Source organism: Mucilaginibacter sp. CAU 1740 (assembly GCF_039839285.1).
Lineage (GTDB): Bacteria > Bacteroidota > Bacteroidia > Sphingobacteriales > Sphingobacteriaceae > Mucilaginibacter.
In genome coordinates this window covers 115344-230686 of sequence record NZ_JBDOQS010000006.1, presented here as the reverse complement: position 1 = coordinate 230686, position 115343 = coordinate 115344, and the positions used below count along the sequence as shown (strand labels likewise).

Genomic DNA, 115343 nt, shown 5'->3' with positions numbered 1-115343 from the left:
AACACCCAGTTCTCGTCGTTATAGGCAAACCAAACTTTATCGAAGTTGATATCGCCTTGTAGTCTGCCTGTGGTGAGTGTGCCTTTATTTTCAGCTACCTCATCGGTGTCAAGAACTTTAAAAATACGATCGGCACCTACCATACCCATTTGCAGGGTATTGAATTTATCGGCCAGTTGGCGGATAGGCCTGAACAGCATGTTGAGCAACACAATAAAGCTCGTGATCAGGCCGGGAGTGATGCCCTTGCCCGATGAAGAAATAGCGATCATCTGGCTATCCGAAAGCATTCGTTTACACCCGTACCATACCAGCAGCCCCATGCAAACGGCAAATAAGATTTCTACCACCGGAAAAAATATGGAGTAATACCAGTTGGAGCGGATGTTGGCGTCGCGGTATTTTTCGTTCACCTCTTTAAACTTGCGCATCTCCTGGTCTTCACGGGCGAAGATCTGGATCACGCTCATACCCGAGATATGCTCGGCGAGGAAAGTATTAAGTCGGGCTACTTGTGTACGCACCTCCTGAAAAGATGATTTGATGGCTTCTTTAAATACATAGGTTGATGCAAAAAGGAAAGGCATCGGGATAAGGGTTATCAACGCCAGCTTCCAATCCTGCCAAAGCATGTAGCCAATAACAGCAACTACCAGCAGCATATCGCCCATAATAGAGATCAGGCCTTCCGAAAATATATCGGCAATGGTTTCCAGATCGGATACCGTACGGGTAATGAGCATCCCGATAGGAGTACGGTCAAAATATTTTAACCGCAGACTGGTAATATGGTTAAAAATATCAATCCGCAAATCGCGGATCACATACTGGCCCAATGCGTTGGTTAAATAAGTTTGGTAGTACTGTGCTATGGTTTGAATGATCAGCTGACCGATCATCAGCTCAACCATAAAAACCAAGCCGTTATAATCGTCGTTCAAAATATTAACATCCAGCGTACGCTGAATTAAGATTGGTTGTAATAAAGCGTTAGCAGCTATAAAAATGGTGAGGAATGTAGCTATTACAAATGTTTTGTTGTAAGGCTTAACATAGTGCATTACCCGGCCAAGTAGTTTCCAATCTAAAGCCTTACCGGTTACGCCCCCCCCGCCCCCTGAAGGGGGTGCTGCCTGTTGGGCTTTCGCTTCGGTGCCCGAAGCGGCGGTTTCCTGCTTAGTATCTTTTTTATCTTTAGCCACTGTATCAAAGTTAAAATATAATTATAAATCCCAAAGTCCTCTCTACTATTGTTCCCCCTTCAGGGGGTTAGGGGCTAATGGGTACGGATATTTCACCTCCGTTAAATACAAGCCGCAGGCCGGAACACTGGTGCCCGCGTTCGATCTGTTTTTGCTTTCTATCACATCGCGGATACCTTCGGGTTTCATTTCTCCTTTGCCCACCATCATCAATGTGCCTACTATGGCCCGCACCATGTTGCGTAAAAATCTATCGGCAGTAATATGAAATACAATACCCTGCTCTGTCTTCACCCATTCGGCGCGGGTAATTTTGCAGTTATTGGTTTTTACCTGGGTGCTTGATTTGCTGAAACAACTAAAATCAATGTATTCCATCATAATAGCTGCCGCCTGGTTCATCAATTCCAGATCGGGTTCATCGCGTAGCTGCCATGAAAAACCATGCAAAAAAGCATCTTTATTAAAATGGATATGATATTGGTAAGAGCGAGCTGTAGCATCGAAACGCGCATGCGCGTCGGCATGTACAGGGATTACATTTTTTATAGCGATATCATGGGGTAGCAGGGCGTTTAGCCCCCCCCGCCCCCTAAAGGGGGTGCCTTCGATCGGATTGGTTTCGCCTTCGGCGAATTTGACATCGAAGTGGGCGAAAAACTCTTTGGCGTGTACGCCTGTATCGGTACGGCCGCAGCCGGTTGTTTCTATGGGTTGTCGAAGTATGGTGCTTAGGGCTTTGTTTAAAAGTTCCTGTACGCTTACGGCGTTTTGTTGTACCTGCCAGCCGTGGTAATTGGTACCGTTGTATGCAAGTTCAATAAAATAACGTTGATGGCTCACGCGGCAAAGTTAATAATATGCCGGGTACGGGTATTCATTATTTGGTCATAGTATTTATGCAGGCTCGGCTATGTAGGCTTTATAAATTGCCTCGAATGCCAGTTTATTTTTAACTGCCAGGTTGAAAGGCTTATTAATAAAGGTACTGCTATAGCCAATGGACTTCGCCAGGTTTCGCAAAACATCAAAGTAAGTTATCTCGATACCTTCTATTATCTGTACATAAAATACAATGAACACATCGCGTTCCATAGCTGTTTTCCCTGATTTAATGGCCGATATATAAGCTTCAAGCGTCATGGCTTTAATGCCAAGTACCGTTGTTTTTGATGGCGTTTTGTTGATGGTATTATAAATCGACTCGAGCTGGGTGAGTTGTTTTTGGGTTGCTTCATAACATTCCTGGATAGCTTCTTTTAAATAGATCAGGGATGCAAGTCCTTTTATCTCTTCAAAAAATTCGATCAGGTGCTGTTTGCCAAAATAGATACTGTTCAGGTGTTCGAGGAAGATCTTTTTTAAATGGGCATCTTCAAACTTAACATCTTCGGGGTTTTGTTGATTAATAGGGGTCATGTAACAACAATTTAAATACCAATAAATGTACATTAAATAATTATCATTTAAAGCAAGCCATATCGCTATTAAATTAGTGCTTCTTCAATAAGTAAAACATTTATATTTGCCTTTATAATTTTTAACATCATGCTGCAACGCATTCAAAGCATTTACCTTTTATTCGCCAGCCTGGTGCTGTTCGCCCTTTTCTTTTTTCCGCTTGCCCATAACGTTTATATTAATGATAAGGCATCAAGCATTATGGTTACCGGTATTTACCAGGATGTAAATGGCGTACAACAACACACCGAATCGTTTTTGGCGCTTACAGTTGTTACTGCAATTGTTGCCCTTGTTCCGTTAGTTATCATCTTTTTATATAAAAACCGTAAACAACAAATAGCGCTTTGCTACAGCGCTATCCTGGTGCTTATTGGCTACAGCTTTTGGATGGCACAAACCGTTAAAGGCGCGGCAGGCAGCATCACGCTTGATACCCGCACCATGGGCATTGGTCTGTTCCTTACATCGTTAAGTATTGTGCTTATAATCCTGGCTCAAAAAAGTATCCAGAAAGATGAAAAACTGGTACGTTCGGCCGACAGGTTGAGGTAAGAACTCCGATTTACTTATCATAAAACACTGAAAAAGCAGGGTCTTAAAGCTATTTTTCAAGATAGTTTATAATTACCTGTTAACAGGTATTACAGTAAAAGCATAAACCGCTACATTTACTGGTGAACTTATCTGATGAACAGGCTTTTAATTCGTGCGCAATTCCTGCTTTTTATTTTGTTGTGGATGGCACCATGGGGTTCCATGGTTTCAGCGCATCAAATGGATACCCTGTTTGTAAAAGGCCCGGTTAATGATGAGCTGAGCAGATATTATACATGGTTTGAAAACAAGGACGGTAAACTCCCTCTATCGGCTGTGCTTGATAGCCTTAAAGCCGGAAAATTTCATAAAACCATTTCTGATGGCGCATTCAATAAAGGATTTACTAAAAGTGCTTATTGGCTGGCCATCTACGTAAAAAACGATACCACCGTCCGCCTGCCTGTATTGTGGAGTTTTTATAATAACAACATCACGTTTACACTTTACGAGGCCGATAAAAATACCGGTTCAACTACTTACTATGGCAGTTCATCAAGTATGGAGCCGCTGAGTAACCGCCCCTATCCTGTTCGGAGCATATCATTCCGGGTGGACCTGCAACCGCAAGAATCGAAATTACTGTTAGTAAAAGCTCAAACCATCAATGCCGATAATATCTATTTCCCTACAGATATTACTACTGTTGATGACTTCCTTGAATGGGAAACTCATTATACTTTTCTAATTGGCAGGTATATTGGCTACTTCATGTTCGCATTGGTATTCAATATACTGCTTTGGCTGGCCTTGAAAAACCGCATACATCTGTGGCATGCGGCCTACGTAATGTCCTTGATAGGTTTTAATTTAAACGAGTTTTTGTTCGATTCATTTACCTTTCCTGATTGGCTTTACCACTTATGGGTATGCCTTCCCAAATCAATGTTCCTGCTTTTACCTGTTTACTTTAGCTTCCATATTTTCCAGCTGTTTGTTAACCAAAAGCAGGAATTTCCGGTATTTTATAAACTATTCAGCATATATAAAATTATTGCTTTAGCTGTGCTAACCATAGTGCTATTCAACTCCTTTGCACTCCCCTTCGATAACGTATTTGTGTCTGTTGGTCGCAGAACTGCTTACTACTTTTCATTTGCAGGGTTGGTATTGCTTGTAGCAAACATTATTTCGGGTATTATCAGGCGGCATTATTATACCATTCTCTATTCTATATCTACTATATTCCTGCTATTGGCCTTTCTCGATTTTATATTGAACACCCTGCAGGTTGGCCAATTGTTTTTTATCTCGCCGGGTAACATCACAGTAGCTTTCACTTTCGAGATCCTGGCGCTTACCGTAATTTTTGTTTTTAAATATAAAGACGAAAAGAATAGTAGCATCAAAGCACTTAATGAAACCGTAAGCTTGCGCAATAGTTGGGCCACCGAAATTATCAAGGTACAGGAAAGCGAACGCGAACGCATAGCCCGCGACCTACATGACGACGTTGGCGCCACCCTGAGCACGTTAAAACTGCACCTAAGCAACAATCCATTAAAAACACGCGACCAACAGGAAGCCGCCGACTACGAGCGTACCATGGAACTCATCTCCAAAATAACCGAAGATGTGCGCTCTATCTCACACGATCTGCTTCCGCACGATTTTATTAACGACGGCCTATTTTTTTCATTACAAAACCGTGTAGATGAGCTAAATTACAATGGTAAGATAAAATTTCAGCTGGTTATTGAGGGCGATGAAGCCACGGTCGATCATACCACGGCCATGATCATTTACCGGATAGTTAATGAATTAATAACCAATATCATTAAACACTCGGATGCCAGCGAGGCTTCGGTGCAACTGGCTTTGCTCGATACCTATATCCAAATCATTATTGAAGATAACGGCATCGGCATGAATACAGTAACCAATAAAAGCGGGATAGGCCTTCGCAACATTGCCAAACGTGTAGAATTTTTAAATGGCGAAATGCACATCGACAGTAGTAAAAAAGGATCGACGTTTATTATAACTATTCCGGTTTTAAATAACAACCATATCAATGACGCCAACTGAAACGCCCATAAGTATCATCATAGCCGAAGATCATCCAACCTTTTCATTCGGGGTGGAGCAATCATTGGCGCGGGTGCCCCACATGCGCATCATTGATAAAGCACTTAATGGCAAGCAACTACTGCAGCTGCTCAACACGAAAAAGCCCGATCTGATATTGATGGATGTACTGATGCCCCACATGAATGGCATTGAAGCCGCCATGCAAATCAGGAAAGATTTTCCGGTTATCAAGATCATCTTCATATCCATGTATGAGGAAAGCTCCATTATTAAACAATGCATGCAATACGGACATGGCTATATCCCAAAGGCATCAACTACCGATGAGCTGATCAGCGTAATAAATACCGTAATAGCAGGCAATACTTACTTTCATAATAGCAAGCCTTTACTATTCAAGCAGCCTTATAATGATGACCTGATCAAGAAATATAAGCTCACCAGGCGCGAGGTAGAACTGATCCAACTGATAAAAGACGGGCTTACAACTAAAGAAATTGCGGCGAAGCTATTTCTGAGCACACTTACCGTAGAAACTCATCGTAAAAATATTTTCCGTAAGCTGGAAGTAAAAAACATTACCGAATTGATAGTTTTCGCGCTTAATAACCAGATAGCAAGCTGATATTTTTTATAACAATATTTACTAAAACCTGCCATCGCATTACAAAAATCAAAATTAAGTCGCTTTTTTTCAGCAAATTAAAACCAATATCACAATAGATACGCCAGCTATAAACTATTTTAGGCAAACCTATTGTTTATTAAAACAATAACCACTATCTTTGCGCCCGATTTGGCGATGTTGCCAAATTCGTTATTTTAATTCATGAACAACCCATTTATTGAACTGGGAATCCGTCATGATATTGTTAATGCCATCTCTGAGTTAGGATTTGAAAATCCTACACCAATCCAGGAGCAGTCAATCCCGGTATTGTTAACAGGCAGCAACGATTTTGTCGGATTAGCCCAAACCGGGACCGGAAAAACTGCTGCCTTTGGCCTGCCACTTTTAGAACTGCTTGATTTCGAAGAAAATCACCCACAGGCACTTGTTTTATGCCCCACACGCGAACTTTGTTTACAGATCGCGAACGACATTAAGAACTACTCCAAAAAAATGAGCAACGTACACGTTGTTGCTGTTTATGGCGGAGCAAGTATTATGGATCAGTTACGCCAGATTAAACGCGGTGTACAGATTGTAGTTGCTACACCAGGGCGTATGCTTGATATCATTAACCGTAAGGCTATTGATTTTTCGGCTGTGAAGTATGTAGTATTGGACGAGGCTGATGAAATGCTCAACATGGGCTTTCAGGAAGACATTGATAGTATCTTATCTACCACACCCGAAGAGAAAAAAACCTGGCTATTCTCGGCCACCATGCCTGCAGAAGTTAGGCGGATCGCTAAAAAATACATGACCGATCCGTTTGAGCTTACTATGGGCGCAAAAAACACAGGCAATGCCAATATCGAGCATGAGTACTATATAGTACGTGCACGTGACAAATATGCCGCGTTTAAACGTATTGTTGATTTTAACCCTGATATTTTTGGTATCGTATTTTGCCGTACCAAAATTGAAACACAGGAAATTGCTGAATCGCTGATTAAAGACGGCTACAATGCCGATTCATTACACGGCGACCTTTCGCAGCAACAACGCGATAAAGTAATGAAACGCTACCGTGAGCGCAGCCTGCAATTGTTAATTGCTACTGACGTTGCCGCCCGTGGTATCGACGTTAACGACGTAACACACGTTATTAACTATTCATTGCCTGACGAAATTGAAAACTACACCCACCGTAGCGGCCGTACAGCCCGTGCAGGTAAAACAGGTGTATCGATCTCTATCGTTAACGCTAAAGAATTAGGCAAGATCCGCCAGATTGAGCGTGTTATTGGTAAAAAATTCGTTAAAGCTGAAATTCCAACCGGTTTTGATGTTTGCGAAAAACAATTGTTCTCTATCGTTCACAAAGTACATAACGTAACTGTAAACGAAGAGCAGATTGAGCAATACCTGCCACGTATATACGACGAGTTTAAAGACTTTACCAAAGAGGATTTCATTAAACGCTTTGCATCTATCGAGTTTAACCGTTTCCTTGATTACTATAAAAACGCACCAGACCTTAACGCCAGCGTTGAAGAAGGCCGTAACAGGTTTGAAGATCGTGGCGAACGCGGTAATGGAGTGCGTGGTAACTTTACTCGCCTGTTCATCAACCTTGGTTCGGTTGACGAGTTTAACCGTGGCGATTTGTTAGGTTACATCTGTAACACTACCAAAATCAGCGGTCGTACTGTAGGTAAGATCGACGTTAAAGGTGTTTATTCATTCTTTGAGGTTCAGAACGAGGACGTTGATAAAGTGATGGCCAGCTTTAAAGAAGCCGAACACAAAGGTCGCCCTGTAAGGATAGAAATATCTGGCGAGGGCACCAGCGATAACCGTAGCGGTGGCGAACGCCGTGAAGGTGGTTACCGTGGTGGCGAACGCAGAGAAGGCGGCGGCTACCGTGGCGGCGAACGCCGTGAAGGTGGTGGCTACCGTGGCAACGAACGCCGCGAAAACAGTGGCGGTGGTTTCCGCGACTTTTCAGGCAAACGCCGCGAAGATCGCCCTGAGCGCAGAAGGAGATTTTAATAATCCAGCATAAAAAAACCACCATGTGCAAAGCATGTGGTGGTTTTCATGAGCTTCCTTTAGTAAGAAGCATTAGTTTTAGTTTAGTTTTGTTAACAAAGCCTTTAGTACCGCTGCACACGGAGAACGAAGGCTTTTGTTGTTTAATATGGTCTGGGTTGCGGCCCACTATTTAGCCTTCTGCCTTAAGCGTTCCGCTTTCAGCTCAAACTATCGGTTAAATTCAACTACATCCGAATCCGGATAGCAAAGCGTAAGTTTACTATCAGTTAGCTCCTTTATGGCAAACTTAGTGAATGGGCGAGATCCTTCGTACGAAGTATAAATGGTATCACCTTTTACAAAGTAATCTTCCTTACTGGCCTGGCCATCATCTAAAATAAAATCCTTTGCTGTAATAGATAGTTTGGTTGCGCCATCTTTTGATTTCCAACTGCCTTCCAGCTTTTTATTTTCGGCAGGCGCGGGAGCAGATGAACAGGCATAAAGCAATAACAGGGCTGCGCTGGCAGCGAGTATCGGAACAAACTTTTTCATATATAACAGATCAGGATTTTAAACCAGGCCTTACGGCCTGGTTATATTTTAATTATTGAGCCGGCTTATTAACCAGTTCAGATTCTTTTACATAAACGCGATGACCTTTCTTGTTTACATAAAAATAGTGCGAATATTTATCGATGTAAATAGTTTCGCCGTTAGGGCCAACCTTACCGGCGTATTTTTTATCGGCTACCGTTGCCGCGCCTTTGGCTGCAATTTCGGATGTTTTATGACCGATTTTTTTAGTGGTTTTGCTGATCTTACCACCAAGGGTTGAATCTTTATGTGTTTGGGCAAATGCCGGGGCAACCGCGAAAGTAGCGGCAGCAAACAGGGCTATTTTAAAAAGCTTTTTCATAAGTGACGGAAATTAAGATGTTTTATATAAATCAACTCAATTTTTCGGCCAAATTTCTCATTTCAATCACCGGCGAGCGTTTTTGATATAAAATAGCATAAACGGCCTCGCAAATAGGGATGCTCACCCCATATTGCTTATTAACCTCATGTAGGCAATTTACTGCATAATAGCCCTCGGCAACCATATTCATTTCCAATTGTGCCGAGGTAACAGTGTAGCCCTTCCCTATCATATTACCAAAAGTACGGTTACGGCTAAACTGCGAATAGGCTGTAACCAGCAAATCACCAAGATAGGCCGATTCCTTGATATCCCTATCTATAGGGTGCACAGCGGCCACAAAACGCTCCAGCTCACGGATGGCATTTGATATCAACACCGCCTGGAAATTGTCGCCATAGCCTACGCCATGGCAAATACCGCTGGCTATGGCATACACGTTCTTTAACACTGCGCCGTACTCTGTACCATAAATATCATCAGATATGATAGTCTTGATATAACGGGTATTGATCATCCCCGCAAAATTAGCGGCGAGTTCTGTATCTCCCGAAGCTATTGTTAAATACGATAACTTTTCGAGCGCCACCTCTTCTGCATGGCATGGCCCGCTAATCACCATAAAGTCGGAAAACGATATATCGTATTTTTGATGCAGAAATTCGGCAATGATCAGGTTTTCGTCGGGCACGATGCCTTTAATGGCTGATACTATCTTTTTACCTTTTAAATCGGAAGGGGTGATGTCTTTCAGCGCGTCTTTTAAAAAGGCGGCAGGTACGTTTAGTAATATGGTATCGGCAGCTTCAATAAGCGGCTTCAGTTCGGTCGATATATTTTGTTCGGGCAATTTGATCTCTACCGAACTTAAGTAGTGCGGGTTATGGGCAAACTTACGCACGTGATCAACAGCCTCGGCATTGCGCATCCACCAAAATATCTCCTTAGGGCTGGTATTATCTATCAGCATTTTGATATTGGCCGTAGCCCAGCTTCCCCCACCTACAACTGTGATCTTATTTATTCTTTTATCCATTAACTTGATAATAGCAATATGGCCGTATGGTTTTCATCGGCTAAGCAAATTAATGAAATATTATGCAGATTGGTGGCAAGACTTTTAGATGCAGGAAGCAAGAATCCACCCACGTCATTGCGAGGCACGAAGCAATCGCACGGAAGCATAGCCACCCTGTGCAGTTCGCGATTGCTTCGTACCTCGCAATGACATTCTTATTTTACCATCTAACTATGGTTTAAAACCGTGGAAGTTTATAACTTCCGGGTAATGGAATTTACGTTAGAAACTTAAATTATTTCACACCACGGGTTACGCTGCGCTAAACCCGCGGCAGTGGGCGGCTATAAACATAAATGCCCGGCTTCGCCGGGCATTTATGTTTGCTATATCATTTGCACATTTGAAATCTGCATATCCGCACATCTAAAATCCGCACATCTATTTATTCTCAGCATTAAACAGCTTCGATTTATCAACCTTCTCCACCATCTGTCCATCGCTTAATGTTTTGGAAATTGCAGAGAAAGGGCCGGAAACTACTTCTTCACCACCTTTTAATCCAGATAGTATCCGGATATACGAATCATCCTGAATACCGGTAGTTACCTGTACCTGTTTCAGCTTGCCCGCATTTAAAACAAATACGTACTCTTTGGCAACAGGGCTTATCTGCGGTTTGCTTTTATCATCGTCATCCGCTTTTGGTGGACCATCATTCTGCTTTTTCTCCTCGCGGGTAGTTACTGATTGTATTGGAACCGATAAAGCCTTAGCCGAATTGGTGCTGATATCAACAGTAGCTGTTAAACCCGGACGGAATGGCGATGGGTTATCGGCTGTCTTTTTTAACAAAGCAGCATACGAATCAGCGTTGATCCTTACTTTAACGGTAAAGTTGGTCACCTGATCGGCAGAGGTACCTACTACGTTGGCCGAGCTACCTATTTCAGTAACCACACCTGTAAATTTCTTACCTAAAAACGCGTCGATCTCAATTTTTGATGAATCGCCTAACGAGATCCTGTTGATATCGTTTTCGTTCACATCCACATTCACATCCATTTTGCTCAGATCGGATATAGTCATGATCTCGGTACCGGCAAATTGTTGGGTGCCTAACACACGCTCACCTTTTTGGATAGATAGTTTAGATACCACACCATCAACCGGAGAGTAGATAGTAGTTTTAGCCAGGTTATCCTGTGCTTCTTTAACTGATGCCTGCGATTGAGCTAAACCAAATTGCGAACCAACCACATTTTGCTTGGCGGCTTCTAACGCGGCTTTGGCATTTTCATAGCTGGCCTTAGCGTTTTCAAATTCAGATACGGTAAGTACCTTTTTGTCATAAAGCTCTTTACTGCGTTTGTAGATACCAATTTGATTATTATAAGTAGCCTCAGCTTGTTTTACCATTTGGTTTGTATTGCCTACGCTTGCTTTTTGAGTATTGTAGGATGCCACCGCACGATCATAACCAGATTGCAAAATATCAGGCCTGATTTTACAAAGCAACTGGCCTTTTTTAACCACGTCACCTTCTTTAATAGGCAATTCAACCACCTCACCAGATACTTCCGGACTGATCTTAACCTCAACATGCGGCTTGATCTTGCCACTTGCCGATACCGTTTCATTAATTTCGCGCGTTTCAGCTTTTTCTACGGCTACCTGCGTTAAAGCGGGCTTACCAATTAAACCGGATACTTTGGCGGCGATCAGCAGGACGACCAGTAACCCAAGGCTTATCAGAATATATTTAGTAGTTTTTCCCATGACGGTGAATTGTTGAATATTTTATGTTTTAGTTTTTAATTAGAGGGTTATAGGATTGCCGAGATAATAATCAATTACCTTACTCCTGAAAATAACCTGGTACTGCGCCTCAATCATATCAAATTGTGATTTGTTGAGGTTAGTTTGCGATGTGTTATAATCCAGCGAGTTAACCAAGCCTACCGTATAACGTTGTGATATGGTATTGAAAGCATCCTTATTAGCCTGATAGGTTTGCATGGCCGATTGATAACGTTTATCCGCAGCCTGCAGATCCCATACCGCCTGGTAAATGATCTTGCTTAAATTGTTACGGGCCAGCTGTGCTGTAACCTCTGCATTTTGGTTTTGTATTTTAGCTTTACGCACCGCTGTACGGGTTGTAAAACGGTTAAAGATCGGGATCTGTAAACTTAACCCTAATGTTTGATTAAAGTTATCACCCAACTGCCTGAAAAACGGATTGCTCTTGTAAGCAACATTACCGGTTGATTGATCGATAAAAGGTGTATTCTTAGCATCCGAAAAATAAGAACCTGCCGCACCAAACAACACAACCGAAGGAAAATAACCGCCCTGCGCTATTTTAATACCCTGGGCAGCGGCTTTTTGGCGCTGCTCGGCCAATAACACGTCCGGATTTACCGCCGTAGCTGTTTTTACAACTTCCTGGGCATCATAAATAACCTTAACATTATTCAGTTTACTGATATCAGGCCGTTCAACCTTAATGTTGGAGCCCGGATCCATTTCCATATATTGTTTCAGCGTTAGCAATGATTGCTCCAGCTGGTTTTCGGCGTTAGTATAATTCAGATCATTTGTTGATAACTGCGCTTTGGCCTGCGAAAGATCGGCAAGGGTTTGATTCCCTACATCAAAGTTTTTCTGAGCGCGGTCTAATGCTATTTTCGAAATATCAATTTGTTGCTGGGCGGCAGTAACCAGATCTTGGTTGGTTAATACCAGCAGGTAAGTTGTAACCACGTTCAGTATTAAGTCGTTTTTTACTTTGGCAACATTGGTTCTATCGGCATCAAGCAAAATTTTGTTTTGGATGATGGTATTGCGCAACTGGCCACCCTGAAACAAGGTTACCTGCGAGTTAAAATTACCGTTAACCGCCAAAATGCGCTGGTTGCTGAACTGGTTGGTTGAGGGGTCGATATTACGGCCAAAATTAAATGACGACTGCGGACTAACACCTAAATTGGGTAACTGATTGTATTTTGATTGTTTAACGTCTTCCTCGGTAAGCGCCGCGGTAAACTGGGCTTGTTTAATGGTGAGGTTACGGTCAAGCGCCAGATCAACAGCTTTTTGTAGCCCAATAACTTCCTGCGCACCGGCGTTAAAGCCTGTCATTGCAATTATAATGGTGCAAATGAGCGTTGCCTTTACTGATAGTAGTTTTAGTTTCATAAGGTTTTTCTATACAATGTTAAGCAACTGTTCATTACATTGCAGTGTTTATCTTTGTTAAATGTTGTTAATCGGGAATAAAACACAACTGTCTTGATCCGTATGTATTTGGTTAAAACTCCGCGATTGCTGAAAAAGCTTTATCCCGAACTGATTTGGGATGTAAACCAAACTACCCCTTGTATTTATCTCACTTTTGACGACGGCCCTATACCAATTGTTACACCGGCTGTATTAAATATTTTAAAACAATATAATGCCAAAGCCACCTTTTTTTGCATCGGCGACAATGTACGCAAGCATCCCGATATTTTTGAAGCCGTAAAGGCCGGAGGCCATGCCATAGGCAACCACACTTTTAATCACCTAAAAGGCTGGAAAACTGAAGCGCAAACCTATCTGGATAATTTTCTACAGGCAGACGAATTACTGGATACCACACTGTTCCGCCCACCCTATGGCCGCATTAAACGGGCGCAGATCAAAGCTTTAAAAGAAGCTAAACCGGGTTTAAAAATTTTTATGTGGGATGTACTGAGCGGCGATTTTGATATAAACCTTGAACCGGAAGCATGCCTTAAAGGTGTACTCAAATATACCGAAGCAGGATCGATGGTGGTATTTCATGATAGCCTAAAAGCTTTTGAACGATTGGAGTATGTTTTACCAAGGGCTTTAGACGTTTGGAGTAAGGAGGGGTATAAGTTTAGCTCCCTAACCCCTTGAAAGATATATCATTTTGCGGGTTGGCCGGTCACCCTGAGCTTGTCGAAGGGTCGCGCGTAAAGGCCTTACCCACCATGCTTCGACATGCTAAGCATGACACCCTTGTTTATTATTTATATAGGCAAAAACGAAGTAATCCCCGATCTACAGGGCGTACCTGCTGATCGGGGATTGCTTCGTGCCTCGCAATGACGTTGCGGGAGTTACTTTCTTATTGCAGATTATTTTTTCACCGAAGCATTTTCGGCAGCTTTGATGATTACAGCGGCAACAAGTTTTGGTTGTGATATAAATACTACGTGACTTCCTTTAATTTCAGTTATCGCGGTATTTGAACGTTTGTACATTGCGCGTTCAATATCAGGGTTGATGCTTTTATCTTCGGTAGCAACTATACCGTAAGATGGTTTGGTTTTCCAGGCTGCATTAGTAAGTGGAGTACCAAAACCTTTGGCGTAGAATGCGCCTTGTGAAGCGTACATAAAATCAGCATCTTCTTTGCTGATATCGGCACAAAAACCCGCGTGGAATTTAGCTTTATCATAGTAAACTATGCCTTTATCATCTGGTGATAAAACACCGTTTTCGGGAGCGGGAGGGGCTGATTGTAACCATTGCACAGATGTTTCACCTTTATCGGGTTGGAGGGCAGCGATATAAACCAGTGCTGTTACTTTTGGGTGGTTACCGGCTTCGGTAATTACTGTACCGCCCCATGAGTGGCCAACTAATACTGTTGGACCATCTTGTTTATCTAAAGCTACGGTTACGGCTTTAACATCATCTTCTAACGATGATAGCGGGTTTTGAACTACGGTAACATTATATCCTTTTGCGGTAAGTTGATTATATAAAGCTTTGTAGCCCGAACCATCGGCAAAAGCACCGTGAACTAATACTACATTTTTAACGGCTTGTGCCTGTGCTAATGAACTGAAACCTAAAACTACTGCGAAGGTTAATATTAAGCTTGCTAAGCCTGCTTTGATTCTGTTTTTTAATGATGGAGTTTTCATATTGTTTTTGTTTTAAATGTTGTGTTTGATTTAACAATACAAAAGTGCCCCAAATGCTGCAGGTAGGAAATGTCGCGGCTTCCCGAAAGATTGTAATTTTTTCCCGGAGAGGTTAGAAAGGCGGGAGATTCTTTAATTCCCTCCCTTGGGAGGGGTGCGGTAGGTTTGTGCGATGGCAGGGAGGGGTTTGTGCACCATGCTATGAATATACTGGGCGATGAAACCCCTCCCTACACCCTCCCAAGGGAGGGAATCGCACATTCCCCCGCTTTTACTCGATAACATTTTTTATTTGTTTACGCCGCCACCGGCTGCGCTTTCCCACTTCTAAAATCTGCAGGGGATTGCTTGGTATGGCGTTTAAAAAAATTGCAGAAATAGGCAGGATCTTCAAAACCAAGTTCGTAGGTAATTTGCTTAACGGATTTGCTGGTGTAGCTTAACAAGCGCCTCGCCTCAACAATTATCCTTGTCTGAATTACTTGCTGCGGGGTTTTATCGTTATACAGTGAAAATATATTCGATAGTGTTTTAGGCGATTTGTTCATCATTTCGGCATAAAAACTAACCGAATGCTCCTCCCTGAAATTCATTTCCACCAGCAGGTTAAACTTCCGGAAAATATCCAGTTTCTGATCCTGGTTATTTTCCACTGGGATATATTTTACCCGGGCCAGCTGCGTTACCATGATGATGAGCCGCTTTAGCAGCATGATCAACATATCGTTCTGGATATTGTCTTTAGTATTCAGTTCGAGGGTAAAAATATCGAGCAGTACCTTAAGCTTTGATTGGTTAGGATCATCCAGGGGGATAAACAACAGATCGCCCATACCGAACAGAAAACCAACGCAGCTTACTTCAGTATCGTGGTCAACTATGCAATAGTATTCCCGGTTAAACTGCCAGGCTATGATATCTGTAGGCCTTTCAAACGTAAATGTTTGGTCGAACATAAGGGGCAGCAAGGTATTTGCATTAAACTCATGATCGGTGCCATCTATATTGATGATCTGCTTCTCGCCGGTATTCCAGGCTATAGTGAAATATTTTTTTGCTTTATCGCGGGTATAAAAAAAGCGGTCGAAATTCTCTTCTCTGCTGATCAGTAACAGATCGCCGCCGGTTTTATGATCGGAAACAATTAGCTTCATTAATTTTTTTGTTGATAAAGATAGGGCAGATTGGTGAGCTTTGAAGAGTGGATATGGGCTTTTTACATTTTTAAAACTTTGCACTCTCTGCTATTTTTTAAACGTTAATCGGCTATAAGTGTTACTTTGAACTATTGCCGAATTATCTTTCCTTTGCAACCATGAGCAACGAACTCACCGACAAAGCATTTTGGGCCGGTTACTGGGAATCAAAAAAAGATCTGGCATTCAATGTGCCTGCTAATTATACATTTCATAAGCTGTTAAAAAGCGTTATTGATAGCAGTAAACCAACATCGGCTATTGAGTTAGGGGGCTTTCCGGGCTATTTCGCTATTTTTTTGAAAAAGTATTTCGGACTTAAAACTACCTTGTTTGATTTTTATGTACACTCCAAAGTACTTAAAGAGGTATTGGACGCGAACCAACTTGGCGGTGATGACATTGCCGTAATAGAAGGCGACCTGTTCAAATACGAGCCGGACACGCAATATGATCTGGTACTATCCTGCGGATTGATAGAGCATTTTAACGACACCAAAGGCATTATCGAAAAACACCTTTCGTTTTTAAAACCGGGCGGTACGCTGTTCATCACGCTGCCAAACTTTACGGGTGTTAACGGCTGGGTGCAACGCAATTACGATTTGAATAATTACGAAAAGCACAACATTAACAGCATGGATCCGGCATTGCTGGCCAACTACTGCAAAGAGCTTGGGTTAAAAAAAGTAGAAGCTTATTATTACGGTAAGTTTTCGGTTTGGCTGGAGGATAAGGCCAATAAACCTGCGCTGGCTAAAGCGATTACGAAACTGGTTTGGGTAGCAGGGAAAGTGTTTACCAAGATAGTTCCTGTTGAATCAAAGGCTTTATCGCCTTATATTGTGGTTACGGCGCAGAAGTAGGCGACGCACATACATATGTCATTGCTGATGCACGAAGCAATCGCATGCCGTACAGAGCGGCTATGCTTCCGTGCGATTGCCGCGCTACGCTCGCAATAACATATTGGGACGGTTATCCCATTTTCTGCTTCACAAACCTCACTACCCGCTGCATTAAACTCCCCTTCCTGTTAGCCAGGAAATGTTTAATAGCCTTATAAGCCTGCTCATCCTCCTCAATTATATCCGGAAATTGTTTCACCGGCTTGCGGGTCATTTGTACCTGGTAAATATCCTCGTTGTTTGAGTGTACCCCCGTGCCATCGTGCCCTATATTTTGAATGAGCGATTGCGAAGGATTCAGTGTCAAACCATCTTTTAAAAAGATAGAGGCATACCAACGGATAGCCCAGGAATTATTTTTACCGGCCTTAAACTGTTGGATCTGTTTCCAGAAATTCATTTTACCTTCTATGGAAAATTGGGCTATTTTCAGCGTATCAAATTGTTCTATCAGTTTATCAACGTTTGGCTCAAAATTACGCCATGCACGTGCCCAGGTTGCCCAGCCCCAGCTGGTGGCCGCGCGGTAAAAAAAAGTTTCAGGCAGGGATTTATCGTGCAGGTTGTACATGTAAGCACCAATGTGCATTACCTGCTCTTCGTTGGCATACCTGTTCAGGGCATCATTAAAATATTGTAATGTATAAGGCGACGATAGCAGGTCATCTTCAAAAACAATCACCTTGCCATATTCATAAACCAGCTGGGTAACCCCGCTGATAACAGATTCGGCCAGGCCGAGGTTATGTTCGCGGACTATAACTTTTACCGATTTAAAGCCTGTTACATCTTTTACAAGTTGCCTCACCTCATCCACTTTAGTCTTGTCAGCATCAGTTTTGGCAGCATCGCAAAAAATGTAGAGCCGGGTTTCGTCGGCCAGCAGGTTTTGTTGCAGGTAGCTGATAGTGCGGCGGGTATGATCGGGCCGGTTATAAACAAAAAGGGCTATCGGGGCAAGGTTTTGCATGTTGTAATTTGAGGCAGATCAATATGGGCGGGCCTTTTAAACGCACAAACACGCATCTACTCCAACCAATAATGAGGTGACAAAATTATACCTAAAATACGCTGCTGCAAAACAAATAGTTAATTTGTTTTATCCTACCGATTTTACCGTGAAAGTTGTGCGCCTGTTAAGCTGCCTACCGGCTGGGTTATCCTTACCATTTGGTAATTTATTGGGGGCTACCGGCATTCGCTTACCATACCCTTTAGCTATAATGCGGCCTTGTTTAACACCCTGCAATAAAAGGTAGTCAACGCAGGCATCCGCGCGTTTTTGGGATAGTTTAAGATTTTGCGCGTCGCTGCCAATGCCATCGGTATGTGAGGCAAGCTCTATCTTAATCTTTGGGTTATCCTTCATCAATGCAGCCAGTTTATCCAGCGTAGCGAATGATTCGGGGCGCAGGTTGGCGTTGCCAAAATCAAAGTAAATATTATCTATTGTGATAGGCACATTTACCTTAAAACTCTGCATACAAATATCAGGGTTGATCAAGGTATCAATACCTGGCCTTACAACAGGCGCAGGAACGGTTTTAGTAAAATATCCTTTCTGCGAGATCTCTACCTGGTAACTTGGCAGCTTCTCTTTTACCTTGAATACATAAGTACCGGTACTATCGGTAACTGCAGCAAGGATACCTCTTTTTATTGCCGGATCTTTAAGCAAAACTCTTGCGCCGGCCATTCCTTTACCGCTGCCGCAATCAATTACTTTACCATCAATATATAATGCCTGGTACTGGCCGGTGAAAAGGCTCAAACAGCAATCGGAACCGCGTGCCGAGCTTAAGTAAAACTTATTAGCGTTGTTAGGATCGAGGTTGTAATACAGATCATCTTTAGATGAGTTAACCGGATAGCCTAAATTTGAAGGCACCGACCAATGGCCAAAATCGCCATCGCTGCGGTAAATATCAAATCCGCCCATGCCTACAAAACCCGTCGAGCTAAAAAACAAAGCTTTATTGGCCTGATCGTAACATGGCGATTGCTCGTCGTAAAGTGTATTCACCGTGTTGCCGAGGTTACTTACAGTTGTTGGCTGGCCGTAATCATCAAGGTTACTCTCCCAGATATCGTCACCACCTTCACCGCCTGGCCTGTCTGATGAGAAGAATAAGCGTTTTCCATCCGGGGTAACAAATGGATGTTTAGAGTTAAAACCATCAACGTTAATGGTATTATTTAATTTTTCGGGCTGTTGCCACACGCCGCTTACCAGTTTGCTTAAATAAACTGCTGATACCGTTTTTCCGCCTTTTTTGAACCAGCGGGTGAGGTACATCCTGTCGCCGGTACCTGTAAGGGCCGGGGTGGCATATTCAATTTGTCCTTCTTTATCAAAAGCATTAAAATTTGTTGCCAGTGCCTTGGTCGAATCAAGTATAGCCGAGCTATAAATACGGTTGGTGAAAAACTTATCCTTCTCAACCATACGCGATGAAGTGAACCAATACCTGCCCAGGTTTACCGACAAAGCATAGTCGCCCTGATCCTTATTTAAAAACACCAAAGCTGATACATCAACAGCACGCGGGTTTTCCAGTTGCTTTAATGCGTACTCGCATGAGGTAATTTCCTTTTTTGCAAGCGCTGTGTATTTTTCATCCGTAGATGAGCCCACAAATTGGTTCAACTGATCTAAAGCCTCCTGATATTTACCATTAGCCTGTAAACTTATAGCGTACCAAAGCGGGGTGAGCGGATATTGCTTGGCTGTTTCGCCAGCGTTTGCCTTCGCATACCAAATGGCAGCGTCGGTAAAATCTTTATACAAGCGATATGATTCGGCCAGGTGATAAATAATATACGGCGTTGCCGCTTTTTTTGAGCCTCCGCTTTTATTGGCAGCCGAATTAGCGGGCAAACCATTTTTCACAACGGCTGTAGTGCCCTCGGCAATATTTTTATAATAAAACGCGGCGGTATAATACTCCTGGTGCTTAAAGGCCGAATCGGCCATAGCCCTGTAACTGGGAGATTGCGCAAAGCCAATCGCCGGAAAAAGTAACGAAATGAGATAAAGTAAAAACTTCTTCATATTATATCCTTGGGCAAATTGGAGCCAGTGAATCAGAATAACGGCTAAATATGTAGCTAATTGAAAGTTCGAAACCGCCACGGCCCGATGTAACCGCGCGAAGGCCCGAAGTGTTAAAATCATAACTGGCACCTATCACCATCCTATGGATATGGTAGCCAACGTTGGCTATAGCGGCATCCTGCAGGCGCATCATACCACCAAGTACCAGGCCGTTATCATCGGCAAATTTAAGCTCAGAGTAGATACCGAAAGCTTTGATCTGGCCTTGTCCCTGCTTAATGTAAACAGCGTTAGGGATCAAATCGAACGAGTCGGACGCTTTAATGCGGACACCACCATGGGCAGTAAACCGCTTAGGTAACTTGCTGGAGATACCCCCCGACGCAAACGGATCGCTCACATCGTTAATATGGCTAATGGCAACACCGCCAAACAGGTTGGCTTTGTTCATTGGATCGGCATTGTAATAATATATACCCGCCCCGGCGTCAAATACTGTTTTTGACGAATAGCCAAAGTTTTCGAAATTGGGCAAGGTTGGGTCAAAACCGGTATTAGGATCGTACTGGTTATCAGACTGTAGTTTACCCGGATCAAAGTTTCGACTGATAACGCCTGCCTGCAAACCAAAATGCAAACGCTGGTTTCCATCATCAGACAAGGCTATACCGTAACCGAATGAGGCAGCAGCGTTAAAATAATTATAGCCTGCCGTACCAGCTTTTTGATCAAGGATATTTAAACCGATGCTTACTTTATCGGTAGGTTTGGTATCTACCGATACACCTGCGGTGCGGTAACCGTTACTGATATTTGCCCATTGATCCCTAAAATTGGCCGAAAGACGGGTTTGGCCATCAAAAACACCGGTCATTGCCGGGTTTAACCACAACGGGTAAGCATAAAATTGCGAAAAGTGCGGATCAACCTGCGCCTTCACCATTCCTGCAGCCACAAACTGCAACGCTATTGTAAGTATGAGTATAAGTTTTTTCATCGTAATAGCGTAATTGTTCCTTTTTTAGTCAACTGCGCCCCATTATTCATTACTGCTTTCAGATAATATACATAAACGCCCACCGGCATTAGTGTTCCTTTAAAATAACCGTCCCAGCCTTTGTTTACATCGGTTGAGGTAAAAAGCTGTTGCCCCCACTGATCGTATATGTAAAAAGACATAGTGGTTATATTTTTTCCGTGTACATAAACCACGTCGTTATTTCCATCGCCGTTAGGGGTAAAATTATTGGCCACAAAAATCACATTGTTGTTATCGATTGTCGTAGCCGTTATTGCTGCGGATGCTTCGCTTAACGTACATGATGTTGCACCCAGGGCTTTAACCGTAATTGTCACTGCCTGGTTAAGATCAAGGCCAGTTATGGTGTGGGTTAAGCCTGTTGCACCCGAGCTTGGCACAGTGTAGGTAGCACCATTATTTGTACTTACCTGGTAGCTTGTCGCGCCGGTTACCGCATCCCATTTAAAAGTAACGCTCGATGATGTGGTTTCGGCAACGGTTACAACCGGGGCATCAAGCGGGCTGGTCATTTTTACCTGTACTGGAACACGTTGATTGGTTGAACAGTTAGAGGTATTTGTAGCCTCGGCATAATACGTTTTATCTGCATTTAAAACCGGCGTGGTATAAGTTGCGCCTTTTACCAGCAGGTTGCCACCGGTTGGCGCATCGTACCATGAAATAACAGGGCTACCACCGCCTGTTACCGATGCTGTTAAAGTGGCTGTACTGCCCGGACAAATTGTTGCACCCGAAGAGTTTATAGCAGTTAGTACCGGCGGATCAACCGGGGTTACACCTACCGAGGTACGTGAGGATGAGATACAGCCTGTGGCATTTACAGCACGCACATAATAAGTGGTTGGTGCAGTTACATTGCTTAATGTCCAGGTTGCGCCGGTGTGCAATAAATTATTATCTGAAGCAGTTGCATACCATTGGTACGTAACACCGTTTTGTACGTTCTTTACGGTAAGGGTTGTTGCTGACCCCGTACAAACCGCAACCGTGCTTTGATCAAACTGCGGCACAACGGGCAATGGCGAAACTATTACATCAATAGTTGCCGACGAGCTACTGCAACTACCGTTTGATGCATCAATGTAATAAGTTTTATTAGTGTTTAAAACCGGGGTTGTATAAGTGCTTGATGTTGATAATACAACTGTTTTAGCAGGCGAATCGTACCATTTGTAAGTAAAACCAGCCTGTGAAGCAACCGATAAATTGGCCGAACTTCCCGCGCAAATATTAAATGTTGATGCTATTGGCGTAGGCGGCGGCGGCGGTGGCGAAATTGTAAAAACAACCACATTACTAACAGAAGGTGTTGTACATGCGCCCGAAGATGCAATACGGCGATAATAAGTATCCTTACTTAACACAGCCGGATTATAGTTTTTGCCGGTAGCGCCTGGAATATCAGTAAAGTTTAAATTATCTGTTGATTGCTGCCACTGGTATGCAAAAGTACCATCGCCACCTGTGGCTGTTGAACCAGTCATGGGAGTTGGATCACCGGTTGTACAAAACTGGGTAACCGTAGGACCGGTAATAGTATTGTTGGTTACCGAGCGGATAGGCCTTACAGTAACATCATAATACGAATCAAAAGCAGTAACACCGGCAGTTATTGTTCTGCGGCGCAGGCTGTAAACTATACTTGTAGCCGTATTATTAGTTAGGGACGAAGTGATATAATCCTTCAGCGTGTTACCGGCAGGCGCACTTACCCAGTTACCATTACTATTGATCTGCCACAAAAAGCTATCAGGAGCAGGATTTTGCACATCGCCGTTAAGTACAGCGGCAGCTGCCGAGCAAATGGTGATGGCCTGTACCGGCGCAGCATTTACAACTGTACCAACATTTAACGAGGATATGCTTCCCACGGATGGGGATGCAAAATTTGTATTGCCTGCAACACCGGCTAACCGGGATCCAGCAGGGTTGCCATAACCGGCAAACGGCAAACAAAACAGGCAAAGTATTGCCCATAAAATAGGTTTATATAAACGAGCAGGCATTAGGGTGCATAGCTTAAATTAATGGATAATGTTACCATTTATCCTCCACATTATTAATATTTTCAGAATATTTTAACTGCCAACCTGACAATTTTAAAGCCGGTTTCAAATCAATCAGCTTTTACGGGATAAGTAAAAAAGTGTGCTATTATTTAAAACAGGTTGCCTTGATTTAGCCTTGGCCTTATTTATTCTGTTCATTTTTTACGGAATGATTAATGATAATGTTTAGATAATGAATTTTTTTTATTAGCACTATAGGTTGTCACAGGTAATTATGCACAAAATTGCAATATATCACGAGTGAAAAACTAAAAACCCATAGCAGCAATGCAAAAAATTAAAACTGGGAAAATAAAAAATGGAGTTTGGATGAGGCATTCAACAATTTGTGACAGGTTGGTTGCTTGTATCTAAATCCGGGTTAATTTCCTCGCTTTAAGATGCGGTCAAATATAAGGTTTATATCTTCAGAAATTTTTAAAATATAGGTAAAAAAGGCGTAAACAACACCGATGATCAATGACCGGTAAATCATATCCAGGTATACGTTAGCAATGTGGGGCAGGTAAAGCCCAATTAAAAGGCATCCGCCAAACATCAATAAAATATAAAAGTGTTTTTTGCCGAAGGGCTGAAGATCAAACTTAATTTTAATGAACAACCAGTAAACAAAGTTGAGCACAAACATGGTGATAAGATATGCTAAGGCCGCACCCATCATATTGAAGCGGGGGATCAATATCCAGTTAGATACCCCGCAAAGCACCACCGCAGAAACAATAAAGACGGTAGTAAGCCTGTAATATTTAGACATGTTAATGATATAACCATTTATCCCGCCGGTCATATCAACCAGAAAAGCCACACCAACTACTATAAACACATCAAAATAGCTTTTATAATCGTGCTTGGTAAGCAGCGTGATAATAAACGGCTTGTTGCTCACCAAACCAACAAAAAGCAGGCACCCTATCAGCATTTGCACTACCGATGTTTTATAATAGATCTTACCTATTTTGGCGAGGTCATTATTTGCCCACGATTGTGCTATAATTTGTAAAGATGTACGGCTCAAGGCCTTTGCAGGCATACTGATCACCACTGCTATGGCGAAAAAAGTACCGTAGATACCTACATAAAGAAAAGGCTTTTTGGTGAGTGCGCTCAACATTATCGTATCCAGGTTCTGGATCATTACAAACGAACTGTTACTTAATACGGTGAACAAGCCGTAGCTGAGAAATGCTTTCTTCTGCGCTTTTAAATCATTACTTACTTTCGAAAATTTAAAGTGGTTTCCTTTAGCTATATAAATAAACAGTGTAACTATTACGGCAGCATTCGCAATTATATACACCAGCAGAAAGCCATTATAATTTAAAAGCTTAAGCGCTATTAGCAATACCCCTATTGTTGAAAAAAGGCGGAGTACAACCTCGCGCAAAAATGATGATAATACATTTTTAAACACGGTGAGCGCCATCCCCTCTAAAACGGCAAAAACAAGTGTAAAAAACGACAGCGGAATAAGGTAGTAAAAGTACTGCTGCAGCAAAACGGCACCCTGTTTTCCTTTATAATGATCAAGGATCGGGTTTTTAAACACCACAAAAAGTATGGTAAAAAAAGTAAAGAACACAAGGCTCCAAATAGATACAAAAGTTATAAAACCTCCGTGCTTTTTATCGTCGGTACGGTAATAAGGGAAATATTTAAGGATGATGTTAGTAACGCCCAAACCTGCAAACTGCGCATAAAGCTGCGATAAGGTACCTATCAGGATAAAAAAACCAATCTCCTCAATAGAAATGATCCGCTGAAAAAGGATAATGAGGTTAAAAAACCCAAGGGCTACGCCTGCATATAAAATGAGGCTATTCAAAAATCCTTGTTTCTGTAAAAGGTTCATTAGCTATTTTGGTTGATGCTATTGCTGATGATCTGATCAAGCAACGCAATACGTTTATCGATATTATAGTTTTGCACAATATGCGCATGTGCGGCTTTCCCCATTTTTGCAGCCAGCTCAACATTTTGGGCAACGGAGATCATTTTAGAGGCCATATCATCCACATCGTGCTCTGCAACCAGGAAACCCGTTATATTATTGATAACAGCTTCCTTTATGCCCGCATGCGCAGTACTCACAATGGCTAAACCAGATGAGGCCGCTTCCAATATGGTATTCGGCGTGCCTTCCATATCCCCATCGGGCGTTGTTACCGAGTGCTGAACAAAGCAACGGACTTTGCCCATCAGTTCGCGGATCTCTGCCGCCTGCATTACTCCGGTTAAAGTAACGCTATCGGTAAGGTTAAGTTCGGCAACCAGCTGTTTAGTTTCTTCAAGCAAGGCCCCATCTCCTACCATCCATAAATGTGTTTCGGGAAGATGATCATTCACCTGTTTAAAGGCGCGAACTACAGATTGCGGTGATTTTTTTTCGACGAACCTGCCAACTGATATAAAATCAGGCTTCGAATCAGACAGATCGATCAGCGGGAACCTCGCACTATCAACCCCGTAAGGGTTAAGATGTATTTTTGCTTCAGGCGCGCCCAATTGTTTCAATGCCTCAACCATATCATTTGATACCGCCACAATTGCCGAGGCATAATCAAAAGCTGCCGGATAAAGATCGCGGTATTTGGCAACAGTTGGTTTATGATGCGCATCTGCACCGTGAAAGTGTATAACCAATGGTACGCCGGCCATTTTACAGGCGGAGGCGATCATAGCGCCCACCATGCCATATTCGGCCAATACGACATCAATTTTATTTTGCTTAAGATATTTGGCAAGCGCCCGGTTACTAACGCCTATCTGTTTCTTTTTAAAGATGCGCTTTTGGATCAGGTAACTTAACAGCGCTATTTTTGAACGGATAAGGTATTTACCTTCATGATCATACACCGGGAAAGCCCCGCCATACAACACCTTTTTATTACCGGCCAACCTATCAATATGGGCCTGTATAAAAGTTTCGGAAAAGGCCGATTGGTTAGGCTTTATAATGCACAGGTTATATGCGCCCTCCATACTAACCAAGTTTTCTTTTCACATAAAACCTACGAAAACCGCTGCCTAATTTATTAAAAGCTTTGTTCATGATCCGGCGCGCACGCTGTGAAGCAGTTACCGGCTTAGGGTGAAAAAAAGCGGACTCAAAATCGTTGTTTTTTTCCAATACGATATGGGTATAGTCTGCCGTGTTCCAAACGCTTTTCAACTCGTACAGCATCACTTCGGTACCGGTATCGGCAGCCAGTTTGCCTATTACATCAAAGGAGATATGCTCATCCACGGGCTGCATGGTTTCCGGCTTATTTACTAAACTCCATTTCAGGTTATGGGGGGTAGGAACAGTTAAAATAATATGCCCTTTATTGCGCAATATCTTTTTCAAAGCAGCGTGCACTTCCGCCCTGTCGTTTACGGCTATGTGCTCATAAACATCCATAAAAATGATCAGGTCAAACTGCTCATTAAAGGTATCGGTAGTTAAGATGCTCTCCTTAAAATTGAGCTTATCATCAGCAAAAAGCTTGGTTGCTACCTGTATAGATAGGGTACTGATATCAATGCCTGTTATAACAGCATCCGGCCAGTATTTATGCATGCGCGAGCAGATGTTGCCCATGCCGCAGCCTACCTCCAGTATGCGGGCTGGTTTGGTTACCGTAAAGCGTTTTATAGTTTCCCAGCCCAGTTCAATACGGGGGTTAACTACAATGTAGTCGTTCAGTTTATTTTTAACGTGTTCGTCGTAATAAGATACTACATTTTCACGGTTCGGATTCTCAGTCATTACAAATACAATGGATCTTTAAAGCAATGTTTTGCGGCCCAAAAATAACAAATAATATTAAAGGGGCTTTTGGGCAACTATTACATATAAAGCACCATCGCGATCGCGCTGGGGCTGCGAGTTTATTTTGTTGAACAGTCTGATCAGCGTTTGCATCACCAAAGCAAAAGGCGGAATTAAAAACTTTGGCAATTTAAGGGCAATGCCGTCCTGTAACAATTGCAAACCGCTTGCCGCCAAACCTAAAATACCGAAAAATGAGTGTATTTTAAAATCCTCGGCTTCAATGGTTTTGCGCAAACCGGCGCTTGTCCATCGCCAGTAATCATTGGGTGTTGGGTGATAAAACCAGTATCCGTGTGTAGTAATAATAGCAGTGCCGCCCGGTTTGAGGATGCGCATAGCCTCCTGTAAATAGCCTGATGGTGAATCAACGTGCTCAAGCACCTGATTGCTTAGCACAATATCACAGTAATTATCGGGCAGGGTAGTTTTGCTGTCGAAATCGATATGGTGTTCGGCCTTAGGGTTCATTTCAAGATCGATGCCCAGGTATTTACCTACCATCGGTTCAATTACTTCACGGTAGGGCATGTCGCCGCAGCCAAAATCGGCAAGCAGCAATGTTTTATTATCAGCGGTGAGTTGTTTTATTATTTCGACGGTTTTGTCCCTCAATTGTGAAAGGACTACATAGCGCGTGTGAAAAACAGAGGGATATAATCGGTCGTTACCTTTCATGCGGCTAATTTAATAGTTTAAAACAGAAAAGACCAGTGTTAGATACACTGGTCTTTTCTGTTTTTTCATTAATTGGGAAGAGGGGTAATATATTAATACGCTTTTTAAATCATTCTGTTAACACCGATCAATTCATCTTTACCGGTGCCTTTTTCTTAGCAGCGGCCTTGGTAGCGATCAAAATAACTCCATTTGATCCCTTACTGCCATAAATAGCTTTTGCCGACTCGCCTTTTAAAACAGAAATACTTTCAATATCCTCCGGTTTAAGCCCATCTAATACAAAGTTTTTGTTTTGTACATTACCATCAACTACATAAAGGGGCTGCGCGGCAGTTAGATTGTCGTTGATAACGATGCGGGTTCCTTTGGTTGTATCCTTGCGCAACTGTGCGGCAAATGATGAGGCTGTTGATGAGCCCGTTTCAACCGCTCCGGTTTTGTTCTCACCTGCTTTTGTCTTTTTATCATCGGCAGGGGTCAATGTAAAACTTATCGGCACACTATATTGCACGTTTACAGGGCGGCCATTTTGGATGCCGCATTTCCAGGCTGGTGAAAGTTTCAGTACACGCACCGCTTCTTCATCGCAGCCGGAACCAATTCCTCTAACAACTTTCATATCGGTTAATGAACCGTCCTTTTCAACCACAAAGGTGATGATCACTCTACCCTGCACATTATTATCGCGCGCGGCTTTAGGGTACTTCACATTGGCGGCCAAAAACTTACCGAAGGCTTCTATCCCTCCCGGAAACTCGGGTACCTGTTCAACAGAAGTAAAAACAGGCTCGGAAACAATTTTTCCTTTTATTCCGGCCACAGTATCAGCTACAGGTACATCGTCGGGTGCCAACGTAAAGCTGATAGGAACAGAGTACTGCACCCTTACAGGCCTGCCGTTTTGTATGCCGGGTTTCCATTTGGGAGATAACGCGATCACACGCAAGGCTTCATTGTTCAGATCATCAGTAATACCCCTCACAATTTTTTTATTCGAGAGCGAACCATCCTTTTCAACTATAAAAGTAATGATCACCCGGCCCTGTATCTTTTGCTCGCGGGCAGCAGCCGGGTATTTGAGGTTGGAGGCTAAAAATTTCCCAAAAGCTTCCAGCCCTCCCGGAAACTCAGGAACATTTTCTACAGCGGTAAATACTTCTGTTGTATCTGAAGGGGCTACTTCATGACCTTCAGCTGCAGCCGGTTCATCAATAGTAATTTCTGTTACTTTATTAGCCGGCGTGGCAAAAACTTTATCGGCTTTGAAATTGATCCTTGTAATAGCATCGCTATTGTTGATGGTAGCTGATGATAAGATCATCATTAAAATAAACAATGGTGCCGAAAGTCCGTATTTGATCAGTTTTATACGTTGTGAATTATTTTTTTGCAGCATCAGGATCCTTGCTTTCAGCATACTTTTATTAAAAAACGGATTAACCAATTGATGCGTTGGCGTATGGAAAGTTTGGCTTAAAAGCAGCATGGCATAATCGGCCTTGTTGGTTCCTGCTTTAATGGCCTGCCTATCGGCTATAAACTCGTGAATGTGCTTAATGGCCATGCGGTAAAAATATACCACCGGATTAAACCAGTTAATGATCATCACCAACTCTACCAGCAATACATCGGCAGAGTGCCATTGCCGGGCGTGCACATCCTCGTGCGTGGCTATAGCCTGATGTTCCTCGCCATCGGCATTCAGTTTTACCGTTTTAAAAAACGAATAGGATACAGCAGGTTCCGGCTGGCTGATCACTTTTTTAAGCTTAATTAACTGCCAAACCAGCCTCATCGATAAAAATACAATACCAGCCAGGTAAGCAATAAAAAGGATCTCGCCAATGCTTATAGGCGATTCTTGTATCGGCTTAAAATGATATACCATTACCGGACTGTTATAAATGGTATATTTTACCTGTTGGGTTATAAACAGGTTTTGCACCCAGTTGGCCTGGATAACAGGGATCATGAACGATAATATGGAGGCACTTACCAGGTAAACCCTGTTAAGCTGAAAAAACGTTTCCTTACGCAATAGCATCACATAAAACCCGTAAAACAGCAACAGGTATATATTTACCAACAACAGATATTGCCACCAGCTCATAATTATTTTTCTTTTAGTTTTTCAATCAGTTTCATGATCTCATCGGCTTCCTTCAGGTCGATCTTCTCCTTCTTCACAAAAAATGAAAACATGCGGTTAACCGAGTTATCAAAATAGCCACTTAATAACTTATCAGTAGCAAAGTTTTGATATTGCTCTTTACTGATAACCGGATGATACTCATGGCTTTTACCAAAAGCGGTATGCCCAACAAAGCCTTTTGTTTCTAAAATTCTGATGATGGTAGACACGGTGTTGTAAGCGGGCTTAGGCTCGGGTAACTGGTCTATAACATCTTTAACATACCCTTTTTTCAATTGCCAAAGCACTTGCATTATCTGCTCTTCGGCGCGGGTTAACTCTTTAATTTCCATGTGCGTACTTTAAGTATTAATACCTCGTGTATTAATTTTTGATTGATCAGTTAAACTAAGTTAGTAGTTGTTATTCAAACTTACAACTAATTTTTTAGTTTTTAGTTTGATAAACTTTTAATCACCATCTTCGTTGAGATACTTCATATACCAAATTATAAATGAATATAACTTTTCATGGTGCTGCCCGTAACGTAACCGGCAGCAAGCATTTGATCAGGCTGAACGATGGCACAGGCATTTTATTGGATTGCGGCATGTTCCAGGGCTTGGGCGAACAAACCGAAGAATTGAACGAACATTTTGGTTTTAATCCAAAAAAGGCTGATCACCTGATACTCTCGCATGCACATATTGACCACTGCGGATTGATCCCGCGCCTGGTTGCCGAAGGTTTCGACGGCAATATCTACTGTACCCCGGCTACTATGGACCTCGCGCGTATCCTGCTGCTCGATTCGGCTAAAATTCAGGAACAGGATATTGCGTATGATAATAAACACCGCGCCCGCAAAGGCCAGCCGCTGCTCGATCCGTTATATACTGAAGATGATGTAATGGAGGCCTTACGCCTGTTTAAAATTGTGGAGTACGGCGAAGAATATGCAATAAACGAAAACATAAAATTCAGCTTTACCGATGCCGGGCATATTCTGGGCAGCGCGGCCGTACACTTCAGCATTTTAGAAGATGGCAAAACTACCCACATTACTTTTAGCGGAGATGTAGGCCGTTACGGCGATCTGCTATTAAAAAGTCCTGAGCCATTTGAACAGGCAGATTATATTTTATTAGAGTCGACCTATGGTGATTCGCTGCATAAAGAACTCGGACCAATTGAAGATGCCTTACTTGATATTATTAAACAAACCTGCGAGGTTAAAAAAGGCAAAGTAATTATTCCCGCTTTCGCCGTTGGCCGTACGCAAGAGCTTTTATATGCCTTGAACAGCCTGGAGTTAAAAGGCATTTTACCCGATATCCATTATTATGTAGATAGCCCCTTATCCGAAAAAGCTACCCAGATATTGATGAACCACCCCGAGGTGTATAATAAAAACGTACAGAAGGTTTTAAAGGTAGATGCCAATCCGTTTGGATTTAAAGGATTGAAATTTATTGAAAGCGTAGAAGAATCAAAAGCATTAAATGAAGATCCACGACCTTGTGTTATCATAGCTTCATCGGGCATGGCCGAAGCTGGGCGGGTAAAACATCATATCAAAAACAATATCAACAATCAAAAAAACACCATTTTGATGGTTGGCTATGCCGAACCTAACTCGTTAGGTGGCCGCTTAATACGCGGAGATCATGAAGTACACATCTTCGGCGAACAATACGAAGTGAAAGCCGAAGTACGCTCCATCAGATCGATGAGTGCCCACGGCGATTATGACGACCTGCTACATTTTGTATCCTGCCAGGACCCGGCATTGGTAAAAACCGTTTTCCTTGTACACGGCGAATATGATGTACAACAGCATTTTGCTGGCAAACTGAAGCAGAAAGGATTTAAACATGTAGAGATCCCCTATCAGCATCAAAGAATTGATTTAAAATAATGGAAAATATTCTTTTATCTTAAGAAAAATTTCCATATTTGTATTAATCAATATTTTCGTGTTATGGAAAAGCGCAAACAAGCCGTTGATAAAGTAAAAAAGCCTGTTCAATATAAAACAGAGCCTATTAAGGCTGGGCTGTTAAATGATTTTCAGGAGCCGTATATCACCATGCCCCGTTACAATGATGCTATCAGCCTGCTCGATACATCAAAAAAAGGGCTTGAGGCTAAAAGTGCAATTGATTTTCTTAACCTTTCGGGCTTTACACAGGATGAGTTCCAGGAAACTTTTAAAACAACGGTAAAAACCATTCAAAACCATGTTAGCAAACAGTTAAAGCTTGATGCTTCACTCAGTGAAAAACTGCTTAAATCATTTGCTTTATTTGATAGTGGTATTGAGGTTTTTGGTTCGGCACAAGCTTTTGGGCAGTGGCTGCATGCGCCGGCGTATGGGCTTGGTAATCGTTTACCCTTTGATTTGATGGATACCATTACCGGCATCCAGCTTATTGATGAAGAACTCACCCGCATTAAATACGGCGATCTGGCTTAAACTATGCTGATATATAGGATAGCGCTGGCTAAATATGCGGATAAACTGGTAGCCTCGGGCAGGGCTGCACGCTGGAACCCTAATGATCTGGATATGATCTATACCGCCTCGAGCAGATCATTGGCTTGTTTGGAGAATGTAGTACACCGCAACCAATTGGGTTTAAACGCCGCGTTTAATGTGATGACCATCGATGCGCCGGATAAGCTCAAAATAACCACCATTAAATTAAACGACCTCCCGCCCGATTGGAGCGAATTTCACCAAATGCGGTTCACCCAAACCATAGGCGAAAACTGGATCAGGGAGAGAAAAACGGCTATCCTTGCCGTACCATCATCAATTATTGAAGAAGAGTTTAATTATCTGCTCAATCCTAAACATGAGGATTTTAGAGCCATCAAACTGATCAGATCGATACCGTTTATTTTTGATCAGCGGATAAAGCAATAGTAGTATTACATAAAACGTCATTGCGAGACACGAAGCAATCCCCGATTGGCAGGTTCACCCTGTATAGTTTGGGATTGCTTCGTGCCTCGCAATGACGTTTTTGGAGACTTAAATAGTTTATTGCCTTGCCGACTGTGGCTTTGGCAACTCTTTACGTGGGATCATCTCAGCACGTTGAGAAGTATGATATACAAAGGAAGCTACGATGGTAGCAGCCTGTTTCAAATCGTCTTCAACCAACCGATCATAAGTATCCTGGTTACTGTGGTGAGTACGTGAACCATAGTCAATAGCATCCTGTATAAACTGGAAGCCGGGAATACCAACGGCATCAAAAGATAAGTGGTCGGTGCCGCCGGTATTACGAATAGTAACCGTAGTAGCACCAAGATCTTTAAATGGCTCCAACCACGCTTTAAAGATAGGTGCAGCGGCCGAATCGCCTTGTAAATAGATACCGCGAATTTTACCGGTGCCGTTGTCAAGGTTGTAGTATGCTGATAGCTTAGCCTGCTCTGGTTTCAACTCCATAGTTTTAGGATCGCCAAAATGGTTAGCAACGTAACCGCGCGAGCCGAATAAACCTTGCTCTTCCGAACTCCATAAAGCTATTCTGATGGTGCGTTTTGGTTTAAAGTTGATGGCTTTTAAAATACGCATAGCTTCCAGCATCACCGCACTGCCAGCCGCGTTATCAGTAGCACCGGTAGCCGCATGCCATGAATCAAGGTGACCACCGATCATCACTACCTGGTCTTTCAATTTTTTATCCGTACCCGGTATTTCAGCAACTACATCATAACCCTGCAGGTCATCAGTAATAAATTGGGTTTTGATCTCTGCCTCCAGCTGTACCGGCTGTCCTCCTTTCACCAAACGTAAAATGCGTTGATAATCTTCGCTGCTGGTTTCCAGTTCAGGAGCTACGGCTTTGGCGGTATCTGCGTACGATGCCCCGTTGGTAGTAAATACGGTACCATCTGTACCACGAGCCTGGCTTAATATCAGGCCAACCTTTTCATCCACCAAAAACTGGCTTAAAACAGTTCTGAAAGCGCGCAACTTGCGGAAGTTTGCCATTTGCGCTGCATTAGGATCAGCGTTGCGGCGCGGGCCAGATGGGGTTGCTTTGGCATCAGCCATTTCAGTAAGCTCCGCATCGGTATAGCGGGCTGCATCTGCTTTCCAGGTGCGTTCGGTTGGGGCTTTAGTATCAAAAATCACGATCTTGCCTGCTAACTTACCTTTGTACTGGTCAAGCTCGGCAGCCGAATCGGCTTTTACAACCAACACCTCGCCTTTAATTAAGCCATTGGTACCGGGAGTCCAGGCTTTAGGGATAGCAATGATAGCGTGATAGTACGGAACAGTAATGGCTGCATAGTTTTTTTGCACCTCCCAGCCTTTACCAAATTTACCCCAGCTTTCCAGCTTGGCATTGGCCATGCCCCAGGTTTTTAGCTGGTTAACCGCCCATTTTTGCGCCCGGATCAAACCCGGCGAGTTTGCCAGGCGTGGCCCCGAAACATCAGTAAGGTAAAAGGCCGTTTCCATCACTTTGGAGTGGTTCAGGCCTTCTTCCCTTATCTTTTGCACCATGGCCGCATCAACGGGCTCCTGGGCTAATGCCGGCACTGCAATACCAGCCGCGATAAAACACGAAAAAAGTAGGTTTAACTTCATAATAAATAAATTATAAGATCAGTTCAGTCAGTAACAAACCTATTTATTATAAATTAAAGTTGAGTACATGTTGATTTAACAAAGTTGTTACATATAAACATTTACTTTGCTATATTTCACCACATTAAGAAGCCAAAAATCCTATCACACCATGAAGCTATTCTTCTTTTTCACCTTGCTGCTGGCTGGTAGTTTTGCCACCAAAGCACAATCAACAACAGATTTCCCGGTAACAACAGGTCATATTTCAATAATCAAACTGGAATTTACCAAACACTGGGCTTATCCGTGGTACGTTATTAAACATCCTAACGGCAAGTTTGAAAACACGTTGGGTGGCAAAATAAAAAAAGCGGATACCACTCATTTATATTTTACAGCAAATTGCCAAACCAATGTAATGGGCGGCTATAAATTGAGGTATTGCATTGCCAATAGAAATGCCAACAGTGTCACATTGAAATTTGCAGATGGGGCACCGGCTTATGAAAATGAGTTTCTGGTTTACATTAATAAAAACGATCATTCTTTCGAACCCAAACTTATCTCCCCGGCCTTGGTAGCTGATAACAATAAAACTTACCGGGTAATAAAAAGCAAGTTAAACCTTGATCAGCAGGATGATGATAAAGCCGAGATACTAAGCGGATACATTGATACAGAATTTACAGAAACCACATCAGCGTCTAAAGCCAAACCCATAACCAGGAAATACTATTTCAGGGGCTATTTTAAAACAGAAGTAAAACCCGGATCTTAGTTGATCAACAATTTATACCCACGACCATGCACGTTGATGATCTCTACGTTTTGATCATCTTTAAGGTACTTGCGGATCTTACTTAAAAACACATCCATGCTACGGCCGTTAAAGTAATTATCATCGTGCCAGATGTTAAGCAGGGCCTCTTCGCGGGTAAGCACTTCGTTTTTACGCATACACAACAGGCGCAGTAATTCGGCCTCTTTAGTTGATAGCTTTTGCTGGCTCTCGCCAATGGTGATCATTTGCGAAGTATAATCGAAAGTATATTTGCCTATTTTGAAAGAGGTTTGCTTTTCTTCTTCTTTCTTACCAACATTATCGGTGCGTTTCAACAGGGCGTTAATACGCAGTAACAGCTCTTCAATACGGAAAGGCTTGGTGATATAATCATCTCCTCCCAAATTAAAGGCCTGAGTTTTATCCTCTATCATACCTTTGGCTGTAGCAAAAATAATGGGCACCTGCGCGTTGATCTTGCGGATATCCTTGCCGAGGGTAAAGCCATCTTTTTTAGGCATCATTACATCCAGTATCAGCAGGTCGTACGCTTGTTTGGTAAAGGCACGCAGGCCTTCTTCACCATCTTTACATAAAACCACATCAAACTTGCCTTTTAACTGAAGGTAATCCTGTAATAAGAGGCCCAGGTTGGCGTCGTCCTCAACAAGTAGTATTTTTTTCATGCTTAATTTTAGTCCGGAAGCCGGAATGTACCTATGCTACTGAAAATTTCAGCTCAAACTCCGAGCCTTTTTCCTTTTCTGATTTTACGTTGATGCTACCGTTAAGGCGTTTTACTATGGTATTAACATAGCTTAAGCCCAGGCCAAAGCCTTTAACGTTATGTAAGTTACCGGTTGGTATGCGGTAAAACTGTTCAAATATCTTTGATTGCTGGTCGCGGCTCATGCCTATCCCCTTATCGGCAACCCTGATCACCACCTGCCCGCTTTTTACAGCTGTGCTTATAGTAATATCAGGCGCTTCATTGCTGTACTTAATGGCATTATCTATCAGATTGTATAACACGTTCGAAAAATGCAGCTCATCGGCAATAATGAAAGCGTTTTCGGCATCAAGGTGCAACGTGGTTTTGGCATCACATTTTTGCAGCTTTAGCTCCATACTGTCAAGCACTAATGAAACCATCTCGTTTACGTCAACCGGTTTTTTATCCAGTTTAAAATCATTACGCTCAATGCGGGCAATGTTCAGCACCCGTTCAATGTGGCTGCCCAAGCGTGCGTTCTCTTCAAAAATGATATTGGCCAGACGGGCAACACGGCTTTTATCTTCGGCAATTTCATTATCCCTTAAAGCTTCGCTGGCAATCATAATGGTTGATACCGGCGTTTTAAACTCGTGGGTCATGTTGTTGATGAAATCGATCTTCATTTCTGAGATCTTTTTCTGGCGCAGTATCGAGAAAATGGTATAACCGAAGCAAAATATCAGCACCATGGTAAGGCCACCGGTGGTAGCCATAGAGGCTGTCATGTTGCGCAAAATGAGCGAATTTTTTTGCGGGAATGAAAGCATGATCTTACCCGGATCATTGATCACTTCTTTGGTGAAGATCGGAGTTTGATACGTATTGGCAGCAACAAATACAGGCGGCTTCTCCCCTTCGCTGTCACTGGCGTTTGAAAATATAAGCGAATCGCTATTGGCCGTACTTATTTCATAGCTAAACGGCAAAGTGATTCCCCGGTTATGCAGTTCAAACCGTAATAACGAATCTATCCAAAGTGGGTTGATACGTTTATTTAACGGCTCGCCAGATTTGCGGTATTCTTCGGCCAGGTTTTCGATAACCGTTGGCTTGTTGCCGGCCATATGCACTTTCTCAAGCGAATCGATCTCCAGCATTTTTTTAATCTGCTGAAGCTGTTTTTCTTTTTGTTTACGGGCCTGCTCCTGTACCCAAAGCGGGTTAACACGAGGTACAGAGATCATTTGCTTACCAAACTGCGGATCCACATATACATACCTCAAAGTATCATATTTATGAAGCCTTTTGGGGCGCGATACCCGGCGGGTAATGTGTGTACGTACAATTTCAGGAGTCAGCTGTTCGTGCACTACACCAAACTCATCGGTATATTCTTCAACATGTACTTTAAAATCAACTGTACCTTCGGTTTGTAGCAAACCGTTAAGTTCATCATCAATTTTTTTATGGTTGATCATCCGCTGCAAACTATCTCGCAGCATAGCTATTCGCTTTTCGCGGGCGGAGGGCTTTTTCTTTATATTTCGGGTTTTTACCGTGCTGATGCTTGTTTCATCCCCATCATCACTATCGGCAATAACGTTATTAACCGGTTGAGTTTTGGCTTTTAAAAAATTATTGGCATCCTGACGGGTAACTTTATCAACAACGCTGTTAAGTGACTCGCGCACCGAGCGGTCAAATAAATCGGATTGCATTTGGTACGATTGCCTCAGGAAATAAAATTGCATGGCCACCACGCTCAAAAGCGCGAAACCCATTAAGCCAATAATTAAACCTATGCTCCTCTTCTTCATTTGTTAACACACAAAATTATCCGAAATACAATTACAAAATTGGCTTTTAACAATATTTAACAAATAGCACAACTATTAAAACCCTGTTTTATACGGGTTTATTATATTGAAGTTGGAAGATAAAACACAATGCGCCTCACCAAATCCTAATTAAAACAAAAGGCCCCCAAAAAACGGGAGCCTTTTAAAATTTCTTTTATCTGTGGATATTAGAATGGCAGATCGTCGTCATCGCTTGATGAGCTGATATCGGCAGCAGGTGCAGCGTATTGAGGCGCGGCGGCAGCGCTGTTAGCAGCGGCAAGCGGAGTGATCCTCCATAATTGTAACGAGTTGAAATAACTTTTTTTGCCCATTTTATCTGTCCACGGACGCCCTTTAAGATTAAATGAAACTTCAACATCATCGCCAATTTTCACGTTATCTAACAAAGCGCAACGATCCTGTATAGCTTCAAACTTTAAATATTCAGGGTATTGAGGGTTCTCAACATATTCAAGTATAAGTTCGCGTTTTTTTAGCGATTCGGTTACTTGCTGGGTAGCCGACACTTCATGTACCTTACCTTTAACTTCCATAATTAGTCTTCAAATAATTTAAAATGTAAAGTTAATAGTAAGAAATTAAAAATAGGGGCTTTTTAATTCTTAATTTTGTCTAATTAATATGCAAGTTTTCCACACTGAAAGTAAGATCATCATTACCTGTAATAAACGGCTGTCAACTTACCTGCAACAGGAGGTTGAAGCCTTAGGTTATGAACCAACCCGCGTTTTCCCTACAGGGGTTGAACTGCAGGGTACCATTACAGATACCATTCCACTTAATTTGAACCTGCGTTGCGGCAGCCAGATATTGTATTCGCTAAAAACGTTTACCGCTAATGACCCTGCCGAGCTTTACAACGAGCTGGTAACTATTGAGTGGGAAAAGCTGATCGATTTTTCGGGATACTTTTCGGTAACATCTAATGTTAATAATGAGCATATCCTTACGCCACTATTTGCCAACGTGAAAGTAAAAGATGCTATTGTTGATAGGATCAAATCGGTAAAAGGTATCAGGCCAAACTCTGGCCCCGAAGTCAATAAAACAGTAGTACACCTGTATTGGCAGGATAACCGCGCCGAGATCTTTTTAGATACATCGGGCGAAACACTGGCTAAACATAGCTATCGTAAAATACCGGGTAAAGCACCAATGCTGGAAGCGCTGGCCACATCAACCATTATGGCTACCAAATGGGACAGGAAAAGCACTTTTATTAACCCCATGTGCGGTTCTGGCACATTGGCTATCGAAGCCGCGCTAATTGCTACCGATAAATATCCCAGTTTGTTCAGGATGAATTATGGCTTCATGCACATTACCGGTTACGATGAAACTGTATTTTTTGCAGAGCGTCGCTTATTAAAGGACAAAGCAAAAAAAGAGATCGGCTTTAAGATCATCGCTACAGATCTATCTGCTGATGCTGTGGACATCGCTCAAAAAAATGCTAAAACCGCTGGCGTAGAACATTTAATTGATTTTGCCGTTTGTGATTTTGAGGAGACCGAAGTACCGGCCGAAGGCGGCGTGGTAATGTTTAACCCCGAGTATGGCGAACGTTTAGGTGTACATACCAAACTCGAGATCACCTACAAACGCATGGGCGATTTTTTGAAAAAGAAATGCCTTGGTTACAACGGTTATGTATTTACGGGCAACCCTGACCTGGCCAAAAAAATAGGCCTGAAGGCTGCCCGAAAAATTGAATTTTATAATGGTAAGCTTGATTGTCGCTTGTTTGAGTACGAACTTTACGAAGGCACCAAACGCGAACCAAAACCAGAAAATTAAATGAAAAGGTTACTGTTATTTATAACACTTGTTTTATCATCGGTATTAGTAAAGGCACAAACGCAGCTGGCATTCCCTTTTCAGGGTGGCAGCCCAATCATGACCCGCTTTTTTAAAGATAGCCTGGTAATATCTCCGAAAATTCAAAAGAAGAAAGCTACAGGTACAGCTGTTTTTAAGTTTACTGCTGATGATAAGGGTACTATTAAAAAAATCATTGTTTATTATGCCGATGATGCCATATTGGTAGTGCCTATTATTGAGGCATTGAAAAAATCCAACCACAAATGGATCATCCCTGATCATGAAAAACTGCATGATTTTATCCTGCCTTTTTCAATCAGCTTTAATGCGGCAGCTAATACAAGTAATGCCACCATTAAACAGGCCTTTGAATATTACAGTCAGCGCAAGCCCATCATATCGTATAACCAGGTGCCTTTAGAAACGGCAACCTTGCTGCCAACGGTACTGATCAGTTACGACCTTACGGAGTAGCCTTTTAATTGATCAATAACCACGAAAAAGTGATGAATCTAAAAAATTCATCACTTTTTTTATTTTTTTTCGATATCGTTACAATTAACACACCACTTGAATATTAGGCAACCTACACCTAATATCTCTATCAAATTTTACTTTAAATTAAAATTTACAAAACCAAAGGGCGCCAGATTACGTAAGTTTTGAAAAAAAATTAAAAATCTGAAATCCGCATACAAATTATTCTCGTTAGTTATAGTTGAATTAATATGTAATTGGATGAAAGATATGCTGAATATCAAAATTAAAGCGATAGCTGCTAACATAAGGCATACCAGAGAGGGACTAAATTATACCCAGGAATACCTTGCTGCCAAGCTTAGTATCTCGCAAAACGCGTATAGTAAAATTGAATTAGGTTATACCAAAATAACCGTTGAAAGATTATTCCAGATCGCCGCCATTTTAGAGGTTGAGGTTTCGGAATTGATAAACACTGATAAAGTAGCCGCTGCATAACGTTTTATACACAATCCCTTTGTTCCATCTTTTGCTTGTTATCTTTGCGAAAGATGGAACATGATTTTATAATACCTGCAACAGTCGCTTTTGTACGCGATACCCTCAAAAATGCCGAAGGTGGCCACGACTGGTGGCATATTCACCGCGTGTGGACCAACGCCAAACTCATCAACCAAACAGAAAAAACCGACCAGCTTGTAGTTGAGCTTGCTGCTTTGCTGCATGATATTGCCGATAGTAAATTTCATAACGGCGATGAAGAGATAGGTCCGCGTACTGCCGGTAATTATTTGCAAAGCATGAATGTTGAAGCGGAGGTTATTGAGCACGTGCAGCAGATCATCAGGCATATGAGCTTTAAAGCCAGCTTTGACAGGCCTTCATTTCAATCGCCCGAAATGTTAGTGGTGCAGGATGCGGACAGGCTTGACGCTATTGGAGCCATTGGTATTGCCCGCGCGTTTACTTATGGAGGCTTTAAAGGCAGAGAACTTTACAACCCCGAAATAGCCCCAAACCTTAACATGACCAAAGAGGAATATAAAAATACCTCAGCCCCTACCATCAATCATTTTTACGAAAAGCTTTTACTGCTTAAAGATAAAATGAATACCGAAACCGGTAAAAAACTTGCCGCCCAAAGGCACGCGTTCATGGAAGAATATTTGAAACAGTTTTTTGATGAATGTGGCTTGTAGTTAAGTTGAAAGCTTACTTTTGCGCCAAATTGAATTTATGAAGAAACTTATACTCACCATAATATCTGCATTTGCGGTAACGCTGGCTTTTGGACAGGACACCGTTAAACAACAACGCTTCAACTTCCATTTCCAGCAAACGGTTATTACCCAATATAAACCCTCGTTCCATGCCAACTATACGGGCGATAATAGCTTGCTTACAGGTTCGGAAACGCAAAGTTCTATAACTACCACGCTTTTTGGTGGAGCCAGGTTATGGAAAGGTGCCGAAGCTTATTTTAACCCGGAACTATCGGGTGGTTCGGGTCTGAGTAAAACTTTGGGTGCGGCCGGTTTTCCAAACGGCGAAACATTTAGGGTTGGTGGTGCCGAGCCTAAAATTTATATAGCCCGCTTATACTTTACCCAGAACTTTGAATGGGGCAAAGAAAAAGATACCATTAGCGATGATGCCAACCAACTAGCAGGCTTAAAAAGCAAACGCTACTTTTCAGTCACCGCAGGTAAATTTGGCATGGCCGATTTTTATGATGGCAACGAGTTTAGTCATGATCCGCGTACCCAATTCATGAATTGGAGTTTAATGGATAACGGTGCCTGGGATTACCCGGCTAATACCCGCGGCTATGTAATGGGCATCCATACCGAGTTGGGCCAACCTAACTGGACTTTGCGTTTCGCCTTCACCATGTCGACAACTACTGCCAACGGTGCCATTTGGGATCAAAAGATAGGCAAGGCCAACACCCAAACCCTTGAGTACGAAAGACGCTATACGCTTAACGGTCAAAAAGGTACTGTACGCGTTTTAGGATTCCGCAACAACGGCAAAATGGGTGATTACCGCCAGGCTCTTGCCCTTAGCCCTACTGCGCCTGTTGTTGATACAACCCAGGCCTGGGGTAGGCACAAATACGGCTTTGGCATTAGTGCCGACCAATACCTGACCAAAGATTTCGGTGTATTTGCCAAAGTGAGCTATAACAATGGCAAAACCGAAACCTGGTATTTTACCGAGATCGACCGCTCGCTCAGCTTCGGCGGTGTATTAAAAGGCACTTCATGGAACCGTGGCGATGACGAGTTAGGCCTGGCCTTTGTAGCAAATGGCATATCAAACGCACATCGCGATTATCTTGCAGCTGGTGGCTATGGTTTTATCATTGGCGATGGTAAACTGAACTACGGCACCGAATTTATTGCCGAGCTGGATTATAAGATCAATGCTTACCAGAAAAAATTCTGGCTTACGCCGGGTTACCAATTTTTGCTAAATCCTGCTTATAACAAAGATAGGGGGCCAGTAAATGTGCTTTCGTTAAGAGCGCATATCGAGTTCTAAACATTTTAAAATGGCATATCCGAATATTATATTTGGATATGCCTAATACCTATACCCAACTATACACTCATATTGTTTTCGCGGTAAAATACCGTCAGGCTGTTATACAACAGGAATGGGAAGATCATCTTCACCGTTATATAACTGGCATAGTTCAAAACAACGGACATAAACTTATAGCCATAAATTCTGTCCCCGATCACCTGCATCTTTTTATAGGATTAAATCCCAATCAATCCATCTCAGAGTTAATGCGGCTTGTAAAAGGTGATAGTTCTGAATTTATTAACAAAGCCAGGTATACTACCCGAAAATTTCAATGGCAGGAAGGTTACGCTGCATTCAGCAATAGTAATTCGCAAATTGATGCGGTTGTGAAGTACATCTTAAATCAAAAACAACATCATCTCAAAAAATCATTTAAAGACGAGTATTTGAGTATTTTAAAAGATTATTCGATTGAATATGACGAGCGATATGTTTTTAATGATTTGATAGATTAACGTGACGTTGACCTTGCTTACTACAGGGTAGCCTCTACGAGGCAAAACAAATCTCTATTTTTTTCTACAAATGGGTAGCCCCTAACGGGGCATTCTTACCCATCTGCTATTTGTTTTTATATTCTTCAGTATGAATCTCCAAAATCATTTATTGATTACCCTTTAGCTACTATTTTCAAATTATAGACGAAGGGGGATTGATCAATCATACAAGCTGCCTCGTAGAGGCTACCCATTTGTAGAAAAAGGTCATTAATATATTTTTGCTCCGTAGGAGTTACCCATCAACTTGCAAATAAAGCATCCCGGCACATATCAGGATGCTCACCACAATCACTCTAACTTCCCCTTCTCTTCTTCGTTAGCCTCAACCCTGCTTAGCAACCTCGCACTTTCGGCCAATTTAATAAACTCCGCGCGATACCCCTCGTTATCATCTCCTTTAGCGGCACGGGCCATAATGATTGCCTGTTTGTAACTTGCATTTTGTTTAAACTGTGAATCGCGCAGCAACATACCTATCTCTGCAACCGAGGCTGCGAAACGAAAATCGGTTGATGTTGAATTCAGGGCCATCGGCTGGTCTTTCACAGAGACCTGGCTTAATTGGCTTTTCATGGAGGTTGGCTCTTTGTACCTGAATTTGATGGTCATCATCTCATCAGACGCTGAACTATAATTAGCCTTAGCAGTTTTTTGATATTTCAGCGGATCAACACTTTGTGAATAATCGTCTTTAATGCCTGTTGGTATTATCTCGTAAAAGGCCGTAACCGTATGTCCCGAACCCATATCGCCTGCATCTTTTTTATCATTGTTAAAATCCTCTTTGGCTAAAACCCGGTTTTCGTAACCCAATAAACGATAGGCCTGCACTTTGGCCGGATTAAATTCGATTTGCAGCTTTACATCTTTAGCAACAGTAAATAAAGTACCTCCAAATTCGCTCACCAGGGTTTTACGGGCTTCAGTAATGTTATCGATATAGGCATAGTTTCCGTTGCCTTTATCGGCCAGGGTTTCCATTTTGCTGTCTTTATAATTGCCCATACCGAAGCCTAAAACCGAAAGTGAGATACCGCTTTCACGTTCTCGCGTTATCAGTTTTTCCATATCATCATCACCAGATGCTCCTACGTTAAAATCACCGTCGGTAGCGAGGATCACCCGGTTGTTGCCTCTTTGCATCAAGTTTTTTGCCGCTATGCTGTAGGCCAGTTTTATACCCGCGCCTCCTGCTGTTGATCCACCCGCACTCAGGTTATCAATAGCATTGTTGATGGTTTCTTTCTTATCTCCCGGGGTTGATGCGAGCACTTCACCCGCGGCACCGGCGTACACCACAATGGCAACCCTGTCTTTTGCACGCAGCTGGTTAACCAGCATTTTTAGTGAGGCTTGCACCAAAGGCAGTTTATTAGGTTCATTCATAGATCCCGATACATCTATTAAAAATACCAGGTTTGAAGCGGGCAGATTATTTGTAGGGATAGTTTTCGCTTTTAACCCGATACGGATAAGTCGGTGTTTACTATTCCACGGAGCGGCAGATAATTCGGTATGGATGGCTACGGGGTCATTATTTATTGGGCCGCTAAGGTTATAGCTAAAGTAATTGATCATCTCCTCAACCCGCACTGCATCAACCGGGGGCAATTGTCCGCCGTTAATAAAACGCCTCACATTGCTATACGAAGCGGCATCAACATCTACCGAAAAAGTAGAAAGCGGTTCACTTTCCGGATTTTTAAAACCGTTTTCGGTAATGCCTTTATAACTTTCGTCGACAGGATTGGCTGGCGTTACCGGAGCGTACAATCCGTAGCTGGCGGTGGGCGTGTATTGCGATGCCTTCATCTGCCGCTTACCTTTTGATGTTACACTAAGCCCGGCTACCCGCCCGGATAGCTGATTGTTTATCGCTGCTGGCTCGCTTAGCCTCACATCACTAACTGCACTTACGCTGCCCGTAAGATCTCTCCTTTTTTGTATACCATAACTGGTAACAACAACCTCACTAAGTGATTGAGCCGATGCAGCCAGATAAACATTTAATTTATTGCTTTTATCGGGCTTAATAGTTTGCGAAACAAACCCTATAAAACTGAATGTTAAAGTACTCTTACCTTCGGGCAAATCAATACTGTAATGCCCCTTGGCATCGGTTTGGGTACCAATGCCTGTACCCGTAAGCATTACCGTTACACCCGGTAATGCCAGGCTATCTTTACTATCATAAACAACGCCGCTTATGTGGCGTACAGTTAGCGGTTTAAATCCTGTTAAGCCCGCAAACATCAAAATAATTACAAAAATTCTTCTCATGGCTCCTTTTATTTTTACCTTAAGGATGCCGCCAAGACTCGATTTCCATAAACCATTTAAAAAATTTAGTTTTGTAGTGTTTAATGAACCTTTTTATAAAACCAAAAAAACCAGGTACATCCACAGACGAAGAACTGCTTAATGATTATCGCGCAACCGGTAACCTTACAGTTTTAGGCAGCTTATATGAACGATATATGCCGCTGGTTTATGGCGTATGCCTGAAATATCTTAAAGATGATGAGCTGGCGAAAGACGCCGTGATGGGCATTTTTGAGGAACTGGTTGAAAAGGTAAAAAAACATGATATAAACCAGTTCAGGAACTGGGTTTATGTACTTGGGCGCAATTATTGTTTGATGCAATTACGGACCGGTAAAAAAATGGAGCTGGTTAATTTAGATGAAGTTGTGGAATTTACCCCGCTTTTGCATCATGATAATGATACCAATAAAGAAGAAGCATTAAAAGCACTTGAAAGCTGTATCAACAAACTAACAGGCGCTCAAAAACAAAGCATTGATCTGTTTTATTTAAAAGAGAAATGCTATAAAGAAATTGCCGATATAACCGGGTATACTTTAAATGAGGTGAAAAGCTATATCCAAAACGGCAAACGGAATTTAAAAATTTGCCTCGAACGTAACAGTGCATAGTAAAAAGGCCAACATATTGCAAATACAGAAGTATCTGAGCGGAAAGCTTGATGCCCATGCTATGCATAAGCTGGAGATGGAAGCGCTGGATGACCCTTTTTTAATGGATGCACTTGAAGGGTACGAAAACAGTACCGCAAACCACACACTTAACCTTGCCGATCTGTCGCGCAGTTTGCAACAACGCACCGAAGAAAAACGTGGCCTGATAATACCATGGAGAGTTTGGCCTATAGCCGCCTCCGTTTTAATTGCGCTTACAATAGGCGGCTTGTATTTAAAAAGATCAGGCAATGCAGAATTGCAGCCTAACAAAAACCAGGTTGCCAATAATATTACACCGCCGGTTCCGGTAGCGGCAGATACCATTAAAACAGCAGACACTACCAATGCTAAGGTGGCGGTTAATCAAACCCCTAAATTCCTGGTTCCGGCGCGCAAAGCAAAAGTGGCCAAACCATCTGCAAATTCAGTTTACCAGCAGGAAATTTCGGCCGGTGATAATAAAGTGGCTAATAATCTTGTACCATCGGCAAATAGTGGCTTTAACGCTGATCCGCCTGCTGTTTCACAATACAAAGCCGATGATCAGTATGATAAAAAATCAAACGTAAGCCTTGATGAAAGGATTGTTTTTGGGGCGTTATCTTCGCCGGTAAAAAAAGATTCTACAGCGCATAACCTTTTGGGACTTACGGCTAAAACAACCCCAAAACAGGCACCTCCAAGTGTGCTTAAATTACAGGGGAAGGTTGATGGCGTTACATCCTCACCGGCTCCGGGATATAGCTCAGCTAAAGCTGTTGCCGAATCGTTATACATAGCCGGTACAATTATATCGCGGGATGACGGCTCGCCTATCATAGGCGCGGCTATCAGGATCAAGGGCACTAATCGCAGTACGGTAACTGATGTTAACGGCAGGTTTTCGCTTTCATCGCCCGTTGATAATGCCACCCTGGATGTTGCTTACATAGGCTACCAACGCCGTCAGATCAGTGCCACCCGCGGCGATAGCGTTAAAATTGCTTTAGCACAGGATAACTCCTCGCTTAGCGAAGTAGTGGTAACTTCCCGTAAAAAAGATGATGACGCGGAAGAACCATCAGTAGAGGCAGCACACCCGCAATTAGGTTGGGGAAGCCTAAAAAAATACCTGCAAACAAATGCGGTATTATCCGATGGCACTACGGGTACGGTAACAGTTACCTTCACCGTTTTCCCGAGTGGCGTTACAGACGATTTTGCAGTTAAAAAGGGATTGAACGACGCAGCTAATCAAAAAGCTATCGATTTGCTTAAAAACGGACCGTCATGGGTTGGTAGTACTAATCATAAACCAGAGCAAGTTACGGTGAAAGTAAAATTTCAAAAGCCGAAACAATAAAGCCAAACAGGACTCCGCTCAATCAATTCAAGCTTATAAAAATAAATTAGGCAGATGCTATCATTGTCTATCTGTTTATAGAAGTATAAACCCCGTCATTGCGAGGCACGAAGCAATCGCATGCTATACAGAGCCGCTCTGCTTCCGTGCGATTGCTTCGTACCTACCTATGACAAGTTTAAAATGGGTCTCATGCTGAGCTTGTCGAAGCATGGTGGGCGGGCCTCTGCGCGCGCCCCTTCGACAAGCTCAGGGTGACAGGCCGGCCCGCCTGATGTCATATAATCCTTCAGAGGCCTCGGCTTTTATTCACTCGCAATGACGGTAGTGGACATAGCAATTTTGCCGCGTTTTTAAATAGGCATATGGGCACTATTGTGTGCCTTAAATTTATCGCATAAAAAAGGGAACAAGCTAAGCCTATTCCCTTTCCAATATTTATAAAAAGTCGATTATCCTTTTTTCTTATCAGCAAAACCAAATACCTTTTGCAATAAAGGCGTAGTACGTGCGCCAAGGTTTTGGCGAATGTTAAGTTCCTCTTTTGCTATCTCAACAAATAAACCTTCAATAGCTTTTTGCGTAACATAATCGCTAATATCGGGGTTAAGTTTTGATACAAAAGGCACTTTATTATAAGCCTGGGCGGCATCGCTGTAATATTTAGTAGCGTTAACTTTGTTTAAGCTACCCTGGATAACCGGTTTAAATTGCAAGCTTAATTTAGCGGTTGTGGTACGTTTAAAATATTGTGTGGCTGCATCCTGACTGCCTAATAAAATATTGGTAACATCCTGCAAGGTCATTTGCTTAATGGCATCAACAAAGATCGGTTTAGCCTGCTTGGCGGCATCTTCGGCAGCGCGGTTAAGGGATAAGATCACGTTATCACAAAGGCTGTTTAAACCTAAGCCTCGTAAAGTTTTTTCAGCTTTTTGAGCTTCAGGCGGAAAAAGGATCTTGATGGCGGCATTACCAAAAAAACCGTTAAGGGCAGATAATTGATCAGAGCTTTTGCCGGTGCCAATCTCAAGCGCCTGCTTTAAGCCATTGCCAATTTCTAACGATGTTGGCGTACCTTGATTTTGAACAGTAGCGTTGGCTACCTGGTTCAAGGTATCGCAGCTGCTTAATGTAATAAAGGCAACCAGTGCCGGGATAATAAGTAGTTTTGTTTTCATGGTATGTAAATGTAACAAAAATACCAGCCTGCGGTTAGGCTAAAAAGTGTAACAATGAAAATACGCCAGCCGCTATCAAGGCCGAAATTGGAATAGTGATGATCCAGGCCCAAACCAGGTTAATAGTTACACCCCAACGCACCGCCGATACCCTTTTGGTTAAACCTACACCGATAATTGAACCAGTAATGGTGTGTGTAGTTGAAACCGGGATACCAAAGCGCTCGGTAATGAACAGGGTAATGGCACCAGCTGTTTCGGCACTTACACCCTCAAGCGGGGTTACTTTGGTAATTTTTGAACCCATGGTTTTTACGATCTTCCAACCGCCCGACATGGTACCGGCAGCAATAGCCGAGTAACAAGCCAATGGGATCCATTCTGGCATTACATCACCAGCTTTAATAATTTTTGAGGCGATCAAGGTTACATATAAAATACCCATTACCTTTTGCGCATCGTTACCACCGTGGGCAAAGCTTAACGCTGCCGATGATACTAATTGCATGCGTTTAAACCAACGCTCGGCGACGGCAGGCCGTGCATTTTTGCACAGGTGCAATATTAAAATGGTAACGATATAAGCTATCAGCAAACCAATAAATGGCGCTAATACAATGTAAGCGATAATTTTGAGCACGTAATCCATCTCAACAGCTTTCAGCACATTAACACCCAGGAAAAGTGCATTGGTCATACCCGCACCGGCAAAGCCGCCTATCAGCGTATGTGATGAGCTTGAAGGAATACCAAACCACCAGGTGATGAGGTTCCAGGTGATGGCGGCAACTAAACCGGCCAAAATAACGTGCAGGGTAACGTATTGCTCAATTACAATTTTTGATACCGTGTTTGCTACTTTGTGATCTTTAATAAAAAAGTAAGCAGCAAAGTTGAACACCGCGGCCATTAATACCGCCTGGAAAGGAGTTAATACTTTAGTAGATACGATGGTAGCAATTGAGTTTGCAGCATCGTGAAAACCGTTGGTATAATCAAACAGCAGGGCGAGTACTACAATAACTACAAGTAGGGAAGTAACCATTTAGTTGGGGATAAGGGAAACTTAAGCGTTTTTAACTAAAATTGATTCCATAACGTTGGCGGCATCTTCGCACATATCTGTAGCAGTTTCTAAAGCAGCCAGGATCTCTTTATATTTTATAAGGCGGATAGCGTCTTTTTCGTACAGGAACAGATCGGCAACGGCACGGTCAAATACATAATCGGCCTGGTTTTCAACGCTGTTTATCCTGATGCACGAATCGGCAATGTTACGCACGTTGCGCAGGTCTTTCAGTTCTCTTACAGCTTTTTCCAGGTCGATGCTGGCCTGCAATATCAGGTCAGATAGTTTGCGGATGTGCTCGTTCAAATCATCAATGCGGTACAGGCTCATGCGGTTAGCTGCGCCTTGTATATAATCAGCAACATCATCAATAGCGGTAGCCAGGGCGTGGATATCTTCACGATCAAAAGGGGTGATAAAGTTTTTGCCCAGTTCCAGGTAAATCTGGTGGGTGTACTCATCGCCTTTATTCTCCAGCTTATCTATCTGTTTGTAGAGTTCTTCGCGGGTTGCGTCATTATTCGAATTAACAGCTTCAACCAATATTGTGGCCATGGCTACAACGTTGGCCGTAGCCTGCTCGAACAGTGGAAAAAAAATTTTTTTATCCTTTGGTACAAAATATTGGAATATGCTGTTTAATGACATAATGATTTGAAATTGGCGTAAAGGTACGGTTACTATATTAAATTAATGTTAACTTTTTAACACAGGTAAATTCGGGAAGGGAATGGTTTGCTTGGCGCGCTGCAGCGTAAAACCAAATGTTGAGCCCAAACCTTCGGTACTGCGCACATTAATGGTTTGCTGATGGGCCTCAATAATATGCTTAACAATAGCCAACCCCAGACCCGAGCCGCCAATTTGCCTTGAACGACTGCTATCGGTACGGAAAAAGCGTTCAAATAAACGTGCAAGGTATTTTTCCTCAATGCCTATGCCATCGTCAGTAACCTCAACCAGTACCTGATCATGTAGTTGGAAAAGGCTTACTGATGTGCTACCCTCTTCTTTACCGTACTTAAACGAGTTATCGATCAGGTTAACCAATACCTGGCGTATTTTCTCCCTGTCGGCATTCACTACAATAGGCTCGTCGTATTTCTGCTTAAATATTAATTTAATATGGTATTGTTTGCCTTTGATCTCCAGCGATTCAAAAACTTCTTTGATCAGATCGTTGATCTTAAATTTGGTATAGTTGATCGGCATTTCGCCCGATTCCAATTTCGAGATCTCGTCAAGATCTTTGATCAGGTAACTTAACCTATCTACGTTTTTAGATGCTTTTTCCAAAAACTGGCGGGCCATTTCCTTATCGTCGAAATCATCGTCTTGCAAGGCCTCTATGTAACCCTGGATAGCGAAAAGTGGGGTTTTAAACTCGTGCGAGATATTGGATAAAAAATCGCGGCGAAACTTTTCCTGTTTGCGTAATTCATCAATCTCGGTCTTCTTTTCCTTTGCCCATTCTTTTACCTCTTGCTCCACATCGGCTATTGGGTTAGCCGATACATGCTCGCCCAAAGCATCACGCAAATCACGACCGAGCTTTAGGTTATGGATCAGTTTATAAATAAGCTTGATGCGGGAGTAAATGTATTTTTCGATAAGGTAGTAAAACACAAAGTAGCTTACACCAAGGGCTACCGAAAAAGTAACCATTACATCATACCATTTATGCTGAAAATAAAAGTTAACCGCCGAGAGCGTAATTGCCACACCAAGCGAGGTTGTTAAAACCAGTACACGCAAATTCATAGCGTAAAGCTACGATTTATAGATGATTAACTCCCACCTGAACGGCCAGCGCCATGTTAATTTAAAGTTATCAATTTGTGCCTTTTTTAATAAAGCTAACAATTCGTGCTTTTTAAAACCCCGCCTTACCGAAAGTGGACCATCATTCTGCGCCATTTTGTTACCCGTAAAAGCTGTGAGCAATACTACAGCGTAATACAAAACCGGGTGCCGGTGCAGATCAGTAATAATAATGCCTTTTTGTGCCGATGTCTGCATGTTTTTAACCAGGGCTATCCATCGTTCGTCATCAAAATGATGGGTAAAAAGGCTACAGATGATCACATCAGTTTTGTTGAGCAGATGGCTATCTTCTATCACATCGGCCTGGATGTAGCTGATATTATTAAACCCTTTTGATTGATCGCGGGCGTACCTCACGGCTGCAGGCGCGGCGTCTATCCCTTTTAGCTTAAGATGAAGCTTTCGGTTAGCGCCCCATTTAGCTATCGCGATAAGGGCATCACCGCCACCACAACCCCAATCGGTTATGGAATAGCCGTTTTGTACAGGAAAATCCCGGAGCGTTTTGATGATGCTTTTATGGCCACCAAACCAGGCATTCACTTTTCCTAACCCTTCTAAAACAGGGTCGATCTCGATTGATGGAAGATCAAAATCGTCTATGATCTCGAGGGTATCTGTACGGTAACTTAAATCGGGCATATATAATACAATACGCTCGAACTATACAAATGGTTGGCCGTGAGTTTTACTTATCAGGTATTGCGCTACGGATGGCAGACGTTTTAGGGTGTTTAATGAGAGGGCCGTCATGTTATCGTTACCAAACAAACGTTGCAATTGCCTGCCCACCCAAAGGCGCTGAGCAAATTGTTTGTTCCAAGTTTGGGTATAATCCTGTTCAAGAGCCAACCGCTTATCGGCATTAAAACTGCCCGGTTTGTAGTGAGTGATGATTTTTTCAGATAGTATTTTGGCCGAGTGGATAGCCATCGTCATACCATTACCGCAAAGCGGGGCTATCATTCCGGCGGTATCGCCGCTCATCAGGATATGATTTTCAACCGGGGCTTTTTTCTCGAATGAGATCTCGTTGATCACTTCGGGCTTATCCAACAAAAACTCAGCGTTTCTGAAAATCTCGTCGAGGTATGGATTTTTGCGGATCACGTTCTCTTCCAGCGCCTGCAGCGTTCCATATTTGCGCAGGTCATCGCGGTGGGCCATATAACACATACAGTACCTATCGCCATCGGTTTTGCTTACACCGCAATAGCCGTCCTTATAATTATTAAGCTGGATGAGATCGGTAGGAAAATCCATCCTTAAATGGAATTTTACCGCCAGGTAAGGGCTGCGTTTGTAAAAGAAAGGTCGTTTTAGTTTTTGATCGAGATTGGAACGTTTGCCGAACGAGCCGATAACCAATGGAGTTGTAAGTGTATTTGTTGGAATAGCTACTTCAAAATGGTGATCAACAAAATTAATATCTTCCACTTTTGTATTTACCAAAACATTCACACCTTCGGCCATCGCCTTTTGGTAAAGAAAGTTATCAAATGTATAGCGGCTCAATCCAAAACCACCCAGGTCCAATGTTTGTGACAGTTTGGTACCCGATGCAGCGGTAACCTCCAAACGGTTGATACGCGCTACATCCAACTCATCGAGGTTGATATCTAAAGAAGATAAAAGGGGGAGCACCTCGTTCGAGATGTATTCGCCGCAAACGCGGTGCATGGGATAGCTTTTGCGTTCAACAACCGTAACTTTTAGCCCGGCTCGATTAAGCAGAATGGCATTGAAAAGTCCTGCTAATCCGCCGCCAACTATAATTACATCTGCCATCAGGGTTTAATGCATTTCAAGTATCATCCCTTCAACCGTTAAGCCCGGCCCAAAGGCAAAACTCATAATTTTCTGATCAACGAGGTTTCCGGCTTTCATCATCTTATCCAACACAAACAGTATCGTAGCCGACGACATATTACCGTACTCGCGCAATACATCGTAAGCAAAACTGTTGCTTTCTTCAGGCAGTTCAAGCGCTTCTTCAACAGCCTCCAAAATTGCCCGCCCACCTGGGTGAACGGCATAAGCAGAGATCTCGCTCATCTGCGTTTTAGCCTTTTGCAAAAACCTTTCGGTTAATGCGGCTATATGTTTTTTTATTTGTTTAGATACTTTGGAAGTTAACTTCATTTCGAAACCGGTGTTACCTACATACCAGCCCATCTCGTTACGGGCTTCGGTAACAAATTCTGAGTAAAAGTTTTTGAGGGAGAAGTAAGTGCCATTACCCAAACGATTGCTTGTATTTTCAACCAACACAGCCGCCGCGCCATCCGAAAATAAGGAGTTTGCCACCCAATTATCCAGCGTATTAACTTTTTGAAAGTGCAACGTGCAAAGCTCAACGCTAACCACCAGCACTTTGGCATTAACATCGGCACGGCAAATGTAATCGGCAACTTTAAGGCCGTTGATTGCACCGTAGCAGCCCATGAAATTGATACAGGTACGTTCGGTATCGCGGTTAAGCCCGAGGCGATCAACCAATTCAATATCAATACCGGGTGCGTGCATGCCGGTGCAGCTTACGGTAACCAAATGGGTTATTTTATTATTGATATCCGCTTCAAAACCGGCAAAACAGTTTTGCGCCGCATTTACTGCGATGGAGATGGCTTCCTTTTCGTAAAGTTTAAGGCGTTTCTGCGTATCCGGAAAAGGTTCCTGATTGGCCTGTTTAAAGAAAGTATATTTTGAAGGATCGCTGAAAGCAAAATCAGGAATTACCGAATAGCGGTGCTCAATGCCCGAATGATCATAAATGCCTTTTAGCCGAGCAGCATTAGTTTCATCCAGCCCAAATGCGTTCGCCATAAAATGGTAAATATCATGTTGGGCAATCCGGTTTTGGGGATTAGCTATCCCTATAGCACTAATGCAACTCTCCATTAAAAATATGTAAACCTGTTACTTGTTGATCTCCACGGATACCGAAACATTGGCTTCGTTTGATAGGATCAGGTTTTTACCCCCAATACCAAAATCGGTACGCAAAATCATGAAATCGCCTTTTAACTGCGCGGTGTTACCCGTTTCGGTGTAGGTAAAAGGTATTTCTATCAACTTTGTTTTATCTCTAATAGTTACGTTAAAACTGCCTGTATAGTTGCCCCCGCTTTTATGTTTTAAAGAAACAGACTTAAGGGTGATCCTGGGGTATTTGGCCACATCAAAATAATCTTCGCTTTTGAGGTGATTGTCGCGACCTTCGCTATCGGTATTTACAGTATTTGATGCTACCGAAGCTTCGATGCTACTCCCAGCCAGATCATTGGGTTTGAATTTAATATCGGATTGGAAACCGCTAAAAGTGCCGGCAACATTAAAGCCAAGGTTTTTTATTTTAAAGCCAACGTCAGATTTGGTTACCGTTTGGGCAAAAGCTGCTATGGTGAAAAAGCTTAAAAAAGCAAGAGTTAAAAGTTTTTTGATCATGTTGTTATAAACGTTATTCCAAACATAATAATTTATGAACGGCAAAATTTATATTGCTAACAATTATATCTTTATAACGTTACGCGGGCAACTAAGCGTTGCTTTTGGCAGTAGTTAAGTATATATCTGTACAAGCAATGGTGCTATTGAAACAAATTATCCCCACCAGATCAACCCTGGCGCATTTGCGTTTTGTGTTTTCGGTGTTTTTACTGCCCGTGTACCTGTTCGCCTTTAGCCAGGTTGATACAGTGAAGTCGGGTACCGCCTGGCTGGTATTTTTTATCTGGCACTTATTAGCCTTCCCGGCCAGCAATGGCTACAACAGTTATTTTGATAAAGACGAGGATAGCATTGCTCTGCTGGCTAAACCACCGGAGGTTGATATCAGCTCCTACTATTTTTCCATTTTTTTAGAGGCCCTGGCTTTTTTACTCGGCTTTCTGGTGAGCTGGCAGTTTGCCTTCGCGGTGTTGATCTACGGTATTATGTCAAAGCTGTACAGCCATCCGGCTACCCGCTTGAAAAAATATCCTTTTATCAGCTTTCTTACGGTGTTTATTTTCCAGGGATGTTTTATTTATTACACCACTTATGCGGCCTTAAGCGGAATGGATCTGTTTAGCCATTGGGATATTGGTTTTATTATTCCGGGGGCCATCAGTTCATGCCTAATCGGCGCTTCGTACCCTTTAACACAGGTTTATCAACATGACGAGGATAGCCGCCGGGGGGATAAAACCCTGAGTATTGTTTTGGGCTATAAAGGTTCATTTATATTTTCAGGGGTGTTGTTTGCCTGCGGGATAGCGTTATCCTATTGGTATTGGCATTTGGCAGGTATGCTGCTTAATTTCTATTTCTTTTTAATATGCGCCGCGCCGATATTCATCTTCTTTAACTATTGGTTTTATAAGGTTGGTAAATCAACCGGTAACGCCAATTTTAAAAACGCTATGCGCATGAATTTTATCAGCTCGGGTTGTATGCTGATTTATTTTGGGGTGCTGGCGGTGTTTAGTTGAGGATAAATTTATTCCATAAACAAAATGTCATTTCGACGAACCGCGAGGGCTTAGCGTGGAGGGTGAGGAGAAATCTTCTACACCCTACCCTTACACCATGCATTGAGGCTTTTGCTTGGCGTACAAGATTTCTCTTTCGCCCCGGCGCTCGTTCCCGCCCCTGCTCTATCGAAATGACATTTTTTATTGAATATACCTTACTGCTTCGCCGCCCAGGCATCCATCTTCGCTTCAAACACAGCCATTGGCATAGCGCCATCTTTCAGCACCTGGTCATGAAACTCAGCTATATTAAACTTGCTCCCCAACTGCTTTTCATATTTGGTACGCAACTCACGGATCTTCAACGCTCCTATTTTATAGCTTAAAGCCTGACCGGGGATTGCCATGTAACGCTCGATCTCAGCAGTAGCACCTTGTTCGCTGATGGCTTCGTTATCCATCATATATTTAATGGCCTGCTCGCGGGTCATGCCTTTGGTGTGGATGGCTACATCAACTACTAAACGGATAGCACGGTGAATTTCATCGCCCAAAGCGCCCATATGCTGGTAAGGATCAGTATATAAACCCAACTCTTTTCCTAACGATTCGCAATACAGCGCCCAGCCTTCAACATAAGCCGTTTCGCCACCATCAAAACGGCGGAATTTTGGCAACGATGTATTTTCCTGAGTTAACGAGATCTGATAATGGTGACCAGGGATAGCCTCATGCAAAAACAAAGATTCCATGCCCGATGTAGTGTTAAACTTAGTAGCATCCAATATCGGCACATAAAAAATACCCGGCCTGCTACCATCTGCCGAACCCTGGTTATACTCCGCACTGGCCGATGCCGCGCGAAAAGCCTCGGTCTGCCTGATCTCGAACGGCGTTTTTGGCACATGGTTAAACATTTTTTTCAGGTTAGGTTCCATGCGTTGGTGGATATTTTCGAAAGCAGTTAAAACCTGTTGCGGCATTTTATATGGCGTAAACTTAGGGTCGGTTTTCATGTATTCGAAAAACGCCTGCAGGTCGCCTTTAAAGCCTACGCTGGTTTTGATGCTATCCATTAGTCCGCGGATGCGGGCTACTTCTTTCAAACCTAATTGATAAATCTCTTCAGGTGTTTTATCGGTAGTGGTTTGCTGTTTAACCAGGTAAGCATATTTAGCAGCGCCATCCGGCAGCGATGAAAAACCTGATGTTGTACGCGCATGTGGCAGATATTGGTTTTTCAGGTAATCGGCCAGTTTTTGGTAGGTTGGATTAACAATCGTAGCGATGGCTTTTTTATAAGCTTCGGTCAAATGTTTTTTATCAGCATCCGAAAAATCTTTAGGGAAATTATTTACCGGGCCGTAAAACAGGCTTTTCTCCACATTTGCAGATACCAGGTCCTGCATTTCGGGAATCATTTTAACTACCAATGCCTTTGGTAAAACTACGCCAGTTTTAATGCCTTTATTAAAGTTGGCAATGGCAGTATCGGCCCAGGGCTGGAAAGCGGCCAATCGTTTCAGCCAATCGTTATAATCAACAACCGTTTTAAATGGCTGCGAACCTGAACCCGAACCCATTTGCCCCATGGTGATAGGCAGGGCGTAAAACTGGTTCATCGGCATGTACTCAAAATGATATTTAAAATTATCGAGGGATAGCTGTACCTCGTAAGTGAAAATATCATAGGATAGCTGATCATTAGTATTAAGCTCGTTTCGTTCAAAGTTTTTTACTTTGGATAGATATACCGAATAATAATCATGCGATTTTTTCAAAAACTCGACCGAGCCGTCGTTAGGCAGCAGATCATTGTAACGCCTGTCGCCAATGCCGGTTGCATTTAGTGGATAAAGCTTCAGGCCATCCTGAAAATAATCTTCAAAAACCTTGGCGAGCTCTTTATTGGCCGGAATATCAGTTTTACTATCTGATGATTTGGGTTGATTGCAGGCCAGAAAACTGCCGGCAATGCCGAGTATGAGTAGTAATTTTTTCATTGATGTGGGTTGAAAGGATAAAGCTAAGGAAAGGTGGATAGAATTACCAATAGATGAAATGATATTAGCATATAAAGCAAAACAGCATATACATTTTAAGGTATATGCTGTTCACTATATTGTGGCCTTTCAAACTTACGAAGTTTTAAAAACTTCGTAAGTTTTGCCTGTTTTATACGCCCATTTCCTTTTTCAAAAACTTCCCGGTAAAGCTTTCCTTCACCTTACACAAACCTTCAGGCGTACCAGAAAAAAGAATAGTCCCACCACCAGATCCGCCTTCCGGGCCAAGGTCAATTACATGGTCAACCACTTTGATCACATCAAGGTTATGCTCAATCACCAGTACGGTGTTACCTTTATCAACCAGTTGATTAAGCACTCCTAATAACACGTTGATATCCTCAAAGTGCAAGCCGGTGGTTGGCTCATCCAATATATAAAAAGTATTACCGGTATCTTTTTTAGATAATTCGGTGGCCAGTTTAACGCGTTGCGCTTCACCGCCAGATAGTGTGGTTGAGGCCTGGCCTAAAGTGATATAACCCAAACCTACATCGTTTAAAGTTTTCACTTTACGGTATATGGATGGAATATGCTCAAAAAACGGCGTAGCATCTTCAATGCTCATATCCAGCACATCGCTGATGGATTTGCCTCGGTAGCGTACTTCAAGCGTTTCGCGGTTGTAGCGTTTGCCGCCGCATTCTTCGCAAGGTACCTGTACATCGGGTAAAAAGTTCATTTCTATCACCTTCATACCGCCGCCCTGGCAGGTTTCACAACGACCGCCTTTTACGTTAAATGAAAAACGACCGGGTTTATATCCCCTGATCCTCGATTCGGGCAAAGCCACGAATAAGTTCCGGATATCGGAGAATACGCCGGTATAAGTAGCCGGGTTTGAGCGTGGTGTACGACCAATTGGTGTTTGATCTATCTCAATTACTTTATCAATATTTTCCAGCCCTTCAATTTTTTCATAAGGCAGCGGATGTTTCTTAGCCCTGAAAAAATGATGATTTAATATCGGGTACAATGTTTCGGTGATCAAACTTGATTTACCACTACCTGACACCCCGGTTATCCCGATCAGTTTACCCAACGGAAACTCGACCGATACCTTTTTCAGGTTATGACCGGTAGCTTTTTTAAGCTTCAGCGTTTTTCCATTACCCTCGCGGCGTTTTTTCGGGATAGCTATTTCGCGCTCGCCGTTAATATATGATGTAGTAAGGGTATGTTTTTCCATGAGCTGGGCAGGCGTGCCTTCGGCAACAACTTGTCCGCCGTGAACGCCGGCCGCCGGGCCCATGTCTATTACATGGTCGGCTTCAAGTATCATATCTTTATCGTGCTCAACTACCAGTACGGTATTACCTAAATCGCGCAAGTTTTTAAGTGCGTTGATTAGGCGTTCGTTATCGCGTTGGTGCAAGCCGATACTTGGCTCATCCAAAATGTACATTACATTCATTAGCTGTGAACCGATCTGCGTAGCCAGTCTGATCCGTTGCGCTTCACCGCCCGAAAGGGTTTTCGCAGTACGATCAAGCGTTAAGTAACTCAAACCAACATCCAGCAAAAACACAATACGTGCGCGGATCTCTTTCAAGATCTCTTTGGCGATCACATTCTGGCGTTCGTTTAACCTATCTTCCAGACCATCAAACCACTCTTGCAAATGATTAATATCCATAGTAGCCAGCTCGAATATATTTTTGCCATCTACCTTAAAGTGCAGCGATTCTTTTTTCAGCCTTGCGCCTTCGCAAACCGGACAGGTACGGAGCACGCGGTAGTTCTCCATATCGTCCATACCTTCGTCGTTACGGCGTTCCTGTTGCTCTTCCAGCATCCGGATAATACCCTCGAAGGTGATCTGGTAATTTTGGACGTTCCATTTGTTGTATTCAACGGCAACGCTTAATGGATCGGGCGCGCCGTTCAGGATCATATCCAGCTGATCACGGTTCAGTTTTTCTATCGGGGTTGATAACGAAAACTCGTATTTCTTAGCCAGCGATTTTAATACCTGGAAAATCCAGGTTTCGCGGTACTCACCTATCGGGGCCAAACCACCGTTCATGATACTGAGTTTCGGGTTAGGGATAACCGAGGCTTCATCTACCTCAAAAATATAACCCAGGCCATTACATTTTTCGCAGGCACCATAAGGCGAGTTGAAAGAAAATGTATTAGGCTGAGGTTCATCGTACGAGATGCCTGAAACAGGGTCCATCAGGTATTTACTATAATAGGCTACGTTATTGTCTTTATCGGCAATACGAATAATGCCTTTAGCAATTTTTAATGCCTGTTGAACAGAAGTATATAATCGCTTGCTATCTTTTTCGCTTACCACCAAACGGTCAACCACAATATCGATATCGTGAATTTTATAGCGGTCAACCTGCATTTTAGGTTCAACATCGGCAATGGCACCATCCAGCCAAACTTTTAAAAAGCCTTGCTTACGGATGGATTCAAACAGCTCGCGGTAATGGCCTTTACGGGCTTTTACTACCGGGGCAAGAATATTTATTGGCTGACCGTCGAATTTTTCGGTAATGGTTTTCAGGATCTGGTCTTCACTCATCCGCTCCATCTTCTCGCCGGTGGTGTACGAGTAGGCATCGCCCGCACGGGCAAAAAGCAAACGCATAAAATCGTAGATCTCGGTAATAGTACCAACTGTAGATCGCGGATTTTTACTGGTGGTTTTTTGCTCGATAGCAATAACCGGACTCAGGCCTGAAACTTTATCTACATCCGGACGCTCCATCCCCCCCATAAATTGGCGCGAATAGGCCGAAAACGTTTCCATATAGCGGCGCTGCCCCTCGGCGTAAATGGTATCAAACGCCAATGATGATTTACCGCTGCCACTTAAACCGGTAATTACCACCAGCTGATTGCGCGGAAAGGAAACATCAATATTTTTCAGGTTATGCACCCGGGCACCATAAACTTCAACTTCACTTTGCTCGCCCAGATCAACAGGAGGTTTTGTACTCATACTTTATTAATGTGGATATACCAACATTGTTTGAAGCTAATTATTATAGTTACCAGAATTTTACAGAACCCTGTTTTCCTAAAATTTTTGGCTTAACCTATCGGTAATTTGCTACAAATATAAGCAAAAAAGGCCGGTAGTCTACTATAGACAACCGGCCTCAAAATGCTCCGTAATGTAATCTTTTAATTAATTTACAGTGTAATTACCTGTGCTTAATTAAATGCCAGCAACTGTGGCGCAGGGGGCAGGAAAAAATAATTTTGATACCCATGCTCTTTCGGCTGTTCAATAACGGCCTTCATGGCAATCAGCTTATAAACGTACGAACCGGTTTCGCGGTTCAGCTTCATGCGGAAGTAGTTATCTTCATTCTGCCTGTTAATGGCGCGCGCTAATTTGATCGAGCCATTGTTATAGGCGGCAGCCGCCAGTGTCCAGCTGTTAAATTCACCGTATAGTTCTTTGATATACTTGCAGGCCGCTATGGTTGATTTGCGCAGGTTTAAGCGCTCATCAGTACCATGGCCAACCCTTAAGCCATAAGTGCGTGCCGTACCGGGCATAAACTGCCAGATACCGTTAGCCCCCTTAGGCGATTTGCCCGATGTAAAACCGGATTCAACCAGCGGGATGTACTTAAAATCATCCGGAATACCGTAAAACTTTAAAATTGGTTCAATAACTGGAAACCATTTTTCTGCTTTTCGGTGCAGGATGTTGCTTTGCACGTTTCTAAAATCGTGCTTTCTGAGTGTTTTGAAAAGTTTGTAATTAACTTTTGCATCATTAACTGGCAAAGCTTCGCTGGCAAAGTTGTATGCAACTGCCCTTTTGCTTGCAATAAAAATAAACTTCGAGGTTCGGAGGCTTAATGGCAAGGGTTTTGCACCCGTTTTAGTATTAGTTGTGCCGTAAATATTAAGCATTGAAATGAGAACCAGCACCAGCATTACGGAGCGCGTAAGTAAGTGTTTTTTGATCATTTCTTTTCTTATCATTAACTATACATTTTGGTAGAATGTGCCGCAAAGGTATGTTTAACAAGGCACATTATCAAATACTTAGCAAAATGCCAAGTTTTTTAGTAGCGGTTTTGGGTTCAAAAACCGCCTTTAAAACCGTTTAAACCGCGATTTTGTTTGATGATATTTTTTTGATCTTTTTGATTAGATTTTGCCGAAAAAGCGTAACTTTGACCCTCACGCTGCGAAAGCGCTAAACAAAAAATTATGGTATTTAAGAGACCAGCAGGTAGTCGCGAAGACAGACCAGAAAATAAAAAAAGTGGCGAAAACAGGCCACGCAAATCGCCATCAACTCCAAAGGGTAAAGCTACCCCAAATGGCGAAAAGAAAAAACTCACCCGACCAGAGAAAACATTTCAACCAAACAGGTTCAGTGACGATAAGCCTAAAAGCAATTTTAGAAGCGGATCTTCATCGGCAGGTGATAAAAAATTCGGCGCAAAACCACGTCCATATTCAGGTCGCCCAACCGGCGATGATAATGACAGGCCCAAAAGAAGCTTTGGCAACGATGCCCAGGGCGAAAGCAAAAGCTTTTCACGCAAACCATACTCAGGTCGCCCTACTACAGGTGATGACTCGAGGCCAAAAAGAAGTTTCGGTAACGATGCCTCAGGCGAGAAAAAATCATTTGCACCACGCACCCGCTCATCAGCAGGCTTTGAAGGCAAACCAAAAAGAAGTTTTGGTGGCGAACAAGGCGGCGAGCGTAAATTTGGTACCGGTTCACGATCATCAGAAGGCGGCTTTAAAAAACGCGAAGGCGGTTTCAGGGATAAACCATTTGGGGACAGGCCGGCGCACCGTCCGGATGATTTGGCCAACCAGCCAGATGCTCCAAAAACAATGCGCGGCCGTAAAAACGGCCCTGCAAAATCAACCAAATCTACAGATGACGGGCTGATCCGTTTAAATCGTTATATATCAAACGCGGGCATCTGCTCTCGTCGTAAAGCCGACGAACTTATTGCGGCCGGCGTAGTATCGGTGAACGGCGAAGTAGTTACTGAGCTGGGCACCAAGATTGATCCGTTTAAAGACGTTATCAAATACAACGGCGAAACGCTTAAGCGCGAAAAAATGGTTTATGTATTATTAAATAAACCAAAGGATTACATCACTACTACCGATGATCCGCAAGAGCGTCGCACCGTAATGCACCTGGTTGAAAAAGCAAGCCGCGAACGCATTTACCCGGTTGGTCGCCTTGACCGCAACACCACAGGTTTACTGTTAATGACCAACGATGGCGACCTGGCCGATAAACTATCACATCCACGTAACAGCATTACCAAACTATACCAGGTTGAATTAAGCAAAAGCTTAACTCAGGGCGATTTGAATAAATTGGCTTTCGGTTTGGAGTTAGAGGACGGTGTTATTAAACCAGATTCGGTATCGTACGTTACCGGAGCCTCTAAGCGTGAAGTAGGCATCCAGATCCATAGCGGCAAAAACCGCATCGTTCGTCGTATGTTTGAGCATTTGGGTTACGAAGTGGTAAAACTGGACAGGGTTATTTATGCCAACCTTACCAAAAAAGATCTTCCGCGCGGACGCTGGCGCTACCTTGAAGAAAAAGAGGTTATCCAGCTGAAACATCTTATTAAATAAATTTAAAAAGCCCCGTTAATCTACGGGGCTTTTTTTGTGTCTATTTACTATCTTGCAAAGCAATAACCCTCAATAACTAACCATGAAAAAATTTTTGCTGCTTATAGCTATGCTTTCACCCGCACTAACCTTTGCACAAAATAAAAAAACAGGCCCCAAAACTTTCGATCTGATAGTAGGTACCTACACTACCGGAAAAAGTAAAGGCATTGCTGTTTACCGCTTTTATGCCGAAACTGGTAAGCTGGCTTATTTAAGTGAAATTGATGGTGTAACCAATCCATCGTATTTAACACTGAGTGCCAACAATAAATTTGTTTACGCGGTTAATGAGTTGCCAAAAGGCGAAGTGAGTTCATTCTCATTCGAGGCTAAAACAGGCAAACTTACTTTTATCAACAAGCAATCAACCTTAGGTGCCGATCCGTGTTATGTAGCTGTTGATAAAGACCAGAAAAACTTGTTGATCGCCAACTACTCGAGCGGTAACGTGGCGGTGATGCCTTTAAATAAAGATGGATCGATAGTTAATGGCATTGAAACCGAGCAAAATCCGGGTCATAGCGTAAACAAGGAGCGTCAGGAATCGGCCCATGCACACATGGCTATTTTTTCGCCCGATGAAAAATATGTTTTTTATAATGACTTGGGTACAGATAAGATCAATATCTATAAATATCATCCCAACAAAGAGCCGCGCTTAGTGGCTGCTTCACCTGCTTTTGTGAGCGTAGCAGCCGGCGAAGGCCCAAGGCATTTGGAGTTTTCGGCAGATAAAAAAACCGCGTACCTGGTAACAGAAATGGGATCGAATGTTATCGTGTTCGATTACAAAAATGGTCAGTTGAAACAAAAGCAATCAATCACCATGCTGCCTGATGGATTTAGCGGTCAAACAGCGGGGGCTGCTATCCATTTATCGCCGGATGGAAAATTCCTTTATGCTTCAAACCGTTTAGAAACTAACGAGATCAATATCTACTCGGTTAACCAGGAAACCGGCTTGCTTACTTTTGTAGCCCGCCAATCAACCTTCGGTAAAAACCCGCGCGATTTTGCTATCGACCCAACCGGTCGTTTCCTGATCGTTGCTAACCAGGGCAGCGATAATATGTGGGTATTTAAAATTGATCAAACCACCGGGAAGCTTAACCAAACCGGCATCAGGGTTGAAATTGGTAACCCGGTATGCTTGAAGTTTGCACCAGCGGAATAGGTAGTAAAAAACTTGTTTATCAAAACATAATATACCACTACGTCATTGCGAGGTACGAAGCAATCCCAAACTTTACAGGGCGGACCTGCTAATCGGGGATTGCTTCGTACCTCGCAATGACGTGGTGGTTATAAATTCCCCTAAAAACAGAAGGCGAAGCGTATGAATAAATCTCCAATGCTTCGCCTTTTATATTTTAGTAAATGCCTTTGGCTTAACTTTTTGTGAATGTATAAACAACGTAACCTGTGCTATTGCCTACAGTAACCGGCGATTTCAAGGTCATGGTTGATCCATCATTAGCAGCAATATCCAAACGGTAACCTTCGGCTACGTTTTTGGCTTTATCGCCTTCATATATTTTTTTGAATTGGAACTGGGTACCGGTAGTACCGCCGTTATAAACCGACCAGAAGATGGTTTGTGACGTTCCGTTGGTTAGAGTATAAATTCCGTTGCCGCTGTTGGTTAATTTCCAGGTGCTGCCAACAAAAGCTTCGGGTGGGGCCTGGTCAAATACGCTTTGTACTGCATTTTGTACAAGACCATCATAACTTACATTATTACAAGTCCAGGTACCAACAAATTTTCCGCGGGATACATTGGACGTAGTGGTGTTCTTGGTGGTGGAACAGGCCGAAAAAACGAAGATCAGAGATAAGATTGCGATTGAGGTTTGAACTAACTTTTTCATGACAGTGTATATTTTATGCATAAATAGCATAAATCCTGCCAAAGGTGCAAATTATAAGTTCACAGCCTGCTGATGGATCTTTTTCTCCAATTCTTTTAACTGTTGGTTTATTGATTCTGTGATCTGATCGGCTTCCCTTACCTTTCTCAGGCTGGCAACAAACCGGGGGTTGGTGTCCCTGTCCGATAAGATTTTGCCGATACGCTTAATGATATTCATAGAGTATTCCTTATAGCTCTATTTTACGGGACATATCCAGCTAAGGTTGCATAATTTTTGTGTTTTTTGCATAAATTTTGATTTAACGTTTTATCAAAATCTTTGGCCGCGCCGTTCGTCAATAAAAAAACGTCCTATTGCCGAATAATTAAATCTGCACAACTACTAATTATTGTTACTCCACCGTATAAAATATTAGTAACTGGCTTGTCCTATATCCAGTCGGGTTATTTGGCCGGCGGGGTTTATAACAAATTTAAAGTAGGTTTTAAAATCGCCCCATTTATCGCTGTGAAACCTGCCGTAAACATGCAGGCCATTTTGCGCTATCCTATCTATACTAACAAAATGCTCGTGACCTAACGCCTCTTCAGAAAAACCTTTAAAATCAATTTTATTACCATCGTCAAAAAGTTGGGCATCTACTGTAAAAAGCCAGAACCAGGCTGCCTTATCTCCCGCCTGAAACGCGTCGATAGCTTTTTTTACAGTTGTATTTTTTAGCGGGTCAGTATTCATAAGTCTATTTTTTATCTGGTTGTGCGAATTTGAAGTGATAGTTTGGGCTTGTACAGAACCTGCGATAAGCGATCCTAATACAAGAAGATAATTTGAAGCTTTCATATTTTGAATAAAAAAGGCAGGCGCTCCTTGGTACATCAAACATCCACAAAACACTATCGTTATGTACCTCCAAGCAACCTGCCATTAATTTTTTTCTGTTGATTATTGATTAGCGCCACCGTTAACCACCAGGTGCTGACCGTTTACGAATGATGACAGATCACTCGCGAAAAACTCTGCAACATTGGCCACATCCTCAACTTCGGCCAGTCGTCCCATTGGGCTGCTATCCAATAAACTTTTTCTTAATTCAGGGTAAGCTTCGGGATCTGCAAATATGCCCGAGTGATCAACCGCAAATGGAATGATAGAGTTAACAGTAACCCCACGGTGACCGATCTCTTGCGATAATACATTTACCAAGTAACGTGGCGTAGTTTTACTACCACCATATATGGCCATACCCGGAACAGGGAAAGCGGTAGTGCTCGATGCGATGTAAATGATACGACCGTTGTCTTCCACAGTTTTTGCGGCCTGCTGCATGGTAAAATAAGTGCCTTTGGTGTTGATAGAAAACAGGCGATCAAACTGTTCTTCAGTAAAATCAACCACCGGGGTTTCTACCATTTCAATACCTGCGTTAGCTACTACAATATCAATTTTACCAAAAGCATCTTTCGCTTCTTTAAACAGCCTTTCAATATCGGCTACTTTGCTTACATCTGCCTGTACGGCAATCACTTTTGCCCCCATGGCTTTAATGTTGCTTACCACTTCATCGGCCGAAGCTTTATCGCGCGAATAGTTGATAACTATACTTGCGCCAAGGGCTGCATAACGTTCTGCAATTGCTTTACCTAAACCACGGGCCGAGCCAGTGATCACTGCTACTTTATTATTTAATGAGTTCATTTTATTTATTTTTTTGGATTACACCGATAAAGGTTTGATTACACCGATTTTGATTTTATGATTGAGATTCTCTTAATTCTTACTTCTTGATTCCTGACTCTTAAAGTCTTGCCTCTGTATTTAAGCCATTGCGCCATTTGCGCCAATAATTTGTCCGCTTATCCATTTGGCGTCATCGCTGGCCAGGAAGGTTACTATTTTGGCGATATCCTCAGGCTCGCCCAGGCGGTTGAAGGCATTGAGTGAGTTCAAACGGTCTATCATTTCCTGTGATTTGCCTTTGGTAAACAGTTCGGTATTTACCGGGCCTGGCTGTACAGCGTTTACATTGATGCCGCGTGCGCCAACTTCCTTGGCAAATACACGGGTTAATTGCTCAACCGCGCCTTTGGTGGCTACGTAGCTTCCGTAAGTAGGGGTTATTACACGGGTTTGGGTAGTGGAGAAGTTGATCACAGATCCGTTATCGGCCAGTTTGATAGCGACTTCCCTTAGAGTGTTGAAAGTTCCTTTTACGTTGATATCAAACTGACGGGTAAAATCTTCGTCGGTTGTATCTTTTAATAGTTTGGTGATCATGATACCGGCATTGTTTACCAGTACATCTATTTTGCCGTAGTGAGCTATCGCGGTATCAAATAAAGCTGCTACTTCATCGGCTTTGCTTACATCGGCCTGGACGGCTATGGCGTCGCCGCCTTGTTGTTTAATACTGTTTACGGTTTCTTCGGCAGCTTCTTTGCCACCGGCGTAGTTTACAACTACTTTAGCGCCTTCGGCTGCTATTTTGTGTGCTATAGCTGCGCCTATACCTCTTGAAGCGCCTGTTACTAATACTACTTTTGATGCTAATGTGTTCATGGTTTCCTTTGTTATTTTGTTAATTTTTTATTGTTGTTGATTGACAATACAAAGGTGGATAGAGGTAGCCTCCTTAATGATACACATATCAAAGCATTACATACGAATATTTAAGATTGGGATTATTGCAGACTGGGGATGCAGAGAAATCTACGCCACGTCATTGCGAGGTACGAAGCAATCGCGAACTATACAGGGAGGATTTGCTTCCGTGCGATTGCTTCGTACCTCGCAATGACATGGTGTAGGCACAGTGTATTGTTATAATTACACCATCCCCGCATGTTCTTTCCTAAACAGCACCGGTGATACCCCCGCGTTCTTTTTAAAATAATTGCTGAAATGTGTAGCCTCGTTAAAGCCTAACTTAAAGGCGATCTCTTTGATAGAGGCCTGTGAGTTTTGCAGCAGCGCTTTGGCTTCGGCAATGGTTTTCTCGGCTATCCAGATGCTGATGGTTTTGCCGGTTTTAATCTTGATCACATTACTTAAGTAATTGGGGTGAAGATTTTGGGCATCGGCATAATCCTGTACGCGAAAAACTTGTTCGGCTGTGCCACTGTTTAGGTCGCGGTAATGTCTTTCGAGCAGGCGCTTGAAATTTTTCACAATTTCCGAGCTTCGGTTGCCTTCGTATATCGGGTTATAATCCTTCCAGATGTATTCTTTAAACTTAAGCAGCATCACCACAAACAGGTTGCCGATAATGCGATAACGGTATGGGCTTTCCGAATCGTATTCTTTTTGTATCTGGAGATAGAGGGTTTCAAACTCAGCAAAGATCTCTGGCACGAGCACACGGGCCGGAAAAGTCTCAGCCAATAGGAATGGGAACTCATCAAAAATATTGGCGTGTACGTTTTCTTTTAAAAAAGATTCGCTGAGTGTGAACAGGTAAACATCTTCTATCCTCCGCCAATTGAACGATCTGAAATGTCCCGGGTTGGTAAAATATATTGCGCCTGGCTGCAGGGTATAAGTTTGCTCATCAATAGTATAATCACCATCACCACCTTTAATAAAAGCGAAAACAAAAAAGTTAAGCCTGCTTAATGGTGATTTAAATGGTGAAGGCTGATTAACATCCTTCAGGTTAAAAACCGTAAAATCGGTATGCTTAATAAGGTGCAGGGGCAAGCCAAGATGCTTATACTGATCGTATAGGTTATTAAAGATCTGATTTTCGGGATCCCGGTGCGACATGGGTGGATGTTTATTTCAAAGCTATGTGGGATGAGGGATATTTGCAAGAGGATATAATCCCATGTCATTGCGAGGTACGAAGCAATCGCACGGAAGCATAGCCGCCCTGTATAGTATGCGATTGCTTCGTACCTCGCAATGACATAATGTATATTTTATTCCTTCCCCTTCAAAAAACTATACTTCGCCAGCTTCTCGTACAGATACCCATTCCGCTTCATCGCCTCCGAAAGCGTTTTATCCTCTACATTATCTAACTTCCCTACACCTATTCGTTGCGAACTGTAAATACCGGTATGCCCGCTAAACAGGTAAGCCGTAAAGCAAGCTATCGCGAATAACAAAGCCTGTTCGCCGCCAAATAATTCGATCCCCATAAAAGTGCAGGCCAGCGGTGTATTGGTTGCCCCGGCAAACACAGCTATAAAACCTAAAGCCGCAAACAGGCTTACCGGCGCGTTAAGCACTGCCGAAAGTGTGTTACCCAATGTAGCACCGATATAAAATAGCGGAGTTACCTCGCCTCCTTTAAAGCCGGTACCCAATGTAACGGTAGTATAAATGGTTTTCCAAAGCCAGCTCCAGGAATCAGCGCCGCCCGCATGAAAAGCCGAGGGGATCGTAACCGCGCCAACATGCTCGGCATCCACTCCTAAACTTAAGTAATCAGGCTTTCCATTAATGAATGTTAAGGCAATGATGATCAAGCCACCGATAACCGGGATAAGCCATGGTGTTTTAACATATTGCGTAAAAAAGCTTTTGATACCATGCACCATCCGTGCAAAAAGATAGCTGGCCAAGCCGAAAGCTATTGAAGCTACTATCACTTTAATAATAAGTAACAGATCTGTTGAGATATAGCCCGAAAACCAATGCGGGGTGGCTGGTATAATATCGATATGATAAACCGTATGATGAGCGCCCCAGGCAGCTACGGTTAAGTCGCCGGTTATGCCAGCAATTAAGCACGGTAACAGCGCGGTGTATTGTACCCTACCTATGGTTAACACCTCCATGGCAAATACAGCACCGGTTAAAGGTGTTCCGAATACCGCGCCGAAGCCGGCGGCAATACCGGCGGTGAGCAAAGTTTGGGTATCGGCGGGGCTAAGCTTAAACCACTTTCCCATCATTTGGGCAATACTTCCGCCCATTTGCACAGCCGTACCCTCGCGCCCGGCCGAGCCTCCAAATAAGTGGGTGATGATGGTAGTAAGCAATACCAGCGGCGCCATACGTTTCGGCACTCCACCACCGGGCATATGAATTTCATCAATAATAAGGTTATTCCCCTTCTCGGCCGAACGGCCGAAAAGTTTATAAATAAAATAAATAGCGATACCGGCCAGTGGCAACAGGTATAATAACCAGTTATGCGCGAAACGAAAATGAATAGCCCGGCTTAGCAACCATAAAAACAAGGCCACCGAGCTGCCGATAACAACAGAGACCGGTATAATAATTACGGTAAATTTTAAAGCGTTTTTTAAAATGGAGAAATGCTGCGACGAGAAAAGATTATTTTGCATGATGCTGATATTTATTGTCCCACAAAAAATTAGCACAGGTTATAAAACCCGCGGGTTAATTATCTGTAGGCGCCATCAGCTTTTTAGGGCGGTTAAATAGGAAGACACCATTTCCTTTTTTGATAATGCTAAGATAGAATGTTTTTGTTGAAAATAAAATAGCCTTACTTAGCACGGATGCATGAGTAAGGCTATTTTCCCTGATCTGGTAACAGATCGGCCTAAGTTGTTGTTTACTTAAGCTACGCTTAGTGTTTCCACATCGTTAAGTGCAAGCAGCATTAGTTTACCCTGGTATTCCACCCAGATGTCGGCGAACCCGTTCCCATCATAACCCATAAATTTTAATGGATGGGCGATGTGAAGGTCCTTCCACTTTTTGCCGATGTACTTAAGGAGTTGTCCGCTTTTTAGTGTGTGCTTTGCCATAAGTTTAACTTTTAGGAAGTGAAAGACTAAGTTAATTAACGTATCCGACAAAATTTAAATTTCGACGAAGAAAAACTATATTGTATCAGGTTTATTACAACTGTAGCTTAAACGGCTTTGGCCTTGCTTTGCTCAATTACCTCGAGGTAAAAGTTTTCATATTTAGGCAAGATGGTAGATAATTCGAACTCTTTGGCGCGTGCCAGGGCGTTCTCTTTAAAGGTAGATAATCTTTCCTCATCTTCCAAAATATAAATCGCTTTTTCGGCCATCCCGTCAACATCTCCGGGTTCTTTTAAAAAGCCTGTTAAACCGTCAACATTCAGTTCGGGCAAACCACCTGCGTTACTGCTTATTACAGGTACTTTACAGGCCATAGCCTCTAATGCTGCCAAACCAAAACTCTCTGATTGCGAAGGCATCAGGAATAAATCGGATACCGAAAGGATCTCTTCAATGGCATCCTGTTTACCTAAAAAGCGTACATTATCTGTAACCTCCAAGTCGCGGCAAAGCTGCTCGCACATGGAACGCTCCGGACCATCGCCAACCATCAGTAATTTCGACGGGATCTTTTTAACCACTTTCGCGAAGATCTTGATCACATCTTCAGTACGCTTTACTTTACGGAAGTTGGATGTGTGAACCAATATTTTTTCGCCTGCCGGAGCAATCGCTTTTTTAAAGTGATCTTTCGGCTTCAGGCTGAAACGGGTAAGGTCGATAAAGTTCGGGATCACCAGGATATCTTTCTCTATCTCAAAAAACTTATAGGTGTCTTCCTTAAGATTTTGCGATACGGCAGTTACGCCGTCGCTTTGGTTTATGGAGAAAGTTACTACCGGTTTAAAAGTGCGGTCTTTACCAACCAAGGTAATATCTGTACCGTGCAGGGTGGTTACAACCGGGATATAAATACCATAGGTCATCAATATTTGCTTAGCCATAAACGCGGCCGAGGCATGCGGGATAGCGTAATGAACGTGCAATACATCCAGTTGTTCGTGGCGCACCACATCTACCAATCGGCTGGCCAGGGCAAGCTCATAAGGAGGGAAATCGAACAGTGGATAGTTGGATACCGAAACCTCGTGGTAAAACAGATTTTCGGAAAAGAGATCTAAGCGCGCGGGCTGGTTATAGGTAACAAAATGAACCTGGTGACCGTTGCCTGCAAGGGCTTTACCAAGCTCGGTAGCTACAACCCCGCTTCCGCCAAAGGTTGGATAACAAACAATTCCGATTTTCATTAATATGTTTTAATTGGTGCAAGTTTAACAGCAATTTACATCAAATGTGTTAAGCTTGTGTAAAATGATAAGGCGATGATAATATCATCATAATGCCCCGAAACCTAAATTTGTTTAACATGTTTAAACCTACATCAGCAGCGTTAACAACCAATTGATTATCAATATGCAAAACAGTATAAATTTAACTATTAACGGCATACAACACATAGGTGTGCCGGTAACTAATATCGAAGCATCACAACAATTTTACAGCCGGCTGGGCTTTACTAATGTAATGGAGGCCCCATTTACAGATAATGGCGGCACCGGAACGTGTGTAATGATGCAGCGCGGCAACATGATCATGGAGCTTTACCAACTCCCCGAAGCAGGTCTGGCCGAGATTCGCTCGCGCCGAAACGGGCATATTGACCATGTAGCTTTTGATGTGGATGATATAGATATTACCTATGCTGTTATTAAAGAAGCGGGCTTTAATATTATTGAACCTGAACCTGTGTTTTTACAATTTTGGAAAAATGGCTGTAAGTATTTCAACATTACCGGGCCGGATGGCGAGCGATTGGAGTTTAACCAGTTGTTGTGATTTGAGAATCTTGTTTTTGTCATGCTGAGTAAATAAAAGCCGAGGCCTCTGAAGGGTTATATGACATCAGGCGGGTCGGCCTGTCACCCTGAGCTTGTCGAAGGGTCGCGCGCAGAGGCCCGCCCACCATGCTTCGACAAGCTCAGCACGACACCCATTTTTAAACATGTCATGGGTAGGTATGAAGCATCTTCTTCGCCACGCAAATCCGCTGTGCATGGCGAAGAAGATGTTTCGCTATCGCTCAACATGACAAATTATTTTATTTAAAACGCCCTGAACAAGGGCCGACTTATCAACGGAGAAAACGACCACGGTATCGAACTTAAAATCACCAACAAAGCAATGGTTAACCAAATAGCCATCGCTTTAAACTTCTCCTGATCGGTAGTTTTACGTTTAGCTTTGGCCGATGCTATGGTGATGAGCGTGATACCGATCAGCATCATGGTGATATGCTCCATGCCAAAAAACCTGATTTGCCTGTTGTGTACTGCCTCCTTAAAATTGTGCAGAAAATAATTAACCATCGGACTTATAAAATACAACCATACACCAACCGTTAGCTGGATATGGGCGATGGTAGAGGTAATAACCCGTACCTGGTTATCAAATTTTGAAAAGGCTTTCTTGCCAAGCCAGCCCGCATAAGCACGGTAGAGGGCGAATAATAAACTGATCAAAACAAACCAGCGGATAAGCGAGTGCAGTGCTAAAATAAAGGCGTACATATGTTAATGTATGACGACCGGCAAAGGAAAAGATTTTAAGAAGATCAAAATAATTTTGATCTTCTTACTCCAAGTCCGGCACAACACATCCTGAAAAATTATAACGGATTAGTGATCCACCAGGTATTGCCAAACGGATCTTTAACACCTGCACTGCGGCCATATGATTGATCGGCTGGCGGCATGATACTTTCTGCGCCATTATCTAAAGCTTTTTGATAGGTATCGTCGCAGCTTTCTACATACACAAACATGCCCGCGTTTTGCTGGGTGTATGTGTCGGTACAATCGGCAAACATGATGGTGCTGCCGTTAATATTTATTTCGGCGTGCATAACGGTTTGCTCATCGCGCATGGTTTTAAATTGTTCAGTCGCGCCGAAAACGGTTTGGGTGAATTGGATAAATGCGGCTGCGTTTTTTACAATGAGGTAAGGCATTACTGCCTGGTAGTTTTCAGGGATGTTTATTGTTGCCATAATTGATTTGTGTTTATTCAAATTTAGCCATGGACGCCATCCCAAAATTGTAAAAATCAGACACTATACATTCCGGTATTCCGTCCCCTCAGCTTTGCCCGAAAAATAAAAACCGGGATGATAACCTGTAAATGCTTTAACATCATGTATAAAATGCGATTGATCATAATAACCGCATTCCAATGCTATCTGGGTTAAACTTTTGTTGCTGTTATATTGTTTCAAAGCGGCTTGCAACCGTACCAAACGCATATAGGTTTTAGGATTGAAGCCTGCATACTCCTTAAATTTACGGTCAAATTGCCGTACAGATAAGTTATAAGTATCGGCCAGTTCAACAACCGATTGGTATCGATCGCCATGGATCACATCGCGCACCGCTATAGCCATGCGCTCATCTTTTAATCCATCTTTATGTAACCGGGCTATCAGGAACGATGATAATATTTCAGCACGTTTAAAATTATCTGCAGCCAGCATAATTTGTTCCTCCAATTCAACACCTGAGCGGTTTAAAAACGTATCGAAATCAAATGCCTGGTTACTGGTTTGGTTGCTGCGGATATTGAAAAAATAAGGCACTGCAGAAGGGTAGATATAAGCGCCAAAAATGCCAAAGCTTTCGGTTGTTATAAACCTGCGGTATTGCGTGGTTTGAAATTGAATGCCCGATAAACTCGGGCTTTGCTCATCCTTTCCATTTAATTCATTAAACGATGAACGATAATGAAATACTAATTCCGTACAGGCATCGGCAACAGAGCGATAAATATACGATGGCGTTCCCTCCCCCAGCTCATGCTCCAATACCCAGTAAAATCTTACATAAGGCTTCAGTTCGGGCGGTGGCGGTATGGTGAAATAGTGCATCGTTTTGGGTTTCGGATTTGCGATGTTCGAATTATATAAATTTAGGAGATTTAGTTCGATATTAGATGAGGATATTTATTTAATAAAAGCAAACATGGCACTCATTGCAGTTGGTAAATCAGTATGCTTTTTATGTAATGAGGTGATTACCGAAGATACCGATTACGGAGGATTCCCGCATTTTGTTCCTAATAAAAATGATGAACTATTTGCGTTTTCTGATAGCCCTGTTCATATTGATTGTGTGAACGCAGCTCCCAACGGAGCAAAAGCAAACAGGTATGCCGACGAATTTATAAAATTCACAAGGCCCGAAAATCGTAAATGTTTAGTAACTGGCGAACTTATAACCAAATATGAAGACCATATCGTTATCGGATATCTTACTTCCGATGAAGCATCGCCATTACATCGGTTTAATTTCAGACATATCCATCGAAATAACCTTGCACGATGGGCCGATCAAGTTCTTTTATTATCCCTGCTTTTAGCCCTTAAAGAATCAGAAGACTGGAAACATCACTATGGTCAACTTCATCTATCTAACTTGATAAATAGTATTACGATATGATCTTTGCTGTAAGAAGCTAATTTAAACATCTAAAAGTCGTCATTGCGAGGGACGAAGCAATCCCCAATAAGTAGAGAGGCCATGCAAATCCGACCTGTATAGTCGGGGATTGCTTCGTACCTCGCAATGACGTGGGGAAATTACTCGTTTTAAACAGCTGCTAAAAGAAAATCAGGCAGCCTATCAGAGATGGAAAATCCGAAAGCTACAACCCCTTCCCTATCGCCTCATAAACCACATCCTGGATCCTCGGCCTGATATTCAAACTACCGAGTTTGCTGCCTACAGATGGGTTTACCCTATTTGATAAAAACACATAAACAAGGTTATATTTTGGATCAACCCAAATACAAGTACCTGTAAAACCAGTGTGACCATAAGTTTGATCGGATGCCAATTTTGACGGGTAGTGCCTTTCGGCAATCGGGTCCCAACGATCAAAACCTAAGCCCCTACGGCTTACCGGCGATTGTTTGGAGGTGAACAGATCAACCACCTCGGGTTTGATATATTGAAAGCCGCCATAGCTACCCCTGTTAAGCATCATTTGGTACAATATGGCTATATCGTTAGCACTCGCAAATAAACCGGCATGGCCGGCTACGCCACCAAGCAAGGCTGCTGTAGGATCATGTACGTAACCATCCAGTAACGAACCACGATATTCCTTGTCGTTTTCGGTAGGAGGGATTTGATCGGGACTGAAGCGGTAAAGCGGTAAAAACCCGGCGGTTTGCATCCCCAACGGAGTGTAAAAATGCTCCTGTACGTATTTGTTTAATGGCACCGAAGTGATATTTTCAACTACCTCCTGCATAAACAACATGCTTACGTCGCTATACACATACTGTCCGCGGGTTTTGAGCGGCGAGTTGAGCATCTCTGGCAACATCACGTCTTTATAATAATCTTTACGCAGATAGTAATGATCGGATACTTTGGTTGGATAGGCAGCTGATGAATCGGTACTATGATCGGCAGGTTTTACCTTCTCGAATGATTGAATATCGGGGATCAAGCCAGCCTGGTGCATCAGCACTTCTTTTATCTGGATACTGTTTTTATTGCTTTTAACCGCCAGCGGGATATAATCTCCTAAAGTTTTCTCCAGGCTTAGCTTACCCTGGTCGGTAAGCTGCATAGCCTCCATGGTAGTGGCCGATACCTTGGTCATGGATGCCACATCAAAAATATCGGTGAGCTTATCGGGAATCACATTATCATAAGTATGATAACCGTAAGCTTTGTTAAATATCACCTTGCCATCTTTGGCTACCAATACCACGCAGCCGGGGGTTGCACGTTCCCTGATTGCTTCCTGCGCTATTTTATCAATACCTTGTAAATTGGCGGCGTTAATGCCGGCTTCTTCGGGCACGGTATATTGCAGGCGTGTTTTGTCGGTAACAAAACCCATCCCAGCTTTGTAAGCATTGCTGTAGGTTTTGGTTAGCTTTTGCGTTACCGCAATTCCCCCAAAAATAGCTTCGGCACTGTACATGGCCGATACCTGCGATACTCGTTCTGTCCAAATTATGGGAGCAGCAACTGCATCCAATTTAGCCAATATAGCCCCATTGCCAAACGCGGCAACTATTACATTTTTGTTTTTTTGATTGCTGCTGATAAAATCAAGCACATCGGCATTGTTCAGGTCGGCATCGTTTACCTGTACAATGATGGTGTTATAAAACTTAAGATCGGAGGTAAGGTTAGCCAGCGTTTTATTGCCTGTGTAGCTGTTACCATCAACTAACTGAACCTTGTTATATTTTGTAAGCAGGCTATCAAAAACCGTGGCGTACTGGTTGCTGAAATGCACACTGGCAATTTTCAACTCTTCCAGTTTTTGCAGCGGAATTAAATACGACGCGTTGTTAAACAGCACGGTCGAATTACCAACCAACCTTTCTTCGGCGATAAAGGCCTGGCCTGTTAGCAGCGGTGGGTTTTGCGCGCAGGCTGTGTTAAATAACGCGAAGCCCGATAATACTAAACAAACCTGGTACCACTTATTTTTTATCATATACTTTAACTCCGTTTATATAGGTTTTGGTTACTTTAATTGTTGGCAGTTCGCTCCCTTTGGCTTTCATGATATCTTTATCCAAAATCACAAAATCGGCGTATTTGCCCGGCTCGATGCTGCCTTTTTCCTTCTCTTCGAAATTGGCTTTGGCAGCCCAAATGGTCATACCTTTTAAAGCTTCTATGCGGCTTAAAGCATTCTCTTTTTGGAAGCCTGCCTCAGGGAAACCTTTCAGGTCCTTACGTTCAACCGCTGCATAAAACGTGTAAAGCGGGTTAATGTTTTCTACCGGGAAGTCGGTACCCAGCGGGATCCAGCCGTTTTGATCAAGCAATTGTTTATAAGCATAAGCCGTTTTCAGGCGTTCTTTTCCTAATCTTTTGCCTGCCCAGTACATATCTGATGTAGCGTGAGTAGGTTGTACCGATGGAATAATGCTGTATTTGCCAAACAGGGCAATATCTTCCGGAGATACAATTTGCGAATGCTCTATCCGCCAGCGCAGATCATTTTTACCTTTCAGGTTGGCGGCATAAATTTTAAGCATGGTGCGCACCGCCGAATCGCCAATGGCATGGGTACACATCTGGAAACCATGAGCGGCTATTTTAGGTGCTATCTCTTCAAAATGTTTCGGATCGCTCAGCAAAAATCCATTCCATTTGGCCGAATCGGCATAAGGTTTAAGCAAACATGCCCCTCTCGAACCTAAAGCCCCATCCGCATAAACCTTAAACGAGCGCACGTTCAAGCCCGGCGTTTTGATAGCTCCCTTTTTAAACAGGTATTCGTAGTTTTCAGGCCTATCGGCAAGCATTACGTACATACGCATTTTCAGATCGCCTTTGTGCTGTAACTCGTTAATGGCGTTTACCATGGTGTAAGGCAAACCGCAATCGTCAACCGTGGTAAGCCCCACAGCAAAGCAGTTTTTTTGTGCCGATAGTAAAGCGGTATCAACCATGGCCGGAGTTGGCTGTGGTATTTTACGGGTAACAATACCAACTGCATTGTCAACTAATATGCCTGTAAGTTTGCCATTGCGGGTTTCAATAGTTCCGCCAACAATTGTTTGGCCGGGTTTTACACCTGCGATATTCAGGGCTGCCTGATTAGCGATCGCAGCGTGGCCATCAACCCTGCTTAACAGCACCGGGCGCATCGGGAATAAGGAATCAAGTTTGGCTTTATCCGGGAATTGCTTGGTTGTCCAGTCGTTTTGATCCCAGCCATTGCCTATTAACCAACCATCAGTATTTTTATCTGCAAAGGTTTTTACCGAATCGATTATTTCCGGCCAGCTATGGGTGCTAACAAGATTCACCTGCTGCAAGCCCATTCCATATTCATAAAAATGCGCGTGCCCGTCTATAAAACCCGGATATACCGCCGCTCCCTGAACATCAAGCACCTCGCGGGCGTTATATTTTTGTTCAAGGCTATCGGCACTGCCCACTGCAAGTATCTTCCCTCCGCTTACCACAAATGCGTTAGCTGTTGTAAAATTGCTATCAACGGTATAAACAACCGCGTTTTTTACCAGCATATCCGCATTATATTCTTTCTGTTTGCAGGCCGCTGCCAATAATAGCAGCGCGGGCAATAGTTTCTTCATAAATAGCAATTGTATATTTTTTGTAATTGTATTAAGCTGCAAATGTATATACAACTATCTAATCATAAAGTTATGCCATCAAATATTTAATTTAGCATCGAAATAGAAATTGAAGGGAAATTATTTTAGATGTCAGATATTATACAGCTTTTACCGGATGCCGTTGCCAACCAGATTGCCGCGGGCGAAGTAGTTCAGCGACCGGCTTCTGCAGTAAAAGAGCTGGTTGAAAACGCTATCGACGCCGGAGCGGACAAGATCCAGCTGATTGTTAAGGATGCCGGTAAAGCGCTGATACAGGTTATTGATAACGGCTGCGGCATGAGCCTTACCGATGCCCGCATGTGCTTTGAGCGCCATGCAACCTCAAAGATCCGCAAGGCCGACGATCTGTTTGCCATCCGTACCATGGGTTTCAGGGGCGAGGCTATGGCGTCTATCGCTGCTATCGCGCACGTAGAATTAAAAACCCGCCGCCACGAAGATGAACTGGGTACCTGCATCATTATTGAAGGATCGGAAGTGGTGAGCCAGGATCCTTGCTCGGCACCTACCGGTACATCTATCTCGGTAAAAAACCTGTTTTATAATGTGCCTGCCCGCCGTAACTTTTTAAAAAGTAACCCGGTAGAGATGCGCCACATTATTGATGAATTTCAGCGTGTGGCCCTGGCGCATCCGCAGATCTTTTTCACGTTGCACCATGACAACCAGGAGGTTTACCACCTGCCTGCCGCCGCGCTTAAACAGCGCATTGTACACTTGTTTGGCACTAACTATAACCAGCGTTTAGTGCCTGTTGAAGAAGATACAACCATCATCAACCTGCGCGGCTTTGTTGGCAAGCCCGAGTTTGCCCGTAAAACCCGCGGCGAACAATTCTTTTTTGTAAATAACCGCTTCATCCGCGATTCGTACCTTAACCATGCGGTAACTACCGCGTTTGAGGAATTGTTGCCTGATGATTGCTTTCCGTTTTATGTTCTGTTTATCGATATTGATCCATCAAAAATTGATATCAACGTACACCCCACCAAAACCGAGATCAAGTACCAGGACGAGAAAGCTATTTATGCCATCATCCGCTCGGCGGTAAAACGCTCATTGGGTAAGTATAACATTACTCCTACTTTAGATTTTGACCAGGAAAACAGCATTGAACACCTCATTACGCCAAAACCGTTAGAGGAGATCATTGCCCCTACCATATCTTTCAACCCTAACTTTAACCCTTTTGCCACAACCGAAAGTAAGCCAAAGCAAGAGCACCCTTTTTTAAAGGATACCGGCGGTGGAGGTTATCGCAGGGAATCTATTCCGCAAAACTGGGACACCCTGTACGAGATCAGCAAAAAGGAAACGCTTTTTCAGCATGAAATTCATGAAGAGAAAACCATTTCGGTTGAAGAGCAGGAAGTGAGCAAACCAAGCGAGGCGCAACTGTTCCAGATCCATAACCGGTTTATCCTCTCGCAGATAAAATCGGGTTTTATGCTGATCAATCAGCAGGCGGCTCATGAGCGAATTTTGTACGAGCGTTTTTTGCAGCAATTGCAAAACCACTCGGGCGTGAGCCAACAAAGTTTATTCCCACAGTCGGTAACACTAAACGGCAGCGATTTTGAGTTATTAAGGGAACTTTTGCCTGATATCCGCTCGTTGGGTTTTGATATCCGCGAATTTGGCAAAAATACAGTGTTAGTTGAAGGAATCCCTGCCGAACTGAATAACGTAGGTGAACTTGAACTGCTTGAACATTTATTGGAAGGTTTTAAAAACAATATGGCCATCCTTAAATTAGATAAGCGTGATAACCTTGCCCGCTCGCTGGCCCGTAACGGAGCCATTAAAACGGGTACTAAGTTATCGCTTGAAGAAATGAACCAGCTCATCGACCAGCTTTTTGCCTGCGAATCGCCCAACCAGGCCTTGAACGGCAAACCGGTGATCAGTACATTTACATTGAACGAATTAATGGAACGCTTTGAAAAATAACCTTCGAGGTTAAATTATATATGAACGGATACAATCAATCGCCTTTTGCCAATATTCCGCCGGTTGTTAAAAACCTGCTGATCATTAATATTATTTGCTTTATCCCTGTATTAATGTTTGATAAGGGCCCGGCCGGTCCTAATCCAATATCAGATAATTTTGGTTTGTTTTACTTTAACTCACCAAATTTCAAGGTATGGCAAATTATAACTTACATGTTTGTTCATGGCGGTTTTGCACATATTTTTTTCAACATGTTCGCCCTTTTTTCTTTCGGGCCGATAGTTGAATATTCAATGGGATCGAAAAAGTTTTTCAACTTTTATTTTATATGCGGCATTGGCGCTATCCTTTTTCAGATGCTGATACAAGCTTATGAAGTTCATGCTATAACAGGAGCTTTTACAATTGATCACCCCAAGCTTGATGAATCCTACCTTGCTTTCGGCCAGGAGCAGGGCTCAAAACTATATGGCATCTATCATTCATCAATCGTAGGTGCTTCCGGCGCTATTTTTGGCTTGCTGATAGCTTTCGGTATGCTTTTTCCAAATATGGAATTGATGATCATGTTTATCCCCGTTCCTATTAAAGCAAAATATATCATTCCGGTTTATGTAGTGGTCGAATTATTCCTGGGCTTCCAGCAATTTGCAGGCGATTCAGTCGCGCATTTCGCGCACATTGGCGGGGCTATATTAGGATTTATTATGGTTAAAATTTGGCGCTTGCAAAGGCCAAACAATTTTTATTAATTACAGTAGTTATCATTGTAATATAACTTAATTATGAGCACCCTTTGGCAAAATATCCAGCATAAAATGTTACGCTCAGGTAATAACATCAGATTGCTTATCAGCATTAATGTTATTGTTTTTTTGGCCATTAACATTTCGGCAGTGGTTGAACAGGTTTTAACGCATTTTGGCGATAGCGGCATCCTGCGCTTTGCTAATAGTTACCTGAATATGCCTGCTCATTTGCCAACTCTGCTCAAGCACTTCTGGACTCCCCTAACCTACATGTTTATGCATGCCGGTATCCTTCATATTTTGTTTAATATGCTTTGGCTTTACTGGATGGGGCAGATATTTGAAGAATACCTTGGCAATAAACGCACTATAGGCTTGTATTTAATGGGAGGATTTGCGGGTGCCTTGTTATATGTACTTGCTTTTAATTTTCTGCCGGGCTTTACCAGTATGAACGCCGCGCAAGGCAGTACCATTGTTGGCGCTTCGGCAAGTGTAATGGCTATTGTAGTAGCAACGGCTACCCTACTGCCCGATTATACCATATCATTAATATTAATTGGCCCGGTTAAGTTAAAATGGCTGGTTTTCTTTATCCTGGTTTTAGACTTTTTAGGCATAGCCGGAGGGAACGCCGGTGGCGAAATTGCTCACCTCGGCGGCGCGTTAATGGGCTTTATCTACATTAAGCAATTACAAAAAGGCCATGATTGGATAGGTGGCATTGCCAAACTGTTTAAAGCCAAACCCAAACTAAAAGTAGTTTCAAACAACTTTGGAAAAAACTCGTCCGACTATCCCCGTCAAGACGAAATTGACCGTATCTTAGATAAAATTTCGCAATCGGGCTACAACAGCCTTAACAAACAGGAGCGGGAAACCTTATCGCAAGCAAGTAAAAAGGACTAAATGATCAAAAAAAGGCAAAGTATTTTTAGCAGGGTATTGTTATGGATAAACCTGTTTTTTTGTTTTGCCATATTGATCAGTTACCTGGCCCCTTATATCGATCCTCGCAAAGCCTGGCTCATCGCTTTTTTCGGGCTCGCTTATCCGCCTATATTATTGGTCAATATCATCATGATGATATACTGGATGCTACGCAAACGCTGGCAGTTCCTATTTTCGCTGGTCAGTATTTTGGTGGGATGGCCTGTATTGACTAACAACATCGGGTTCAGGTTTAGCTCAAACTTCACAAAAGCGCCAGGATTGGATGTGATCAGGGCCATGACCTATAACGTTCATAACTTTAAGCACTTCGGTTTTACTAATGATGTATCTACCAAACATGAGATCCTCGAACTGATCAATGCCGAACAACCGGATGTTATTGGCTTTGAAGAGTTTTTTACCCGCAACAAAGGCGAGTATGAAATGCGCGATTCGATTTGCAAAATATTAGGTACAAACCATTTTTATTTCGAGCCTTTTAATTTTAATTACCTCGAGGCTATTGGCATGGCTATTTTTTCAAAGTATCCCATAGTTAATCACGGGATGATCCGCTTATCTGAGGAAAGGGGTTCAGGTAACCAGTGCCTGTATATTGATGTTAAAAAAGGCAGCAAAATGTTCAGGTATTACGCCATCCACCTGCAATCTATCAATTTTAACCCCGAAGACTATAAATACCTCGATAGCGTATCAAAAAAGGGCAAAACCGATATGAAAGCTACCAAAAGGTTGGGCGGCAAACTAAAATCGGCATTTATGAAGCGTAGCGAGCAGGTAGATAAAATAAAAGCCCACGCTGCCGAATGCCCCTACCCTTACATCATAGCCGGCGATTTTAATGATACCCCATCATCCTATGCGGTTAACCAGATGGCCAAAGGTTTAAACAACGCCTTCCGCGAGCAGGGGTCGGGCATGGGGCGTACCTATAATGGCGATTTCCCCAACTACCAGATCGACTTTATTATGGCCAGCAAACAGTTTGAAGTGGCCAGTTATAAGGTGATCGAAAAAAAGCTATCAGATCATTATCCTCTCCGCAGCGATCTCATCCTGAATTGAATTACCTTGCGTTTGTAAAAATACTCCGCCCGGATACGGGTTATTAGCTTAAATTTGAAAAAATCGTAAGTTTGCGCCATGCAACAAAATTTGTTTGTTTACAATACTTTATCCCGTAAAAAAGAATTATTTGAACCGCTTAACGCGCCGCATGTTGGCATGTATGTTTGCGGTCCTACTGTTTATAGTGATGTTCATTTAGGCAATTGCCGTACTTATATATCTTTCGATTTAATGTTCCGTTACCTTACAGCCATTGGCTATAAGGTGCGTTATGTGCGCAACGTAACCGATGCCGGTCACCTTGAGGGCGATGCCGGCGATGAGGGCGAGGACAAAATTGCTAAAAAAGCCAAGCTGGCCCAGCTTGAGCCAATGGAGATAGTTCAAAAATATACTGTTGGTTTTAGGGATGTAATGAAGGTTTTAAACAACCTGCCGCCAAGCATCGAGCCTACTGCTACCGGCCATATTATTGAACAAATTGAAATGGTGAAAGTGATCCTTGAAAAAGGGTACGCTTACGAGGTTGATGGTACCATTTACTTCGACGTTGAAAAATATAACAAAAGCCAGGATTACGGCGTATTGAGCGGCCGCAACCTTGAAGACCTGATGAATAATACCCGTGCATTGGGCGGCCAGCAGGAAAAACGTGGCAAGCTCGATTTTGCCCTTTGGATAAAAGCCAAACCCGAACACCTGATGAAATGGCCTTCGCCATGGGGAATTGGTTTCCCGGGCTGGCATTTGGAATGCTCGGCCATGAGCCAGAAATATTTGGGTAGCCATTTTGATATTCACGGCGGCGGACTTGACCTTGTACCCACTCACCATACCAACGAAATAGCTCAAAACGTAGCTTGCTGCGGTACTAACCCAGCTACTTACTGGGTGCATACCAATATGCTTACGGTTAACGGGCAAAAAATGTCGAAATCGTTAGGGAACAGCTTTTTACCGCACGAACTTTTCAGCGGCGAAAACTCTATCCTGAACAAAGGCTATAGCCCCATGACAGTGCGTTTCTTTATGCTGCAGGCCCACTATCGCAGTACGCTTGATTTTGGAAACGAAGCTATGGAAGCATCCGAAAAAGGTTTTAAACGCCTCATGAATGCTTTCGCCCTGCTAACTGATGGATTAAAAGCATCTGCCACTACCGAAGTTGAGATAGCTCCACTACTGGAACGTTGCTACGCTGCGATGAACGATGATTTTAACAGCCCGGTATTAATTGCCGAATTGTTTGAAGCTTCGCGCATCATTAATTCGGTGTATGATGGCAAAATGAAAATTGATGCCGCCAACCTGGAGCAATTAACTACGCTGATGAACACCTTTGTAGTTGATGTATTAGGCTTACAAAATGAGCAAGCCGCCAATGATGATTTGCCTAAAGTGCTAAACTTTGTTGTTGATCTGCGCAGCGGAGCAAAAGCCAATAAAGATTATGCTACATCGGATAAGATCCGCGATGGGTTATCACAGATAGGTTTTCAGCTTAAAGATAGCAAGGAAGGTACTACTTGGAGTAAGGCTTGATTTAGCGATTTTATACAAATATGTCATTGCGAGGTACGAAGCAATCGCGAACTATACAGGGTGGACCTGCTTGCGTGCGATTGCTTCGTACCTCGCAATGACGTTTTTAGTATTATCTGTTTATATCCTATCCTTTACAGCGAATTATAATAAGCAAACAACTTAGCCAATGCTACATCGCTTTTAAAATCAACTTTGTTTGATTTTAAATATTCCTGCACTTTATCAGCCTTATCATTCATCGCCGCCAATATCGTTTTTTGCGAAGGCCTAACCTTAGTTATCTGGTTATTGGCAAACAGGTAATAACTATTGCTGCCGGCGAGACTTTTGTTAGTTTTCTGCGAAGTGAAATCCTGGGTTTCAACTATTTTCTTTTTGTAATATCTCAATAACTTTACCTTTCCATCTCCTACTACCTGGTAAAATGTTTTAGCACTTTGATCATCAACAGCCGGAAAACCGCTGCTAAAAGTTACATCCGTTTGATCTGTTCCTTCTAATTTCGCGTCCTTGGCCGAAAAACTTTTAACCGGATCAACAAATGCCTGCACGGTCGAGTCGGTTGGAGTTTTAAACAGCAGCTCGTCGCCCAAAATGTTATAATTTATTACGGCGTTGGCTGTTTTTCCATTCTCAAAATTAACTGTTGCAGTAAGCCAGTTTTCGGTAAGCAAAGGGCTCCCATCAACTCCATCCGCGGTTTTGAGGTAGTAAGGCCTGCCCGTGTAATCTTTAAGATATTGTGCTTTAACCTGGGTAGAAACAAACAGGAATAATATCAGGCAGAATAACAGGTTGTACTTTTTCATGAATAAGATTTAATATTGGTTTAAACAAAATTGAATGTGACTGGTTATGAAGTTAGCATTTTTTTTAATTACTTCAGTTTTAAATGATCAAAGTACCCGCCCGCAATTATTTCAACATATTTTCGTTTCATCAAATAAAAATAACGCCATTGTTAAATTATGTTACATGCGCTTGCGCATTTTGACTATTGCGTTTCCTACTTAAAATTTATTACTAAATTGCTCCCTTAAACCCCGCTGCATACACATGAAAAAAATAATATTAGCTGCTACATTTATTAGTTATAGCGTTTTTGCTTTTGCCCAGGACGTTGTTAATGTAAACAAAGTAGTTAGTGTTGAACAGGCTTTTAATAAGTTAGTTGAACGTAAAGGTATTAAAGATGGCTTCCTGGCGGTTGCCGATCCCGATGGTATTGTATTTAAACCAGACGCTGTTAAAATTGTAGATTTTTATAGCAAAATAGATAAGCAAGCCGGTAAGCTTACATCCGAGCCTAAGTTTGCAAGAATCTCGGCAAATGGTGATTTAGGCTTTACTGCCGGTCCTTATGTATATCAAAACGGTAAAACCGATGATGATAAAGTTTTTGGCGATTATGTATCTATCTGGCGCACCAATACCGAAGGCAAGCTAAAATTGATAATGAACCTTGGCATTCAACACCCTGAAGCCGAAGAAGAGGCTGTTACCGATTTTAAAGAACCTGATGCTACTCAACGCTCAGGCCCGGCAAAAGATCCGTTTGGCGCTAAAAATGTGATCATAGGCACCGATAAAACCTTTAATCATGGTTTAACATTATCGGCCATGGCCAGCTACAAAGAGTTTTTAAGCCCTGAAGGCCGTTTCTATTTCCCTGGCTTCCCACCGATGACAGGTACCGATGTGGTAATGAAATTTATCAATAATGAAGCGATAAGCATCACCGCCGAAACTACCGATGGCGGCCGCTCATCAAGCAACGATCTGGCATATACTTATGGCCACGCCCGTATTACCAAAGGCAATGTAGTAGGCAACTACAACTACGTACGCGTTTGGGAAATTGACAAATCAAAAAGGTGGAATATTCTATTGGAGATTTTCTCGCCGATAGAGAATGAGTAGTTTGTCTGAATCAGAATTTACAGAATTTTAAAATTGACAGAATAAAAAAGGCCTTGCATGTAGCAAGGCCTTTTTGGTTAGTATCAACAGTATTTTTATTCTGCTAATCCTAAAATTCTGTAAATTCTGATTCAGACTAAAATAGTTTCTCAATAATATCAGCAGCCGATAACCCTTCCGCTTCCGCGTGATAGCTTCGTACTATACGATGGCTCAGGATAGGCTTGGCAACCGCCTGCACGTCTTCAATATCCGGCGAGTATTTACCATTCAATACTGCATGGCACTTAGCACCCAACACCAAAAACTGCGATGCCCTTGGGCCTGCACCCCAGCTTAACAAACGGTTAATTTGCGGAGTGGCAAACTCGCTGTTTGGGCGGGTTTTTGATACCAGCTTTACCGCGTATTCCATCACATTATCAGTTACCGGGATATTGCGTACCAGTTGCTGAAAATAAATGATCTGCTGGGCATTCAATAGCTTATTAACCTCAACCTTGTTGCTGCTGGTAGTATTTTTTACCACCTGTAGCTCCTCTTTAAATGATGGATAGCTTAAGGCTACGTTAAACATAAACCTGTCCAGCTGTGCCTCAGGCAGTGGGTAAGTGCCCTCCTGCTCAATTGGGTTTTGGGTTGCCAGTACAAAAAATGGTTGCGCCAGTTTATGGGTAATGCCTGCCGCGGTAACCGCTTTTTCCTGCATAGCCTCTAACAAAGCAGCCTGCGTTTTGGGCGGGGTACGGTTTATCTCGTCGGCCAGGATGATGTTTGAAAACACCGGACCGGGGATGAATTTAAAATTACGGTCTTCGCCCAGTATTTCGGAGCCGATAATGTCTGATGGCATCAGGTCGGGCGTAAACTGGATGCGTTTAAAATCAAGATCGAGTACCTGTGCTACGGTTTGTACCAACAGCGTTTTGGCCAAACCCGGCACACCAACCAATAAACAATGCCCGTTACTAAAAATAGAGATCAGCACAAATTTGATCACTTCATCCTGGCCTACTATCACTTTGCCAATTTCGGCACGTATTTGTTGGTAAGCCTGCTTTAAAGCGTCGGCAGCTTCTACTTCAGTACGGTGTTGCATAAATTATTTAGAAGGTGATGATTTGACTTTGGTTTCAGGGATCACCATTTCGGGATTGGTGTTCACCCATTTTTTCAACACATCATAAGCCTGGTACTCTTTATCAATTTTAATAAAGGTTTCTTTACGGCGTTTATCAAACCATGCGCTTACGGTTTTATTAACCTTATCGTTATAGGCGTACTCTTTTAGTTTCGGGAAATCCTGCTCAAGGTTTGCTTTGTGAGCATTAGTTGCCGATTTAAGCAACAATATCTTGTAGCTTTTTTTACCATCCGCAGCGGTAAAGATATCTGGTTTTGAAATGCTGCCCACTTTAAGGGTATCGGTAATCAAAGCCACTTTAGGGTCCAGTTTATCGGTAGGGATAAAAGTTGAACGGCTTTGCACATCCTCGGCGTTCAGCATCATACCACCGTTATATTTGGTGTCTTTATCATCCGAGTAGTAAGCAGCAGCACTCGAAAAATCGATAGCGATGTTTTTATCTTTTAACAAAAGCGTATAAATACTATCAGCTTTGGTTTTAGCCCTATCCAAACTGGCCTGGGTAATAACCGGACTTATAAGTATGTGACGCACGTGTACCTGCTCGCCCCTGCGTTCAATTACCTGTAAAAAGTGGAAACCGAAATCAGTTTCAAACACAGGTGAGATTTCGCCTGCTTTTAATTTAAAGGCGTTGGCAGTAAATTCTTTTACGAAAGTTGAACGATCGGCAAAACCAAGGTCACCGCCTTCAGGCGCCGAACCCGGATCCTGCGAGTAAAGCCTCGCCAAGGTGCCAAAGTCCTCACCTTTTTTAACGCGCTGACGTAGTTCTTCGGATTTTGCTTTGTACAGGTCTTTTTCTTCTTTGGTTAATTTAGGTTGAAATACGATCTCGCCAACCTCAACCTCTTTATTAAATGAAGGGATACTATCTTTAGGGATACCATCGTAAAACTTCTTAACATCCTGCGGGGTAACGTTCAATTTCTCGGTGATGTGCTGTTGCATTTTTTGCGCAACCATCTGCTCTTTCAGATCGGGGCGGATCTCGTCTTTATACTGGATCACCGAGCGACCTAAAAATGCTTCCAGTTTATCCTGGCCACCTGCACGCTGGGTCATCTCGCGCATACGGCGATCTACGTTGGCGTCAACATCTTCCTCTTTAACCTCGATACTATCAATAGCCGCCTGTTGTGCAAGCAGTTTTTGAGTTAACAGGGTTTGCAGGATCCGGGCCTTAACCGAAGGGTCGGGCTGGTTTCCTTGTACCAAAAAGTTAGCGTATGATAATTCAATATCCGAAAGCAAGATAGGGCTGTTACCTACAATGGCGGCAATCTTATCAAGCGTTTTGCCCGGTACGCGGTTGGCAAGCGAATCTGTTTGAACTAACTTTTTTGCCGCTGTATCTGATGCAACCTGTGCCTTTGCAAATGTTATGGTTAAAATAAAACTAAGTACTAATACTCCTAACTTTCTCATGTAACGCTGTATGCTAAAATAAAACGGGCACACTTAACCCGTTAAAAACTACGAATTTCGGTAAAATTTATTAATTATAGCCGAACAAATATTTTATACAAAATGCCCGTAGCTATAATTGTGCTAATATGCCTATAAACCCTGAAACAGTTTGACTACTTTTGGTTAAAATTTGTTAAAGTGAGAGTTGAGAACCCGGCCGCGTTGCGTTTTATTTTAGAGGATGAACTTTACCTGCTTAATGCGGATAAAGCATCGTATGAACAAGTTGTTCAATCTATACCTGTAGAAGCCCCAACTTCCGCTCCTCAAAATACACCTGTGACACCGGCAATGCCAGTTTCTGTGGTTTCTGAGCCGGAAGCGGAGATAAAAAAAGCCGCGCCCGTTATCAGCATCCCAACTCCATCAATTACAATACCTTCCATTGCCGCAGAGCCAAAACCTGAGGTTAAAACGCTGGATGCAGGCTTTAAGTATATGGGCAAAAACTTACAGCATTTTTTGGTATTCACCTATTATACCGATGCCGAATTTATAAAATCCGAACATTGGGCTGCCCTCGAAAACATATTGAAACGCAAGGGATATAGTCCGGATGATGTGGCTGTTTTAAACACCGCAAATTACAGCACCACCAAATTCAGCGAGTCGAAACTGTTTTTTAAACCGACTAAGGTATTGATATTAGGTATGGATGCCCTCCCTCCCGATCTGAAAGTATTAAAACCCAATAAGCCGATCACATCCAACGGCATCACCGCACTTTATACCTATTCGTTTGGGGATATGATGGATAATGTGGAGTACAAGAAAACATTTTGGGAGCAGGTAAAAACATTATAAAAGCAATGGACAACCGCCTTGAATACAACCGGGAAATAATTAAGTTATTGTCTGAATATGTTGAAAAGTATCCAACCCAACGCTTCGGGCAGCTTTTATTTAATTTGAATATCAATCAATTTTCAGATAAGGATAATCCCGAAAATCAAAAATTTAGATTAAGGGATATTTACAATGATGAAAGTGAAGTTATTCTGCAAAGGATAAAAGAACGATCAGCGCGCTTTAAGGATTAATTAAAACATCTATGCATCAATTAGTATTTGCTACCAATAACCGCCATAAACTGGAAGAAGTATCGGCCAAAATAAATGGCGATATCAGGTTGCTAACCCTACAGGATATTGGCTGTTTTGACGATATTGAAGAAACCGGCACCACCTTTAAAGCCAACGCGTCCATAAAAAGCCACCACGTATATTCAACCTATCAATTGGATTGTTTTGGTGATGACAGTGGTTTGGAGATAGATGCGCTAAACGGCGAACCCGGCGTTTATTCGGCCAGGTATGCCGGCACACATGGTAACCATGCAGCCAACATTAGTAAAGTACTCGAAAATTTAGAAGGCGAAACAAATCGCAAAGCCCGTTTCCGCACGGTGATCTCATTGATGTGGAATGGCGAGGAGCATTTTTTTGAAGGCGCTGTTGAGGGTACCATTCGCACCGAAATTGCCGGGGAAGGCGGTTTCGGCTACGACCCTATTTTTGAGCCGGAAGGCTATGATATTACTTTTGCAGAAATGAGTATGGCCGAAAAAAACGCTATCAGTCACCGGGCAAAGGCTATGGAACAATTGATAGCTTTTTTGAACACTACAAAATAATTGCGGCAAGCGTTTAAATTTGCCACCTATGCAACAGCAACTCATTGCACGTTTACAGCAGGTAAAACCCATCCCGGTTGAAGATCAGCAGATCATTATCAACGCGTTTGAACTGAAGCATTTTAAAGAAGGTGAAACACTTTCGCCTTCGGGGCAGGTTGCGCGCAATTTATTTTTTATTTGCGATGGCGTGCTTAGGGTAATGGAGCGAAACGAAAAAGGCAACGAGGTTACTTACTTTTTTTTAAAGGATAACCAATTTTGCACCATCCTTTACAGTTTCAACAATAACATGGTAGCCGAGGAAAGTATCCAGGCCGCCTGCAATTCGGATGTACTTACCATCAGCAAAAACAACCTGCTTGCCCTGTACCAAAAACTGCCATACGTTAAAGAACTGATAGACCAGATCAGCCAACAAACGCTGATGGATAAAATTAAAACCCGCAATGCCTACCTGGGTCATGACTCATCCGAACGGTACCAATTGTTTTTAGAGCGCCAGCCGGACATTGCGCGGCGGGTGCAGTTAACGGATATCGCATCGTATCTGGGCGTTACTCCGCAATCGCTTAGCAGGCTGCGCAAAAATCTGCGGTAGTTATTAAGGACATATCGAGGCCGTCGAGTAATAAAAGCCGAGGCTTCTGAAGGTTTATAAACATCAGGCGGGTGGGCCTGTCACCCTGAGCTTGTCGAAGGGTCGCGCGCAGAGGCCTCGCCCACCATGCTTCGACAAGCTCAGCATGACACCCATTTTTAATTATATCATGGATAGATACGAAACAATGACGCCCAGAGATATAGTAGTTCTTTTGAACCATTTTCAAAGAGCCTCTAAACAATACTATTTACCATTTGGTAAACCGCTGTTACCTTTTCATCCTGAACTTTGTTATACAATAAAAGGAAAAACACATGTCACGAATATTTATAACAGGCTCGGCCGACGGCTTGGGTCAGATGGCCGCGAATTTATTAATTAAGGATGGGCACCGGGTTTTATTGCACGCCCGTAACCCACTCCGTGGCGAGGAAGCAATGGCGGCGGCACCCGGCGCCGAAACTGTAGTAATTGGCGATCTATCGAGCATTGCCGAAACCATTAAAGTAGCTGAGCAGGTAAACAAGCTTGGCCATTTTGATGCCGTGATCCATAACGCGGCCGTAGGCTATCAGGAAGGGAAGCGAATTGAAACTATTGACGGCTTGCCACACGTTTTTGCCATTAACAGTTTATCGCCTTATATACTCACCAGCCTAATCAATAAACCGCGACGGTTGGTGTACCTTAGCTCGGGCTTGCACCGCGATGGCGATCCAAGTCTGCAGGATCTGGAATGGAACGATCGCCGCTGGAATGGCTTCGCGGCATACGCCGATTCCAAACTCCATAACGTGATCTTAGCATTTTATGCTGCCCGCCAATGGCCCGATGTTTACTCGAACGCTTTAGAACCCGGCTGGGTGGCCACCAAAATGGGCGGACCGAGCGCGCCGGATAGTTTGGAGGAGGCACCAAAAACACAAGTGTGGCTGGCCGCAGGCAATGATGCCGGGGCTTTAGTTAGCGGTAAATATTTTTATCATAAAAAATTGCGCACCGTTCATCCGGCAACTTCGGATCCCGAGGTTCAGTATCGTTTTATAGCTACGTGCGAACGTTTATCAGGAGTGAAATTCCAGGGGTAAAAACCTTAAAAATGAACATAGATAAAATCTATATAAATAAAAAACAATATAACTATCAATGAATACAACAAAAACAGGGTGGATTGGCCTTGGCAATATGGGCATCCCAATGTCGCAGCAATTGATCAAAGCGGGGTATCCGCTAAGTGTTTACAATAGAAGTAAAGATAAAGAAGAGGGCTTCAAAGCACAGGGAATAGGTACGGCCGCGTCGCCGCTGTTGTTAATAAAAGATGTTGATGTTGTTTTCATCATGGTATCTGATGATAAAGCTATCAGCGATATTTTTTATGGAGAAGCAGGTTTACTGGCAGCCGATGTAAACGAAAAAGTGATCATTAATATGAGTACCGTTTCGCCCGCCATAAGCAGGGAAATTGCAGCAGCCTGTAAAAAGCAAGGCAATCATTATCTCGATGCACCGGTATCGGGCAGTGTAAAACAGGCTGAAGATGGCGTATTAGTTATTATGGTTGGCGGCGAGGCCGAAGCTTTTGACAAAGTAAAACCTATACTCGAAAAACTGGGTAAACTTGCTTTACTGGTTGGCGGTGCGGGTGCCGGCAATACTGCCAAACTCGCTATCAATACCCTGCTTGGCATAGTGGCACAAGGTTTTGCTGAAACAGTAGCGCTGGCCGGCAAAAACGGCATCCAGCCCGAAATTTTAACTAACCTCATTAATAACAGCGCTTTAGGCAGTCCGTTCATCAAAATAAAAGGCGATGCTATAGTGAACAACAATTTCAACGCGGCCTTTGCCCTAAAGCATATTACTAAAGATCTGCGCCTGGCTACTGAAATTGGTGCCGACACCCCACTTGCACAAGCAGCATATCAAACTTACCAAAACGCTGAAGCTGCTTTGGGCGAAGAAGACATTATCGCGGTTATTAAGCAATTTAGATAGCAAATTTAATATGATTGCCAGCTGCATCCCGTCTTAAAATACGGATGCAGCTGAAATCAAAACCACAAGAAGTGGTTAGGTAGTTTTGCTAATAGGCTAACAACTTCGCCATAGTTTCCTCCAACCTCGCTTTGGCTAAAAACTGATCCTCCAATGCTTTATTCATAGGGATGGCTGTATCCAAACTACCGCAACGCATTACCGGAGCATCAAGGTATTTAAAACAATGTTCGGACAGATGGGCTGCGATCTCGGCCCCGAAGCCGCTGGTTAGTGTATCTTCATGTAGTACCAATGCCCGGCCTGTTTTCATAACACTTGCTTCAACAGCATCCTTATCCCAGGGTTGCAGGCTACGTAGGTCGATGATCTCGATAGATTGATCCGGATGTTTATCAGCATATTCTAAAGCCCAGTGCACACCAAGGCCAAAAGTGATAATGCTTGCCTGTTCGCCCTGTTTCAGCACATTGGCTTTGCCTATCTCAATCATTACATCAGCGTCCGGCACATCACCATGAATGCCACGGTATAAATATTTATGCTCAAAATAAATAACCGGATTAGGGTCATCAATAGCAGCCAGCAGCAAGCCTTTGGCATCTGCAGGAAAGGCCGGGTAAACTATTTTCAGGCCCGGTGTTTTGGTAAACCAGGCTTCGTTACTCTGTGAATGGAATGGCCCCGCGCCGGTGCCTGCACCGGCAGGCATCCTGATCACCACATCAACCGCTTGTGCCCAGCGGTAATGTGTTTTGGCCAGGTTGTTAATAATTTGGTTAAAACCGCAGGTAACAAAATCGGCAAACTGCATTTCAACAATGGCTTTGTAGCCATTTAACGCCAGGCCCATGGCCGCGCCTACAATTCCCGATTCGCAGATGGGGGTGTTACGTACCCGTCCTTTGCCAAACTCTTCAACAAAGCCTTGGGTGATTTTAAATGCCCCGCCGTACTCGGCAATATCCTGGCCCATAATTACCAGGTTATTGTGCTTGCGCATGGCGCTTTTCAGGCCGTCGCTAATACCATCAATATAGCGTTTATTGGTTGCGGGTAAAGCCTTCGCTTGTACGGTTGGGAAACTGTACGGCTTGTACATATCCCTTACCTCTGTATCTATATCTGGTATAATATCCGCCTCGGCGTAAACCTTTTCAATTTCTGTTTCTATAAGTTTACTGAACTGCTGCCTGATCACCAGGATCAGCTCTTTTTGTAATACGCCTTGTGTAAGCAGGTATTTTTCAAAATTAGTCAGCGGATCTTTTGCTGCCCACCACTCAAAAAGGTTAGGTGGTACATATTTGGTCCCCGACGCTTCTTCATGGCCGCGCATCCTGAAGGTCATGCACTCCAATAAAACAGGGCGAGGGTTTTCGCGGATGGCCTCATTAAGTTCAGTAATAGTATGATAAACCTCCAGTATATTATTGCCATCAATGCGGCGTCCTTCAATGCCGTAGCCTATGGCTTTATCAACCAGTTCGCGGCAGTTGTATTGCTCGTTGGTAGGAGTGGAGAGGCCGTAGCCATTATTTTCGATCAGGAAGATAACCGGTAATTTCCAAACCGAGGCAATGTTCAAAGCCTCGTGGAAGTCACCCTCGCTGGTAGCGCCTTCGCCGGTAAATACCAATGTCGATTTTTTATTATCAGCTAATACATCGGCCAATGCTATCCCATCGGCCAATGCCAACTGCGGACCGAGGTGCGAGATCATCCCGATGATCTTGTACTCCTGCGTACCGAAATGGAATGAGCGGTCGCGCCCCTTGGTAAAGCCCGAGGGTTTGCCCTGCCATTGGGCCATCAGCCGTGAAAGCGGGATATCTCTCGATGTAAAAACACCAAGGTTGCGGTGCATGGGTAAAATATATTCGTCGGCAGCCATGGCCAGGGTGCTGCCAACTGCTATGGCTTCCTGGCCAATGCCCGAAAACCATTTGCCTATGCGCCCTTGTCTTAACAGTATCAGCATCTTCTCTTCAACCATGCGCGGAAACAGCAGTTTTTTGTAAAACGCCAGCAAAGTATCATTATCGAGGTTTTTCCTGTCAAAATTCATAAAGTAAAACTACTGAAGTTTTCAAAACTTTGTATGTTTGGTGTTACTATCCAAAAACTATGAAGCGTACCACTGTTTCGATCATATTACTGCTGTTGCTAATCGGTTTTGCCGCCAGCTCGCAGGATTTCTTTTTATTGCCACATAATTTTTACGTAAAAAAAGGAGACAAGCTTAACCTGCACCTTTTAAGCGGAAATGAGTTTAAGCCCGAAAACGAATTTCAATTCGCCACAGCCAAAGCCACTAAGTTTATGCTTTATGAAGGATCAAAAAAAACTGACCTTTCAAAAAGCGGTAATTCGGCCGATAGCAGCCTGCTTACTTATACTTTACAAAACTCGGGCCTGGCCCTTTTTGAGTTGGTGCGGGAAGATGAAACAGAATCGGAAAGGAATAAATTTTTAAGGAACCTTGAAAGCGAGGGGCTTGATAAAATGGCCGAAGATGCCAAAGCCAGCAGTCAGCAGTATTTTGTTGAAAAATATCACCGCTACGTTAAAACCCTTATCGCGGTTGATAAAGCTAACGGAAAGGATTTTGATAAACCGCTGGGCGAGGACTACGAAATTATTATTCAGCAAAACCCGTATAAGGCGGCTTATGGCGATGATGTTACCGCGCAGGTACTTTTTAAAGGCAAGCCAATAAAAGATGCGGTAGTAATTCAGTATGTACGTACTATAAACGGCACCATTGTTCCGCTAAAATTAATAACTGATAGCAGCGGACTGGTATTTTTTAAACTGAGCCGTGAAGGTGTTTACATGATCAGCTCAACCCATGTTGAACCATCGCAAGATAAAAAAGCCGATTACGAAAGCTGGAGCGCTACATTCACCTTCGCGTTTTCAAATACAGAAGATGAGCCTAATACTTACCGTGAGTTTGGGTTTGGCAACAAGCATTAAGAGGTTGGTTAAATTTCATTGTTTTTAACTGTAGAGACGCATAATTGCGTCTCCCGCATGCAGTTTACGCTTGCTGATGACCTGTATAGCCGCTTGTCCTCCGGGAGACGCAATTATGCGTCTCTACGTAAAGAACTTTCCAAGTCAATTTCAAATAGCTTCTGACAAAAAACTATCTCGTTGTAATTTAATGGTTACACTTGTTAGTTATCGTAAAACTATTTAATGGGCTATTAATATGTAGTTTATATTTGCAGCAGCATATATAACTATTAATTTAAGATAGCTTAACCTTATCAATACATATTTAGCCCCTGGTTTTGTATTTTAAGCTTAAAAGCATTGTAAATATTTTAACAGCGCCCGGCAGGTGTTGTTAAAATTATTTACTGACGGCTGGCTGCTACAGCATTAGTCAGTTTTACAAAATCGTCAACAGTTAACCGCTCCGCACGCAGATCAAGCATTGGCTCACCCGCCATCTTTTCTTTATTCATGAGCGATGACACAGCATTGCGCAGGGTTTTACGGCGCTGATTAAAACCGGCTTTAACAATAAGCCAAAACAGTTTCTCATCGCAATCCAACGTTGCCTTCTCATTGCGTGTAAGCCTGATCACTGCCGAAAGTACTTTTGGCGGAGGATTGAACACCCCGGCTTTTACGGTAAACAGGTATTCGACTTTATAGTAGGCTTGCAGAAAAACGCTCAATATGCCGTACTCTTTACTCCCGGCTTTAGCGGCACAGCGCTCGGCAACTTCTTTCTGGAACATGCCAACCACCTCAACCACCTGCTGGCGATTATCCAGCACTTTAAATAGTATTTGCGATGAGATATTGTAGGGGAAATTACCGATAATGGCCAGGCTGCCCGTAAATATGCTCCCGAAATCCAGTTCCAGGAAATCGGCATTGATCAGCCGTTCGCCTAACTGCGGGTATTTCTTTTTCAAAAAATCGTACGATTCCGTATCGATATCTATCAGTGATGTTTGGTATGCTTCCTTCTGCAGCAAAAAATCAGATAGCACGCCCATACCCGGACCAACTTCAAGCACCTGGCTAAAGCGACCTTCGGGATTCAGGCTGTCAACTATCTTGGCTGCAATGTTTTTGTCAGTAAGAAAGTGTTGCCCTAAATGTTTTTTTGCCCTTACCAATGTCATTATTAATCAAATATTTGAGCAAATTAAATCATATTTGTGCTTTTATCAGGAACTGTAAGCTTAAAATCTTTTATTTGCAGGTGCAAAAATAGGTAAAAGGCCAAAGGTTAAGGGTAAAAGGTTTGCCTTAAGCGTCAAGCTTTTATAAACCATTAGTAATCATCACTGTTAAAATAAACGAAATCGCCCTCCTGAAATCGGTGAGATCAAAAAAATCAGTGAAATCAAAATATAATAATGAGCGATAAATTAAAAATAGGGATCAGCATTGGCGATGTAAACGGCATCGGTTTGGAAATAATTATTAAAACTTTGGCCGACAGCAAAATTTATGATTATTGTACGCCGATAGTTTACGGTCATACCAAGGTGGCATCGTTCCACCGCAGGGCTACCCAGGTTAATGAGCTCAATTTTTTGGTGATCAATGATCCATCGCAAACTCATTTCCGCAAACCCAACATGATCAATTGCTGGGAAGAGGATGTGAAGATAGAATTAGGCCAGGTTACCGAAGCTGGTGGTAAATACGCTTTTAAATCATTAGAGCGTGCTGTTTATGATTTGAAAGAAGGTTATATCGATGCCCTGGTTACCGCGCCTATCAATAAAGATAATATCCAGAGCGAGCAGTTCAATTTTCCGGGCCATACCGAATATTTGCAGCAATACGACGGCGCGCCCGAATCGCTGATGTTTTTGGTAAGCGATACCCTGCGTGTCGGTGTAGTTACCGGCCACATCCCGGTATCAAAAATTGCCGAAAGCATTACTGCCGAAAAAATATTAGCCAAGCTGAAGCTAATGAGCAATAGCCTGCAAAATGATTTTTGGATCCGCAAACCAAAGATCGCTGTATTAGGCCTTAACCCTCATGCGGGCGATAACGGGCTTATCGGTAGTGAAGAGAAAGATATCATCATTCCGGCCATTGAAGAGGCTCGCAACAACAATATCCTCGCTTTTGGCCCATACTCGGCCGATGGCTTCTTTGCTAATGGTACTTACCTGCAATTTGATGCCGTACTGGCCATGTATCACGATCAGGGCCTGATCCCTTTCAAACAGATCGCGTTTGAATCGGGCGTTAACTTTACTGCCGGTTTAGGCTTTGTACGCACCTCGCCAGATCATGGCACCGCTTATGATATTGCCGGTAAAAACGTAGCGTCAGAAGTATCTTTCCGCGAAGCCTTATTTACCGCTATCCACATCGTAAAACACCGCCGCGAGGGGTTGGAACTGAACGAAAATCCGCTTGTATTTAGCAAACTGAGCCGCGACAGGGACTAAAAATTCAGTTTGTAATAGCAATGTTTCAATTTAATTGGCGTTAAATTAAAACATTTGCCCTACTTCTGCATTTTAAATGTCTGAATGAGTAATTTTCTGAGTCGTATACGTTCAATTGATGCTTTCCGTGCTGTAACAATGTTCCTGATGATATTTGTGAATGACCTGGATGGCATTCCGAATACCCCAACATGGCTAAAACACGCGGGCAGTAATGTGGATGCCTTAGGTTTGGCTGACACTATTTTCCCAGCATTCTTATTTATAGTAGGCTTATCTATCCCCTTTGCTTTTCAAAACAGGATGAAGCAGGGCGATAATTTCAAGATGATATCGCGGATAGTAAGCCGCTCGTTCGCGCTGATATTTATTGGTTTTTTCCATGCCAATATGGAAACTTATAACGAAGCCACAACCCTGTTGCCGAAACCGGTATGGGAAAGTTTGGTAACGTTCAGTTTCTTCTTCATCTTTTTAGATTACAGCAAAGAAACTCCTCCATTACGAAAATACCTTTTACAAGGCTTCGGGATACTGTTGTTAACCACTATGGCCATTCTTTACCGCACCAGCGATCCGGGCCATACGTGGCTGCACTTTACCTGGTGGGGTATTTTAGGCTTGATAGGCTGGTCGTACATGCTTTGCGCGCTTATTTATTATTACTCCGAAGGTTACCTGTGGATCCAATTGGCGGCATGGATGTTTTTCATGTTCTTTAATCTCGATGTGCATTTCGGGTTTCTGGATTTTATTAATAAGCTACAGGGTTATATCTGGATTGCAGGAAACGGCGCCATGCAATCGTTCACCATGGCTGGGGTATTTGTTTCTGTGCTGTACATGCGCCTCAAGGCCAACAACGAAATGAAAATGCTTTGGGCGGCCATGATATTGATCGCTATTATTCTATTTAACCTGGGCTTTATAGTGCGCTATTTTAGCGGTGGTATTTCTAAAGAGCGCGATACCCCATCGTGGGTATTGATCTGTACAGGCATTAGCCTGGTGGTATATGCCTTTTTCATTTACCTGGTTGATGTTAAAAACAAATACGAATGGTTTAAGGTGATCGAACCCGCGGGTACCAACACTTTTACCTGCTACATTGTACCATTCCTGTTTTACCCCATGTATGAGATGACCCGCATCGGCTACCCCGAATACCTGAGCCAGGGCATTGGGGGACTGATAAAATGTGTTGTATTCGCTTTTGTTGTGGTATGGCTCACGGGTTTGCTGGATAAGATCAATATCAGGTTGAAGATATAAGCTTACTTATTTTATTTTAATAAGATAATTTCCTGCTCCCGAACTCACAATGGTGGTGTCCTTAGGTTTCTGGCTAAAATCTATCCTCTCAAACACAAGGGTAACCTTATAAGCAGGTGTTTCTTTACTCATTTGCATTAAAGCTGCCGGAACAGCATATTCATGGGCAGCATAAGGGCGGTCATCTTTTCCTTTGTCAAATGCTTTCATTTTGGCTGTATCCGCAATAAGTTTTTTTGCAAGTTGGTCTGACTCAAACCTAAAGATTTCATCGTTGATCCTCAAAGTAAAAACATTTTGATCGCTATTGATTCGTGTTAGTTTTATATCCTTATAGCTTGTGGTCACGCTATCTTCAGCTTGATAATTCTCCATTATGATATCATAATCTTTTACAGGCGTAATATTATCGTTATGAAAAAATGAGTACCTATCGTATTCATCCGTCGATGTTGTATCACTATAAGCGTAATATTTTTCAAAGCGGTTTAAGCCGAGTTTCTTTTTCACCCATTCATATTTAACCTCGCGCAGCCTGTACCTGCTAAAATACCTGTCTTTTTTATTTGCAGCTATCAACGAATCGCTCACAAGTTGCAGGTCTTTTTTAAAGTAAGGCTGCAAAGCCAGCAGGTCATATTTATCTACAAAATAACTCAGTTGCTCAACGGCTTTGCCGCCTTCAACTTTGCTGAGCTTTGTGCTATCTACCGGCATCATTTTATCATCTTTAAAAGCATTGTGTTTTTTAAAGAAGTTAACAACAATCCGCCTTTGCGAATACATACTTGTTGTAAATGCGCTTTGCGGCCCATAAATACTTAACAAGGTTAGTAGCGCCAGCGACATAGGGATAAGCTTAATATTATGCTTTTTAAACAGCAAAAAGTAAAGCGAAATGCCAAGCAGCCAAACCGCCAATACAATCAAAAAGTACCTGAACTCGGTTACCCCATAGCTAAACACCCTTGTACCAACAGCAACAAACAACAAGCCTTGCAAAGGGATAAGCAAAAAGTAAAAGCTGCGGGCATAGGTTTTTAGCCATTTGTTTTCGCTTTGCTCACGGATGGGGAATACCAACAACAATGATAAAATGCCGAATACTGCATAACCTAAAATGAGGTTTGATACCAGGCCTTTGGGCAGTTTCCATTCAATCAAGATCTTAACCTCGTAAGCCAACAGTATGAGTACATAAACTGTTGATAGCGGGATGAGCACGTATTGTGTAAATATTTTCAGGCCTTTAGGATAGCTTTCATCCCCATCAAGCGCTTTTATATCTGTAGGTACCCCGGCCAAAAAGAAAATGGTGGTAAATATGCCCGTTATCCACACCCACAAAATAAAGTAGGTGTCTGATTCAAAGTTAAAGTTGAAAAGGAAGTTGGTAGCCCCGATAGCAGCAGCCAAACCGGCAAACAGTACCGTGCCATATAGCAAACTTGCCAAAATGCGTGAAAACAGTGTTTTATTAAACTGCCAGAAACCCTGAATATGCCCCTTGCCTGTAAATGCCGCAAAGGATATCATTAAATGAAACGCGAGACTTAATAGAAAAAAGCGCACGTAATCGGCCTGCCGGGCGGTTGGATCAAGAATAAAGATGATAAAGGCAGCTACAATTGCCGCAGCTACTTTTACGATAGTCTTTTTACTATTGCTCCAGTTTTTGCTTTGAGTGTATAAGGTTGCCGACAGACAGAGCAAAAAGCCCAAATTGGCTATCATGATGATGCGCATGCACCAGTTTTCGGCAGTCAGATCCAGGCGGTCGAGTTCGATCTTAACGGTTGCGGCTATAGTGCCGGTTAGGGCAAAAAGTGTTTCGAGCGGATAGCGTTTTATGGTATTGACCGCACTTTGTACCAGGTTTTTTATTGATGGGAATTTCATGTGTATAAGGTTTGAGAACTAATGTAGTATTTTGTTTTTGGGATTACATAGATTGAGGATTGATTACACCGATTTTATTTTGGGGAATTTCAAGGATTGATTTGATTGGGAGATGATTTTAAAGGCCGGATCTATTCATATTAATTAAGTTTATTTAGGCCTGTGCGTAGGCCGCGTTAGGGATAGTAGCGGAAAGCCCGGAGCGCGGGCTGGGATCGAGCGAAGGGAAGGCGAGGACTTGCAGCGAATAGCCCGGCCCGTTAGCTAACGGGAACGCCCATGTTAAAAGATTCGTTGCCTGAACGCACTCGAACAATCGTCTATTTTGTTTGGTATGTGCGTATAATATTACCTGTTTGTGGATCGATAATTACCGCGGTATCGCACCAGTTAAATAACACTACTTCATTTTGATCATTTTTGGCTACATCGATATAGGGACAAGCTTTTCCTTCGTAATACATTTTAACATTATCTATTCGCCATAAAAAATCTCCTGAGGTATTAAAACCAAAAACATTTAGTTGTTCAGAAGCATCATCAGTAATATCTAACCAAACAATTAAAACATCATCTACCTCAAAAACACCTTTAACAAGATATTCAAAGTCAACGCTGTTATCGCCGGTAAACCTTACTTTGTTTTTCTCAATTGAATAAGTGGTCATAGTGATTTAATGCTTTCTGCTGTATGGATCAGGTTTTTTATTTAAAAATGTAAAATATATGTATTAAAAACCAATAGCATACCACCGTTAATTGCATTTAACACATTAGTGTTTATATTTGCGGTCGCAAAAAACATCATTTTATAGTAATGAGAGAAATACAATTCAGAGAAGCGCTAAGAGAGGCCATGGTCGAAGAAATGCGCAGCGACGGAAATATATACCTGATGGGTGAAGAGGTTGCCGAATATAACGGCGCGTACAAAGTAAGCCAGGGCATGCTGGATGAGTTTGGCGCGAAACGCGTTATTGACACGCCTATCTCTGAATTAGGTTTCGCAGGTATAGGTATTGGCTCGGCAATGAACGGCTTACGCCCTATCATCGAGTTCATGACCTTCAACTTCTCACTGGTTGCTATCGACCAGATCATCAATGGCGCTGCCAAAATGATGTCGATGAGCGGTGGCCAGTTTTCGGTTCCAATTGTGTTCCGTGGCCCAACCGGTAACGCGGGTATGCTTAGTTCACAGCACAGCCAGTGCTTTGAAAACTGGTATGCCAACTGCCCGGGCTTAAAAGTGGTTGTACCATCAAACCCTTACGATGCTAAAGGTTTATTAAAATCAGCTATCCTTGATCCGGATCCGGTTATTTTCATGGAGTCGGAATTAATGTATGGCGATAAAGGCGAAGTTCCTGAAGAAACTTACTATATACCACTGGGCAAAGCTAAAGTGGTTAAAGAAGGTACTGACGTTACTTTAGTTGGCTTTGGCAAAATCATGAAAGTGGTTGTAGCTGCTGCTGCCGAACTGGCAAAAGAAGGTATCAACGCCGAAGTGATTGACCTGCGCACTGTACGCCCTATCGATTACGCTACCGTTATCGAATCGGTTAAAAAAACAAATCGTTTGGTAATTATTGAAGAAAGCTGGCCTTTAGGTTCAATAGCTACTGAGGTTGCTTTCAAAGTACAAAAAGACGCGTTTGATTACCTTGACGCTCCTATTCTGCGTATTATGGGTGGCGACGTGCCACTTCCTTACGCTCCTACTTTGATCCAGGAGTTTTTACCAAACCCTGAGCGCGTAATTAAAGCAGTAAAAGAAGTCCTTTACGTTACCAAGTAATATTTTTTTGAAAATATCAATGGAGCCCGATATGAAAATACCGGGCTCTTTATTTTTTATACATCTGCAACAATGGACGAACTAATAGTAAAAGACAGTAACGGCAACGTATTGAAGGATGGCGATTCGGTTACGCTGATCAAAAGCCTTAAAGTGAAAGGCGGAGGAGTAACACTTAAGCAAGGCACACTGGTAAAAAAGATCCGCCTTACGGATAACGATGAGGAAGTTGACTGTAAGGTTGACGGCATGAGCATAGTACTCAGAACCGAGTTTTTGAAAAAGCGCTAAACGGCAGCTTCACACTGTAATTTATACAGTATTGGGTGTTTTTGCAAAAAATACCTACTTTTAAAAATTAACTTTTGTAAGCATGCAATACACCTACTTTAAAGCATTTAAACCATTATTTTTTGTTATATCGGCTTTGATCATTGCCGGCAATGCATCGGCCCAAACACAGCCTGCCGCCACACCTACAGCCCCGGTAGCAGCAGCCGCACCCGGCGTACAAAGCCATATTGATAAATTTTTCAAAGAGTTTGATAAACAAAGCACCGCGCGTGCCGTTATCGATATCTTCAAAACCAATAAAAATATTGATTCAACCCGCCTTACCGGCCTCATTGTTAAAATAGATTCGATGCGGAGCGTGATAGGCAAATACATGGGTAAAGACCTCATTATGCAGCGCAAAGCATCGGGCAGCCTGGTGCTGTATAGCTACCTGCTTAAGCACGAACTGCAACCCGCGCGTATTACCTTTATGTTTTACAAGCCCAAAAATGAGTGGGAAATTTACCGTTTATACTTCGATGTAGATGTTGACGGCGAACTGGCCGAATCGGCCAAGGTGACGGGAAAACCGTAACTGAGCTTAAAGCCGAAGGCGAAAAGCTTAAAGCCATAGAACTGATAAGAAAAAAGCCGAAGGCACGAAGCGATAAAAGCTTTCAGCCTTCGGCTTTTTGCTTTCAGCTCAATAATATAAGTGTTATATTTAGGTATTAATACACAACCTTGAAAACCTTAAAAATCACAATCATCCTTCTCTTGCTTTTTCAATGCTGTTTTGGGCAGCTTGTTAATTTAAATATAGGTAGTGCCACTAATAAATATGAGCAACTATATAAAGGCAGCTTGCTTGATAGTACCCGCGTAAACCTTGAACGGGGCGATAAGCAATCCTTATTCAGGATAGCACAATACCTGGATAGTTCCCGTTTAATGACCGAAAATTTAGGCTATCATATACTACATACATCGCAAAACGAAATAGCGCGCAGGCTTATCAGAGAAAATTGCTCTTTTTTAAATAGCGAGTTTGTTGTTAATGATAGCACTAAAGCAAATGATTTTTTAGGCTTCCTGATGACCAATATCAACAACATCAGTTTTTCGTACGAGGCCTATGCATATTTGATAACGCCGCTGGATAAAAGGGATGTGAAATACGAGATCCGTGAACTTACCCCAAACAGATGGGATGAGCTAAAAAAAAGTGCTACCGAAATATTGAACAACAGGATTGTAAAGCATAATAACATAGAGCAGCTTATTAAAGACAAAAACCCCGAAGTACTGTTTAATATAGCATCGCTGCTTTACTCCAACCGTACACATTTTAACCAGTACCAATCCAACACACTCAATTACATAAACCTTATTGAGCTTTTAACCGGCACCGACATTGGGGTTGAAGATGAGCACAATAAAATATCCTACCATATTGATAAAGATTTTGAACCGGCATCGCGGCTTAACCTGCTCATCTTTTTTGCAAAAAATTATAAACGATATAAATGGAATGAAAGGGCCGGTATATTCAGTAACGATTTGGAGCGGGCAAAAAAGCCTTATGGCGAAGCGCTGTTTCAGTTGTTAAATTCCAAAACTGATTCTGTAGCTCAAAACGCTTTTGTGAAACTAACTATAGGCAATAAACAGATAGTTCAGGCTTTAGCCGACGAGTATAATAATGCCAATATCGATTTTAACAGAAAGCTACCCATTTTTGCTTACAGGTTTCTGAAGCAATTGGTTGCGCTAACTACCTATTGCCGTGAACATCATATTGATTTTTATGGATCGGATGCATTGCGCCGAAACATAAACAGGCTGCAGCAGGAATTGCCGTTTAAAACAAGGCATCTTCTTGAAGATAACCTTATTCAACAACTAACGCTTAGCGATATCACCGCGTTGGAGTATTGGAGCCTTGTTAATCAAACAAATTATGAACTGGATTATTCGGTTGGGCGAATACTTGATGTGTTCTATTCTCAAAACTGGGACAAGCTTGTACACAACAAAACACAGCTTGACCTCTATCTCAAAAAATCGGTCTTGTTTAATAATATCCAAATTATAGGGATCTGTAATAACTATCTTAAAAAATTTATCGGCAATGGGGATGCTGTTGTGGCCGTATTAAAAAACAATCCGTCGGCAAATGATGACATTACAAGGCAGACTGCTTTGGCAATTGATTTTGCAGGTCAAAAGCCATTAACCAGCCTTACAAACAAAAAAACAAACGATGCCAATTTTGATGCTGAAGTTAAAGATTTGCGGGCTGAATTTTTAAAGATAAAAGCCGAAATAAAGGATGATGAAAAACGAGACCATGCTGTTTTAAATCTCTATGCTAAAATAAGCTACGCGCAGATAGGGCTTGCGCTTGAATTAATTGAGGACTATAAGTTTAAGCCCTATATGTCGAAATATAGTTTTGCCGATCGGGATTTTGGTTTTTTTATGGTTGATTTTGATAAACCTGCTTCCCGGGCCGATTTTATTAAGGTGTATAAATCGCACACTCAAGCCGCTTTGTACGCATACTACCTCAATAAAGCGGGGATCATTTATACCCATGCCGACGGTAGTTTGAACTACGATAAGATCTATGAGATTTTAAAATACGATGTTACGAATGCCTTTAGTGGAGCTGGCGGTGGCACGCGCGATAATGAAGTTTATTCGGTGATCAAATTGCTCGAGCTTAAATTCAAAACAACTTTAGGTTTCCCGCAAAAACTATGTAACTCGGCGGGTACTTATGGTTGCGACTCGAAAGAGCGAGCTGTTGATTGGATGAATTATATGAAGGCCAAAGGTTTATTGGTGCAACAACATAATCAACCTATTTCATTTTCATATCCGCTTATAATAGATGAAAAGTATAGGTTTTAACCTGTCATTTACCGTAAAAAACATCCCCTTCAATTAATCCACCAATATATTCTCGCCAAACTTTTGCGATACCGTAGTATCCTCGCGGTCGTCAATTTTTATTACCAGCGAGTTATCGTAGCTTATTTTTTCAATAACCTGGATGCGGGTACCTATACCAATGTTAAGTTTTTGCAGGTATTGCAAAAAGGGGCTACTGGTATCGCGTACGGCTGCTACCCTACTTGTGGAACCGGGTTTAAGATCAGATAATGTTACCGAGTAAGGCTTAGGCACCTTGCCATTGGCTTTAGGGATAGGATCGCCGTGAGGATCATACTCTGGAAAGCCCAGAAATTTATCCAACCTGTCGGCCAGGGTAGCATCATCAATATGTTCCAGTTCTTCTGCTATGTCGTGGATCTCGTCCCAGTGGTAGCCAAGTTTCTCCAATAAAAAAACTTCCCACAGGCGGTGGCGGCGCACTATAAGCGTGGAATCTTTTAAACCTTGCGGGGTAAGCCTTACACCTTTCTTTTTATCATACTCTATCAGCTGTTTTTCGGTAAGCTTACGGATCATATCCACTACCGACGCCGGGTTGTTATTCAGGGTTTCGGCAATGGCAGTTGGGGTTATTTTAAAATCCTTGCCATGCGATGCAAGGCGGTAAATGGCTTTTAAATAATTCTCTTCCGATAGGGTGTACATCAGCAATAAATTTGATAAAACACAAACATAAGCAAAAGGCGGTGGCTTATTAAAATCGCCGTTATTTATAAACAAAACAGGCCCCCAAAAAGGGAAGCCTGTTTTAAAATATGATTAATTAATGGTGACCGTGACCACCACCATGTCCGCCACCACCATGCCAGCCACCATGACCATGATCGCCACCACCATGCCAACCGCCACGGTTCGGGTTGCCACCATGCCAGCCATTATCATGTCCGCGATAAACCACTGTACGGCTTGCATAACGGTTTCCACCTCTCCAATGATTTGCATAACGCACATCACGGCTGTTACGGATGATAACCTGGTCATGGCGGCCCCTGTAACCTGCATAATGATTACGGTAGTAAGCGTTGCGGAACCATGGGTTACGATCGTTAACTACTACCTTGTAGCCGTTATAAACATTATAGTTGCGATACCTTACAGGCAAATACCTGCGGTGTACCCAAACATTGTTTTCGTAATATACATAGTTATGGCTTGGAACATCATAATAAGTATCGATATCGGGCATGTAATAATAATTCGCGTAATCGTAACCTACAGGACCCCATTCCGGCTGACTGCCAATGTTAACACCTAAACTAACACTAACCTGTGCCGAAGCTATTTTTGCAGTGAAGCAGCTTAATAAAATAACTGCTGATAAAATTATCTTTTTCATAAAGCGTGTAATAAGTTATATAGGTATGACTATGCCTGTTGATGATAGTTTAACCTGTTTTAATGTCTGTTTGGCGTTTTAATTCAAAACAGATGCCATTAACACTGTTCGCTTAGTGTGAAAAACTGTGCTAACTTACTGAGATGGTAATATCTACTATGTATTGCCTTATTAATTAAATTAACGCCGCCACCAGTTAAAAAAACTGTACTGAAGTGGTTTTAAACGAAGATTCACGTTTAAATTTTATTCATTGCATGATGTAGGGCATCAATACACGGATCATGATTTTGTATTTAAAAGCATACAAAAAAAGCCGCTCCTCACAGGAGCGGCTTCATAATTTTATGTGGTTCTAACAATTATTGTTTAGCCGGAGGAGCTGGCTGATCTGCCGGTGCTTTACCGATCAAGTCCATAAACTGATCCAGTTTTGGAGTGATGATGATCTGCGTACGCCTGTTTTGTGCTTTACCTTGTGGGGTTGAGTTATCAGCAATCGGATTGTACTCGCCACGGCCACCTGCGGTTAAACGTTTAGGATCAACCTGGTAAGTGGTTTGTAAAGCCTGTACTACTGATGATGCACGCAGCGCACTTAAATCCCAGTTGTTGCGGATATTTTTCTGCGCGATAGGCACATTATCCGTGTTACCTTCAATCAGTACATCATAATTGCTGTAATCGGTAATGATCTTGGCAATTTTGCTTAAAGTAGCACCTGCTTTATCAGATACCTCGTAGCTGCCAGATTTGTAAAGCATATTATCTGATAATGAAATGTAAACTACACCTTTCAACACTTTCACGTCAACATCCTGTGTTTCTGTAGGGCTTAACGAGCGGGTAAGGTTGTTAGTCAACACCATATTAAGCGAATCGCTTTTGTTTTTAGCGTTAACCAACTGTTGAATGTAACGGTTTGAACTGTTGATCTCATCAACAAGTTTTGAGATGTTCACGTTACCCTGGCTGCTTGAGTTTAAACATTTGTTCAAAGCATCCTGCAAAGCGGTTACGTTTGCTTTTTGCTGATTGATCTGCTCTTCCAGGCTTTGGTTACGACCACGTGCCACGGCAAGTGCCTGCTCGCTGGTTTGGTATTTAATGCTCAGATCTTTTGTACTGTTTTGTAATTGAGTGTAGTTAGCATCCAGTTCTTTGTACTTTTTACTGCTAACGCAACTTTGGCCTAAAACTGCTACTGCAAGCAGCGCCAAAAAGGATATCCGGTATTTCATAGAGGTAATTTTGGTTTTTTAAATTTAACAAATAAACCAGTTAACTAAATAACGGATATAATGCTTGTTTACTATAAAGTACAACGGTATATCTGTATAAATTAACTGAAGTGTGACATTAACGACAAGTTCTGTGCCGATTGATGATAATGCCCAACCCGATGAAATGCGACACATTTAATAAAAAAAGGACCGACCTCAAAAGAGGACAGTCCTTTATAAAAACAATCAAAATATAACAATCTTAAACCTTAGTGGCGGTTGCGGTGGTCACGGTCGTTATGACGGTTGTCGCGGTTATCATGGTCGCGGCGGTTATCAACCCTGCGTACGGTTTTCTTTTCAACCCAATGATTTTTGTATTTAACATCACGGCTATCGCGAATCACTACCTGATCATGACGGCCACGGTATGAAGCATATTTACGTTTGTAAACATCGTTACGTACCCATGGGTTACGTTCATTCACTACAACTTTGTAGCTGTGGTAAACATCGTAATTGCCAAAGCGTGGAGGCAATACACCGCCGTGTACCCAAACATTGTTATCGTAGTAAACGTACTGGTGGGCATTGATATCGTAGTAGGCATCAATATCGGGCAGGTAATAATAATCTGCATGATCGTAACCTACAGGACCCCACTCGGGCTGGCTGCCAATGTTAATGTTTAAACTGATTTGGGCGCTGGCTATTTTTACAGTTAAGCTGCTTACTAAAATGGCAGCTGTTAATATTATCTTTTTCATGTTGTGTTATCGTTTTGTTTGTAGGTATGACAATAACAAGGCCATGAAGGTTTAGTGCAATGTATGTTACAACGGGTAACTAATCAGTTACAATGATGAAAGAGATTGAGAAATGCCTGATAATCAATTATCGTCGTCGCTATCCTTATCAGCAGCTTTTTTACCTGCCATAGCTAATACCGGTTTACCGATAACTTTATAACTGCCTTCGCCTTTTAATATAGATGCAAGCTGGGCTTTATCCTGCATGGTTTTAACAGCCTGGGCCAGTTCTTTATCGTATTTAAAGTTGGTTTCGTAGCGGCCTTTTTCAAAGTAGTAGCGGGATGCTATCTCGTTTTCGAGTACTTGTTTTATCTCGTCTTTATGCTGGGTAAGATCGTTCTTTTTATTGGCGAGGAGCTTGGTGCGCAGGCCATCATACTCAGCCTGGATCTCGGTGAATTGCTTCTCTTTCGAGGCTTCTTCTTTTAGCGTATTCAGCAATTTTTCTGACGAGGTGGTGTAGTTGTAATTTTTATCAGCCAGGTATTTTACAAAATCATTGTACTCGCCATCTGATAGTTTAAACGAGCGCGCATCCGAAATTTTTGCATGCTTATCGCGGTAAACCGTAGCATAATCAAATATCAGCAGCTTGCCCACCAACGCCTGGGTAACGTTGGCAAATTTTTCCTGTTTGATGAACAGATCCGGATAGATGCCGCTGCCATCATAAACAGAGCGACCGTTTTTAGTTTTAAACTCGTGGATCAGCGAATCGGCCACTTTTAATACGCTGCCATCATCCTTACGATGCGTATAATCCAGCGCCTGGATACACCTGCCCGATGGTACGTAGTATTTAGCAATGGTAATCTTCACCAAACTATTATACGGTAAGTTGAATGTTTGCTGTACCAAACCTTTGCCGTAGCTCCGCTGACCGATGATCACCGCCCTATCAAGATCCTGTAATGAACCGGCAACAATTTCGCTGGCCGATGCAGAGTGACTGTTAACCAACACTACCAGTGGCAGGTTAGGCTCAAGCGGGGCACTTATGGTACTGTAGGTGAAATTCTTTTCTTTTATTTTTCCTTTTTGCGATACGATCTCTACATCCTTCGGCACAAAAAGGTTAACGATCTTGACAGCTTCCTGCAAAATACCACCACCGTTCGAGCGGAGATCGAGGATAATGCCGTTAGGGTTTTTCTTTTTTACTTCGGTGAGAGCATTGGTAACTTCGGCAGCAGAATTTTCGAGGAACTTATCGAGTTTGATATAACCCATATTGCCATCAACCATACCAAAGTAGGATACATTGGGCTGTTTGATCTCATCTCGGATAAGATTTTTTTCGAAAGGCTGCTGGGTATTGTCCCGTTTGATGAGCAGTTTGATAGGCGCGCCTTTTGAGCCTTTCAGCAATCCGCTTACCTGGTCGTTATCTTTGCCGTTAAGGTCAACGTCGTTTATTTTCAGTAATTGATCGCCGGGGTGTACATCCGCCTTTTGAGCCGGGAAGCCCGCGAATACATCTGATACGTAAACTTTTTGGTTACGCAGAAAAATACTGGCACCAATGCCACCGTACTGCGTGCTTACGTAATGAAGCTTGTAATCTTCAATTTCCGATTCGGGTACAAACTCGGTATAAGGGTCAAGGCCATCTAACATGGCATCAACGCCGGTTTTTACCAGCTTTGCCGAGTTGATGTCATCAACATAATTGATATTAACCTCTTTATAAACCGAGGCAAAAACATCAAGGTTTTTAGAGATCTGGAACAGGTCGTCGTTAAATGCTAATGCGCCGGTAGCCAGAATAGCTATCCCGGCAATTAAACCAGACCTTTTGTATATTTTTTTGATCACTGTACCCTGTTTCATCATTAATCCTAAAAAAAATAAAAATACAAAAAAGCAAGCCAGTTTTTATAACGCCTGTGTCCTATTTTACAGCCTGTTGGTATCAATATTAACCAAAGCCTTGGTTAAGGTGAAAACCACATATTTGCGATCGCGGTTTACCAGATCCATCAACCTGGTAATCAGGCTTTCTTCCTGTCCTTCGCTGTATTTTAACTGCTCGTCGGTTAGGTGGTTGTATTTACGTTGAATTTTGATCTTTACGCGTTCCCAATCTTTGTTGGTTATACTGATCTCGGCCATGTTCAAATTTATTTTAGGCAAAAATATAAAAAATACCCGTTGGCGGTGTTTAAATGTTTGGCTCGGGTATTGTTAATCCGTAATACGGTCAAAATAACGACCGGGTTATAAACCAATTTTAACTAAGGGTGTAAATGCCGAATGTAATTTTTAAGATACACAAGCGTTTACAACATTACAAACATCGAAAAACATGAAAAAGTATCTATTAAGCGCGCTAATAATGATTGCGGCAAGCATCAGCGCAAAAGCACAGTTCTCATTAGGAGTTAAGGGTGGCGTCAATTTTTCGAAAGTCCACTTTGATGATCTTAGCGACAAAACCCTGACCGGTTACCAGGCCGGTTTATTTGCCCGCGTAGGTAACAGCGTTTATTTACAACCCGAGCTTTATTTGAGCGGTACAGGCGGTAAATTTGATTCGAACGAAAATAATACCGCATTCAGCGGCAGGGTAAGGTTTACTAATTTAAATGTTCCGTTATTGATAGGTAAATCATTTGGCGAAAAGGACCTGAACTTCCGTATTATGGCAGGCCCTATTTATACCTACACCCTTAATCAAAGCAATAGCGTGCCAGATAATGTTGGTAATGCATTCAGCGATTTCAACAAAAGCAATATAGGCTTCCAGGCCGGTGCAGGTGTTGATATAGGAGCCATCACTGCCGATCTGCGTTACGAAGGCGGCCTGACCAAGGTGAGCGATAGCTTTGCTAAACGTCAAAACCTTTGGGCGTTAAGCGTTGGTTTTAAAATTTTCTAAGCGATCGTGCCGTAAAACTCATGAATACCCTACACAAAAACGCCCCGGCAAAATCTGTCGGGGCGTTTTGCGTTTATGTAAAATCCTTTGCAATTCCAGTAGCAATGCCGCATCTTGCATAGTATAATATCAACCTATGTTCGCGCGGTTTTCTCATTCAAATTATCATGCCATCTGCGATAAACTTGCAGCAGGTGATCCCGATCTGGCCGAGATCATCCAAAACCATGGCTATCCTCCACTATGGTCAAGGCCAAATACATTTGAAACGTTGGTGCATATTATTTTAGAGCAGCAGGTATCGTTGGCCTCCGCATTATCGGCATTAAATAAATTAAGAGAACGGGTACAGGAAATAACCCCGGCAAGGGTTTTACTATTAACCGACGAAGAGTTTAAAGCCTGCTATTGCAGCCGCCAAAAAACTGGATATATCCGGTATCTCGCCGAAGCCATCATCAGCGGGCAGATCGATCTTGAAGCGATGGAACAAATGCCCGATGATATCATCCGCACAAAACTAACCGCACTTAAAGGCATCGGCAATTGGACAGTTGATGTTTATTTGATGTTTGTATTACAGCATCCGGATGTTTTCCCTCTCGGTGATTTGGCTGCGGTAAATGCCATGAAACGGGTAAAAAATCTGCCCAAAGAAACCAACAAAGAAGAGTTATTGGTACTAACTGAGCAGTGGAAACCTTACCGTACTATAGCAGCGATGTTGTTGTGGCATTATTACCTGTCAGCACCAGCCCCCCGAAAGGGAGTAATAGGCCATGAAAAAGGCATAAGTTGAAAACGACTTGATAGCGTGCCGGACAATCTACTCACCCAGTCTACGCTACGCTGGACCACCCTCTCTCCGGCAAGCCGCAAAGAGGGTAAAAAACTAAAAATCACCTCTTTACGCGCAGCGTAGAGAGGGGTGGCGAGCGTAGCGAAGTCGGGGTGAGTCAATATGTAAGCGATAATTTGCCAATGGTCAATTCATGGATTATTATTCTAATGGGGAAACCT

At 42.7% G+C, this 115343-nt stretch carries 107 protein-coding genes and 1 riboswitch (1 of these 108 only partly in view); of the genes, 44 read left to right on the top strand and 63 right to left on the bottom strand.

Features of this window, described 5'->3' with window-relative positions; translation table 11 throughout:
• The 3 genes from AAFN85_RS15195 to AAFN85_RS15185 form a co-directional block, all read right to left on the bottom strand.
• Positions 1-1061 carry the 5' portion of an ABC transporter ATP-binding protein gene (locus AAFN85_RS15195; RefSeq protein ID WP_347528587.1) on the bottom strand. It extends 691 nt beyond the left edge of the window, so only the first 1061 of its 1752 coding nucleotides appear in the window; its start codon is at positions 1059-1061; its stop codon lies off the left edge, out of view.
• Positions 1062-1247: 186 nt separating this feature from the next.
• The gene (truA, locus tag AAFN85_RS15190) at positions 1248-2045 is read right to left on the bottom strand and encodes a tRNA pseudouridine(38-40) synthase TruA (protein WP_347528352.1); all 798 of its coding nucleotides are present in this window, start codon (positions 2043-2045) and stop codon (positions 1248-1250) included.
• 54 nt (positions 2046-2099) lie between these two features.
• Complete coding sequence (locus AAFN85_RS15185) at positions 2100-2621, bottom strand: DUF892 family protein (RefSeq protein WP_347528350.1); 522 nt, start codon at positions 2619-2621, stop codon at positions 2100-2102.
• A 129-nt stretch (positions 2622-2750) separates the two neighbouring features.
• Between AAFN85_RS15185 and AAFN85_RS15180 the strand changes: the two genes are divergently transcribed.
• From AAFN85_RS15180 to AAFN85_RS15165, 4 genes are all read left to right on the top strand, one after another.
• Complete coding sequence (locus tag AAFN85_RS15180; RefSeq protein ID WP_347528349.1) at positions 2751-3218, top strand: DUF4293 domain-containing protein; 468 nt, start codon at positions 2751-2753, stop codon at positions 3216-3218.
• A 135-nt stretch (positions 3219-3353) separates the two neighbouring features.
• Complete coding sequence (locus tag AAFN85_RS15175) at positions 3354-5288, top strand: 7TM-DISM domain-containing protein (RefSeq protein WP_347528348.1); 1935 nt, start codon at positions 3354-3356, stop codon at positions 5286-5288.
• Entirely contained in the window at positions 5275-5916 is a 642-nt protein-coding gene (locus AAFN85_RS15170) for a response regulator transcription factor (RefSeq protein ID WP_347528346.1), read from the top strand. The genes AAFN85_RS15175 and AAFN85_RS15170 overlap by 14 nt, the downstream gene beginning before the upstream one ends.
• A 204-nt stretch (positions 5917-6120) precedes the next feature.
• A complete protein-coding gene (locus AAFN85_RS15165) occupies positions 6121-7953 on the top strand; it encodes a DEAD/DEAH box helicase (RefSeq protein ID WP_347528344.1) in 1833 nt (610 codons plus the stop codon).
• Between the two features lie 210 nt (positions 7954-8163).
• Here the strand turns inward: AAFN85_RS15165 and AAFN85_RS15160 are convergent, their stop codons facing one another.
• The 5 genes from AAFN85_RS15160 to AAFN85_RS15140 form a co-directional block, all read right to left on the bottom strand.
• Positions 8164-8490, bottom strand: a complete 327-nt coding sequence (locus tag AAFN85_RS15160) for a hypothetical protein (RefSeq protein ID WP_347528342.1) — start codon at positions 8488-8490, stop codon at positions 8164-8166.
• A 52-nt stretch (positions 8491-8542) separates the two neighbouring features.
• On the bottom strand, positions 8543-8854 hold the full coding sequence (locus tag AAFN85_RS15155) for a hypothetical protein (protein WP_347528341.1): 312 nt from the start codon (positions 8852-8854) through the stop codon (positions 8543-8545).
• A gap of 31 nt (positions 8855-8885) precedes the next feature.
• Positions 8886-9893 (bottom strand): NAD(P)H-dependent glycerol-3-phosphate dehydrogenase, encoded by a 1008-nt coding sequence (locus AAFN85_RS15150; RefSeq protein ID WP_347528339.1) that lies wholly within the window; start codon positions 9891-9893, stop codon positions 8886-8888.
• A gap of 423 nt (positions 9894-10316) precedes the next feature.
• The gene (locus AAFN85_RS15145) at positions 10317-11654 is read right to left on the bottom strand and encodes an efflux RND transporter periplasmic adaptor subunit (protein WP_347528338.1); all 1338 of its coding nucleotides are present in this window, start codon (positions 11652-11654) and stop codon (positions 10317-10319) included.
• 39 nt (positions 11655-11693) lie between these two features.
• Positions 11694-13076, bottom strand: a complete 1383-nt coding sequence (locus AAFN85_RS15140; protein ID WP_347528336.1) for a TolC family protein — start codon at positions 13074-13076, stop codon at positions 11694-11696.
• Positions 13077-13178: 102 nt separating this feature from the next.
• Between AAFN85_RS15140 and AAFN85_RS15135 the strand changes: the two genes are divergently transcribed.
• Complete coding sequence (locus AAFN85_RS15135; RefSeq protein ID WP_347528335.1) at positions 13179-13802, top strand: polysaccharide deacetylase family protein; 624 nt, start codon at positions 13179-13181, stop codon at positions 13800-13802.
• A 221-nt stretch (positions 13803-14023) separates the two neighbouring features.
• On the opposite strand, the gene AAFN85_RS15130 is transcribed toward AAFN85_RS15135, so the two are convergent.
• Together AAFN85_RS15130 and AAFN85_RS15125 are read right to left on the bottom strand one after the other, a co-directional pair.
• Positions 14024-14818, bottom strand: a complete 795-nt coding sequence (locus AAFN85_RS15130) for an alpha/beta hydrolase (RefSeq protein ID WP_347528334.1) — start codon at positions 14816-14818, stop codon at positions 14024-14026.
• Between the two features lie 296 nt (positions 14819-15114).
• Positions 15115-15972 carry a helix-turn-helix domain-containing protein gene (locus tag AAFN85_RS15125; RefSeq protein WP_347528332.1) on the bottom strand — a complete coding sequence of 286 codons (858 nt, stop codon included), beginning with the start codon at positions 15970-15972 and terminating at the stop codon, positions 15115-15117.
• Positions 15973-16133: 161 nt separating this feature from the next.
• Between AAFN85_RS15125 and AAFN85_RS15120 the strand changes: the two genes are divergently transcribed.
• Positions 16134-16880 carry a methyltransferase domain-containing protein gene (locus tag AAFN85_RS15120; protein WP_347528331.1) on the top strand — a complete coding sequence of 249 codons (747 nt, stop codon included), beginning with the start codon at positions 16134-16136 and terminating at the stop codon, positions 16878-16880.
• Positions 16881-16992: 112 nt separating this feature from the next.
• On the opposite strand, the gene AAFN85_RS15115 is transcribed toward AAFN85_RS15120, so the two are convergent.
• The 10 genes from AAFN85_RS15115 to AAFN85_RS15070 form a co-directional block, all read right to left on the bottom strand.
• Positions 16993-17892, bottom strand: coding sequence for a sugar transferase (locus AAFN85_RS15115; protein ID WP_347528330.1), 900 nt, complete (start codon positions 17890-17892; stop codon positions 16993-16995).
• A gap of 129 nt (positions 17893-18021) precedes the next feature.
• The gene (locus AAFN85_RS15110; RefSeq protein WP_347528328.1) at positions 18022-19974 is read right to left on the bottom strand and encodes an OmpA family protein; all 1953 of its coding nucleotides are present in this window, start codon (positions 19972-19974) and stop codon (positions 18022-18024) included.
• A gap of 1 nt (position 19975) precedes the next feature.
• Positions 19976-20974, bottom strand: coding sequence for a PorP/SprF family type IX secretion system membrane protein (locus AAFN85_RS15105; protein ID WP_347528326.1), 999 nt, complete (start codon positions 20972-20974; stop codon positions 19976-19978).
• Complete coding sequence (locus AAFN85_RS15100; RefSeq protein ID WP_347528325.1) at positions 20971-23025, bottom strand: gliding motility-associated C-terminal domain-containing protein; 2055 nt, start codon at positions 23023-23025, stop codon at positions 20971-20973. Before AAFN85_RS15100 ends, AAFN85_RS15105 begins: the two co-directional genes overlap by 4 nt.
• Before the next feature lie 424 nt (positions 23026-23449).
• Positions 23450-24937, bottom strand: coding sequence for a polysaccharide biosynthesis C-terminal domain-containing protein (locus tag AAFN85_RS15095; protein WP_347528324.1), 1488 nt, complete (start codon positions 24935-24937; stop codon positions 23450-23452).
• Complete coding sequence (locus tag AAFN85_RS15090) at positions 24937-26067, bottom strand: glycosyltransferase (protein ID WP_347528323.1); 1131 nt, start codon at positions 26065-26067, stop codon at positions 24937-24939. The genes AAFN85_RS15095 and AAFN85_RS15090 overlap by 1 nt, the downstream gene beginning before the upstream one ends.
• Position 26068: 1 nt before the next feature.
• A complete protein-coding gene (locus AAFN85_RS15085; RefSeq protein WP_347528322.1) occupies positions 26069-26836 on the bottom strand; it encodes a class I SAM-dependent methyltransferase in 768 nt (255 codons plus the stop codon).
• A 57-nt stretch (positions 26837-26893) separates the two neighbouring features.
• A complete protein-coding gene (locus AAFN85_RS15080) occupies positions 26894-27577 on the bottom strand; it encodes a class I SAM-dependent methyltransferase (RefSeq protein WP_347528321.1) in 684 nt (227 codons plus the stop codon).
• A gap of 127 nt (positions 27578-27704) precedes the next feature.
• Positions 27705-29690, bottom strand: coding sequence for a TonB family protein (locus AAFN85_RS15075; protein WP_347528320.1), 1986 nt, complete (start codon positions 29688-29690; stop codon positions 27705-27707).
• Between the two features lie 2 nt (positions 29691-29692).
• Positions 29693-30064: a BlaI/MecI/CopY family transcriptional regulator gene (locus AAFN85_RS15070; RefSeq protein ID WP_121233788.1), complete on the bottom strand. Its 372-nt coding sequence runs from the start codon at positions 30062-30064 to the stop codon at positions 29693-29695.
• Between the two features lie 161 nt (positions 30065-30225).
• Between AAFN85_RS15070 and AAFN85_RS15065 the strand changes: the two genes are divergently transcribed.
• From AAFN85_RS15065 to AAFN85_RS15055, 3 genes are all read left to right on the top strand, one after another.
• Positions 30226-31629 carry an MBL fold metallo-hydrolase gene (locus AAFN85_RS15065; RefSeq protein ID WP_347528319.1) on the top strand — a complete coding sequence of 468 codons (1404 nt, stop codon included), beginning with the start codon at positions 30226-30228 and terminating at the stop codon, positions 31627-31629.
• Between the two features lie 63 nt (positions 31630-31692).
• Complete coding sequence (locus tag AAFN85_RS15060) at positions 31693-32187, top strand: MbcA/ParS/Xre antitoxin family protein (RefSeq protein ID WP_347528318.1); 495 nt, start codon at positions 31693-31695, stop codon at positions 32185-32187.
• A 3-nt stretch (positions 32188-32190) separates the two neighbouring features.
• Complete coding sequence (locus tag AAFN85_RS15055) at positions 32191-32640, top strand: RES family NAD+ phosphorylase (RefSeq protein WP_347528317.1); 450 nt, start codon at positions 32191-32193, stop codon at positions 32638-32640.
• A 117-nt stretch (positions 32641-32757) separates the two neighbouring features.
• On the opposite strand, the gene AAFN85_RS15050 is transcribed toward AAFN85_RS15055, so the two are convergent.
• A complete protein-coding gene (locus AAFN85_RS15050; protein ID WP_347528315.1) occupies positions 32758-34323 on the bottom strand; it encodes a M20/M25/M40 family metallo-hydrolase in 1566 nt (521 codons plus the stop codon).
• Between the two features lie 151 nt (positions 34324-34474).
• Here AAFN85_RS15050 and AAFN85_RS15045 point away from each other — a divergent pair, with 151 nt between their 5' ends.
• Positions 34475-35083, top strand: a complete 609-nt coding sequence (locus AAFN85_RS15045) for a hypothetical protein (protein WP_347528314.1) — start codon at positions 34475-34477, stop codon at positions 35081-35083.
• Here AAFN85_RS15045 and AAFN85_RS15040 read toward each other — a convergent pair.
• The 3 genes from AAFN85_RS15040 to AAFN85_RS15030 form a co-directional block, all read right to left on the bottom strand.
• The gene (locus AAFN85_RS15040; protein ID WP_347528313.1) at positions 35080-35772 is read right to left on the bottom strand and encodes a response regulator transcription factor; all 693 of its coding nucleotides are present in this window, start codon (positions 35770-35772) and stop codon (positions 35080-35082) included. The genes AAFN85_RS15045 and AAFN85_RS15040 overlap by 4 nt on opposite strands.
• Before the next feature lie 31 nt (positions 35773-35803).
• A complete protein-coding gene (locus AAFN85_RS15035; RefSeq protein ID WP_347528311.1) occupies positions 35804-37618 on the bottom strand; it encodes a HAMP domain-containing sensor histidine kinase in 1815 nt (604 codons plus the stop codon).
• A gap of 209 nt (positions 37619-37827) precedes the next feature.
• Complete coding sequence (locus AAFN85_RS15030) at positions 37828-38196, bottom strand: DUF3127 domain-containing protein (RefSeq protein WP_347528309.1); 369 nt, start codon at positions 38194-38196, stop codon at positions 37828-37830.
• Positions 38197-38284: 88 nt separating this feature from the next.
• Between AAFN85_RS15030 and AAFN85_RS15025 the strand changes: the two genes are divergently transcribed.
• The 6 genes from AAFN85_RS15025 to tnpA all read left to right on the top strand — a co-directional run bounded on the left by AAFN85_RS15025 (position 38285) and on the right by tnpA (position 43011).
• On the top strand, positions 38285-39460 hold the full coding sequence (locus AAFN85_RS15025; protein ID WP_347528308.1) for a class I SAM-dependent RNA methyltransferase: 1176 nt from the start codon (positions 38285-38287) through the stop codon (positions 39458-39460).
• Positions 39461-39958 (top strand): hypothetical protein, encoded by a 498-nt coding sequence (locus AAFN85_RS15020; protein ID WP_347528307.1) that lies wholly within the window; start codon positions 39461-39463, stop codon positions 39956-39958.
• Between the two features lie 264 nt (positions 39959-40222).
• Positions 40223-40462: a helix-turn-helix transcriptional regulator gene (locus AAFN85_RS15015; RefSeq protein ID WP_347528306.1), complete on the top strand. Its 240-nt coding sequence runs from the start codon at positions 40223-40225 to the stop codon at positions 40460-40462.
• Between the two features lie 53 nt (positions 40463-40515).
• Positions 40516-41163, top strand: a complete 648-nt coding sequence (locus tag AAFN85_RS15010; protein ID WP_347528305.1) for an HD domain-containing protein — start codon at positions 40516-40518, stop codon at positions 41161-41163.
• 37 nt (positions 41164-41200) lie between these two features.
• Positions 41201-42508 carry a carbohydrate porin gene (locus AAFN85_RS15005; RefSeq protein ID WP_347528304.1) on the top strand — a complete coding sequence of 436 codons (1308 nt, stop codon included), beginning with the start codon at positions 41201-41203 and terminating at the stop codon, positions 42506-42508.
• A gap of 38 nt (positions 42509-42546) precedes the next feature.
• Positions 42547-43011: an IS200/IS605 family transposase gene (gene tnpA, locus AAFN85_RS15000; RefSeq protein ID WP_347528303.1), complete on the top strand. Its 465-nt coding sequence runs from the start codon at positions 42547-42549 to the stop codon at positions 43009-43011.
• A 333-nt stretch (positions 43012-43344) separates the two neighbouring features.
• Here the strand turns inward: tnpA and AAFN85_RS14995 are convergent, their stop codons facing one another.
• Entirely contained in the window at positions 43345-45336 is a 1992-nt protein-coding gene (locus AAFN85_RS14995; protein WP_347528301.1) for a von Willebrand factor type A domain-containing protein, read from the bottom strand.
• An 83-nt stretch (positions 45337-45419) separates the two neighbouring features.
• Between AAFN85_RS14995 and AAFN85_RS14990 the strand changes: the two genes are divergently transcribed.
• Entirely contained in the window at positions 45420-45992 is a 573-nt protein-coding gene (locus tag AAFN85_RS14990; RefSeq protein WP_347528299.1) for a sigma-70 family RNA polymerase sigma factor, read from the top strand.
• Positions 45993-46008: 16 nt separating this feature from the next.
• Complete coding sequence (locus AAFN85_RS14985) at positions 46009-47379, top strand: carboxypeptidase-like regulatory domain-containing protein (protein WP_347528298.1); 1371 nt, start codon at positions 46009-46011, stop codon at positions 47377-47379.
• 452 nt (positions 47380-47831) lie between these two features.
• Here the strand turns inward: AAFN85_RS14985 and AAFN85_RS14980 are convergent, their stop codons facing one another.
• From AAFN85_RS14980 to AAFN85_RS14945, 8 genes are read right to left on the bottom strand one after another with little or no spacing between them, the layout of a single operon-like run.
• Positions 47832-48560 (bottom strand): DUF4197 domain-containing protein, encoded by a 729-nt coding sequence (locus AAFN85_RS14980; RefSeq protein WP_347528297.1) that lies wholly within the window; start codon positions 48558-48560, stop codon positions 47832-47834.
• Between the two features lie 34 nt (positions 48561-48594).
• On the bottom strand, positions 48595-49605 hold the full coding sequence (locus AAFN85_RS14975; protein ID WP_347528295.1) for an inorganic phosphate transporter: 1011 nt from the start codon (positions 49603-49605) through the stop codon (positions 48595-48597).
• A gap of 21 nt (positions 49606-49626) precedes the next feature.
• Complete coding sequence (locus AAFN85_RS14970; RefSeq protein WP_347528294.1) at positions 49627-50277, bottom strand: DUF47 family protein; 651 nt, start codon at positions 50275-50277, stop codon at positions 49627-49629.
• Positions 50278-50325: 48 nt separating this feature from the next.
• Positions 50326-51390, bottom strand: a complete 1065-nt coding sequence (locus AAFN85_RS14965) for an ATP-binding protein (protein WP_347528292.1) — start codon at positions 51388-51390, stop codon at positions 50326-50328.
• 9 nt (positions 51391-51399) lie between these two features.
• Positions 51400-52095, bottom strand: a complete 696-nt coding sequence (locus AAFN85_RS14960; RefSeq protein WP_347528291.1) for a methyltransferase domain-containing protein — start codon at positions 52093-52095, stop codon at positions 51400-51402.
• A gap of 21 nt (positions 52096-52116) precedes the next feature.
• Positions 52117-53241, bottom strand: coding sequence for an NAD(P)/FAD-dependent oxidoreductase (locus AAFN85_RS14955; RefSeq protein ID WP_347528290.1), 1125 nt, complete (start codon positions 53239-53241; stop codon positions 52117-52119).
• Positions 53242-53247: 6 nt separating this feature from the next.
• A complete protein-coding gene (locus AAFN85_RS14950; protein ID WP_347528289.1) occupies positions 53248-54354 on the bottom strand; it encodes a type III polyketide synthase in 1107 nt (368 codons plus the stop codon).
• 18 nt (positions 54355-54372) lie between these two features.
• Entirely contained in the window at positions 54373-54900 is a 528-nt protein-coding gene (locus AAFN85_RS14945) for a YceI family protein (RefSeq protein WP_347528288.1), read from the bottom strand.
• Positions 54901-55004: 104 nt separating this feature from the next.
• On the opposite strand from AAFN85_RS14945, the gene AAFN85_RS14940 reads away from it, so the two are divergent.
• Positions 55005-55925 (top strand): UbiA family prenyltransferase, encoded by a 921-nt coding sequence (locus AAFN85_RS14940; protein ID WP_347528286.1) that lies wholly within the window; start codon positions 55005-55007, stop codon positions 55923-55925.
• A gap of 197 nt (positions 55926-56122) precedes the next feature.
• Here the strand turns inward: AAFN85_RS14940 and AAFN85_RS14935 are convergent, their stop codons facing one another.
• The 3 genes from AAFN85_RS14935 to AAFN85_RS14925 form a co-directional block, all read right to left on the bottom strand.
• Positions 56123-57910 (bottom strand): DUF885 domain-containing protein, encoded by a 1788-nt coding sequence (locus AAFN85_RS14935; protein ID WP_347528285.1) that lies wholly within the window; start codon positions 57908-57910, stop codon positions 56123-56125.
• A gap of 172 nt (positions 57911-58082) precedes the next feature.
• A complete protein-coding gene (gene uvrA, locus AAFN85_RS14930; protein WP_347528283.1) occupies positions 58083-60929 on the bottom strand; it encodes an excinuclease ABC subunit UvrA in 2847 nt (948 codons plus the stop codon).
• A gap of 215 nt (positions 60930-61144) precedes the next feature.
• Complete coding sequence (locus tag AAFN85_RS14925) at positions 61145-61930, bottom strand: transglycosylase SLT domain-containing protein (protein WP_347528282.1); 786 nt, start codon at positions 61928-61930, stop codon at positions 61145-61147.
• A 231-nt stretch (positions 61931-62161) separates the two neighbouring features.
• Here AAFN85_RS14925 and AAFN85_RS14920 point away from each other — a divergent pair, with 231 nt between their 5' ends.
• Positions 62162-63571, top strand: a complete 1410-nt coding sequence (locus tag AAFN85_RS14920; RefSeq protein WP_347528280.1) for a pseudouridine synthase — start codon at positions 62162-62164, stop codon at positions 63569-63571.
• A gap of 82 nt (positions 63572-63653) precedes the next feature.
• Positions 63654-64787 (top strand): lactonase family protein, encoded by a 1134-nt coding sequence (locus AAFN85_RS14915; RefSeq protein WP_347528279.1) that lies wholly within the window; start codon positions 63654-63656, stop codon positions 64785-64787.
• A gap of 214 nt (positions 64788-65001) precedes the next feature.
• Here the strand turns inward: AAFN85_RS14915 and AAFN85_RS14910 are convergent, their stop codons facing one another.
• From AAFN85_RS14910 to bshA, 9 genes are all read right to left on the bottom strand, one after another.
• Positions 65002-65481 (bottom strand): hypothetical protein, encoded by a 480-nt coding sequence (locus AAFN85_RS14910; protein WP_347528278.1) that lies wholly within the window; start codon positions 65479-65481, stop codon positions 65002-65004.
• Positions 65482-65532: 51 nt separating this feature from the next.
• The gene (locus AAFN85_RS14905; RefSeq protein WP_347528276.1) at positions 65533-65700 is read right to left on the bottom strand and encodes a hypothetical protein; all 168 of its coding nucleotides are present in this window, start codon (positions 65698-65700) and stop codon (positions 65533-65535) included.
• A 195-nt stretch (positions 65701-65895) separates the two neighbouring features.
• Positions 65896-66324 carry a hypothetical protein gene (locus AAFN85_RS14900; RefSeq protein ID WP_347528274.1) on the bottom strand — a complete coding sequence of 143 codons (429 nt, stop codon included), beginning with the start codon at positions 66322-66324 and terminating at the stop codon, positions 65896-65898.
• Between the two features lie 102 nt (positions 66325-66426).
• On the bottom strand, positions 66427-67179 hold the full coding sequence (locus AAFN85_RS14895) for an SDR family oxidoreductase (RefSeq protein ID WP_347528272.1): 753 nt from the start codon (positions 67177-67179) through the stop codon (positions 66427-66429).
• Positions 67180-67299: 120 nt separating this feature from the next.
• Positions 67300-68040 (bottom strand): SDR family oxidoreductase, encoded by a 741-nt coding sequence (locus tag AAFN85_RS14890; RefSeq protein WP_347528271.1) that lies wholly within the window; start codon positions 68038-68040, stop codon positions 67300-67302.
• A 267-nt stretch (positions 68041-68307) separates the two neighbouring features.
• Positions 68308-69243, bottom strand: a complete 936-nt coding sequence (locus AAFN85_RS14885) for an AraC family transcriptional regulator (protein ID WP_347528269.1) — start codon at positions 69241-69243, stop codon at positions 68308-68310.
• Between the two features lie 155 nt (positions 69244-69398).
• Positions 69399-70775: a voltage-gated chloride channel family protein gene (locus AAFN85_RS14880; RefSeq protein ID WP_347528268.1), complete on the bottom strand. Its 1377-nt coding sequence runs from the start codon at positions 70773-70775 to the stop codon at positions 69399-69401.
• Between the two features lie 59 nt (positions 70776-70834).
• A riboswitch (Fluoride riboswitch) is annotated at positions 70835-70899 on the bottom strand.
• 113 nt (positions 70900-71012) lie between these two features.
• Entirely contained in the window at positions 71013-71204 is a 192-nt protein-coding gene (locus AAFN85_RS14875) for a hypothetical protein (RefSeq protein ID WP_347528267.1), read from the bottom strand.
• A gap of 107 nt (positions 71205-71311) precedes the next feature.
• Positions 71312-72454, bottom strand: a complete 1143-nt coding sequence (gene bshA, locus AAFN85_RS14870; RefSeq protein ID WP_347528266.1) for an N-acetyl-alpha-D-glucosaminyl L-malate synthase BshA — start codon at positions 72452-72454, stop codon at positions 71312-71314.
• A gap of 166 nt (positions 72455-72620) precedes the next feature.
• On the opposite strand from bshA, the gene AAFN85_RS14865 reads away from it, so the two are divergent.
• On the top strand, positions 72621-73043 hold the full coding sequence (locus AAFN85_RS14865) for a VOC family protein (protein ID WP_347528264.1): 423 nt from the start codon (positions 72621-72623) through the stop codon (positions 73041-73043).
• Positions 73044-73309: 266 nt separating this feature from the next.
• On the opposite strand, the gene AAFN85_RS14860 is transcribed toward AAFN85_RS14865, so the two are convergent.
• The 3 genes from AAFN85_RS14860 to AAFN85_RS14850 all read right to left on the bottom strand — a co-directional run bounded on the left by AAFN85_RS14860 (position 73310) and on the right by AAFN85_RS14850 (position 75123).
• A complete protein-coding gene (locus AAFN85_RS14860; RefSeq protein WP_347528263.1) occupies positions 73310-73774 on the bottom strand; it encodes a hypothetical protein in 465 nt (154 codons plus the stop codon).
• Between the two features lie 98 nt (positions 73775-73872).
• Positions 73873-74253, bottom strand: coding sequence for a VOC family protein (locus AAFN85_RS14855; RefSeq protein ID WP_347528261.1), 381 nt, complete (start codon positions 74251-74253; stop codon positions 73873-73875).
• 63 nt (positions 74254-74316) lie between these two features.
• Positions 74317-75123, bottom strand: coding sequence for a helix-turn-helix domain-containing protein (locus AAFN85_RS14850; RefSeq protein ID WP_347528259.1), 807 nt, complete (start codon positions 75121-75123; stop codon positions 74317-74319).
• Positions 75124-75217: 94 nt separating this feature from the next.
• Here AAFN85_RS14850 and AAFN85_RS14845 point away from each other — a divergent pair, with 94 nt between their 5' ends.
• Complete coding sequence (locus AAFN85_RS14845; protein ID WP_347528258.1) at positions 75218-75694, top strand: hypothetical protein; 477 nt, start codon at positions 75218-75220, stop codon at positions 75692-75694.
• Positions 75695-75899: 205 nt separating this feature from the next.
• On the opposite strand, the gene AAFN85_RS14840 is transcribed toward AAFN85_RS14845, so the two are convergent.
• Together AAFN85_RS14840 and AAFN85_RS14835 are read right to left on the bottom strand one after the other, a co-directional pair.
• Positions 75900-77720, bottom strand: a complete 1821-nt coding sequence (locus AAFN85_RS14840; protein ID WP_347528257.1) for a serine hydrolase — start codon at positions 77718-77720, stop codon at positions 75900-75902.
• The gene (locus AAFN85_RS14835) at positions 77707-79338 is read right to left on the bottom strand and encodes an amidohydrolase (RefSeq protein WP_347528256.1); all 1632 of its coding nucleotides are present in this window, start codon (positions 79336-79338) and stop codon (positions 77707-77709) included. The genes AAFN85_RS14840 and AAFN85_RS14835 overlap by 14 nt, the downstream gene beginning before the upstream one ends.
• Positions 79339-79467: 129 nt before the next feature.
• Between AAFN85_RS14835 and mutL the strand changes: the two genes are divergently transcribed.
• The 5 genes from mutL (at position 79468) to cysS (ending at position 85649) form a co-directional block, all read left to right on the top strand.
• Positions 79468-81333 (top strand): DNA mismatch repair endonuclease MutL, encoded by a 1866-nt coding sequence (gene mutL, locus AAFN85_RS14830; RefSeq protein WP_347528254.1) that lies wholly within the window; start codon positions 79468-79470, stop codon positions 81331-81333.
• Between the two features lie 20 nt (positions 81334-81353).
• Positions 81354-82088 carry a rhomboid family intramembrane serine protease gene (locus AAFN85_RS14825; RefSeq protein ID WP_347528253.1) on the top strand — a complete coding sequence of 245 codons (735 nt, stop codon included), beginning with the start codon at positions 81354-81356 and terminating at the stop codon, positions 82086-82088.
• Between the two features lie 33 nt (positions 82089-82121).
• Positions 82122-82994: a rhomboid family intramembrane serine protease gene (locus tag AAFN85_RS14820; RefSeq protein WP_347528251.1), complete on the top strand. Its 873-nt coding sequence runs from the start codon at positions 82122-82124 to the stop codon at positions 82992-82994.
• Entirely contained in the window at positions 82995-84104 is a 1110-nt protein-coding gene (locus AAFN85_RS14815; RefSeq protein WP_347528250.1) for an endonuclease/exonuclease/phosphatase family protein, read from the top strand.
• A 78-nt stretch (positions 84105-84182) separates the two neighbouring features.
• Positions 84183-85649: a cysteine--tRNA ligase gene (gene cysS / locus AAFN85_RS14810; RefSeq protein WP_347528249.1), complete on the top strand. Its 1467-nt coding sequence runs from the start codon at positions 84183-84185 to the stop codon at positions 85647-85649.
• Between the two features lie 134 nt (positions 85650-85783).
• Here the strand turns inward: cysS and AAFN85_RS14805 are convergent, their stop codons facing one another.
• Positions 85784-86461, bottom strand: coding sequence for a hypothetical protein (locus AAFN85_RS14805; RefSeq protein WP_347528247.1), 678 nt, complete (start codon positions 86459-86461; stop codon positions 85784-85786).
• Positions 86462-86708: 247 nt separating this feature from the next.
• On the opposite strand from AAFN85_RS14805, the gene AAFN85_RS14800 reads away from it, so the two are divergent.
• Positions 86709-87572: a hypothetical protein gene (locus AAFN85_RS14800; RefSeq protein ID WP_347528245.1), complete on the top strand. Its 864-nt coding sequence runs from the start codon at positions 86709-86711 to the stop codon at positions 87570-87572.
• Between the two features lie 136 nt (positions 87573-87708).
• Here the strand turns inward: AAFN85_RS14800 and AAFN85_RS14795 are convergent, their stop codons facing one another.
• A complete protein-coding gene (locus AAFN85_RS14795; protein WP_347528244.1) occupies positions 87709-88671 on the bottom strand; it encodes a MoxR family ATPase in 963 nt (320 codons plus the stop codon).
• A 3-nt stretch (positions 88672-88674) separates the two neighbouring features.
• The gene (locus AAFN85_RS14790; protein WP_347528242.1) at positions 88675-90147 is read right to left on the bottom strand and encodes a peptidylprolyl isomerase; all 1473 of its coding nucleotides are present in this window, start codon (positions 90145-90147) and stop codon (positions 88675-88677) included.
• Between the two features lie 180 nt (positions 90148-90327).
• On the opposite strand from AAFN85_RS14790, the gene AAFN85_RS14785 reads away from it, so the two are divergent.
• From AAFN85_RS14785 to AAFN85_RS14760, 6 genes are all read left to right on the top strand, one after another.
• Positions 90328-90993 carry a hypothetical protein gene (locus AAFN85_RS14785; protein ID WP_347528240.1) on the top strand — a complete coding sequence of 222 codons (666 nt, stop codon included), beginning with the start codon at positions 90328-90330 and terminating at the stop codon, positions 90991-90993.
• Positions 90969-91229 (top strand): hypothetical protein, encoded by a 261-nt coding sequence (locus tag AAFN85_RS14780; RefSeq protein ID WP_347528239.1) that lies wholly within the window; start codon positions 90969-90971, stop codon positions 91227-91229. Before AAFN85_RS14785 ends, AAFN85_RS14780 begins: the two co-directional genes overlap by 25 nt.
• 11 nt (positions 91230-91240) lie before the next feature.
• A complete protein-coding gene (locus AAFN85_RS14775) occupies positions 91241-91822 on the top strand; it encodes a non-canonical purine NTP diphosphatase (RefSeq protein ID WP_347528238.1) in 582 nt (193 codons plus the stop codon).
• A gap of 28 nt (positions 91823-91850) precedes the next feature.
• The gene (locus AAFN85_RS14770; protein ID WP_347528236.1) at positions 91851-92423 is read left to right on the top strand and encodes a Crp/Fnr family transcriptional regulator; all 573 of its coding nucleotides are present in this window, start codon (positions 91851-91853) and stop codon (positions 92421-92423) included.
• A gap of 317 nt (positions 92424-92740) precedes the next feature.
• Positions 92741-93514: an SDR family NAD(P)-dependent oxidoreductase gene (locus AAFN85_RS14765; protein WP_347528234.1), complete on the top strand. Its 774-nt coding sequence runs from the start codon at positions 92741-92743 to the stop codon at positions 93512-93514.
• Between the two features lie 58 nt (positions 93515-93572).
• Positions 93573-94424 (top strand): NAD(P)-dependent oxidoreductase, encoded by an 852-nt coding sequence (locus AAFN85_RS14760; protein WP_347528233.1) that lies wholly within the window; start codon positions 93573-93575, stop codon positions 94422-94424.
• 88 nt (positions 94425-94512) lie between these two features.
• Here AAFN85_RS14760 and AAFN85_RS14755 read toward each other — a convergent pair whose 3' ends face one another.
• A complete protein-coding gene (locus AAFN85_RS14755) occupies positions 94513-96492 on the bottom strand; it encodes a dehydrogenase E1 component subunit alpha/beta (RefSeq protein WP_347528232.1) in 1980 nt (659 codons plus the stop codon).
• A gap of 59 nt (positions 96493-96551) precedes the next feature.
• Here AAFN85_RS14755 and AAFN85_RS14750 point away from each other — a divergent pair, with 59 nt between their 5' ends.
• Positions 96552-97403 carry a DUF4198 domain-containing protein gene (locus AAFN85_RS14750; protein ID WP_347528230.1) on the top strand — a complete coding sequence of 284 codons (852 nt, stop codon included), beginning with the start codon at positions 96552-96554 and terminating at the stop codon, positions 97401-97403.
• Positions 97404-97789: 386 nt separating this feature from the next.
• Here AAFN85_RS14750 and rsmA read toward each other — a convergent pair whose 3' ends face one another.
• The gene (gene rsmA / locus AAFN85_RS14745) at positions 97790-98572 is read right to left on the bottom strand and encodes a 16S rRNA (adenine(1518)-N(6)/adenine(1519)-N(6))-dimethyltransferase RsmA (protein WP_347528228.1); all 783 of its coding nucleotides are present in this window, start codon (positions 98570-98572) and stop codon (positions 97790-97792) included.
• Positions 98573-98809: 237 nt separating this feature from the next.
• Here rsmA and pdxA point away from each other — a divergent pair, with 237 nt between their 5' ends.
• Positions 98810-99865: a 4-hydroxythreonine-4-phosphate dehydrogenase PdxA gene (gene pdxA / locus AAFN85_RS14740; RefSeq protein ID WP_347528226.1), complete on the top strand. Its 1056-nt coding sequence runs from the start codon at positions 98810-98812 to the stop codon at positions 99863-99865.
• A gap of 84 nt (positions 99866-99949) precedes the next feature.
• The gene (locus AAFN85_RS14735) at positions 99950-101137 is read left to right on the top strand and encodes a DUF5009 domain-containing protein (protein WP_347528224.1); all 1188 of its coding nucleotides are present in this window, start codon (positions 99950-99952) and stop codon (positions 101135-101137) included.
• Between the two features lie 6 nt (positions 101138-101143).
• Here AAFN85_RS14735 and AAFN85_RS14730 read toward each other — a convergent pair whose 3' ends face one another.
• A complete protein-coding gene (locus tag AAFN85_RS14730) occupies positions 101144-103036 on the bottom strand; it encodes a DUF4153 domain-containing protein (protein WP_347528221.1) in 1893 nt (630 codons plus the stop codon).
• A 320-nt stretch (positions 103037-103356) separates the two neighbouring features.
• A complete protein-coding gene (locus tag AAFN85_RS14725) occupies positions 103357-103704 on the bottom strand; it encodes a hypothetical protein (RefSeq protein ID WP_347528220.1) in 348 nt (115 codons plus the stop codon).
• 149 nt (positions 103705-103853) lie between these two features.
• Here AAFN85_RS14725 and AAFN85_RS14720 point away from each other — a divergent pair, with 149 nt between their 5' ends.
• The 4 genes from AAFN85_RS14720 to AAFN85_RS14705 all read left to right on the top strand — a co-directional run bounded on the left by AAFN85_RS14720 (position 103854) and on the right by AAFN85_RS14705 (position 108029).
• On the top strand, positions 103854-104837 hold the full coding sequence (locus AAFN85_RS14720; protein WP_347528219.1) for a pyruvate dehydrogenase complex E1 component subunit beta: 984 nt from the start codon (positions 103854-103856) through the stop codon (positions 104835-104837).
• 72 nt (positions 104838-104909) lie between these two features.
• Positions 104910-105128: a zinc ribbon domain-containing protein YjdM gene (locus tag AAFN85_RS14715; RefSeq protein ID WP_347528217.1), complete on the top strand. Its 219-nt coding sequence runs from the start codon at positions 104910-104912 to the stop codon at positions 105126-105128.
• An 82-nt stretch (positions 105129-105210) separates the two neighbouring features.
• A complete protein-coding gene (locus tag AAFN85_RS14710) occupies positions 105211-105708 on the top strand; it encodes a hypothetical protein (RefSeq protein ID WP_347528215.1) in 498 nt (165 codons plus the stop codon).
• Positions 105709-105857: 149 nt separating this feature from the next.
• Positions 105858-108029 carry a hypothetical protein gene (locus tag AAFN85_RS14705; RefSeq protein WP_347528214.1) on the top strand — a complete coding sequence of 724 codons (2172 nt, stop codon included), beginning with the start codon at positions 105858-105860 and terminating at the stop codon, positions 108027-108029.
• Positions 108030-108062: 33 nt separating this feature from the next.
• Here the strand turns inward: AAFN85_RS14705 and AAFN85_RS14700 are convergent, their stop codons facing one another.
• The 6 genes from AAFN85_RS14700 to AAFN85_RS14675 all read right to left on the bottom strand — a co-directional run bounded on the left by AAFN85_RS14700 (position 108063) and on the right by AAFN85_RS14675 (position 113557).
• The gene (locus tag AAFN85_RS14700; RefSeq protein WP_347528213.1) at positions 108063-108719 is read right to left on the bottom strand and encodes a metal-dependent transcriptional regulator; all 657 of its coding nucleotides are present in this window, start codon (positions 108717-108719) and stop codon (positions 108063-108065) included.
• A 118-nt stretch (positions 108720-108837) separates the two neighbouring features.
• Positions 108838-109410 carry a hypothetical protein gene (locus AAFN85_RS14695; RefSeq protein WP_347528212.1) on the bottom strand — a complete coding sequence of 191 codons (573 nt, stop codon included), beginning with the start codon at positions 109408-109410 and terminating at the stop codon, positions 108838-108840.
• 362 nt (positions 109411-109772) lie between these two features.
• The gene (locus AAFN85_RS14690) at positions 109773-110651 is read right to left on the bottom strand and encodes a flagellar motor protein MotB (protein WP_347528210.1); all 879 of its coding nucleotides are present in this window, start codon (positions 110649-110651) and stop codon (positions 109773-109775) included.
• A 251-nt stretch (positions 110652-110902) separates the two neighbouring features.
• Positions 110903-111400, bottom strand: a complete 498-nt coding sequence (locus AAFN85_RS14685) for a hypothetical protein (protein WP_347528209.1) — start codon at positions 111398-111400, stop codon at positions 110903-110905.
• Between the two features lie 123 nt (positions 111401-111523).
• Entirely contained in the window at positions 111524-113278 is a 1755-nt protein-coding gene (locus tag AAFN85_RS14680; RefSeq protein ID WP_347528208.1) for a S41 family peptidase, read from the bottom strand.
• Between the two features lie 63 nt (positions 113279-113341).
• Positions 113342-113557, bottom strand: coding sequence for a hypothetical protein (locus tag AAFN85_RS14675; protein ID WP_347528206.1), 216 nt, complete (start codon positions 113555-113557; stop codon positions 113342-113344).
• A gap of 193 nt (positions 113558-113750) precedes the next feature.
• Here AAFN85_RS14675 and AAFN85_RS14670 point away from each other — a divergent pair, with 193 nt between their 5' ends.
• On the top strand, positions 113751-114323 hold the full coding sequence (locus AAFN85_RS14670; RefSeq protein WP_347528205.1) for a porin family protein: 573 nt from the start codon (positions 113751-113753) through the stop codon (positions 114321-114323).
• A gap of 136 nt (positions 114324-114459) precedes the next feature.
• A complete protein-coding gene (locus AAFN85_RS14665) occupies positions 114460-115122 on the top strand; it encodes a DNA-3-methyladenine glycosylase (RefSeq protein WP_347528204.1) in 663 nt (220 codons plus the stop codon).
• The last annotated feature ends 221 nt before the right edge of the window (positions 115123-115343 follow it).

What these genes read in the sequence shown, in the direction of transcription:
- AAFN85_RS15185 (WP_347528350.1), bottom strand. Translation starts at nt 2,621, where the DNA reads ATGACCCCTATTAATCAACAAAACCCCGAAGATGTTAAGTTTGAAGAT.
- AAFN85_RS15180 (WP_347528349.1), top strand. Translation starts at nt 2,751, where the DNA reads ATGCTGCAACGCATTCAAAGCATTTACCTTTTATTCGCCAGCCTGGTG.
- AAFN85_RS15175 (WP_347528348.1), top strand. Translation starts at nt 3,354, where the DNA reads ATGAACAGGCTTTTAATTCGTGCGCAATTCCTGCTTTTTATTTTGTTG.
- AAFN85_RS15170 (WP_347528346.1), top strand. Translation starts at nt 5,275, where the DNA reads ATGACGCCAACTGAAACGCCCATAAGTATCATCATAGCCGAAGATCAT.
- AAFN85_RS15165 (WP_347528344.1), top strand. Translation starts at nt 6,121, where the DNA reads ATGAACAACCCATTTATTGAACTGGGAATCCGTCATGATATTGTTAAT.
- AAFN85_RS15160 (WP_347528342.1), bottom strand. Translation starts at nt 8,490, where the DNA reads ATGAAAAAGTTTGTTCCGATACTCGCTGCCAGCGCAGCCCTGTTATTG.
- AAFN85_RS15155 (WP_347528341.1), bottom strand. Translation starts at nt 8,854, where the DNA reads ATGAAAAAGCTTTTTAAAATAGCCCTGTTTGCTGCCGCTACTTTCGCG.
- AAFN85_RS15150 (WP_347528339.1), bottom strand. Translation starts at nt 9,893, where the DNA reads ATGGATAAAAGAATAAATAAGATCACAGTTGTAGGTGGGGGAAGCTGG.
- AAFN85_RS15145 (WP_347528338.1), bottom strand. Translation starts at nt 11,654, where the DNA reads ATGGGAAAAACTACTAAATATATTCTGATAAGCCTTGGGTTACTGGTC.
- AAFN85_RS15140 (WP_347528336.1), bottom strand. Translation starts at nt 13,076, where the DNA reads ATGAAACTAAAACTACTATCAGTAAAGGCAACGCTCATTTGCACCATT.
- AAFN85_RS15135 (WP_347528335.1), top strand. Translation starts at nt 13,179, where the DNA reads ATGTATTTGGTTAAAACTCCGCGATTGCTGAAAAAGCTTTATCCCGAA.
- AAFN85_RS15130 (WP_347528334.1), bottom strand. Translation starts at nt 14,818, where the DNA reads ATGAAAACTCCATCATTAAAAAACAGAATCAAAGCAGGCTTAGCAAGC.
- AAFN85_RS15125 (WP_347528332.1), bottom strand. Translation starts at nt 15,972, where the DNA reads ATGAAGCTAATTGTTTCCGATCATAAAACCGGCGGCGATCTGTTACTG.
- AAFN85_RS15120 (WP_347528331.1), top strand. Translation starts at nt 16,134, where the DNA reads ATGAGCAACGAACTCACCGACAAAGCATTTTGGGCCGGTTACTGGGAA.
- AAFN85_RS15115 (WP_347528330.1), bottom strand. Translation starts at nt 17,892, where the DNA reads ATGCAAAACCTTGCCCCGATAGCCCTTTTTGTTTATAACCGGCCCGAT.
- AAFN85_RS15110 (WP_347528328.1), bottom strand. Translation starts at nt 19,974, where the DNA reads ATGAAGAAGTTTTTACTTTATCTCATTTCGTTACTTTTTCCGGCGATT.
- AAFN85_RS15105 (WP_347528326.1), bottom strand. Translation starts at nt 20,974, where the DNA reads ATGAAAAAACTTATACTCATACTTACAATAGCGTTGCAGTTTGTGGCT.
- AAFN85_RS15100 (WP_347528325.1), bottom strand. Translation starts at nt 23,025, where the DNA reads ATGCCTGCTCGTTTATATAAACCTATTTTATGGGCAATACTTTGCCTG.
- AAFN85_RS15095 (WP_347528324.1), bottom strand. Translation starts at nt 24,937, where the DNA reads ATGAACCTTTTACAGAAACAAGGATTTTTGAATAGCCTCATTTTATAT.
- AAFN85_RS15090 (WP_347528323.1), bottom strand. Translation starts at nt 26,067, where the DNA reads ATGGAGGGCGCATATAACCTGTGCATTATAAAGCCTAACCAATCGGCC.
- AAFN85_RS15085 (WP_347528322.1), bottom strand. Translation starts at nt 26,836, where the DNA reads ATGACTGAGAATCCGAACCGTGAAAATGTAGTATCTTATTACGACGAA.
- AAFN85_RS15080 (WP_347528321.1), bottom strand. Translation starts at nt 27,577, where the DNA reads ATGAAAGGTAACGACCGATTATATCCCTCTGTTTTTCACACGCGCTAT.
- AAFN85_RS15075 (WP_347528320.1), bottom strand. Translation starts at nt 29,690, where the DNA reads ATGAGCTGGTGGCAATATCTGTTGTTGGTAAATATATACCTGTTGCTG.
- AAFN85_RS15070 (WP_121233788.1), bottom strand. Translation starts at nt 30,064, where the DNA reads ATGGAAATTAAAGAGTTAACCCGCGCCGAAGAGCAGATAATGCAAGTG.
- AAFN85_RS15065 (WP_347528319.1), top strand. Translation starts at nt 30,226, where the DNA reads ATGAATATAACTTTTCATGGTGCTGCCCGTAACGTAACCGGCAGCAAG.
- AAFN85_RS15060 (WP_347528318.1), top strand. Translation starts at nt 31,693, where the DNA reads ATGGAAAAGCGCAAACAAGCCGTTGATAAAGTAAAAAAGCCTGTTCAA.
- AAFN85_RS15055 (WP_347528317.1), top strand. Translation starts at nt 32,191, where the DNA reads ATGCTGATATATAGGATAGCGCTGGCTAAATATGCGGATAAACTGGTA.
- AAFN85_RS15050 (WP_347528315.1), bottom strand. Translation starts at nt 34,323, where the DNA reads ATGAAGTTAAACCTACTTTTTTCGTGTTTTATCGCGGCTGGTATTGCA.
- AAFN85_RS15045 (WP_347528314.1), top strand. Translation starts at nt 34,475, where the DNA reads ATGAAGCTATTCTTCTTTTTCACCTTGCTGCTGGCTGGTAGTTTTGCC.
- AAFN85_RS15040 (WP_347528313.1), bottom strand. Translation starts at nt 35,772, where the DNA reads ATGAAAAAAATACTACTTGTTGAGGACGACGCCAACCTGGGCCTCTTA.
- AAFN85_RS15035 (WP_347528311.1), bottom strand. Translation starts at nt 37,618, where the DNA reads ATGAAGAAGAGGAGCATAGGTTTAATTATTGGCTTAATGGGTTTCGCG.
- AAFN85_RS15030 (WP_347528309.1), bottom strand. Translation starts at nt 38,196, where the DNA reads ATGGAAGTTAAAGGTAAGGTACATGAAGTGTCGGCTACCCAGCAAGTA.
- AAFN85_RS15025 (WP_347528308.1), top strand. Translation starts at nt 38,285, where the DNA reads ATGCAAGTTTTCCACACTGAAAGTAAGATCATCATTACCTGTAATAAA.
- AAFN85_RS15020 (WP_347528307.1), top strand. Translation starts at nt 39,461, where the DNA reads ATGAAAAGGTTACTGTTATTTATAACACTTGTTTTATCATCGGTATTA.
- AAFN85_RS15015 (WP_347528306.1), top strand. Translation starts at nt 40,223, where the DNA reads ATGAAAGATATGCTGAATATCAAAATTAAAGCGATAGCTGCTAACATA.
- AAFN85_RS15010 (WP_347528305.1), top strand. Translation starts at nt 40,516, where the DNA reads ATGGAACATGATTTTATAATACCTGCAACAGTCGCTTTTGTACGCGAT.
- AAFN85_RS15005 (WP_347528304.1), top strand. Translation starts at nt 41,201, where the DNA reads ATGAAGAAACTTATACTCACCATAATATCTGCATTTGCGGTAACGCTG.
- tnpA (WP_347528303.1), top strand. Translation starts at nt 42,547, where the DNA reads ATGCCTAATACCTATACCCAACTATACACTCATATTGTTTTCGCGGTA.
- AAFN85_RS14995 (WP_347528301.1), bottom strand. Translation starts at nt 45,336, where the DNA reads ATGAGAAGAATTTTTGTAATTATTTTGATGTTTGCGGGCTTAACAGGA.
- AAFN85_RS14990 (WP_347528299.1), top strand. Translation starts at nt 45,420, where the DNA reads ATGAACCTTTTTATAAAACCAAAAAAACCAGGTACATCCACAGACGAA.
- AAFN85_RS14980 (WP_347528297.1), bottom strand. Translation starts at nt 48,560, where the DNA reads ATGAAAACAAAACTACTTATTATCCCGGCACTGGTTGCCTTTATTACA.
- AAFN85_RS14975 (WP_347528295.1), bottom strand. Translation starts at nt 49,605, where the DNA reads ATGGTTACTTCCCTACTTGTAGTTATTGTAGTACTCGCCCTGCTGTTT.
- AAFN85_RS14970 (WP_347528294.1), bottom strand. Translation starts at nt 50,277, where the DNA reads ATGTCATTAAACAGCATATTCCAATATTTTGTACCAAAGGATAAAAAA.
- AAFN85_RS14965 (WP_347528292.1), bottom strand. Translation starts at nt 51,390, where the DNA reads ATGAATTTGCGTGTACTGGTTTTAACAACCTCGCTTGGTGTGGCAATT.
- AAFN85_RS14960 (WP_347528291.1), bottom strand. Translation starts at nt 52,095, where the DNA reads ATGCCCGATTTAAGTTACCGTACAGATACCCTCGAGATCATAGACGAT.
- AAFN85_RS14955 (WP_347528290.1), bottom strand. Translation starts at nt 53,241, where the DNA reads ATGGCAGATGTAATTATAGTTGGCGGCGGATTAGCAGGACTTTTCAAT.
- AAFN85_RS14950 (WP_347528289.1), bottom strand. Translation starts at nt 54,354, where the DNA reads ATGGAGAGTTGCATTAGTGCTATAGGGATAGCTAATCCCCAAAACCGG.
- AAFN85_RS14945 (WP_347528288.1), bottom strand. Translation starts at nt 54,900, where the DNA reads ATGATCAAAAAACTTTTAACTCTTGCTTTTTTAAGCTTTTTCACCATA.
- AAFN85_RS14935 (WP_347528285.1), bottom strand. Translation starts at nt 57,910, where the DNA reads ATGAAAAAATTACTACTCATACTCGGCATTGCCGGCAGTTTTCTGGCC.
- uvrA (WP_347528283.1), bottom strand. Translation starts at nt 60,929, where the DNA reads ATGAGTACAAAACCTCCTGTTGATCTGGGCGAGCAAAGTGAAGTTGAA.
- AAFN85_RS14925 (WP_347528282.1), bottom strand. Translation starts at nt 61,930, where the DNA reads ATGATAAGAAAAGAAATGATCAAAAAACACTTACTTACGCGCTCCGTA.
- AAFN85_RS14920 (WP_347528280.1), top strand. Translation starts at nt 62,162, where the DNA reads ATGGTATTTAAGAGACCAGCAGGTAGTCGCGAAGACAGACCAGAAAAT.
- AAFN85_RS14915 (WP_347528279.1), top strand. Translation starts at nt 63,654, where the DNA reads ATGAAAAAATTTTTGCTGCTTATAGCTATGCTTTCACCCGCACTAACC.
- AAFN85_RS14910 (WP_347528278.1), bottom strand. Translation starts at nt 65,481, where the DNA reads ATGAAAAAGTTAGTTCAAACCTCAATCGCAATCTTATCTCTGATCTTC.
- AAFN85_RS14905 (WP_347528276.1), bottom strand. Translation starts at nt 65,700, where the DNA reads ATGAATATCATTAAGCGTATCGGCAAAATCTTATCGGACAGGGACACC.
- AAFN85_RS14900 (WP_347528274.1), bottom strand. Translation starts at nt 66,324, where the DNA reads ATGAAAGCTTCAAATTATCTTCTTGTATTAGGATCGCTTATCGCAGGT.
- AAFN85_RS14895 (WP_347528272.1), bottom strand. Translation starts at nt 67,179, where the DNA reads ATGAACTCATTAAATAATAAAGTAGCAGTGATCACTGGCTCGGCCCGT.
- AAFN85_RS14890 (WP_347528271.1), bottom strand. Translation starts at nt 68,040, where the DNA reads ATGAACACATTAGCATCAAAAGTAGTATTAGTAACAGGCGCTTCAAGA.
- AAFN85_RS14885 (WP_347528269.1), bottom strand. Translation starts at nt 69,243, where the DNA reads ATGTCGCACCGGGATCCCGAAAATCAGATCTTTAATAACCTATACGAT.
- AAFN85_RS14880 (WP_347528268.1), bottom strand. Translation starts at nt 70,775, where the DNA reads ATGCAAAATAATCTTTTCTCGTCGCAGCATTTCTCCATTTTAAAAAAC.
- AAFN85_RS14875 (WP_347528267.1), bottom strand. Translation starts at nt 71,204, where the DNA reads ATGGCAAAGCACACACTAAAAAGCGGACAACTCCTTAAGTACATCGGC.
- bshA (WP_347528266.1), bottom strand. Translation starts at nt 72,454, where the DNA reads ATGAAAATCGGAATTGTTTGTTATCCAACCTTTGGCGGAAGCGGGGTT.
- AAFN85_RS14865 (WP_347528264.1), top strand. Translation starts at nt 72,621, where the DNA reads ATGCAAAACAGTATAAATTTAACTATTAACGGCATACAACACATAGGT.
- AAFN85_RS14860 (WP_347528263.1), bottom strand. Translation starts at nt 73,774, where the DNA reads ATGTACGCCTTTATTTTAGCACTGCACTCGCTTATCCGCTGGTTTGTT.
- AAFN85_RS14855 (WP_347528261.1), bottom strand. Translation starts at nt 74,253, where the DNA reads ATGGCAACAATAAACATCCCTGAAAACTACCAGGCAGTAATGCCTTAC.
- AAFN85_RS14850 (WP_347528259.1), bottom strand. Translation starts at nt 75,123, where the DNA reads ATGCACTATTTCACCATACCGCCACCGCCCGAACTGAAGCCTTATGTA.
- AAFN85_RS14845 (WP_347528258.1), top strand. Translation starts at nt 75,218, where the DNA reads ATGGCACTCATTGCAGTTGGTAAATCAGTATGCTTTTTATGTAATGAG.
- AAFN85_RS14840 (WP_347528257.1), bottom strand. Translation starts at nt 77,720, where the DNA reads ATGATAAAAAATAAGTGGTACCAGGTTTGTTTAGTATTATCGGGCTTC.
- AAFN85_RS14835 (WP_347528256.1), bottom strand. Translation starts at nt 79,338, where the DNA reads ATGAAGAAACTATTGCCCGCGCTGCTATTATTGGCAGCGGCCTGCAAA.
- mutL (WP_347528254.1), top strand. Translation starts at nt 79,468, where the DNA reads ATGTCAGATATTATACAGCTTTTACCGGATGCCGTTGCCAACCAGATT.
- AAFN85_RS14825 (WP_347528253.1), top strand. Translation starts at nt 81,354, where the DNA reads ATGAACGGATACAATCAATCGCCTTTTGCCAATATTCCGCCGGTTGTT.
- AAFN85_RS14820 (WP_347528251.1), top strand. Translation starts at nt 82,122, where the DNA reads ATGAGCACCCTTTGGCAAAATATCCAGCATAAAATGTTACGCTCAGGT.
- AAFN85_RS14815 (WP_347528250.1), top strand. Translation starts at nt 82,995, where the DNA reads ATGATCAAAAAAAGGCAAAGTATTTTTAGCAGGGTATTGTTATGGATA.
- cysS (WP_347528249.1), top strand. Translation starts at nt 84,183, where the DNA reads ATGCAACAAAATTTGTTTGTTTACAATACTTTATCCCGTAAAAAAGAA.
- AAFN85_RS14805 (WP_347528247.1), bottom strand. Translation starts at nt 86,461, where the DNA reads ATGAAAAAGTACAACCTGTTATTCTGCCTGATATTATTCCTGTTTGTT.
- AAFN85_RS14800 (WP_347528245.1), top strand. Translation starts at nt 86,709, where the DNA reads ATGAAAAAAATAATATTAGCTGCTACATTTATTAGTTATAGCGTTTTT.
- AAFN85_RS14795 (WP_347528244.1), bottom strand. Translation starts at nt 88,671, where the DNA reads ATGCAACACCGTACTGAAGTAGAAGCTGCCGACGCTTTAAAGCAGGCT.
- AAFN85_RS14790 (WP_347528242.1), bottom strand. Translation starts at nt 90,147, where the DNA reads ATGAGAAAGTTAGGAGTATTAGTACTTAGTTTTATTTTAACCATAACA.
- AAFN85_RS14775 (WP_347528238.1), top strand. Translation starts at nt 91,241, where the DNA reads ATGCATCAATTAGTATTTGCTACCAATAACCGCCATAAACTGGAAGAA.
- AAFN85_RS14770 (WP_347528236.1), top strand. Translation starts at nt 91,851, where the DNA reads ATGCAACAGCAACTCATTGCACGTTTACAGCAGGTAAAACCCATCCCG.
- AAFN85_RS14765 (WP_347528234.1), top strand. Translation starts at nt 92,741, where the DNA reads ATGTCACGAATATTTATAACAGGCTCGGCCGACGGCTTGGGTCAGATG.
- AAFN85_RS14760 (WP_347528233.1), top strand. Translation starts at nt 93,573, where the DNA reads ATGAATACAACAAAAACAGGGTGGATTGGCCTTGGCAATATGGGCATC.
- AAFN85_RS14755 (WP_347528232.1), bottom strand. Translation starts at nt 96,492, where the DNA reads ATGAATTTTGACAGGAAAAACCTCGATAATGATACTTTGCTGGCGTTT.
- AAFN85_RS14750 (WP_347528230.1), top strand. Translation starts at nt 96,552, where the DNA reads ATGAAGCGTACCACTGTTTCGATCATATTACTGCTGTTGCTAATCGGT.
- rsmA (WP_347528228.1), bottom strand. Translation starts at nt 98,572, where the DNA reads ATGACATTGGTAAGGGCAAAAAAACATTTAGGGCAACACTTTCTTACT.
- pdxA (WP_347528226.1), top strand. Translation starts at nt 98,810, where the DNA reads ATGAGCGATAAATTAAAAATAGGGATCAGCATTGGCGATGTAAACGGC.
- AAFN85_RS14735 (WP_347528224.1), top strand. Translation starts at nt 99,950, where the DNA reads ATGAGTAATTTTCTGAGTCGTATACGTTCAATTGATGCTTTCCGTGCT.
- AAFN85_RS14730 (WP_347528221.1), bottom strand. Translation starts at nt 103,036, where the DNA reads ATGAAATTCCCATCAATAAAAAACCTGGTACAAAGTGCGGTCAATACC.
- AAFN85_RS14725 (WP_347528220.1), bottom strand. Translation starts at nt 103,704, where the DNA reads ATGACCACTTATTCAATTGAGAAAAACAAAGTAAGGTTTACCGGCGAT.
- AAFN85_RS14720 (WP_347528219.1), top strand. Translation starts at nt 103,854, where the DNA reads ATGAGAGAAATACAATTCAGAGAAGCGCTAAGAGAGGCCATGGTCGAA.
- AAFN85_RS14715 (WP_347528217.1), top strand. Translation starts at nt 104,910, where the DNA reads ATGGACGAACTAATAGTAAAAGACAGTAACGGCAACGTATTGAAGGAT.
- AAFN85_RS14710 (WP_347528215.1), top strand. Translation starts at nt 105,211, where the DNA reads ATGCAATACACCTACTTTAAAGCATTTAAACCATTATTTTTTGTTATA.
- AAFN85_RS14700 (WP_347528213.1), bottom strand. Translation starts at nt 108,719, where the DNA reads ATGTACACCCTATCGGAAGAGAATTATTTAAAAGCCATTTACCGCCTT.
- AAFN85_RS14695 (WP_347528212.1), bottom strand. Translation starts at nt 109,410, where the DNA reads ATGAAAAAGATAATTTTATCAGCAGTTATTTTATTAAGCTGCTTCACT.
- AAFN85_RS14690 (WP_347528210.1), bottom strand. Translation starts at nt 110,651, where the DNA reads ATGAAATACCGGATATCCTTTTTGGCGCTGCTTGCAGTAGCAGTTTTA.
- AAFN85_RS14685 (WP_347528209.1), bottom strand. Translation starts at nt 111,400, where the DNA reads ATGAAAAAGATAATATTAACAGCTGCCATTTTAGTAAGCAGCTTAACT.
- AAFN85_RS14680 (WP_347528208.1), bottom strand. Translation starts at nt 113,278, where the DNA reads ATGATGAAACAGGGTACAGTGATCAAAAAAATATACAAAAGGTCTGGT.
- AAFN85_RS14675 (WP_347528206.1), bottom strand. Translation starts at nt 113,557, where the DNA reads ATGGCCGAGATCAGTATAACCAACAAAGATTGGGAACGCGTAAAGATC.
- AAFN85_RS14670 (WP_347528205.1), top strand. Translation starts at nt 113,751, where the DNA reads ATGAAAAAGTATCTATTAAGCGCGCTAATAATGATTGCGGCAAGCATC.
- AAFN85_RS14665 (WP_347528204.1), top strand. Translation starts at nt 114,460, where the DNA reads ATGTTCGCGCGGTTTTCTCATTCAAATTATCATGCCATCTGCGATAAA.